General features: G+C 72.3%; 97 protein-coding genes, 4 tRNA genes and 1 pseudogene (1 of these 102 running past the window's edge). 51 read left to right on the top strand and 51 right to left on the bottom strand.

Going from position 1 to position 113,420, the window contains the following annotated elements:
- Positions 1-1,060: the 3' portion of an MFS transporter gene (locus tag IE294_RS12795; RefSeq protein ID WP_189885425.1), read on the top strand. The gene continues 182 nt to the left of window position 1, outside the view; the window shows 1,060 of its 1,242 coding nt (coding positions 183-1,242); its start codon lies beyond the left edge, outside the window; it ends in the stop codon at positions 1,058-1,060.
- On the opposite strand, the gene IE294_RS12790 is transcribed toward IE294_RS12795, so the two are convergent.
- Complete coding sequence (locus IE294_RS12790) at positions 1,035-1,628, bottom strand: RBBP9/YdeN family alpha/beta hydrolase (RefSeq protein ID WP_189885423.1); 594 nt, start codon at positions 1,626-1,628, stop codon at positions 1,035-1,037. The genes IE294_RS12795 and IE294_RS12790 overlap by 26 nt on opposite strands.
- A 199-nt stretch (positions 1,629-1,827) precedes the next feature.
- Here IE294_RS12790 and IE294_RS12785 point away from each other — a divergent pair, with 199 nt between their 5' ends.
- Entirely contained in the window at positions 1,828-3,717 is a 1,890-nt protein-coding gene (locus IE294_RS12785) for a glycoside hydrolase family 3 protein (RefSeq protein WP_189885420.1), read from the top strand.
- Positions 3,718-3,777: 60 nt separating this feature from the next.
- Here the strand turns inward: IE294_RS12785 and IE294_RS12780 are convergent, their stop codons facing one another.
- From IE294_RS12780 to IE294_RS12760, 5 genes are all read right to left on the bottom strand, one after another.
- Positions 3,778-5,193 carry a S28 family serine protease gene (locus IE294_RS12780; RefSeq protein WP_189885418.1) on the bottom strand — a complete coding sequence of 472 codons (1,416 nt, stop codon included), beginning with the start codon at positions 5,191-5,193 and terminating at the stop codon, positions 3,778-3,780.
- A 110-nt stretch (positions 5,194-5,303) separates the two neighbouring features.
- A complete protein-coding gene (locus tag IE294_RS12775; protein ID WP_189885416.1) occupies positions 5,304-5,705 on the bottom strand; it encodes a hypothetical protein in 402 nt (133 codons plus the stop codon).
- Positions 5,706-5,814: 109 nt separating this feature from the next.
- Positions 5,815-9,534, bottom strand: a complete 3,720-nt coding sequence (locus IE294_RS12770) for an ABC transporter ATP-binding protein (protein WP_189885414.1) — start codon at positions 9,532-9,534, stop codon at positions 5,815-5,817.
- A gap of 92 nt (positions 9,535-9,626) precedes the next feature.
- Positions 9,627-10,652: an esterase-like activity of phytase family protein gene (locus tag IE294_RS12765; RefSeq protein WP_189885412.1), complete on the bottom strand. Its 1,026-nt coding sequence runs from the start codon at positions 10,650-10,652 to the stop codon at positions 9,627-9,629.
- 53 nt (positions 10,653-10,705) lie between these two features.
- Positions 10,706-11,629, bottom strand: coding sequence for a serine hydrolase (locus IE294_RS12760; RefSeq protein WP_189885410.1), 924 nt, complete (start codon positions 11,627-11,629; stop codon positions 10,706-10,708).
- 258 nt (positions 11,630-11,887) lie between these two features.
- Between IE294_RS12760 and IE294_RS12755 the strand changes: the two genes are divergently transcribed.
- Positions 11,888-12,265, top strand: a complete 378-nt coding sequence (locus IE294_RS12755) for a hypothetical protein (protein ID WP_189885409.1) — start codon at positions 11,888-11,890, stop codon at positions 12,263-12,265.
- A gap of 154 nt (positions 12,266-12,419) precedes the next feature.
- Positions 12,420-12,779 carry a peptidase inhibitor family I36 protein gene (locus IE294_RS12750; protein WP_189885406.1) on the top strand — a complete coding sequence of 120 codons (360 nt, stop codon included), beginning with the start codon at positions 12,420-12,422 and terminating at the stop codon, positions 12,777-12,779.
- Between the two features lie 665 nt (positions 12,780-13,444).
- On the opposite strand, the gene IE294_RS12745 is transcribed toward IE294_RS12750, so the two are convergent.
- Entirely contained in the window at positions 13,445-14,203 is a 759-nt protein-coding gene (locus tag IE294_RS12745; protein WP_189885404.1) for a GntR family transcriptional regulator, read from the bottom strand.
- A 201-nt stretch (positions 14,204-14,404) separates the two neighbouring features.
- Between IE294_RS12745 and IE294_RS12740 the strand changes: the two genes are divergently transcribed.
- On the top strand, positions 14,405-14,824 hold the full coding sequence (locus IE294_RS12740) for an ATP-binding protein (RefSeq protein ID WP_189885403.1): 420 nt from the start codon (positions 14,405-14,407) through the stop codon (positions 14,822-14,824).
- Here IE294_RS12740 and IE294_RS12735 read toward each other — a convergent pair.
- Genes IE294_RS12735 through IE294_RS12725 form a run of 3 tightly spaced genes read right to left on the bottom strand, consistent with a single transcriptional unit; the run spans position 14,802 to position 18,981 of the window.
- Positions 14,802-16,487, bottom strand: coding sequence for a thiamine pyrophosphate-binding protein (locus tag IE294_RS12735; protein ID WP_189885401.1), 1,686 nt, complete (start codon positions 16,485-16,487; stop codon positions 14,802-14,804). The two genes, IE294_RS12740 and IE294_RS12735, sit on opposite strands and share 23 nt — an antisense overlap.
- Positions 16,484-17,464: an agmatinase gene (gene speB, locus IE294_RS12730; protein ID WP_189885399.1), complete on the bottom strand. Its 981-nt coding sequence runs from the start codon at positions 17,462-17,464 to the stop codon at positions 16,484-16,486. The genes IE294_RS12735 and speB overlap by 4 nt, the downstream gene beginning before the upstream one ends.
- 56 nt (positions 17,465-17,520) lie before the next feature.
- On the bottom strand, positions 17,521-18,981 hold the full coding sequence (locus tag IE294_RS12725; RefSeq protein WP_189885396.1) for a sodium:solute symporter family protein: 1,461 nt from the start codon (positions 18,979-18,981) through the stop codon (positions 17,521-17,523).
- Between the two features lie 191 nt (positions 18,982-19,172).
- Here IE294_RS12725 and IE294_RS12720 point away from each other — a divergent pair, with 191 nt between their 5' ends.
- The 3 genes from IE294_RS12720 to IE294_RS12710 all read left to right on the top strand — a co-directional run bounded on the left by IE294_RS12720 (position 19,173) and on the right by IE294_RS12710 (position 21,931).
- Positions 19,173-20,732, top strand: a complete 1,560-nt coding sequence (locus tag IE294_RS12720) for a PucR family transcriptional regulator (RefSeq protein ID WP_189885394.1) — start codon at positions 19,173-19,175, stop codon at positions 20,730-20,732.
- A gap of 78 nt (positions 20,733-20,810) precedes the next feature.
- Positions 20,811-21,599 carry a phosphatase gene (locus IE294_RS12715; protein ID WP_189885392.1) on the top strand — a complete coding sequence of 263 codons (789 nt, stop codon included), beginning with the start codon at positions 20,811-20,813 and terminating at the stop codon, positions 21,597-21,599.
- Between the two features lie 92 nt (positions 21,600-21,691).
- Positions 21,692-21,931 (top strand): hypothetical protein, encoded by a 240-nt coding sequence (locus IE294_RS12710; protein ID WP_189885390.1) that lies wholly within the window; start codon positions 21,692-21,694, stop codon positions 21,929-21,931.
- Between the two features lie 341 nt (positions 21,932-22,272).
- Here the strand turns inward: IE294_RS12710 and IE294_RS12705 are convergent, their stop codons facing one another.
- The 3 genes from IE294_RS12705 to IE294_RS12695 form a co-directional block, all read right to left on the bottom strand.
- Positions 22,273-23,154 (bottom strand): acyl-CoA thioesterase, encoded by an 882-nt coding sequence (locus IE294_RS12705; protein ID WP_189885388.1) that lies wholly within the window; start codon positions 23,152-23,154, stop codon positions 22,273-22,275.
- Between the two features lie 48 nt (positions 23,155-23,202).
- Positions 23,203-24,360, bottom strand: a complete 1,158-nt coding sequence (locus tag IE294_RS12700; RefSeq protein ID WP_189885385.1) for an acyl-CoA dehydrogenase family protein — start codon at positions 24,358-24,360, stop codon at positions 23,203-23,205.
- A 236-nt stretch (positions 24,361-24,596) separates the two neighbouring features.
- Positions 24,597-25,193: an SACE_7040 family transcriptional regulator gene (locus IE294_RS12695; protein WP_014672878.1), complete on the bottom strand. Its 597-nt coding sequence runs from the start codon at positions 25,191-25,193 to the stop codon at positions 24,597-24,599.
- Positions 25,194-25,290: 97 nt separating this feature from the next.
- Here IE294_RS12695 and IE294_RS12690 point away from each other — a divergent pair, with 97 nt between their 5' ends.
- Genes IE294_RS12690 through IE294_RS12675 form a run of 4 tightly spaced genes read left to right on the top strand, consistent with a single transcriptional unit; the run spans position 25,291 to position 30,939 of the window.
- Positions 25,291-26,907, top strand: a complete 1,617-nt coding sequence (locus tag IE294_RS12690; RefSeq protein ID WP_189885383.1) for a carboxyl transferase domain-containing protein — start codon at positions 25,291-25,293, stop codon at positions 26,905-26,907.
- Positions 26,908-26,918: 11 nt separating this feature from the next.
- Positions 26,919-28,832: an ATP-binding protein gene (locus IE294_RS12685; RefSeq protein WP_189885381.1), complete on the top strand. Its 1,914-nt coding sequence runs from the start codon at positions 26,919-26,921 to the stop codon at positions 28,830-28,832.
- Complete coding sequence (locus IE294_RS12680; protein WP_189885379.1) at positions 28,829-29,773, top strand: hydroxymethylglutaryl-CoA lyase; 945 nt, start codon at positions 28,829-28,831, stop codon at positions 29,771-29,773. Before IE294_RS12685 ends, IE294_RS12680 begins: the two co-directional genes overlap by 4 nt.
- A gap of 5 nt (positions 29,774-29,778) precedes the next feature.
- Positions 29,779-30,939 (top strand): acyl-CoA dehydrogenase family protein, encoded by a 1,161-nt coding sequence (locus IE294_RS12675; protein WP_189885377.1) that lies wholly within the window; start codon positions 29,779-29,781, stop codon positions 30,937-30,939.
- Between the two features lie 54 nt (positions 30,940-30,993).
- On the opposite strand, the gene IE294_RS12670 is transcribed toward IE294_RS12675, so the two are convergent.
- Complete coding sequence (locus IE294_RS12670) at positions 30,994-31,167, bottom strand: hypothetical protein (protein WP_189885375.1); 174 nt, start codon at positions 31,165-31,167, stop codon at positions 30,994-30,996.
- Positions 31,168-31,590: 423 nt separating this feature from the next.
- Between IE294_RS12670 and IE294_RS12665 the strand changes: the two genes are divergently transcribed.
- From IE294_RS12665 to IE294_RS12640, 6 genes are all read left to right on the top strand, one after another.
- A complete protein-coding gene (locus IE294_RS12665; protein ID WP_189885372.1) occupies positions 31,591-32,637 on the top strand; it encodes an ABC transporter substrate-binding protein in 1,047 nt (348 codons plus the stop codon).
- A 50-nt stretch (positions 32,638-32,687) separates the two neighbouring features.
- The gene (locus tag IE294_RS12660; protein WP_189885370.1) at positions 32,688-33,530 is read left to right on the top strand and encodes a siderophore-interacting protein; all 843 of its coding nucleotides are present in this window, start codon (positions 32,688-32,690) and stop codon (positions 33,528-33,530) included.
- Between the two features lie 113 nt (positions 33,531-33,643).
- Positions 33,644-35,086, top strand: a complete 1,443-nt coding sequence (desA, locus tag IE294_RS12655) for a lysine decarboxylase DesA (protein WP_189885368.1) — start codon at positions 33,644-33,646, stop codon at positions 35,084-35,086.
- Positions 35,070-36,356, top strand: a complete 1,287-nt coding sequence (locus tag IE294_RS12650) for a lysine N(6)-hydroxylase/L-ornithine N(5)-oxygenase family protein (protein WP_189885366.1) — start codon at positions 35,070-35,072, stop codon at positions 36,354-36,356. Before desA ends, IE294_RS12650 begins: the two co-directional genes overlap by 17 nt.
- Positions 36,353-36,892 carry a GNAT family N-acetyltransferase gene (locus tag IE294_RS12645; RefSeq protein WP_189885363.1) on the top strand — a complete coding sequence of 180 codons (540 nt, stop codon included), beginning with the start codon at positions 36,353-36,355 and terminating at the stop codon, positions 36,890-36,892. The genes IE294_RS12650 and IE294_RS12645 overlap by 4 nt, the downstream gene beginning before the upstream one ends.
- The gene (locus IE294_RS12640) at positions 36,889-38,658 is read left to right on the top strand and encodes an IucA/IucC family protein (RefSeq protein ID WP_189885362.1); all 1,770 of its coding nucleotides are present in this window, start codon (positions 36,889-36,891) and stop codon (positions 38,656-38,658) included. Before IE294_RS12645 ends, IE294_RS12640 begins: the two co-directional genes overlap by 4 nt.
- Positions 38,659-38,720: 62 nt before the next feature.
- On the opposite strand, the gene IE294_RS12635 is transcribed toward IE294_RS12640, so the two are convergent.
- The gene (locus tag IE294_RS12635) at positions 38,721-40,322 is read right to left on the bottom strand and encodes a beta-N-acetylhexosaminidase (RefSeq protein ID WP_189885360.1); all 1,602 of its coding nucleotides are present in this window, start codon (positions 40,320-40,322) and stop codon (positions 38,721-38,723) included.
- Positions 40,323-40,401: 79 nt separating this feature from the next.
- On the opposite strand from IE294_RS12635, the gene IE294_RS12630 reads away from it, so the two are divergent.
- Positions 40,402-41,274 (top strand): DUF4429 domain-containing protein, encoded by an 873-nt coding sequence (locus IE294_RS12630; protein ID WP_189885358.1) that lies wholly within the window; start codon positions 40,402-40,404, stop codon positions 41,272-41,274.
- Between the two features lie 52 nt (positions 41,275-41,326).
- On the opposite strand, the gene IE294_RS12625 is transcribed toward IE294_RS12630, so the two are convergent.
- Positions 41,327-42,892, bottom strand: a complete 1,566-nt coding sequence (locus tag IE294_RS12625) for a purple acid phosphatase family protein (protein WP_189885356.1) — start codon at positions 42,890-42,892, stop codon at positions 41,327-41,329.
- A gap of 165 nt (positions 42,893-43,057) precedes the next feature.
- Here IE294_RS12625 and IE294_RS12620 point away from each other — a divergent pair, with 165 nt between their 5' ends.
- Together IE294_RS12620 and glmS are read left to right on the top strand one after the other, a co-directional pair.
- Positions 43,058-43,315 (top strand): hypothetical protein, encoded by a 258-nt coding sequence (locus tag IE294_RS12620; protein ID WP_171155966.1) that lies wholly within the window; start codon positions 43,058-43,060, stop codon positions 43,313-43,315.
- A gap of 62 nt (positions 43,316-43,377) precedes the next feature.
- Positions 43,378-45,195 (top strand): glutamine--fructose-6-phosphate transaminase (isomerizing), encoded by a 1,818-nt coding sequence (gene glmS, locus IE294_RS12615; RefSeq protein WP_189885354.1) that lies wholly within the window; start codon positions 43,378-43,380, stop codon positions 45,193-45,195.
- 188 nt (positions 45,196-45,383) lie between these two features.
- Here glmS and IE294_RS12610 read toward each other — a convergent pair whose 3' ends face one another.
- Positions 45,384-45,911, bottom strand: coding sequence for a universal stress protein (locus IE294_RS12610; RefSeq protein ID WP_030983483.1), 528 nt, complete (start codon positions 45,909-45,911; stop codon positions 45,384-45,386).
- A gap of 326 nt (positions 45,912-46,237) precedes the next feature.
- On the opposite strand from IE294_RS12610, the gene IE294_RS12605 reads away from it, so the two are divergent.
- The 4 genes from IE294_RS12605 to IE294_RS12590 all read left to right on the top strand — a co-directional run bounded on the left by IE294_RS12605 (position 46,238) and on the right by IE294_RS12590 (position 48,977).
- Entirely contained in the window at positions 46,238-46,507 is a 270-nt protein-coding gene (locus IE294_RS12605) for a hypothetical protein (RefSeq protein WP_171155961.1), read from the top strand.
- A 378-nt stretch (positions 46,508-46,885) separates the two neighbouring features.
- The gene (locus IE294_RS12600; RefSeq protein WP_189885352.1) at positions 46,886-48,103 is read left to right on the top strand and encodes a helix-turn-helix domain-containing protein; all 1,218 of its coding nucleotides are present in this window, start codon (positions 46,886-46,888) and stop codon (positions 48,101-48,103) included.
- Positions 48,104-48,196: 93 nt separating this feature from the next.
- Positions 48,197-48,799, top strand: a complete 603-nt coding sequence (orn, locus tag IE294_RS12595; protein ID WP_189885351.1) for an oligoribonuclease — start codon at positions 48,197-48,199, stop codon at positions 48,797-48,799.
- Positions 48,800-48,904: 105 nt separating this feature from the next.
- Positions 48,905-48,977, top strand: a tRNA-His gene (locus tag IE294_RS12590).
- Between the two features lie 116 nt (positions 48,978-49,093).
- Here IE294_RS12590 and IE294_RS12585 read toward each other — a convergent pair.
- From IE294_RS12585 to IE294_RS12565, 5 genes are all read right to left on the bottom strand, one after another.
- On the bottom strand, positions 49,094-50,149 hold the full coding sequence (locus IE294_RS12585; protein ID WP_189885349.1) for a LacI family DNA-binding transcriptional regulator: 1,056 nt from the start codon (positions 50,147-50,149) through the stop codon (positions 49,094-49,096).
- Positions 50,150-50,274: 125 nt separating this feature from the next.
- A complete protein-coding gene (locus tag IE294_RS12580; protein ID WP_189885347.1) occupies positions 50,275-51,717 on the bottom strand; it encodes a GH1 family beta-glucosidase in 1,443 nt (480 codons plus the stop codon).
- A gap of 246 nt (positions 51,718-51,963) precedes the next feature.
- On the bottom strand, positions 51,964-52,884 hold the full coding sequence (locus IE294_RS12575) for a carbohydrate ABC transporter permease (protein WP_189813523.1): 921 nt from the start codon (positions 52,882-52,884) through the stop codon (positions 51,964-51,966).
- Positions 52,885-52,898: 14 nt separating this feature from the next.
- Positions 52,899-53,891, bottom strand: coding sequence for a carbohydrate ABC transporter permease (locus IE294_RS12570; RefSeq protein WP_189885345.1), 993 nt, complete (start codon positions 53,889-53,891; stop codon positions 52,899-52,901).
- 264 nt (positions 53,892-54,155) lie between these two features.
- Positions 54,156-55,472, bottom strand: a complete 1,317-nt coding sequence (locus IE294_RS12565; protein WP_189885343.1) for an ABC transporter substrate-binding protein — start codon at positions 55,470-55,472, stop codon at positions 54,156-54,158.
- A 492-nt stretch (positions 55,473-55,964) separates the two neighbouring features.
- On the opposite strand from IE294_RS12565, the gene IE294_RS12560 reads away from it, so the two are divergent.
- Together IE294_RS12560 and IE294_RS12555 are read left to right on the top strand one after the other, a co-directional pair.
- Entirely contained in the window at positions 55,965-57,014 is a 1,050-nt protein-coding gene (locus tag IE294_RS12560) for a LacI family DNA-binding transcriptional regulator (protein ID WP_189885341.1), read from the top strand.
- Positions 57,015-57,943: 929 nt separating this feature from the next.
- Positions 57,944-59,371 carry a GH1 family beta-glucosidase gene (locus IE294_RS12555; protein WP_189885339.1) on the top strand — a complete coding sequence of 476 codons (1,428 nt, stop codon included), beginning with the start codon at positions 57,944-57,946 and terminating at the stop codon, positions 59,369-59,371.
- Positions 59,372-59,438: 67 nt separating this feature from the next.
- Here IE294_RS12555 and IE294_RS12550 read toward each other — a convergent pair whose 3' ends face one another.
- The 3 genes from IE294_RS12550 to IE294_RS12540 form a co-directional block, all read right to left on the bottom strand.
- On the bottom strand, positions 59,439-60,914 hold the full coding sequence (locus IE294_RS12550) for a glycoside hydrolase family 18 protein (protein WP_189885337.1): 1,476 nt from the start codon (positions 60,912-60,914) through the stop codon (positions 59,439-59,441).
- 109 nt (positions 60,915-61,023) lie between these two features.
- On the bottom strand, positions 61,024-62,427 hold the full coding sequence (locus tag IE294_RS12545) for a sensor histidine kinase (RefSeq protein WP_189885335.1): 1,404 nt from the start codon (positions 62,425-62,427) through the stop codon (positions 61,024-61,026).
- Positions 62,424-63,131 (bottom strand): response regulator transcription factor, encoded by a 708-nt coding sequence (locus IE294_RS12540; RefSeq protein ID WP_189885332.1) that lies wholly within the window; start codon positions 63,129-63,131, stop codon positions 62,424-62,426. Before IE294_RS12540 ends, IE294_RS12545 begins: the two co-directional genes overlap by 4 nt.
- A 99-nt stretch (positions 63,132-63,230) precedes the next feature.
- Here IE294_RS12540 and IE294_RS12535 point away from each other — a divergent pair, with 99 nt between their 5' ends.
- Complete coding sequence (locus IE294_RS12535; protein ID WP_189885330.1) at positions 63,231-63,755, top strand: hypothetical protein; 525 nt, start codon at positions 63,231-63,233, stop codon at positions 63,753-63,755.
- Positions 63,756-63,788: 33 nt separating this feature from the next.
- On the opposite strand, the gene IE294_RS12530 is transcribed toward IE294_RS12535, so the two are convergent.
- Both IE294_RS12530 and IE294_RS12525 read right to left on the bottom strand, forming a co-directional pair.
- Positions 63,789-64,658 carry a spermidine synthase gene (locus IE294_RS12530; protein ID WP_189885328.1) on the bottom strand — a complete coding sequence of 290 codons (870 nt, stop codon included), beginning with the start codon at positions 64,656-64,658 and terminating at the stop codon, positions 63,789-63,791.
- Positions 64,659-64,692: 34 nt separating this feature from the next.
- The gene (locus IE294_RS12525; RefSeq protein ID WP_189885326.1) at positions 64,693-65,103 is read right to left on the bottom strand and encodes a hypothetical protein; all 411 of its coding nucleotides are present in this window, start codon (positions 65,101-65,103) and stop codon (positions 64,693-64,695) included.
- Between the two features lie 265 nt (positions 65,104-65,368).
- Between IE294_RS12525 and IE294_RS12520 the strand changes: the two genes are divergently transcribed.
- On the top strand, positions 65,369-66,877 hold the full coding sequence (locus tag IE294_RS12520) for an NsdA family TPR-like regulatory protein (RefSeq protein ID WP_189885324.1): 1,509 nt from the start codon (positions 65,369-65,371) through the stop codon (positions 66,875-66,877).
- A 162-nt stretch (positions 66,878-67,039) separates the two neighbouring features.
- Here IE294_RS12520 and IE294_RS12515 read toward each other — a convergent pair whose 3' ends face one another.
- Positions 67,040-67,636, bottom strand: coding sequence for a histidine phosphatase family protein (locus IE294_RS12515; RefSeq protein ID WP_189885321.1), 597 nt, complete (start codon positions 67,634-67,636; stop codon positions 67,040-67,042).
- 238 nt (positions 67,637-67,874) lie between these two features.
- Between IE294_RS12515 and IE294_RS12510 the strand changes: the two genes are divergently transcribed.
- The 5 genes from IE294_RS12510 to IE294_RS12490 all read left to right on the top strand — a co-directional run bounded on the left by IE294_RS12510 (position 67,875) and on the right by IE294_RS12490 (position 74,246).
- Positions 67,875-68,819 (top strand): phosphatase PAP2 family protein, encoded by a 945-nt coding sequence (locus IE294_RS12510; protein WP_189885319.1) that lies wholly within the window; start codon positions 67,875-67,877, stop codon positions 68,817-68,819.
- Positions 68,716-69,945 carry a hypothetical protein gene (locus IE294_RS12505; protein ID WP_373315813.1) on the top strand — a complete coding sequence of 410 codons (1,230 nt, stop codon included), beginning with the start codon at positions 68,716-68,718 and terminating at the stop codon, positions 69,943-69,945. The genes IE294_RS12510 and IE294_RS12505 overlap by 104 nt, the downstream gene beginning before the upstream one ends.
- Positions 69,936-71,525, top strand: a complete 1,590-nt coding sequence (locus tag IE294_RS12500) for an amino acid adenylation domain-containing protein (RefSeq protein ID WP_189885317.1) — start codon at positions 69,936-69,938, stop codon at positions 71,523-71,525. The genes IE294_RS12505 and IE294_RS12500 overlap by 10 nt, the downstream gene beginning before the upstream one ends.
- Positions 71,522-72,859, top strand: a complete 1,338-nt coding sequence (locus tag IE294_RS12495) for an AAA domain-containing protein (protein WP_189885315.1) — start codon at positions 71,522-71,524, stop codon at positions 72,857-72,859. Before IE294_RS12500 ends, IE294_RS12495 begins: the two co-directional genes overlap by 4 nt.
- Positions 72,860-73,148: 289 nt before the next feature.
- Entirely contained in the window at positions 73,149-74,246 is a 1,098-nt protein-coding gene (locus tag IE294_RS12490; RefSeq protein WP_189885313.1) for an LLM class flavin-dependent oxidoreductase, read from the top strand.
- On the opposite strand, the gene IE294_RS12485 is transcribed toward IE294_RS12490, so the two are convergent.
- Entirely contained in the window at positions 74,225-76,027 is a 1,803-nt protein-coding gene (locus IE294_RS12485) for a putative bifunctional diguanylate cyclase/phosphodiesterase (protein ID WP_189885311.1), read from the bottom strand. The two genes, IE294_RS12490 and IE294_RS12485, sit on opposite strands and share 22 nt — an antisense overlap.
- 374 nt (positions 76,028-76,401) lie before the next feature.
- Here IE294_RS12485 and IE294_RS12480 point away from each other — a divergent pair, with 374 nt between their 5' ends.
- Entirely contained in the window at positions 76,402-77,616 is a 1,215-nt protein-coding gene (locus IE294_RS12480; RefSeq protein WP_189885692.1) for a M6 family metalloprotease domain-containing protein, read from the top strand.
- Between the two features lie 95 nt (positions 77,617-77,711).
- Here the strand turns inward: IE294_RS12480 and IE294_RS12475 are convergent.
- The 4 genes from IE294_RS12475 to IE294_RS12460 all read right to left on the bottom strand — a co-directional run bounded on the left by IE294_RS12475 (position 77,712) and on the right by IE294_RS12460 (position 79,685).
- Positions 77,712-77,785, bottom strand: a tRNA-Lys gene (locus tag IE294_RS12475).
- Positions 77,776-78,345: a bifunctional DNA primase/polymerase gene (locus tag IE294_RS12470; protein ID WP_189885308.1), complete on the bottom strand. Its 570-nt coding sequence runs from the start codon at positions 78,343-78,345 to the stop codon at positions 77,776-77,778. The genes IE294_RS12475 and IE294_RS12470 overlap by 10 nt, the downstream gene beginning before the upstream one ends.
- A gap of 110 nt (positions 78,346-78,455) precedes the next feature.
- Positions 78,456-78,824 carry a DUF8844 domain-containing protein gene (locus tag IE294_RS12465; protein WP_014672922.1) on the bottom strand — a complete coding sequence of 123 codons (369 nt, stop codon included), beginning with the start codon at positions 78,822-78,824 and terminating at the stop codon, positions 78,456-78,458.
- Positions 78,825-78,953: 129 nt separating this feature from the next.
- Entirely contained in the window at positions 78,954-79,685 is a 732-nt protein-coding gene (locus IE294_RS12460; protein WP_189885306.1) for a maleate cis-trans isomerase family protein, read from the bottom strand.
- Positions 79,686-79,969: 284 nt separating this feature from the next.
- On the opposite strand from IE294_RS12460, the gene IE294_RS12455 reads away from it, so the two are divergent.
- The 8 genes from IE294_RS12455 to IE294_RS12420 all read left to right on the top strand — a co-directional run bounded on the left by IE294_RS12455 (position 79,970) and on the right by IE294_RS12420 (position 86,609).
- Positions 79,970-80,923, top strand: coding sequence for a D-2-hydroxyacid dehydrogenase (locus IE294_RS12455; protein ID WP_189885304.1), 954 nt, complete (start codon positions 79,970-79,972; stop codon positions 80,921-80,923).
- Positions 80,924-80,951: 28 nt separating this feature from the next.
- Positions 80,952-82,358: an amidase gene (locus IE294_RS12450; RefSeq protein ID WP_189885302.1), complete on the top strand. Its 1,407-nt coding sequence runs from the start codon at positions 80,952-80,954 to the stop codon at positions 82,356-82,358.
- A 128-nt stretch (positions 82,359-82,486) separates the two neighbouring features.
- Positions 82,487-83,401 (top strand): ectoine/hydroxyectoine ABC transporter substrate-binding protein EhuB, encoded by a 915-nt coding sequence (ehuB, locus tag IE294_RS12445; RefSeq protein ID WP_189885300.1) that lies wholly within the window; start codon positions 82,487-82,489, stop codon positions 83,399-83,401.
- On the top strand, positions 83,401-84,048 hold the full coding sequence (gene ehuC, locus IE294_RS12440; protein WP_189813545.1) for an ectoine/hydroxyectoine ABC transporter permease subunit EhuC: 648 nt from the start codon (positions 83,401-83,403) through the stop codon (positions 84,046-84,048). Before ehuB ends, ehuC begins: the two co-directional genes overlap by 1 nt.
- Positions 84,045-84,695, top strand: coding sequence for an ectoine/hydroxyectoine ABC transporter permease subunit EhuD (gene ehuD / locus IE294_RS12435; RefSeq protein ID WP_014672927.1), 651 nt, complete (start codon positions 84,045-84,047; stop codon positions 84,693-84,695). The genes ehuC and ehuD overlap by 4 nt, the downstream gene beginning before the upstream one ends.
- Positions 84,685-85,467: an ectoine/hydroxyectoine ABC transporter ATP-binding protein EhuA gene (gene ehuA / locus IE294_RS12430; protein WP_189885298.1), complete on the top strand. Its 783-nt coding sequence runs from the start codon at positions 84,685-84,687 to the stop codon at positions 85,465-85,467. The genes ehuD and ehuA overlap by 11 nt, the downstream gene beginning before the upstream one ends.
- 207 nt (positions 85,468-85,674) lie before the next feature.
- Complete coding sequence (locus tag IE294_RS12425; protein WP_189885296.1) at positions 85,675-86,427, top strand: IclR family transcriptional regulator; 753 nt, start codon at positions 85,675-85,677, stop codon at positions 86,425-86,427.
- Between the two features lie 108 nt (positions 86,428-86,535).
- Positions 86,536-86,609 (top strand) — tRNA-Lys (locus IE294_RS12420).
- Positions 86,610-86,665: 56 nt separating this feature from the next.
- On the opposite strand, the gene IE294_RS12415 is transcribed toward IE294_RS12420, so the two are convergent.
- The 5 genes from IE294_RS12415 to IE294_RS12395 form a co-directional block, all read right to left on the bottom strand.
- Positions 86,666-88,330 carry an AMP-binding protein gene (locus IE294_RS12415; protein ID WP_189885294.1) on the bottom strand — a complete coding sequence of 555 codons (1,665 nt, stop codon included), beginning with the start codon at positions 88,328-88,330 and terminating at the stop codon, positions 86,666-86,668.
- Between the two features lie 40 nt (positions 88,331-88,370).
- Positions 88,371-88,835: a DUF3592 domain-containing protein gene (locus IE294_RS12410; protein ID WP_189885292.1), complete on the bottom strand. Its 465-nt coding sequence runs from the start codon at positions 88,833-88,835 to the stop codon at positions 88,371-88,373.
- 200 nt (positions 88,836-89,035) lie between these two features.
- On the bottom strand, positions 89,036-89,641 hold the full coding sequence (locus IE294_RS12405; RefSeq protein WP_058080669.1) for a lytic polysaccharide monooxygenase auxiliary activity family 9 protein: 606 nt from the start codon (positions 89,639-89,641) through the stop codon (positions 89,036-89,038).
- A gap of 148 nt (positions 89,642-89,789) precedes the next feature.
- On the bottom strand, positions 89,790-90,926 hold the full coding sequence (locus tag IE294_RS12400; RefSeq protein WP_189885289.1) for an SPFH domain-containing protein: 1,137 nt from the start codon (positions 90,924-90,926) through the stop codon (positions 89,790-89,792).
- Positions 90,927-90,991: 65 nt separating this feature from the next.
- Complete coding sequence (locus IE294_RS12395; RefSeq protein ID WP_189885287.1) at positions 90,992-92,278, bottom strand: peptidoglycan-binding protein; 1,287 nt, start codon at positions 92,276-92,278, stop codon at positions 90,992-90,994.
- A gap of 186 nt (positions 92,279-92,464) precedes the next feature.
- On the opposite strand from IE294_RS12395, the gene IE294_RS12390 reads away from it, so the two are divergent.
- Both IE294_RS12390 and IE294_RS12385 read left to right on the top strand, forming a co-directional pair.
- Positions 92,465-92,538: transfer RNA gene (locus tag IE294_RS12390), tRNA-Lys, on the top strand.
- Between the two features lie 115 nt (positions 92,539-92,653).
- Entirely contained in the window at positions 92,654-93,343 is a 690-nt protein-coding gene (locus tag IE294_RS12385; protein WP_189885285.1) for a FadR/GntR family transcriptional regulator, read from the top strand.
- A gap of 455 nt (positions 93,344-93,798) precedes the next feature.
- On the opposite strand, the gene IE294_RS12380 is transcribed toward IE294_RS12385, so the two are convergent.
- The 5 genes from IE294_RS12380 to IE294_RS12360 all read right to left on the bottom strand — a co-directional run bounded on the left by IE294_RS12380 (position 93,799) and on the right by IE294_RS12360 (position 98,937).
- The gene (locus tag IE294_RS12380; protein ID WP_189885283.1) at positions 93,799-94,470 is read right to left on the bottom strand and encodes a class F sortase; all 672 of its coding nucleotides are present in this window, start codon (positions 94,468-94,470) and stop codon (positions 93,799-93,801) included.
- Between the two features lie 8 nt (positions 94,471-94,478).
- Positions 94,479-95,057 carry a hypothetical protein gene (locus IE294_RS12375; protein ID WP_189885281.1) on the bottom strand — a complete coding sequence of 193 codons (579 nt, stop codon included), beginning with the start codon at positions 95,055-95,057 and terminating at the stop codon, positions 94,479-94,481.
- A gap of 102 nt (positions 95,058-95,159) precedes the next feature.
- Positions 95,160-95,939, bottom strand: a complete 780-nt coding sequence (locus tag IE294_RS12370; protein ID WP_189813556.1) for an HAD-IIA family hydrolase — start codon at positions 95,937-95,939, stop codon at positions 95,160-95,162.
- A gap of 352 nt (positions 95,940-96,291) precedes the next feature.
- Positions 96,292-97,284: a hypothetical protein gene (locus IE294_RS12365; protein WP_373315812.1), complete on the bottom strand. Its 993-nt coding sequence runs from the start codon at positions 97,282-97,284 to the stop codon at positions 96,292-96,294.
- Between the two features lie 414 nt (positions 97,285-97,698).
- On the bottom strand, positions 97,699-98,937 hold the full coding sequence (locus IE294_RS12360; RefSeq protein WP_229917143.1) for an ROK family transcriptional regulator: 1,239 nt from the start codon (positions 98,935-98,937) through the stop codon (positions 97,699-97,701).
- Positions 98,938-98,984: 47 nt separating this feature from the next.
- On the opposite strand from IE294_RS12360, the gene IE294_RS12355 reads away from it, so the two are divergent.
- The 3 genes from IE294_RS12355 (at position 98,985) to IE294_RS12345 (ending at position 101,529) form a co-directional block, all read left to right on the top strand.
- Complete coding sequence (locus IE294_RS12355) at positions 98,985-100,058, top strand: Gfo/Idh/MocA family oxidoreductase (protein WP_189885275.1); 1,074 nt, start codon at positions 98,985-98,987, stop codon at positions 100,056-100,058.
- Positions 100,058-100,567, top strand: a complete 510-nt coding sequence (locus IE294_RS12350; RefSeq protein ID WP_189885273.1) for a heme-degrading domain-containing protein — start codon at positions 100,058-100,060, stop codon at positions 100,565-100,567. The genes IE294_RS12355 and IE294_RS12350 overlap by 1 nt, the downstream gene beginning before the upstream one ends.
- Before the next feature lie 95 nt (positions 100,568-100,662).
- Entirely contained in the window at positions 100,663-101,529 is an 867-nt protein-coding gene (locus IE294_RS12345) for an LLM class F420-dependent oxidoreductase (RefSeq protein WP_189885271.1), read from the top strand.
- A 187-nt stretch (positions 101,530-101,716) separates the two neighbouring features.
- On the opposite strand, the gene IE294_RS12340 is transcribed toward IE294_RS12345, so the two are convergent.
- The 4 genes from IE294_RS12340 to IE294_RS12325 all read right to left on the bottom strand — a co-directional run bounded on the left by IE294_RS12340 (position 101,717) and on the right by IE294_RS12325 (position 104,503).
- Positions 101,717-102,574: a fumarylacetoacetate hydrolase family protein gene (locus tag IE294_RS12340; RefSeq protein ID WP_189885270.1), complete on the bottom strand. Its 858-nt coding sequence runs from the start codon at positions 102,572-102,574 to the stop codon at positions 101,717-101,719.
- Positions 102,575-102,720: 146 nt separating this feature from the next.
- Positions 102,721-103,431: a YidC/Oxa1 family membrane protein insertase gene (locus tag IE294_RS12335; RefSeq protein ID WP_189885268.1), complete on the bottom strand. Its 711-nt coding sequence runs from the start codon at positions 103,429-103,431 to the stop codon at positions 102,721-102,723.
- 164 nt (positions 103,432-103,595) lie between these two features.
- Positions 103,596-103,919, bottom strand: a complete 324-nt coding sequence (locus tag IE294_RS12330) for a DUF6412 domain-containing protein (protein ID WP_189885266.1) — start codon at positions 103,917-103,919, stop codon at positions 103,596-103,598.
- Between the two features lie 44 nt (positions 103,920-103,963).
- The gene (locus tag IE294_RS12325; RefSeq protein WP_373315811.1) at positions 103,964-104,503 is read right to left on the bottom strand and encodes a winged helix-turn-helix transcriptional regulator; all 540 of its coding nucleotides are present in this window, start codon (positions 104,501-104,503) and stop codon (positions 103,964-103,966) included.
- Between the two features lie 130 nt (positions 104,504-104,633).
- Here IE294_RS12325 and IE294_RS12320 point away from each other — a divergent pair, with 130 nt between their 5' ends.
- Positions 104,634-106,025, top strand: a complete 1,392-nt coding sequence (locus IE294_RS12320; protein ID WP_189885264.1) for an MFS transporter — start codon at positions 104,634-104,636, stop codon at positions 106,023-106,025.
- Positions 106,026-106,102: 77 nt separating this feature from the next.
- Here the strand turns inward: IE294_RS12320 and IE294_RS12315 are convergent, their stop codons facing one another.
- Complete coding sequence (locus tag IE294_RS12315; protein ID WP_189885262.1) at positions 106,103-106,933, bottom strand: class E sortase; 831 nt, start codon at positions 106,931-106,933, stop codon at positions 106,103-106,105.
- Positions 106,934-107,170: 237 nt separating this feature from the next.
- Here IE294_RS12315 and IE294_RS12310 point away from each other — a divergent pair.
- Together IE294_RS12310 and IE294_RS12305 are read left to right on the top strand one after the other, a co-directional pair.
- A pseudogene (locus tag IE294_RS12310) lies at positions 107,171-108,643 on the top strand (glycoside hydrolase).
- A gap of 122 nt (positions 108,644-108,765) precedes the next feature.
- Positions 108,766-109,782 (top strand): tetratricopeptide repeat protein, encoded by a 1,017-nt coding sequence (locus IE294_RS12305; RefSeq protein ID WP_189885260.1) that lies wholly within the window; start codon positions 108,766-108,768, stop codon positions 109,780-109,782.
- A 106-nt stretch (positions 109,783-109,888) separates the two neighbouring features.
- On the opposite strand, the gene IE294_RS12300 is transcribed toward IE294_RS12305, so the two are convergent.
- The 3 genes from IE294_RS12300 to IE294_RS12290 all read right to left on the bottom strand — a co-directional run bounded on the left by IE294_RS12300 (position 109,889) and on the right by IE294_RS12290 (position 112,563).
- Positions 109,889-110,128: a hypothetical protein gene (locus IE294_RS12300; RefSeq protein ID WP_189885258.1), complete on the bottom strand. Its 240-nt coding sequence runs from the start codon at positions 110,126-110,128 to the stop codon at positions 109,889-109,891.
- Positions 110,129-110,574: 446 nt separating this feature from the next.
- Positions 110,575-111,369 (bottom strand): hypothetical protein, encoded by a 795-nt coding sequence (locus IE294_RS12295; RefSeq protein ID WP_189885256.1) that lies wholly within the window; start codon positions 111,367-111,369, stop codon positions 110,575-110,577.
- Entirely contained in the window at positions 111,370-112,563 is a 1,194-nt protein-coding gene (locus IE294_RS12290) for a DUF262 domain-containing protein (protein WP_189885254.1), read from the bottom strand. It abuts the gene before it with no gap.
- Positions 112,564-113,420: the final 857 nt, after the last annotated feature.

The following is a 113,420-nucleotide window of genomic DNA, read 5'->3' as shown; positions in this document are numbered from 1 at the left end:
GGCGCTGCCGCTGGTGGTGTTCGGGCTGTTCGCCGGGGCGTGGGTGGACCGGGCCGACCGGCGCCGCGTCTTCCTCGCGGCGACCGTCGGCCAGGCGGTCTGCTCGCTGCTGCTCGCCGTGCAGGGCTTCACCGGGCATGTGCCGCCGGCGGTCGTCCTGCTGCTCGTCGCCGTGCAGTCGGGCTTCGGCGCGCTGGGCGCCCCGGCCGCCGGGGTGTTCGTCCCTCGGCTGCTGCCCAAGGAACAGGTGGCCGCCGGGCTGGCGCTCCAGCAGGTGACCGGTCAGTCGATGATGCTGCTCGGCCCCGCCCTGGCCGGGCTGCTGCTCGGCTGGTTCGGCATCGGCGTCTGCTATCTGCTGGACGCCCTCAGCTTCGGCCTCGCCTTCTACGGCGCGCGCGGGCTGCCGGCGCTGCCGCCGCAGGGCGAGCCGTCGCGGGCCGGGCTGCACGGGGTGCTCGACGGACTGCGGTTCCTGGCCGGGCACCGGGTGGTGCGGGGCGCGCTGGTCACCGACCTCGCCGCGACCGTGCTGTCGTTCCCGGTCAGCCTGTTCCCGCTGGTGAACGCCGAGCGGTTCGGGGACGATCCGCGCACCCTCGGCCTGTTCCTGTCGGCGCTGGCGGTGGGCGGGGTCGCCGCGACCGCGCTGTCCGGCCCGCTGACCCGGCTCGCCCGGCCGGGCCCGGTCATGCTGTGCGCGTCCGCCACCTGGGGCGCGGCCCTGGTGCTGTTCGGCCTGGCCGGCAACCCCTGGCTGGGCCTGGCCCTGCTCGCGCTGGCCGGTGCGGCGGACGCCACGGCCGTGGTCTCCCGCTCCACGATCGTGCAGACCCGCACCCCGGACGCGCTGCTCGGCCGGGTCACGGCGGCCGAGCAGATCGTCGGCCAGGCGGGTCCCAGCCTCGGCAACGCGCGCGGCGGTCTGCTCGCCGGCTGGACCTCGGGCACGACCGCCCTGATCAGCGGCGGGCTGTTGTGCGTGCTGGCGGTGGCGGCGGTCGCGACGACGACACCCGAACTGCGGGACGAGGCTAGCGCGGTGCCGGACGCGCCGTGAGCGGTGCGGCGCCGCTGACGCACCACTCAAGGACCGCCGGCCAGGGGCCGTACCCGGCGTCCAGGTCGAGGTGGGCGGCGCCGGGCAGGACGTCGGCGGGGATGCCGAGCGGCTCGGCGAAGACCGTGTCCGCGCCCCCGGGGCAGTACGGGTCGTCGTCGCCCGCGACCAGCCGCGTCGGCCCGGGCAGGGTGAAGTCGAGCGCGGGCGGGGCGAAGGCGGCCACCTCCGGGTACCGGGCGAGGACGGGACCGGACGGCGGGGAGACGAGCAGCACCCGGTCCGCGTACCGCTGCTGCTTCATGCCCCGGGCGGCGGCGTGCAGCCACAGCACGGCGGACAGGCTGTGGGCCACCACGACCCGCTCCTCCGGCCCGTTCAACTCCGCCAGGTGGCGGGCGAGTTCGCCGAGCCAGACGTCCAGGTCGGGGTCGTCGGCGTCGGGTAGCTGCGGGTAGCCGACCCGGTGGCCGAGTGCGATGAGCCGGCCGGCGAGCCAGTGCTGCCAGTGCTCGGGCGGACGGTGGTTCTGCCAGCCGTGCAGGATCAGGTACGCGCGTGTGGTCATGCCGGTGATCCTCCACGGCCGGCGTCCACCGGTCCAGCGAGCCCCTTCGAAGCCAGGGAACGTCCGGACGCGCCCCGCGAATGCCCGGTCGGCCGCCCCTTCGTGGTTACTGTGCACTCCCTTGACGGAAAGAAACTTCCCGGATATTGGTGACTCCTCGGAAGTTTCCTTCAGCGGTTCTCCTCTGGAAGGAGCGCACGTGCACCACACCAGCACGGGAAGCGGCACCGGCACGGGTAGCGGCACCGGTACGGCAGGCACGGAGAAGTCCGCGAGCGCGGGCAGACGCGCCGCACGGCCGTCCAGACGCGCCGTCCTCGCCGCGACCGCGGGCCTCACCGCCGCGCTGACCGTACCGACGACCGCCCACGCCGCCACCCCCGACGACCGCCGGCTGCGCGCCCTGATCTCCCGCATGTCGCTGGAGGAGAAGGTCGGCCAGCTCTTCGTGATGCGGGTCTACGGCCACTCCGCCACCGCCCCGGACCAGGCGGACATCGACGCCAACCTCCAGGAGATCGGCGTCCGCACCGCCGCCGAGCTGATCGCCAGGTACCGGGTCGGCGGCATCATCTACTTCGCCTGGGCGCACAACACCCGCGACCCGCACCAGATCGCCGACCTCTCCAACGGCATCCAGCGGGCCTCCCTGGACCAGCCGCGCGGCCTGCCGGTGCTCATCGCCACCGACCAGGAGCACGGCGCGGTGTGCCGGATCGGCGAGCCCGCCACCCTCTTCCCCGGCGCCATGGCGATCGGCGCGGGCGGCTCCCGCTCCGACGCCCGCGCCCTCGGCCGGATCTCGGGCGCCGAACTGCGCGCGATGGGCGTCAACCAGGACTACTCCCCCGACGCCGACGTGAACGTCAACCCGGCCAACCCGGTCATCGGCGTCCGCTCCTTCGGCGCCGACCCGGAGGCCGTGGCCGGGCTGGTCGCCGCCGAGGTGAAGGGTTATCAGGCCGCGGGTGTCGCCGCGACCGCCAAGCATTTCCCGGGCCACGGGGACACCGCCGTCGACAGCCACTACGGCTTCCCGGTCATCACCCACAGCCGCGAACAGTGGGAGGAGCTGGACGCCGTACCCTTCCGGGCCGCGATCCGCGCGGGCATCGACTCGATCATGACCGCGCACATCCAGTTCCCGGCGCTGGACGACTCCGGCGACCCGGCGACCCTCTCCCGCCCGATCCTGACCGGCATCCTGCGCGAGGAACTCGGCTACGACGGGGTCGTGATCACCGACTCGCTCGGCATGCAGGGCGTGCGCACCAAGTACGGCGACGACCGGGTGCCGGTGCTCGCGCTCAAGGCCGGCGTGGACCAGTTGCTCAACCCGCCGTCGCTGGACGTGGCCTGGAACGCGGTGCTGAAGGCCGTGCGGGAGGGCGAGCTGACCGAGACCCGCCTGGACGAATCGATCCTGCGCATCCTGCGCCTGAAGGCCCGGCGCGGACTCTTCGACCGCCCCTGGGCCGACCGGGCGGACGTCGACCACACGGTGGGCACCAAGGCGCACCTGGCGACGGCCGACCGCATCGCCGAACGCACCACCACCCTGCTGGTCAACGAGGACGCCACCCTGCCCCTCGACCGCCGTACGCGGCGCAGGCTCCTGGTCGTCGGCGCCGACCCGGCCTCCCCGTCCGGCACCACCGGACCGCCCACCGGCGTCCTGGCCGCCGCCCTCACCGAACTGGGCTTCACCGCCACGGCCCTGTCCACCGGCACCGCCCCGTCCGCCGCGGCCATCGACCAGGCGGTCACCGCCGCGCGGGACGCGGACGCGGTGATCGTGGCCACGTACAACGTGACGGCGTCCAGCACCCAGCGCACCCTGGTGGACCGCCTGCTGGCCACGGGCAGGCCGGTGGTCGCGCTGGCCGTCCGCAACCCGTACGACATCGCGCAGCTCCCCTCCGTCCGCGCCTGCCTGGCCACGTACTGCTGGACGGACGTCGAACTGCGCGCCGCCGCACGGGTGATCGCGGGCCGGGTGAGACCGCGCGGGAAGCTGCCGGTGCCGGTGCAGCGGGCGGACGACCCCACGCGGGTGCTGTACCCGATCGGCCATGGGCTGACCTACTAGGGACACCGCCCGCCCGCAGGGCCGGTCGGCAGGCATCGTCCGCTGACCGGCCGCCCATGCTCACGGCCGCAGCGCCGGCTCCCTCTCCGTGTCCCGTACGTCCAGCTTCGCGTCGTACCCGGCCAGTGGCTTCGCCCGCGCCACGGTGGACGGGGAAGCACCTGCCCACTCCAGGATGCGGGCCGTGGCCAGGGACTTCTCCTCGGGGACCAGGCCGGCCACGTTCGCGCCGTGGTTCGCCCCGGGTGCCGTGAAGACGTACGCGTCACGGGCGCCCGCGCCGAGGCGGAAGCGCTCCGAGCCCCAGGGGTCGTTCTGGCCGTAGACGAAGAGCATGTGGTGGGCGTGGTGGCGGACCCACGTGTCCACGTCCCGCATGGCGTCCGGCTGGAAGCGCATGGGGATGGAGCGGGGGACGAAGTTGCGCGGGGGCTGGTAGCCGTAGCGGATCAACTTCCGTTCGATGTGCGGGAAGTGGATCGTCGGGGCGCCCAGCTGCGTGCCCGCCTGGTAGTAGTACGGGGTGTACGTCTCCAGGCCCTGGTCGGTGTAGGCGGAGAAGCCGGAGATCGTGTCGACGGAGTTCCAGATCTCCTCGTCGGTCGCGGTCGCCGCGTCCGCCGGAACGGTGTCGCAGTCCTTCAGAAGGCTGTACTGCCAGAAGCCCCAGACGTAGTCGAGGACGACCGCCTCGTAGGCCTTGTCGAGGCTGCCGATGGTGGTGAAGGTGTAGCCGTTCCCGGCGGCGTACGCGGCGTACTTCTTCTCCAGCGGTCCGCGCCGCACCAGCGCCTCCCGCTGGACGGCGTTCAGCCGGTCCCGGCACTCCTTGGTGCCGACCCGCTCGAAGAAGCGGTCGTAGGCCGAGTCCTCCTTGTTCACGACGTCGTTGGGGGCGACGTAGGCCACCACGCCGTCCATGTCACGGGGGTAGAAGCGCTCGTAGTACGTGGCCGTCATGCCGCCCTTGGAGCCGCCGGTGGCCAGCCAGTTGGCGGAGTAGAGGGGCTTGAGGGCCTCGTACACGCGGTGCTGGTCGCTCGCCGCCTGCCAGATGTCGAGTGTGCTCCAGTCGGCCGGGGCCGGGCGGGACGGGGTGAAGAAGCGGTATTCCAGGGAGACCTGGTTGCCGTCCACGATCTGGGTGGGCTCGCGGCGCGAGGGCGTCGTGGAGACGTTGTAGCCGCTGGTGTAGAAGACCGTGGGGCGGCTGGTGTCCTTGTGCAGCACGGTGATGCGCTGCTGGAAGGTGCCCCGGTCGGGGTGGCGGTGGTCGACCGGCTGCGTGTAGTCCAGGACGAAGTAGCGGTAGCCGGGGTACGGCTTCTCCTGGAGGAGGCTCATGCCGGGTATCGACAGGAGCCGGTCCTTGATGTCGGTGGGCTCGGGCTCGGCGGCGGTGGCCGCGCCGGCCGCCGTGCTCAGGGTTCCCAGGAACACCGTGAGCGCCAGCAGCCATCTGAGCGCCTTGCGCATGCGCACTCTCCCCTGTGAGACAGATGTGCGCCGGAAGCTATCCCAGCAACTGCCGTCCCACCAGAGGGAATCGAGCGCTCCGGTTCACCGGCCGGGCGCGGGGGCCGCGGTCAGCACAGGATCCAGCCCGAGCTGACCGAGTACTTGCCCACCGAGCCCTTGATCCACACGCAGCGGTGGCCGGCGTGCACGGTCACCGGGCCGGCGTGGTGCTTGTAGCGGCCCTTGTCGACGACCGGCCGGTTGCCGCGGGCCTGCACGCTGACCGACATGGTCCGGATGGACCCGGGCTGTCTGGCGACGGTGACGGCGCAGACGTAGCCGTCGCGCTTGTAGACGTGGGTGACGCCGGACGCGAACGGGAGCGTGCGCACCTCGCGCCCGGCGCAGCCGCTCGCCGAATCGGCCCGCGCCGTCCCCGTCGCCGTCAGCCCGAGCACCCCGGACGCGGCCAGCACGGCCGCGGCGAGCGCCAGTCGCCTGCGCGGCCGGCGTATCGCACCACTGTCCACTGTCGTCCTCCCCGTCCCGGTCACACACCCCGTGTCCGTACTGATGTACGGACGCACAGGTGTGTCGGATGGTTGCACGACCGTCAGGGAGACGACCCGGCGGGAGGGCTCAGCGGGAGGCGCCGACCGGCTCCTCCGGCTCGGACTGGCCGACGAAGGTCCGCCACAGCTCGGCGTACCGGCCGCCGCGGGCCAGCAGTTCCTCGTGGGTGCCGTCCTCCGCGACCCGGCCGTGGTCCATCACCACCACCCGGTCCGCGCGGGCGGCGGTGGTCAGCCGGTGGGCGACCACCAGGGTCGTACGACGGCCCGCCAGACGGTCGGTGGCCTGGTTGACCTGCGCCTCGGTGGCCAGGTCCAGGGCCGCCGTGGCCTCGTCCAGGAGCAGGATGTCCGGGTCGACCAGTTCCGCGCGGGCGAGGGCGATCAGCTGGCGCTGGCCCGCCGAGAGGTTGCGGCCTCGCTCGGCGACCTCGTGCAGGTAGCCGCCCTCCAGCGTGGCGATCATCTCGTGCGCGCCGACCGCGCGGGCCGCCGCCTCCACCTCGGCGTCGGTGGCGTCGGGACGACCGTAGGCGATGGCGTCGCGGACGGTGCCCGGGAAGAGGTAGGCCTCCTGCGGGACGACCCCGAGCCGGTGGCGGTACGACGTGAGGTCCAGGGCGCGCAGGTCCGTGCCGTCGACCGTGACCCGGCCGGCGGTGGGGTCGTAGAACCGGGCCACCAGCTTCACCAGCGTCGACTTGCCCGCGCCCGTCTCGCCGACGAACGCGACCGTCTGCCCGGCCGGGATCGTCAGGTCGATGCCGGACAGCGCCTCCTCCTCGTCGCCGTACGCGAAGCGCACGTCCTCGAAGGCGATGTCACCGCGCAGGGACAGCACGTCGAGGGGTGCGTCGGCGGTCCGGGTGGACGTCGGCTCGCGCAGCAGCTCCTGGATGCGGCCCAGCGAGACCGTGGCCTGCTGGTAGCCGTCGAAGACCTGGGAGAGCTGCTGGACGGGCGCGAAGAACAGGTCGATGTAGAGCAGGTACGCCACCAGGGCGCCCGTGGTCAGCGTGGCCGCCTCCACCCGGCCCGCGCCCGCGACCAGCACGGCCGCCGCGGCCACCGAGGACAGCAACTGCACGAACGGGAAGTAGACGGATATCAGCCGCTGGCCGCGGATGCGGGCGCTGCGGTAGGCGTCGCTGCGCTCGGCGAACCGCCGCCCGCCGTCCCGCTCCCGCCGGAAGGCCTGCACGATGCGCAGCCCGGCCATGGTCTCCTGGAGGTCGGCGTTCACCGTCGACACCCGCTCGCGGGCGAGTTCGTACGCCTTCACGCTCGCCCGGCGGAAGAAGAAGGTGGCCACGATCAGCGGGGGCAGGGTGGCGAAGACGACGAGCGCGAGCTGGAGGTCGAGCACCAGCAGCGCGACCATGATCCCGAAGAAGGTGACGACCGAGACGAACGCCGTGACCAGGCCGGTTTGCAGGAAGGTGGAGAGCGCGTCGACGTCCGTCGTCATCCGGGTCATGATCCGGCCGGTCAGCTCGCGCTCGTAGTAGTCCAGGCCGAGCCGCTGGAGCTGGGCGAAGATCTTCAGCCGGAGCGTGTACAGCACGCGTTCGCCGGTACGGCCGGTCATCCGGGCCTCGCCGATCTGCGCGGCCCACTGGACGAGCACGGTCAGCAGGCCGAGCAGCGCCGCCGACCAGACCGCGCCGATCGCCATCTTCGTGACGCCCGAGTCGATGCCGTGCCGGATCAGCACCGGCAGCAGCAGGCCGGCGCCCGCGTCGACGGCGACCAGCAGCAGGCTGACGAGGAGGGGCAGGCGGAAGCCGCGCAGGAGGCGGCGCAGGCCGTAGGAGTCCTCGGGCAGGACGGCGCGGGTCTCGTCGACGTCCGGGGTGTCGGTGGCCGGGGGCAGCGCCTCGACCTGGGTGAGCAGTTCCGGGGTGGCCGGGGTGCCGGCCAGCGCCTGGTTCTTGGGCTCCCGGTCACCGGTCCACAGCCGGGGGGTGACGCCCCGCTCCGCGTCGAACTCGGCCTCCAGTTCGTCGCGGACGGAGGTGTCCTCCCGGGGCTCGGCCGGCAGGGCGCGGCCCGGGGAGACCCCGCCCAGCTCGTCCGGGTCGGTGAGCAGGCGGCGGTAGAGGGCCGAGCGCTCCTGGAGCTCCTCGTGGGTGCCGATGTCGGCGAGCCGGCCGCCGTCGAGCACGGCGATGCGGTCGGCGAGGTTGAGGGTGGAGCGGCGGTGGGCGATGAGCAGGGTCGTGCGGCCCTCCATCACGTGCTTCAGCGCCTCGTGGATCTCGTGCTCGACGCGGGCGTCCACGGCCGAGGTGGCGTCGTCCAGGACCAGCAGGCGCGGGTCGGTGAGCAGGGCGCGGGCGAGGGCGATGCGCTGGCGCTGGCCGCCGGAGAGGGTGAGGCCCTGCTCGCCGACCTTGGTGTCGTAGCCGTCGGGCAGCTCCCTGATGAAGCGGTCCGCCTGGGCGGCGCGGGCGGCGGCCTCGATCTCCTCCTGGCCGGCGTCCGGGCGGCCGTAGGCGATGTTGTCGCGGACGGTGTCGGAGAAGAGGAACGAATCTTCCGGGACCAGTCCGATGGCGGCCCGCAGCGAGTCCAGGGTCAGCTCGCGCACGTCGTGGCCGCCGATCAGGACGGCGCCGTGGGTGACGTCGTAGAAGCGCGGCAGGAGCAGGGAGACGGTGGACTTGCCGGAGCCGGAGGAGCCGACGACGGCGAGGGTCTCGCCGGGCCGGATCTCGAAGCTCAGCCCCTCCAGCACGGGACGCTCGTGGTCGTAGCCGAAGGACACGTCGTCGAACTCGACGGTCGCGGGCGCGTCGGCGGGGAGGGTCTTGGTGCCGCCCTTGAGGGTCGGCTCGGTGTCGATGAGCTCCAGGACGCGCTCGGTACTGGCGCGGGCCTGCTGGGCGACGGTGAGGAACATCGCGAGCATGCGGACCGGGCCGACCAGCTGGGCCAGGTAGGTGGAGAAGGCCACGAAGGTGCCGAGCGTGATGTGCCCGTGTACGGCGAGCCAGCCGCCGAGGGCCAGCATGGCGACCTGGCCGAGCGCGGGCACGGCCTGGAGGGCCGGGGTGTACTTGCTGTTCAGGCGGATCGTGCGCAGGCGCCCCGCGAACAGCCGGCGGCCGACCTCGCGCAGCTTGTTCGTCTCCTGGTCCTCCTGCCCGAAGCCCTTCACCACGCGGACGCCGCTCACCGCGCCGTCCACCACACCGGCCACGGCGGCGGCCTGGGCCTGCGCGTACCAGGTGGCCGGGTGCAGCCTGCTGCGGCTGCGCTTGGCGATCCAACCGAGGGCGGGCGCGACGGCCAGGGCGACCAGGGTCAGCGGCAGCGACAGCCACGCCATGATCACCAGGGAGAGCAGGAAGAGCAGGAGGTTCCCGATGGTCATCGGGAGCATGAAGAGCAGGCCCTGGATCAGCTGGAGGTCGCTGGTGGCACGGCCGACGACCTGCCCGGTGGACAGCTCGTCCTGGCGGCGGCCGTCCAGCCGGGTGATCGTGCCGTACATCTCGGTCCGCAGGTCGTACTGGACGTCGAGGGCGAGCCGGCCGCCGTAGAAGCGGCGGATGTAGGTGAGGGCGTAGACCAGGACGGCGGCGCCCACGAGGGCGCCGGCCCAGGGGGCCATGGCGCGGGTGTGGGCGCCGATCACGTCGTCGATGATCACCTTGGTGAGCAGCGGGACGACGGCGAGGACGGCCATGCCGGCGAGCGAGGAGCCGAGGGCGAGGACGACGTCCTTCGGATACCGCCAGGCGTACGCCGCCAGACGCCGTGCCCATCCCCGTTGCGCTGCCACGCCGGTGCCTCCTGTTTTGGCCGTGCTCTACCAGAAGGCGTCAACGCCGGCCGATGCGGATTTCATCCCTCCGCAACAAACCGAGGCAGCGGTCAGACACGTACCCGGAGGTAGTAGAACCTGGTCGTCTGGGCCGCGTTCTGGTTGTCGTCGCTCACCAGGAGGACCTTCAGGCGGCCGGTGTGGTCGCGGCCCGTGATCGTCATGCCCTCGATGTTGTCCAGGAGGGGGTTGGGCTGGGGCTGCTTCGCCGTCGCACCGAGGGAGGGGCAGCGGGCGATGTCGGCCAGGAGCGTCTTCCCGGCCAGGCGGACGCCCGGCTGGCCGGTGAGGTTCTCGGTGCCGCTCGTGTCCGTGGCGTGGCGGAGGTCGGCCAGGTAGAGGCGGACCGTGTTGCCGACGCCGGCGGTGAAGCCGCGCTCCAGGACGAGGAGGCGGCCGTCGGGGGTCGCCTGGACCTCGGGGACGCCGAGGCCGGCGTCGGTGCGGTAGGCGTACTGGGCGCCGGGCGTGAAGCGGCCGTGGTGGCGGGTCCAGGTCTGGAAGCGGACGATGCCGGCGGAGTCGCCCGAGAGCGCGTACTCCATGGAGGCCAGCAGGGTGTGGCCGCCGGGCAGCAGGGTCAGCCCCTCGAAGGTCTGGTTGGCGGTGGCGCGGCCGGCCGGGGCGACCTGGAGGGCGGGCGGGACCGGGAGGCGGTCGAGGATCGCGCCGTCGCGGGAGTAGCGGCGGATGGACGGCTCGGTCTCGGAGGAGATCAGCCGGGTGCCGTCCCGGTCGATGACGAGGCCCTCGGAGTCCAGGTCGGCGCCCTTCTCGTCGGCGAGGTGCACGGCCGCCCGCGGCTGGAGCGTACGGGCGTCCAGGCCGAACAGCGACGAGCGGTCGGCCAGGGCCGCCAGCGAGCCGTCCCGGTCGACCGCGAGGGCGGAGAAGTTGCCGACGAAGGTGCCGTCGTACGTCGTCTTGTCGAGCGCGTCGGAGAAGCGGTCGATCGACACGGTGGCCGAGCAGGCGTGGCGCGCGGTGGTGCCGGCGGCGGCCGGCCCGGCGGCGGCCAGACAGGTGGCCGCCGCCAGGCCGGCGGTGAGGGTGGCGAGTACGGTTCTCAGGCGCATGGCTCTCACCGTAGGACTCGTCGGTGACGGGCGCGAGACCGCCTCGTGAAGGGTCAGCTCCGCGGCGGTACGGCGACGAACGCCTCGCGCGGCCGGCTCGTCGGGGTGTAGCGGGTGACGCCGCTGGTGGTCGGCACCAGGTCCTTGTGGATCGCCTTGGCGACGTTCTGGATCGTGGTGACGCCGTAGCTCATGGTGCTGTTGTCCTGCGTCAGCACGGTGATCATGTAGTCGCGGCCGGCACCGTTGAAGGTGCCCAGGCTGTGCACCCGCCAGCCGTGCGTGGAACGCTGCAACCAGCCGTTCTTCACGTGCACGGAGACGGAGGACGGCGCGCCGGCCGGGGTGCCCCAGCGCTGCGAGGAGACGACCTGGCCCATCAGCTTCAGGATGTAAGCGCGGGAGTTGTCGCTCAGCACGCTGTTCTTGGCGGTGACGAGCTTGAGGAGCTTCTGCTCGTCGTTGACGTTCTCCTGGGTCAGACCCCAGTAGCCGTTCGCGCCCGGCACGGTCTTGGTCATGCCGGCGGCGGCCAGGAAGCCCTTGATCTTCGTCATGCCGAGCTGCTTCCAGAGCTTGCTGGTCGCGTTGTTGTCGGACTGGGTGATCATGGCCTTGGCGAGCGACTGCTCGGTGCTCGTCAGGTACCGGTTGTGCTTCTTCGCGTCCCACAGCAGCGTGGCGAGCACGGTGACCTTGACCGTGCTGGCCGAGTCGTACGCGCTGGTGGCCCGCAGGGTGCAGGTGGTCTTGGTGCCGCGGTCGTACAGGCCGATGGCGACCGTGCCCTTGCGGTTGGCGAGGGCCGCCGTGATGTCCTTCTTCAGCTTGGCGGCCAGGCCCGCCTTGGCGGACGTACAGCTCACGGTGGGCGTGGCCGCGGCGGCCGGGGTGGCGGCGGTGACCGCCGGTACGAGCAGCGCGGCACTGACGGCAGCCGCGAGCACGCCGGCCCGGCCGGGTATCCGGTAAGTCATGGAAGTTCCCCCTTGAACGTCGTACTGGCGTCCCCCTGAACGCCGTTGAGCGCACCCGTGCGCTGCATGACTGGACTCGCCAGGGTGATCGATAGTTGTACGCGCGTTCGGAGAAGAGGAATTGCTCACAGGTGCCGCCCCGGCATACGGCGGCAACGGCGAAGTAGCGTCCAGGCGCATGGTGTCTTCGTTCGCGTTCTTCGGCCCGCCCGCGATCACACTTCTCCTCTTCGCCGTCGGGACGGTGCCGTACGCGCTGTGGGTGACGAGGAGGAAGCCCTCGCGGCCGGCCCGGTGGGCGGTGATCGGGGCCGCGGCGGCGATCGCCGGCTACGGGGCGGCGACCGGCTACGGGCTCGCTTCACGAACCCGCTCGACCTGTGCGGGGACAGGGGCGGCGACGGCGTGTACAGGGATGCCGGACGGGAGTACGGCCTGACTTCGGTGAGCGTGGACGGCTTCCCTCCGTCCATCACCTGCCACTGGACCAGCGGCCACGACACCGAGGAGGTGTGGTTCTGGGCCCCGCCTCTGCTGTACGCAGGGCCGGCCTGCTCCGCCGTCTGCTCCGTGCTGCTTCTCGCCAACCGCCCCGCGTACGGAAACACTCTTCGCCGCAACGGGCGTGACGCTTAGCCGGGATGCGACCCCCGCGGTCCTACTAGTCCCACTTCTTCCCTCACACCGGCGACGGCCGTCTCGCCGCCGGGCGTGTCCCGCCGGCCGGCCCCCACCATGGCGGTGCCCGGCGTGCTGCCGGGCGTCCCGACTCCCCTTCCTGGAGAGCCACATGAAGCAACAGCTCCGCGCCTGGACGCTGGTCGCCGCCCTCGCCCTGACCGCCGCGCTCGTGCCCGCCGGGACCGCGACGGCCCGCGCCGCCCAGCCCTCCTGCCCCGACGGCTCCGTCTGTCTCTGGAGCGGCGAGGGCTTCGGCGGCTCGTACTGGGAGTGGACGGCCCGCAGCGGCTACCGCGACCTGCCGCCGAGCCTCCACGACCACGTGGGCTCCTTCGTCGCCTCGACCCGCGCCTGCTTCGTCAACTGGGGCCCGGTGGAGAAGCGGGACGTCTTCAACGGCGACTGGCGCTCCCGCTACCTCGGCGACTTCGGCGGCCGGATGGACGGGGTGGGGCCGGGCGGCTGCTGACGGGAGGCGGTGCCACCCGGACGTTCGCCTGATCCCGGGAACCGTACAGCACGGTTGGCCTACAGTGGCTGGTGACGTGCACCGTACTGATGCGTGCCGCTGGGATACCGGTGCGGATCGTCGGCGCACGTCGCGCGGCGAGGTCTGGCCCCGGCGGCAACCGGAGCCAGACCGCAGCGCATGCGCCGGGTGGGTCCGGCCGATCTCAGGCCGGTCGGACTCGCCTCGCCATCGGCGAAGTCGTCCCGTTCGGCCCGAACCCCCTCCACGTCGTCGCCCTACTTGGCGAACGCCTGCACACACACCGCGACAAGGGGAGCCAGTGGCGTCAGGATCGCGACCGCGCCCCGCACCCACCGGGGAAGCGGTTCCGGTTCGCGCTCTTCGGTGCCACGCCTTCTCCTTGCCATGCCAGCGCTCCTCTCGCCGTAGCGTCCCGCGCTGCGGGATCCGGCCCTGGCGGACCGGAGCACTGGACGGCGATCGAAGCACCAGCGGCACAGAGCATACTGGCTACCCCTGGCCGAGTCGGCACCTTCCGACCATCAAGTCACGTGGATGCACGCGCAGTTGTCCGATCAGCCGTCCGCCCGGCCGAGGTGCGTCGGCACCTTCGGACCACCAAGTGCCACGAAACACGGCGCACTTCCGCCTGGCGCGGCGGTTCATGCCTCGAAGTCGTACTCCAGGACGTAGGCCGACGAGTCCAGCACCATCTCGTTGACCTCGACCACGAGCCCTTCGCTGTCGAAGGCGGTACGCGCGATCAACACCACTGGCACACCCGCCGACAGCGCCAGCCGCTCGCTCTCCTCCCGGCCGGGCATCCGGGACCGGATCTCCTCCCGGAACCGTACGGGCCCGTGCCCCAGCTCGGCGAGCCTCGCGTAGGTACCACCCGGCCCGGTCTCGGGCTGGGTGATCGGTGTGCCCGCGACGAGGCCGGCCGGCAGATAGGACGTGGACAGCAGTACCGGTTTGCCGTCGAGCACGAAACGGCGGCGCCGGACACACGCGGACGCGTCCTCGCCGAGCCCCATGACGGCCGCCACGGCAGCGGGCGCCCGCTCCTCTGTCACTTCCACCGAATCGACCATCAGCTCCCGGTCCCCGATGTCGGCCGACCAGATGGAGCGCCCCTGGGCCCACTGCGTACGCGCGAGTCGCTCGATCCCCCGGCGCCGGATGGGCCTGAAGTCCCGGACGAACACTCCGGCACCCTTACGGGCTTCTGCGATGCCCTCCGCCTGGAGCACGCTCAGCGCCTGCCGCGCCGTCATCCGGGCGACGCCGTGTTCGGCCATCAGGTCGTTCTCACCAGGCAACCGGTCCCCCGGACCGTACCGACCGTCCTCGACCGCCGCACGGAGTTCCGCGGCGATCCGCTGGTACTTGGGCTGCCGCCCCGCCTCCCGGCTGCTCATCCAGACCTCTCCTCCGATCATCTCTAGACATCGTAGGCATCAGGGGCCTCGTATCCGCAGTCAGACGGCACCCGAGTTCGACCATGAGGCATCACATCTCTAGAGACATGTTGCGCGGAGTCACGCAAGAACGCTTCACTTCTCACATCTCTAGAGATGTATCCCAGCGTCAGTCGCCTGATCGCCTCGAAGGGTCCCGTCATGACTGAAGTCCAGTGGCGCTTACCCCATGGTCCCCGCAGCGCCGGACGCGCCCGCGCGCTTCTCCGGACGCAACTCGCCGAATGGAAGGTCGACGGCGAAGTCGCCGATACCGCCGCGCTGTTGCTGTCGGAACTGATGAGCAATGCCATCCAGCACGCCCGGAGACCGCCCGGCCGCGAGATCGGCGTGCGTCTCGCCCAGTACGACGGCCGGCTGCGCGTGGAGGTCGCTGACGCCAACTCCGGCGGACCGGTACCGAGAACGGCGGAGGCCGACGACGAGCAGGGCCGCGGGCTCGCCATCGTCGGTGCGCTCGCGGTGCGTTGGGGCTGCTGCCCCCGTAGGCACGGGATCGGCAAGGCGACCTGGGCCGAGCTGCTGCCGCCCCCCCTGATCAGCCCAGGTGCGTCGGCGTGAACATCCTGAGCACGGCCGGGAGTACGACCACCGACGGGCCCGGGGTCGCCAGGGCCTTCGTCAGGTCCTGTTCCAGCGTCTCCGGGGTGGTGCGCGCCCCCGGCACGCCGAAGGACTCGGCGAGGGCGACGTAGTCCGGGCGGGTCAGTTCCGTCGCCGTCGCCTGGCCGAAGGCGTCCGTCATGTACTCGCGGAGGATGCCGTAACCGCCGTCGTCGACGATCAGCCAGGTGACGTTCAGGCCGTACTGCTTCGCCGTGGCCAGTTCGGCGATCGAGTAGAGCGCTCCGCCGTCGCCGGACACCGCCAGGACCGGGCGCGTCGGGTCCGCCGCCGCCGCGCCCAGGGCCGCCGGGAAGCCGTAGCCGAGGCCGCCCGCGCCCTGGGCCGAGTGCATGGTGTTCGGACCCTGCGCGTCGAACGCGGACCAGGCCCAGTAGGCCAGGATCGTCATGTCCCAGAAGGAGGGGGAGCCGGCGGGCAGGGCGCGGCGGACCGACGCCAGCACGTGCTGTTCCAGGGTGAGGTCCTGGGACGCGATGCGGTCGGCGACCTTCGCGAGCAGCTCCCGCACCCGGCGCGGTGCCGTCTCGTCCGTCCGTTCCTCCACCGTCTCCAGCAGGGCCTGGAGGGCCAGTCGGGCGTCGGCGTGGATGCCGAGCGCCGGGTGGTTGGACTCCAGCTTGCCGAGGTCCGCCTCGATCTGGATCACCCGGCCGCGGGGCTTGAACGTGTGGTAGTTCGAGGAGAGTTCACCCAGGCCCGAGCCGACCACCAGGAGGACGTCGGCGTCCTCCAGGAAGTCCGTGGTGTGGCGGTCCTCCAGCCAGGACCGCATCGACAGCGGGTGCTCCCAGGGGAACGCGCCCTTGCCGCCGAACGTCGTCACCACGGGCGCGTCCAGCTTCTCGGCGAGCTGAAGCAGCTTGCCGGAGGCGTCGGACCGTACGACCCCGCCGCCCGCGATGATCGCCGGACGGGCGGCGCGGGAGAGCAGGTCGGCCGCCACCGCCGTCAGTTCCGGGCGCGGGACCAGGTCGTCCGGGGTGGCGTCCATCGCCGTCACCACGGGCAGCGAGGTCTCGGCCAGCAGGACGTCCTGCGGGATCTCCACCCACACCGGGCCGTGCGGGGCCGTCAGGGCCGACTTCCAGGCCGCCGCGAGGGCGGAGGGGATCTGCGAGGGGGTGCGGACCGTGTGGACCGACTTCACCACACCCCGGAACGAGGCCGCCTGGTCCGGGAGTTCGTGGAGGTAGCCGTGCCGGCCGCCGCCCAGGCCCGCCGTCGGGATCTGACTGCTGATCGCCAGCACCGGCGCGCTGGCCGCCGCCGCCTCCTGGAGCGCGGCCAGTGACGTCAGCGCGCCCGGACCCGTGGAGAGCAGCAGCGGCGCCGCCTCGCCCGTGATCCTGCCGTACGCGTCCGCCGCGAAGCCCGCGTTGTTCTCCACCCGCAGGCCCACGTAGCGCAGGGAGGAGCGGCGGAGCGCGTCGAACATGCCGAGGGCGTGCTGGCCGGGGAGGCCGAAGACGGTCGTCGCGCCCAGCCCGGCCAGCGTCTCCACGACCAGGTCTCCGCCGTTGCGCCCCGGGGGAGGGTCCAGGGCCGCGGTGATCTGCGCCGGCGTCGGGCGGAGTACCAGGTCGTGGTCGTGGGTCACTTCGCTTCCGCGTCCTTCCGGGCCGCCGCGATCTGGCGGCTCATGATGGTGGTCAGTTCGTACGCCGTGTGGGAGGCGGCGACCGAGGTGATCTCGGCGTGGTCGTACGCCGGGGCCACCTCGACGACGTCCGCCGACACCAGGTTGCAGCCGGCCAGCCCGCGCAGGATCTCCAGCAGCTCGCGGGAGGTCATGCCGCCCGCCTCCGGCGTGCCGGTGCCGGGCGCGTGGGCCGGGTCGAGGCAGTCGATGTCGATGGAGATGTACAGCGGGCGGTCGCCGATGCGCTGGCGCAGCTGGTCGGCCACCTCGTCGGCGCCCCGGCGGTAGACGTCGGCGGAGGTGACGATGCCGAAGCCCATCTTCTCGTCGTCCGTCAGGTCCTGCTTGCCGTACAGCGGGCCGCGGGTGCCGACGTGGGACAGGGCGGAGGTGTCGAGGATGCCCTCCTCGACCGCGCGGCGGAACGGGGTGCCGTGCGTGTACTCGACGCCGAAGTAGGTGTCCCAGGTGTCCAGGTGGGCGTCGAAGTGCAGCAGGGCGACCGGGCCGTGCTTCTTCGCCACCGAGCGCAGCAGCGGCAGCGCGATGGTGTGGTCGCCGCCGAGGGTCATCAGACGGGCGCCGGTGCCGAGCAGGTCGTCGGCGGCGGCCTCGATGGTCTCGACGGCCTCGTTGATGTTGAACGGGTTCACGGCGATGTCGCCGCCGTCCGCGACCTGGGCGAGGGCGAACGGTGAGGCGTCCTGCGCCGGGTTGTAGGGGCGCAGCAGCCGGGACGCCTCGCGGATGGCGTTGCCGCCGAAGCGAGCGCCCGGCCGGTACGAGACGCCGGAGTCGAACGGCACGCCCACGACGGCGACGTCGGCGGTCCCGACCTCGTCCAGGCGGGGCAGCCGGGCGAAGGTCGCGGGTCCGGCGTACCGCGGGATGCGGGAGGAGTCGACGGGGCCGCGGGGCGTCTCGTTGCTGCTCATGGTGAAATGCCTTCTTTCCAGCGCTTCATCGCGCTTGTACTGCTTTCCCTATGACTCTACTGGTGAGCCGGGACCGGTTCGGACGGAAGTTCGGGGGAGCGTCCGGCGAGGCGCTCGCGCCAGGTGGCGAGGACCGTCTCGTCGGTGGGCCGCGTGGCCAGGGAGACGGCGACGTAGGCCGCGAGGGAGGCCAGCAGGCCGTAGTAGACGGGCTCGTTGGCGAGGATGCCGTAGCCGGCCATCAGGCCGATGACGGCGAGGCCGCCGACGATCACGGAGGCCAGCGCGCCCTGGACCGTGCCGCGCTTCCACAGCAGACCGCCCAGGATGGGCACGAGCAGGCCGCCGACGAGGAGGTTGTACGCCACGGTGAGCGCCTCGACGACGTTGTTCAGGGCGATCGCCGTGCCGATCACGACGAGGCCCATGACCAGGATGAACACGCGGTTGCCCGTGACCTCGTCGTGGTCGTCGCCGTCCCGTCGCACGACCCCGCGCAGGCGGGACCAGATGTCGTTGTTGGCGACCGTGGCGCAGGCGATCAGGGCGCCGGAGGACGTCGACATCACGGCGGCGAGGGCGGCGGCCAGGACCAGTCCGCGCACGCCGACGGGGAGTTCGTCCTTGACGATGGTGGCGAAGGCGTCGTCGGGGCTGCCCAGCTTGGGGTAGAGCACCTTGGCGGCCGTGCCGATCACCGCGCCGGCCAGGGCGTAGGCCAGGCAGTAGGTCCCGGCCACCGTGCCGCCCCACTTGGCGGTCCTGTCGCTGCGGGCGGTGAACACGCGCTGCCAGATGTCCTGGCCGATGAGCATGCCGAACGTGTAGATCAGGACGTAGGTGAAGATCGTCTCGCCGCCGATGCCCAGCGGGTCGAAGTACCCGGTCGGCAGCTTGGCCTTCATCCCGGAGAAGCCGCCCGCCTTGACGACCGCGATCGGCAGGAGCAGGAGCAGCACGCCGATGGTCTTGACGACGAACTGGACCATGTCGGTGAGGGTGATGGACCACATGCCGCCGAGGGTCGAGTACGCGACGACGATCGAGCCGCCGAGGATGATCGCGACCGTGCGGTTCATGTCGAAGAGCACGTCGAAGATCGTGGCGTAGGCGATGGTGGAGGTCACCGCGAGCATGAGGGTGTACGCCCACATGACGACGCCGGAGATCACGCCGGCCCGGCCGCCGTAGCGCAGGTCGAGCATCTCGGAGACCGTGTACACCTTCAGGCGGGCGATCCGGGCCGAGAAGAAGACGGAGAGGGCGAGCAGGCCGAGGCCGATGGTGAAGACCATCCAGGCGCCGGAGAGGCCGTACTGGTAACCGAGGCCCACACCGCCGATGGTGGAGGCGCCGCCGAGGACGATCGCCGCCATGGTGCCGGAGTACATGGCGGGCCCGAGGCGGCGGCCGGCCACCAGGAACTCGCTCTTGGACTTGGCGCGGCGCATACCCCACCAGCCCATGGCGAGCATGCCGGCGAGATAGACGACGATCACTGTGTAGTCGACGGCCATGTGGGGCCCTCCTTCGCGCACTGTCCGGTGGCGTGTCGTGCAGGTGCTTCGGGGATGTGCCGGCAGCGGCTCGCGGGGACATCCGCCCGTACCCGCGGCTGCCGTGCCCCTTGAGGCTAGGTGGCCGGAAAGCGACTGCGAAGTGTACGTTTCATCCATATGAACGGGGCGGGATGGAGGGAACGCACACCATGCCCGAGACGATCACCCCAGCGGTCCCGCCGACCCCACCGGTCACGCTCCAGGCCCTGCTGGCCCGGGACGACCTCGCCCTGCGGCAGATCGCCGGGCCGGCGGACCCGGGGATCGTGATCCACTGGGCGCACACCTCGGAGATGGCCGACCCCTACCCCTATCTGCTGGGCGGCGAGCTGCTGCTCACGGCCGGGGTGCACATCCCCGAGGCGGCCGGCTCGGGCACCTACTTCGACGACTACGTCTCGCGGATCGTGGCGGCGGGCGGCGCGGCCCTCGGCTTCGGGGTGGCCCCCGTGCACGACACGGTCCCGCGCGCCCTGGTCGCCGCCTGCGACCGGTACGGCCTGCCGCTGCTGGAGGTCCCGCCGCACACCACGTTCTCCGCGGTGGCCCGCGCGGTCTGGCAGCTGATGGCACAGGCCCGGCTGGCCGAGCTGCGCCGGGTCACCGAGGCCCAGCAGAGTCTGGCGGCCGCCGCCTCCCGGCCGGATCCGGTCCCCTCGGTGCTGCGCCAGCTGGCCCAGCGCCTGGGCGGCCGGGCGGTGCTCTACGGGCCCGACGGCACGGAGATCGCGGGGGCGGGCCGGGAGACACCGCAGGACGCGCGGAGGGCGCTGGCGGAGCTGGCGAAGGTGGTCAGACACCCGACCGCTCCCCCACCGACCGCTCCCCGCGGCCGACCGCACCCGACCCCTTCCGCACCGAGCGCACCGAACGCACCGAACGCACCGGCCCCCCGCCCGCACCCCACCTCCGCCACCGACACCCACGGCGCCACCCACCTCGCCGTCTACGCCCTCGGGGCCGGGGAAGGGTTCGTGCTCGGGGTGGCCGCCCCCCGCCGTGACCCGGGTGATCACACCATCGCCTCCGTCGCCGCCGTCCTGCTGGCCCTGCTGACCGGCGAGCACCAGAGCGGGGCCGGGGCGGCCCGGTCCTCCGCGCTCGTCCGGCTGCTGCTGGGCGCCCCGCCCGAGGAGGTGGCGCCGCTGCTCGGTACCGGGCAGTGGCTCGTGGTGCACGCGCGGCCGGAGGCCCAGGCCCCGGACGCGGTCGCCGCCTCCGCGCTGGGCGCCGCCCTGGGTTCGCCCCTGGTCGACCTCGCCCGCGACGTCGTACGCGTGCTGGTGCCGGCGGACCGGGAACCGGGGCCGCAGCCCGGCTGGACGCTCGGGGTGAGTGCCGCGGCCGGACCCCGGGAGTGGCCCGCCGCCGACACCCAGGCCGCCCGTGCCCTCGCCCGGGCCCGTGCCACCCGCACCCCCCTGGTCCGGCACGCGGCCCGGCCGGCGCTGGCGGACCTGGTGCCGCGGGCGGACGCCGAGACCCACGCCCGTACGCTGCTCGCCCCCCTCGCGGGGCAGGCCGCGCTCGCCGACACCCTGCGCACCTGGCTGTCCCTGCACGGCAGTTGGGACCGTACGGCGGTGGCGCTGGACGTGCACCGCAACACCGTGCGGCAGCGGATCGCCCGCTGCGCCGCCCTGTTGGCCGCCGACCTGGACGATCCGGACGTGCGCATGGAGCTGTGGTTCGCGCTGCGCCGTGACTGACGGCGACCGTGCGTGACCCCCGTCCCAGCGGACGATATGCCGAGGACGCGCGCCGGGCACTGCCCCACAATGGGAGGCATGCCGATATCCGGGACACCCAGCCGCGCCCAGCTCGTCGACCACCTGGTGCGCACGCGTATCGCGGGGGACGTCGCCACCCCCCGCGAGAACAACCTCTCCCACTACCGCCAGCTCGCCAACGGTGTCCGCAACTACTGGCTCGGCCTGGAACTGGGCGACCGCTGGACGGACGAGCAGGACGTGCTCGCGGTCATGGCCGAGCGGGTGGGCGTCAACGACGACCCGGAGTACCGGTACGGGCAGGACACCATCGACCCCGAGTTGACGGTGGACGCCCTCGACCGCATGGCGGCGCGGCTGCGCAAGGCGGCCGAGGACCGGCAGCGGGTGCTGTTCGCCACCGGACACCCGGGCGGTCTGCTGGACGTCCACCGGGCCACGGCCGCCGCGCTGCGCGCCGCCGGCTGCGAGATCGTCGTCATCCCGGACGGGCTCCAGACGGACGAGGGGTACGTGATGCAGTTCGCGGACGTGGCCGTGCTGGAACACGGGGCGACGCTGTGGCACACCCACTCCGGTGAGCCGATGCGGGCCGTCCTGACGGGACTTGAGCGAAAGGGGCGCCCGCTGCCGGACCTGGTGGTCGCCGACCACGGCTGGGCCGGGTACGCGGGACAGCACGGGGTCGACTCCGTGGGGTACGCCGACTGCAACGACCCGGCGCTGTTCCTCGCCGAGTCCGAGGGCACCGTGCAGGTCGTCGTCCCGCTGGACGACCATGTGGTGAGCCCGCGCCACTACGACCCGATGACGGCCTACCTGCTCGCGGCGGCGGGCCTCGTCTGACAGTGCGCCGTACGGGACGTCTGATGTTCCGTCAACACTGAGGTGCGGCCCCGCGGGACGGGGCCGCACGTCGTCAGTTCCCGGTCGGCTCAGTGACCGCCGCCACCGCCACCGCCGCCGTGGCCTCCGCCACCGCCGCCGTGACCGCCGCCGCCACCGCCGTGACCGCCGCCACCGCCGCCGTGACCGCCGCCACCGCCGCCGTGACCGCCGCCACCGCCGTGACCGCCACCACCGCCGTGGTCGCCGCCGCCACCATGGTCGCCACCGCCACCGTGGTCGCCTCCATAGTCCCTGCTGTAGGAACTCTGGTCGGTGTGGTCCGCGGCTGAGGCGGTTGCGGCCGTGCCGATCGCGGCACCTCCGGCCAGCAGCACACCGCCGGCGGAGATCGCGACGAGACGCCTCGCTCGCTGTGATCGCATGGGAATACCTTCCATTTCCATCGTCTCTCCCGGCTCCCTGGGGGAGGCGCGAGGTGGATGGCCGTCGCCGCTGCGAAAGGGGAAGAACGCGGCGCGGTCTTCAGGTGTCGCCGCAGCCAGGAGGAACTGGGGAACGAAACGGCGCCGGGCACCTCGTAACGGGTCTGCCGGGCATGCCGTTCACTGCGGCTTCCACTCAGAGAGCCTAGTCCCACATAGGTCACGCGTCATCTCGGAGAGCACCCGGGTCACACCCGTCTCGGCACCCGGACGACACCCTCCTGGATGACCGAGATGGCGAGCCGCCCGTCCTGGGTGTAGATGCGGGCCTGGCCGAGGCCCCGGCCGCCGTGCGCCGACGGTGACTCCTGGTCGTACAGCAGCCATTCGTCGGCCCGGAAGGGGCGGTGGAACCACATCGCGTGGTCCAGGGAGGCGCCGACGACGTCCCCGACGGCCCAGCCGCCGCGCCCGTGCGCGAGCAGCACGGAGTCCAGCAGGGTCATGTCGGAGACGTAGGTGGCGAGGACGACGTGCAGCAGGGGTTCGTCGACGGCGCCGCCGAGCTTGCCGTTGGTGCGGAACCACACCTGGGAGTGCGGCTCCCGCGGCTCGCCGTACCGCCCGTACGGCGGCTCGTCCACGTACCTGAGGTCGATGGCCTCGCGCGCCTGGAGGAACCGCTCCACGACGTCGGCGGCGAGGTGGCCGTAGCCGCCCAGCCGTTCCTGGGAGGTTGGCAGCGTCGCCGGGTCGGGCGCGGCGGGCATGGGCGCCTGGTGCTCCAGCCCGTCCTCATACACCTGGAAGGACGCCGACAGGTGGAAGATCGGCTTGCCGTGCTGCACGGCGACCACCCGGCGGGTGGTGAAGGACCGGCCGTCACGGATGCGGTCCACGGTGTACACGATCGGCGCGTCCGGGTCGCCGGGGCGCAGGAAGTACGCGTGCAGGGAGTGGGCGGGCCGGTCCGCGGGGACCGTCCGCCCGGCGGCGACCAGCGCCTGCGCCGCGACCTGCCCGCCGAAGACGCGCGGGACGACGGCGGAGCGGGACCGGCCGCGGAAGATGTTCTCCTCGATCTGCTCCAGGTCGAGCAGATCGAGGAGGTCCTGGAGTGCCTGGCTCATGGTGTGCGGTGGTACCGGAACAGTGATCGCGCGCCGGTGTCCGGGGCCTTACAGGCCCATGTCCTTGGCGATGATCGTCTTCATGATCTCGCTGGTACCGCCGTAGATGCGGTTGACACGGTTGTCCGCGTACAGGCGGGCGATCGGGTACTCGTTCATGTAGCCGTAGCCGCCGTGGAGCTGGAGGCAGCGGTCGATCACGCGGTGGGCGACCTCGGTGCAGAAGAGCTTCGCGGAGGCGGCCTCGGCGGGAGTCAGCTCACCGGCGTCCAGGGCCTCCAGGGCGCGGTCGGCGACCGCCTCGGCGGCGTCCACCTCGGCCTGGCAGGCGGCCAGCTCGAACTTGGTGTTCTGGAAGTGGGCGACCGGCTTGCCGAAGACGGTGCGCTCCTGCACGTACTGCTTGGCGAACCGGACGGCGGCCTTGGCCTGGGCGTAGGCGCCGAAGGCGATGCCCCAGCGCTCGGAGGCCAGGTTGTGGCCGAGGTAGGAGAAGCCCTTGTTCTCCTCGCCGAGCAGGTCCTCGACCGGGACCTTGACGTCGACGAAGGCCAGCTCGGCGGTGTCGGAGGTGCGCAGGCCCAGCTTGTCCAGCTTGCGGCCGATGGAGTAGCCCTCGGACGTGGTGTCCACGGCGAACAGGGAGATGCCGTGGCGGCGGTCCTCGGCGGTCGGCGCGGCCGTGCGGGCGCAGACGATCACCTTGTCGGCGTGCACACCGCCGGTGATGAAGGTCTTGGCGCCGTTGAGGACGTAGTGCGTGCCGTCCTCGGAGAGCTTGGCGGTGGTCTTCATGCCCGCGAGGTCGGAGCCGGTGCCCGGCTCGGTCATCGCGATGGCCCACATCTCCTCGCCGGTGACGAACTTCGGCAGGTAGCGCTTCTTCTGCTCGTCGGTGGCGAGCATCTTGATGTAGGGCAGGGCGAGCAGCACGTGCACGCCGGAGCCGCCGAACTGCACGCCGGCGCGGGCGGTCTCCTCGTAGAGGACGGCCTCGAACTTGTGGGTGTCCAGGCCCGCGCCGCCGAACTCCTCGGGCACGCTGATGCCGAAGATGCCCAGCTCGCCGAGCTTGTAGTAGAAGTCGCGCGGCGCCTGGCCGGCGGCGAACCACTCGTCGTACACCGGCACGACCTCGGCCTCGATGAAGGCGCGAAGGGTCTCCCGGAACGCCTCGTGATCCTCGTTGAACACCGTACGGCGCACGCCGCCACCTCCACGTACCTGACATCGGCATGTCTAAGCGCTTGCTCACTCACCGTACCGGCGAGTACGGAATCCCGTCCAGGGGGGTCCCGCCGTAACGCTCGTCACGCTTCCCCCAGGGGTCCGGCCCGGAGATCGCCGGTGACCCCCGGCCATGCCGGTCGTCACGGCTCCCCCGCCATCGGTGCAGCGGGCCTCAGGTCATGTCGCCGACCTGTGTGAACGGCGCGGCCGGGCTACTCCTCGCCCGCCGCCTCGAACGCGCCCCGCGCCATGCGGTGCAGCAGGGCCGCCGTCGTGCCCCGGCCGGGCAGCGTGCCGGCGCGGCCGAGGTGGGGGGTGGAGTTGAGCAGGCCGAAGACCGAGTGGACGGCCGAGCGGGCGGCCGGTTCGGTCAGGCCCGGGTACACCGCGCGGACCACCTCCACCCACAGCTCCACGTACTGCCGCTGGAGCTGCCGCACCAGCTTGCGGTCACTGTCCCGCAGGCGGTCCAGCTCGCGGTCGTGCAGGGTGATCAGCGGGCGGTCGTCCAGGGCGAAGTCGATGTGGCCCTCGATCAGGGAGTCGAGGATGCGGGTCGCGGGGACCCCGTCGGCCTCCGCCAGCCGGCGCTTGGCCCCGGTCAGCAACTGCCCGCTGATGCCGACCAGCAGCTCGGCGAGCATCGCGTCCTTGCCCGGGAAGTGCCGGTAGAGGCCGGGGCCGCTGATGCCGACCGCGGCACCTATCTCGTCGACGCCGACGCCGTGGAACCCGCGCTCGGCGAACAGCCGGGCGGCCTCCTTGAGGATCTGCTCACGGCGGGTGGGGGCGTCGGTTCTGGTGGCCATGCCGACAATTCTAGACAGCGAGGTTAGCGGTCGTTAACCTGGTGGCGATGGTTAACGCTCATTAACAGGTTCGATCACCGGTGAGGGGAACCGCAGGATGCAGGAGGCACCGGAGCTTCAGAGCGCGGCAGATCCCGCGTCGGAGGCCTGGCGGGCCAATGAACAGGCGCATCTCGCCCTCGTGGAGGAACTGCGCGCCAAGCTGGCCGCGGCGGCCCTCGGCGGCGGCGAGAAGGCGCGGGCCCGGCACACCGCGCGCGGCAAGCTGCTGCCGAGGGACAGGGTGGACACGCTGCTCGACCCGGGCTCGCCCTTCCTGGAGCTGGCCCCGCTCGCGGCCGACGGGATGTACGAGGGACAGGCCCCGGCCGCCGGGGTGATCGCCGGGATCGGCCGGGTCAGCGGACGCGAGTGCGTGATCGTCGCGAACGACGCCACGGTCAAGGGCGGCACGTACTACCCGATGACGGTGAAGAAGCACCTGCGCGCCCAGGAGGTGGCCCTCGACAACCGGCTGCCGTGTGTCTACCTGGTCGACTCCGGCGGGGCCTTCCTGCCGATGCAGGACGAGGTCTTCCCGGACCGGGACCACTTCGGGCGGATCTTCTACAACCAGGCCCGGATGTCCGGCGCGGGCATCCCGCAGATCGCGGCCGTGCTCGGCTCCTGCACGGCCGGCGGGGCGTACGTCCCGGCCATGAGCGACGAGGCCGTGATCGTGCGCGGCCAGGGCACGATCTTCCTGGGCGGCCCGCCCCTGGTGAAGGCGGCCACCGGCGAGGTCGTGACGGCGGAGGAGCTGGGCGGCGGCGAGGTCCACTCCCGGGTCTCCGGGGTCACCGACCACCTCGCCGAGGACGACGCGCACGCGCTCAGGATCGTCCGGAACATCGTCGCCACGCTCCCGGTCCGGCAGTCCCCGCCCTGGGAGGTCACGCCCGTCACGGAGCCGAAGGTGGACCCCTACGGGCTCTACGGCGCGGTCCCGGTCGACCCCCGCACCCCCTACGACGTCCGCGAGATCATCGCGCGCGTGGTCGACGGCTCCCGGTTCGCCGAGTTCAAGAGCGAGTTCGGGCAGACCCTGGTCACCGGCTTCGCGCGCGTCCACGGCCACCCGGTCGGGATCGTCGCCAACAACGGCATCCTGTTCTCCGAGTCCGCCCAGAAGGGCGCGCACTTCATCGAGCTGTGCGACCAGCGCGGCATCCCGCTGGTGTTCCTCCAGAACATCTCCGGCTTCATGGTCGGCAAGGACTACGAGGCGGGCGGCATCGCCAAGCACGGCGCCAAGATGGTGACCGCGGTCGCCTGCACGCGCGTGCCGAAGCTGACGGTCGTCGTCGGCGGTTCCTACGGCGCGGGCAACTACTCGATGTGCGGCCGGGCCTACTCCCCCCGCTTCCTGTGGATGTGGCCGAACGCCAAGATCTCCGTCATGGGCGGCGAGCAGGCCGCGTCCGTGCTGGCGACCGTCAAGCGGGACCAGCTGGAGGCGCGCGGGGAGTCCTGGCCCGCCGAGGACGAGGAGGCGTTCAAGGCGCCCGTCCGCGCGCAGTACGAACGCCAGGGCAACGCCTACTACGCCACCGCCCGGCTCTGGGACGACGGCGTGATCGACCCGCTGGAGACCCGTCAGGTGCTGGGCCTCGCCCTGACGGCCTGCGCCAACGCGCCCCTGGGAGACCCCCAGTTCGGCGTCTTCCGGATGTGAGGAGGGGAACCGTGTTCGACACAGTGCTGGTGGCCAACCGGGGCGAGATCGCCGTACGCGTCATCCGTACGCTCCGCTCGCTGGGCGTGCGCTCGGTGGCGGTCTTCTCCGACGCCGACGCCGACGCGCGGCACGTCCGGGAGGCCGACACTGCGGTACGGATCGGTCCGGCGCCGGCCGCCGAGAGCTATCTGTCGGTGGAGCGGCTGCTTCGGGCCGCCGCCCGCACCGGCGCCCAGGCCGTCCACCCCGGCTACGGCTTCCTCGCGGAGAACGCGGGCTTCGCGCGCGCCTGCGAGGAGGCGGGGCTGGTGTTCATCGGCCCGCCGGCGGACGCCATCGCGCTCATGGGCGACAAGATCCGCGCCAAGGAGACGGTGCAGGCGGCCGGGGTGCCGGTGGTGCCGGGCGGCCGGGACCCCGAGCTCGCCGAGGCGGCCCGCGCCCTGGGCGCCCCCGTGCTGCTCAAGCCGTCCGCCGGGGGCGGCGGCAAGGGCATGCGGCTGGTGCGGGACATGACCGTGCTGGAGGAGGAGATCGCCGCCGCCCGCCGCGAGGCCCGCGCCTCCTTCGGCGACGACACCCTGCTGGTGGAGCGGTGGGTCGACCGGCCCCGGCACATCGAGATCCAGGTGCTGGCCGACGGCCACGGCACCGTGGTCCACCTGGGCGAGCGCGAGTGCTCCCTCCAGCGGCGCCACCAGAAGATCATCGAAGAGGCGCCGAGCGTGCTCCTCGACGAGGAGACCCGGGCCGCGATGGGCGAGGCGGCCGTCCAGGCGGCCCGCTCGTGCGGGTACCGGGGCGCGGGCACGGTGGAGTTCATCGTCCCGGGCGGCGACCCTTCGCAGTACTACTTCATGGAGATGAACACCCGGCTCCAGGTGGAGCACCCGGTCACCGAACTCGTCACCGGGCTGGACCTGGTGGAGTGGCAGCTGCGGGTGGCCGCCGGGGAGCCGCTGGGGTTCGCGCAGGAGGACCTGCGGCTGACCGGCCACGCGGTGGAGGCCCGGATCTGCGCGGAGGACCCCGCGCGCGGGTTCCTGCCGTCCGGTGGCACGGTCCTGCTGCTGGGCGAACCGCAGGGCGACGGTGTGCGCACCGACTCCGGGCTCACCGAGGGCACCGAGGTGGGCAGCCTGTACGACCCGATGCTGTCCAAGGTGATCGCGTACGGCCCCGACCGCGAGACGGCGCTCAGGAAGCTCCGCTCGGCGCTCGCGGAGACGGTCACGCTGGGCGTGCAGACCAACGCCGGGTTCCTGCGCCGGCTGCTCGCCCATCCGGCGGTCGTGGCGGGCGAGTTGGACACGGGCCTGGTCGAACGCGTCGTGGACGACCTGGTCTCCACGGACGTGCCCGAGGAGGTCTACGAGGCCGCGGCGGCCGTACGCCTGGAGCGGCTCCAGCCGCGTGCGGAGGGCTGGACCGACCCCTTCTCCGTGCCGAGCGGCTGGCGCCTCGGCGGCACCCCGAAGCCGCCCGCCTTCCACCTGCGGGCGCAGGACCCGGTGACGTACTCGCCGCGCGGCACCTACACCGTCAGCGGCGATCGCGTGACCGTCACCCTGGACGGCGTCCGGCACACCTTCCGCCGGGCCGGTGACTGGATCGGCCGCGACGGCGACGCCTGGCAGGTGCGCGACCACGACCCGGTGGCCGCGTCGCTGAACCGCGCGGCCCACGCGGGTGCCGACTCGCTCACCGCGCCCATGCCCGGCACGGTGACGGTGGTCAAGGTGGCCGTCGGCGACGAAGTGACCGCCGGGCAGAGCCTGCTGGTGGTGGAGGCGATGAAGATGGAGCACGTCATCTCCGCCCCGCACGCCGGCACGGTCGCCGAGCTGGACGTGACGCCCGGCACGACGGTCGCCATGGACCAGGTGCTGGCCGTCATCGCCCCCAAGGAGGCAGCGGAATGAGCGTCGACGGCCTGCCCATGGTCGTACCGGCCCCGGGCCTGCCCGCGCGGGTGCGGATCCACGAGGTCGGCGCGCGGGACGGGTTGCAGAACGAGAAGACGGCCGTGCCGACGGCGGTGAAGGCGGAGTTCATCCGGCGGCTGGCCGGCGCGGGCCTGACGACGATCGAGGCGACGAGCTTCGTGCACCCCGAGTGGGTGCCCCAGCTCGCGGACGCCAAGGAGCTGTTCCCGCTGGTGAGCGACCTTCCCGGAGCCGCCCTGCCGGTGCTGGTCCCCAACCGGCGCGGCCTGGACCGGGCACTGGCCCTCGGCGCCGAACGCGTCGCCGTGTTCGCCAGCGCCACCGAGTCCTTCGCGAAGGCCAACCTCAACCGCACGCTGGACGAGTCGCTGGCGGTGTTCGAGCCGGTGGTCCGGCAGGCCAAGGACCAGGGCGTGCACGTGCGCGGCTATGTCTCCATGTGCTTCGGCGACCCGTGGGAGGGCCCGGTGCCGCCGCACCAGGTGGCCCGGGTGTGCACGGCCCTGCGGGACATGGGCTGTGACGAGCTGAGCCTCGGCGACACGATCGGCGTGGCCACGGCCGGTCAGGTGCGCGAGCTGCTCGGGCTGCTGAACGAGCGGGGCGTGCCGACGGAGGTGATCGGCGTGCACTTCCACGACACCTACGGCCAGGCGCTCGCCAACACGCTGGCGGCGCTCCAGCACGGCGTCACCACGGTCGACGCCTCCGCCGGCGGCCTCGGCGGCTGCCCGTACGCCAAGTCCGCCACCGGCAACCTCGCCACCGAAGACCTCGTCTGGATGCTGCACGGGCTCGGCATCGAGACGGGTGTCGACCTCGGCCGTCTGACCGCCACGAGCGTGTGGATGGCCGAACAGCTGGGCCGCCCCAGCCCGTCCCGTACCGTCCGCGCTCTCTCCCACAAGGACCAGTGATCAGCATGGACCACCGTCTCAGCCCCGAGCTGGAGGACCTCCGCCGTACGGTGGAGGAGTTCGCGCACGATGTCGTGGCGCCGAAGATCGGCGACTTCTACGAGCGGCACGAGTTCCCGTACGAGATCGTCAGGGAGATGGGCCGCATGGGCCTGTTCGGGCTGCCGTTCCCGGAGGAGTACGGCGGGATGGGCGGCGACTACCTGGCGCTCGGCATCGCGCTGGAGGAGCTGGCCCGCGTCGACTCGTCGGTGGCCATCACCCTGGAGGCGGGGGTCTCGCTGGGCGCGATGCCGCTGCACCTGTTCGGCACGGAGGAGCAGAAGCGCACGTGGCTGCCCCGGCTGTGCGCGGGCGAGATCCTGGGCGCGTTCGGCCTCACGGAACCCGACGGCGGCAGCGACGCGGGGGCGACCCGTACGACGGCACGCCTCGACCCGGACACGGACGAGTGGGTGATCAACGGCTCGAAGTGCTTCATCACCAACTCGGGCACGGACATCACGGCACTGGTGACCGTCACCGCCGTCACCGGCCGCAAGCCGGACGGCCGGCCGGAGATCTCGGCGATCATCGTCCCGTCGGGCACGCCGGGCTTCACGGTGGCGGCGCCCTACTCGAAGGTCGGCTGGAACGCGTCGGACACCCGTGAGCTGTCGTTCACCGACGTCCGGGTCCCCGCCGCCAACCTGCTGGGCGAACAGGGCCGGGGCTACGCCCAGTTCCTGCGCATCCTGGACGAGGGCCGCATCGCCATCGCGGCCCTGGCGACGGGCCTGGCCCAGGGCTGTGTGGACGAATCGGTCAAGTACGCCAAGGAACGCCACGCCTTCGGCAAGCCCATCGGCGCCAACCAGGCCATCCAGTTCAAGATCGCCGACATGGAGATGAAGGCCCACACCGCCCGCCTCGCCTGGCGCGACGCCGCCAGCCGTCTGGTGGCCGGCGATCCCTTCAAGAAGGAGGCGGCCCTGGCCAAGCTCTACTCCTCCACGGTCGCCGTCGACAACGCCCGCGAGGCCACCCAGATCCACGGCGGCTACGGCTTCATGAACGAGTACCCGGTGGCCCGTATGTGGCGCGACTCCAAGATCCTGGAGATCGGCGAGGGCACGAGCGAGGTCCAGCGGATGCTGATCGCCCGCGAACTGGGCCTGGTGAGCTGACCCGGAGCCCGGCCCACCCGCACGGGACCGGCAGCACCGGCCGCCGGTCCCGTGTCATCGCGCACTGTCCCCGCCGTCGTCCGGGCGCGGACGCCGGGCCTCGTCCACGACGCGCCGCCAGGACCGGATCACATCGGGCACCTGGTCCAGAAGCCCCTTCAGGGCGGACAGAGCCGCGGACACGACGCCCGCCACGCCGAGAATCGCCAGGGTGATCTGTAGATCCACGCTCGGTTCCTCCTGAGCCGGAGGGTGGCCGAGCCGAGGGATGACCGCGTATGCGAGGGCAGGTGTCTCAGGCCGACCACCCGAAATACGGATGACCAACTGAGGCCCTGCCGACGTACAGGCCATGTATGCGGTTGTCGCGATTGACGCGGGGTCGGCTCACGCCGGCCACCACGCCCGAAAGGGACGTCGGACCCGTTCCCGTCGCAGCCGGCTGTGCCGGCCGTGCGGTGCCGACTGTAGCCGCGCGGACCCCGGCCTGTCCGCCGTACCGCCAACTCCGGGCCCGTCGGCGGTTGTCTGCCGGGCGCGCACCGGTCGAACGGGCAGGCACCCGCCCCCTGGACATCAGGTGAGGTTAGGCTAACCTACCTTCGAACTTGTCCGGCGGGCGCTCCGCCCCGTTCGAAAGCAGTCATACCCATGCCCCATGCCCGTGTCACCCACCTCACTCGCCGTGGCCTGCTCGCCGCCGGCGGCGCCCTCGGACTCGGTGCCGCGCTCGCCGCCTGCGGGGACGACACGGGCAAAGACAGCGGCTCCGGCGCGGAGGCGAAGGCCGGCCCGTCCGGGCCCTGGTCCTTCAAGGACGACCGCGGCACGACCGTGAAGCTGGACAAGGTCCCCGCGAACATCGTCGCGTTCACCGGTGTCGGCGCCGCGCTGTACGACTACGGCATCCAGGTGAAGGGCGTCTTCGGCCCGACGAGGACCACCGCCGGCAAGCCCGATGTCCAGGCCGGCGACATGGACATCAGCAAGGTGACGGTCCTCGGCAACACCTGGGGCCAGTTCAGCGTCGAGAAGTACGCCTCCCTCGCCCCGGACGTGCTCGTCTCCACGATGTTCGACGGCGCCGGCACCCTCTGGTACGTCCCCGAGGAGTCGAAGGAGAAGATCGCCCAACTGGCCCCCAGCGTCGGCATCTCCGTCTACGACCGCCGGCTCACCGAGCCGCTCCAGCGCATGTGGGGCCTCGCCGAGTCGCTCGGCGCGGACATGAAGGCCGCCAAGGTCACCGACGCCAAGAAGCGGTTCGAGGACGCCGCCGCCCGGCTGCGCGCCGCCGCCAAGGCCAAGCCCGGCATCAAGGTGATGGCCGGCAGCGCCAGCGACCAGCTGTTCTACGTCTCCGGCACCAACCTCTCCATCGACCTGGAGTACTTCAAGGCCCTCGGCGTGAACTTCGTGGAGCCGCCGGAGAGCGCCAAGAAGCAGGGCGGCGGCTGGTACGAGTCGCTGAGCTGGGAGAACGTCGACAAGTACCAGGCCGACATCATCATGATGGACGACCGCACCTCGGCCATCCAGCCCGCCGACATCACCAAGGCCACCTGGAAGAAGCTGCCCGCGGTGAAGGCGGGCCAGGTCATCGCCCGCTCCCCCGAGCCGATCCTGTCGTACGACAAGTGCGTGCCGCTGCTGACGAACCTGGCCGAGGCCCTGGAGAAGGCCAAGAAGGTCAGCTGACCCGCAGGCACCTCTGACAAAGCCCTGAACCCCCCTCTCAGGAGCCACACATGACGACGGCCGTAGCCGCCCCGTTCCGTTTCTTCTCCCTCCAGGTCGTACGGACGAGGCGGCTCGGTCCGTCCCTGGTCCGGGTCACCTTCGGCGGAGCCGATCTGCACGCCTTCCACTCGGACGGGCGCGACCAGTCCCTGTCGCTCTTCCTCCCGCATCCCGGGCAGACCGAGCCCGTCGTCCCGCTGGAACTGGGCGACAGCTGGTGGCAGGGGTGGCGGGAACTCCCGGACGACGTACGGGCGGTGATGCGCTCGTACACGCTCCGGGCGCTGCGCCGCGACCCCGACGAGATCGACGTCGACTTCGCCCTGCACGGCGTGGAGCCGGGTGCGGCCACGCCCGCCGGCCCCGCCTCCCGCTGGGCCGCCCGTGCCGCCGCCGGTAACCGGGTGCTGCTGCTCGGCCCGGCCGTCGCCGACAACCGGGCGATCCGGTTCCGTCCGCCCGAGGACACCGGTCCCGTCGTGCTGTGCGGCGACGAGACCGCCGTACCCGCCGCGACCGCGATCCTCGAAGCCCTTCCCGCCGGCACCCGGGCCCGGGCCTGGCTGGAGGTGCCGCACGCCGGTGACATCCAGGACGTGCGCACGGAGGCGGACGCGGAGATCACCTGGCTCGTACGGCACGGCGGGTCCCCCCTGGCCGTCGACGCCGTACGAGCCGCCGCCCTGCCGGACGCCGAGCGGGCGTACGTGTGGATCGCCGGCGAGTCCGGTCGGGTGAAGGCGCTGCGGCGGCACTTCGTCGGTGAGCGCGGGGTGGACCGGCGACGCGTCACCTTCGTCGGCTACTGGCGGCAGGGGATGACGGAGGAGCAGCTCCGGACCGCCGGATAAACCTGACCTGTCGTGGCATCGGTCACGGGTCACGGCATGTCCCGACCCGTGAAACTTAGGTTAGGCTAACCTAAGTTGATCTCGCACGGATCGTCCCCTCGGAGGACCCCCACATGCGCTCGCACCTGCTCAATGGCCTCACCGCGGAGCACTACCGCCGCTCCGTGACCGAAGGAGTCGAGCGGGTGGCGGCCAAACTCGCCACCACCGACCGTCCGTTCACCGGCGTCACCGTGGACGCCCTCTCCCCCACCGTCGACGCGATCGACCTCGACCGCCCGCTGGGCGACACCCTCGCCGTGCTGGACGAACTGGAGGACGTCTACCTCCGGGACGCGGTCTACTTCCACCACCCCCGCTACCTCGCCCACCTCAACTGCCCGGTCGTCATCCCGGCGGTGCTGGCCGAGGCCGTGCTCTGCGCGGTCAACTCCTCACTGGACACCTGGGACCAGTCGGCCGGCGGCACCCTCATCGAGCGCAAGCTCATCGACTGGACGGCCGCCCGCATCGGCCTCGGCCCGGCCGCCGACGGCGTCTTCACCTCCGGCGGCACCCAGTCCAACCTCCAGGCGCTGTTGCTGGCCCGCGAGGAGGCCAAGGGCGACGACCTGGCGAAACTGCGCGTCTTCGCCTCCGAGGCCAGCCACTTCAGCGTCAGGAAGTCCGCGAAACTGCTCGGGCTCGGGCCGGACGCCGTCGTCACCGTGCCCGTCGACCACGACAAGCGCATGCAGACGGTCGCCCTCGCCCACGAGCTGGAGCGCTGCCGGCAGGACGGCCTGATCCCCATGGCCGTCGTCGCCACCGCCGGCACCACCGACTTCGGCTCCATCGACCCGCTCCCGGAGATCGCCGGGCTGTGCGCCCAGTACGGCGTCTGGATGCACGTCGACGCGGCCTACGGCTGCGGCCTGCTCGCCTCCCTGAAGTACCGGGACCGGATCGACGGCATCGAGCGCGCCGACTCGGTCACCGTCGACTACCACAAGTCCTTCTTCCAGCCGGTCAGTTCGTCCGCCGTGCTGGTCCGGGACGCGGCCACCCTGCGGCACGCCACCTACCACGCGGAGTACCTCAACCCGCGCCGCATGGTGCTGGAACGCATCCCCAACCAGGTCGACAAGTCCCTCCAGACCACCCGCCGCTTCGACGCCCTCAAGCTGTGGATGACGCTGCGCACGATGGGCGCCGACGGCATCGGGCAGCTCTTCGACGAGGTCTGCGACCTGGCCCGGGAGGGCTGGAAGCTGCTCGCGGCCGACCCCCGCTACGACGTCGTCGTCGAGCCCGGCCTCTCCACCCTCGTCTTCCGCTACATCCCGGCGGCCGTCACCGACCCGGCCGAGATCGACCGGGCCAACCTGTACGCCCGCAAGGCCCTGTTCGCCTCCGGTGACGCCGTCGTCGCGGGCACCAAGACGGGGGGCCGCCACTACCTGAAGTTCACCCTGCTCAACCCCGAGACACGGACGGCCGACATCGCCGCCGTCCTCGATCTGATCGCCGGCCACGCCGAGCAGTACCTGGGAGAGTCCCTTGACCGCGCGTCCTGAAGCCCACGGCAAGACCTACGACTTCGTGGGGATCGGGCTCGGCCCCTTCAACCTCGGGCTCGCCTGCCTCACCGAGCCGATCGCCGAACTGGACGGCGTCTTCCTGGAGTCCAAGCCCGGCTTCGAGTGGCACGCCGGCATGTTCCTGGACGGCGCCCACCTCCAGACCCCGTTCATGTCGGACCTGGTCACCCTGGCCGACCCGACGTCGCCGTACTCCTTCCTGAACTACCTGAAGGAGAAGGGCAGACTGTACTCGTTCTACATCCGCGAGAACTTCTACCCGCTGCGGGTCGAGTACGACGACTACTGCCGCTGGGCCGCGAACAAGCTGAGCAGCGTCCGCTTCGGCACCACGGTCACCGAGGTGACGTACGAGGACGAGCGGTACACCGTGCGCACCGGCGCCGGGGACACCTACCGGGCCCGGCACCTGGTCCTCGGCACCGGCACGGTCCCCTTCGTGCCCCAGGCGTGCCAGGAACTGGGCGGCGACTTCCTGCACACCTCCCAGTACATGCACCGCAAGGCGGAGCTGCTGGAGAAGAGGTCCATCACGATCGTCGGCAGCGGCCAGAGCGCGGCCGAGATCTACCACGAACTGCTCGCCGGGATCGACGTCCACGGCTACCGGCTCAACTGGGTCACCCGCTCCCCGCGGTTCTTCCCGCTGGAGTACACCAAACTGACCCTGGAGATGACCTCCCCGGACTACGTCGACTACTTCCGGGCGCTGCCCGAGGAGACCCGCTACCGGCTGGAGAAGCAGCAGAAGGGCCTGTTCAAGGGCATCAACTCGGACCTCATCGACGCGATCTTCGACCTGCTGTACCAGAAGAACGTCGAGAGCGGCGACCGCCCGGTCCCCACCCGGCTGCTCACCAACTCCTCGCTGCGCACGGCGACGTACCAGGACGGCGCGTACACGCTCGGCTTCCACCAGGACGAGCAGGGCAAGGACTTCGAGATCCGCACCGAGGGCCTGGTCCTGGCCACCGGCTACCACTACACCCCGCCGGCCTTCCTCGCCCCGGTCCAGGGCCGGCTCCGCTTCGACGGCCACGGACGCTTCGACGTCGCCCGCAACTACTCCGTCGACGTCACCGGCCGCGGGGTCTTCCTCCAGAACGCCGGCGTGCACACCCACAGCATCACCAGCCCCGACCTGGGCATGGGCGCGTACCGGAACGCGTACATCATCCGGGAACTGCTCGGCACGGAGTACTACCCGGTGGAGAAGACCATCGCCTTCCAGGAGTTCGCGGTATGACCGGCACGACCATGACCTTCACGTTCCGTCCCGTCGACCCGCTGACGGACGCCGAGCTGCTGCACTCCTGGGTCACCCATCCCAAGGCGGCCTTCTGGATGATGCGGGACGCGCGGCTGGAGGACGTCGAGCGCGCCTACATGGAGATCGCGGCGGACGAGCACCACCACGCGCTGCTCGGGCTGCGCGACGGCACGCCCGCCTTCCTGACGGAGACGTACGACCCCGCGCACCGGGAGCTGACCGGGCTGTACGAGGCGCGGCCGGGCGATGTCGGGATGCACTTCCTGACCCCGGCCACCGACACCCCCGAGCACGGGTTCACCAGGGCCGTCATCACCGCCGTCATGGCCCGTCTCTTCGAGGACCCGGCCGTGCGGCGGGTCGTCGTCGAGCCGGACGTCCGCAACACGGCCGTGCACGCCCTGAACGCGGCCGTCGGGTTCGTGCCCGAGCGGGAGATCGACAAGCCGGAGAAGCGGGCGCTGCTGAGCTTCTGCACCCGCGAGCAGTTCGAGAAGGCGGTGACCGCATGACCCTCGCCGACGCCGTGGCCCATCTGTCCCCCGAGCGCTGGGCGACCGCCAACCGGCTGCTGCTGCGCAAGGCGCTCGCCGAGTTCGCGCACGAGCGGCTGATCACGCCCGAGGAGGACGGCGGCCGGTACGTCGTCCGCAGCGACGACGGGCTCACCGCCTACCGGTTCAGCGCCGTGCGCAGGGCCCTGGACCACTGGGAGATCGACGCCGGCTCCCTCACCCGGCACCGCGAGGGTGCCGAACTCCCGCCGGCCGCGCTGGACTTCTTCATCGAGCTGAAGGAGTCGCTGGGACTGAGCGACGAGGTCCTGCCGGTCTACCTGGAGGAGATCTCCTCGACCCTCTCGGGCACCTGCTACAAGCTCACCAAGCCCCGCGTGACCTCGGCCGAGCTGGCCCGCAGCGGCTTCCAGGCGATCGAGACCGGGATGACCGAGGGCCACCCGTGCTTCGTCGCGAACAACGGGCGGCTCGGCTTCGGTGTCCACGAGTACCTGTCGTACGCGCCGGAGACGGCGAGTCCGCTGCGGCTGGTGTGGCTGGCCGCGCACCGCTCGCGGGCCGCCTTCACGGCCGGGGCCGGAATCGAGTACGAGTCCTTCCTGCGGGACGAGCTGGGCGAGAAGGCGGTGGAACGGTTCCGTGCCGTCCTCACCGACCAGGGCCTGGACCCCGCCGACTACCTGTTCATCCCGGTCCACCCCTGGCAGTGGTGGAACAAGCTCAGCGTCACGTTCGCCGCCGAGGTGGCCCGCCGGCACCTCGTCTGCCTGGGCGAGGGCGACGACGAGTACCTCGCCCAGCAGTCGATCCGCACCTTCTTCAACACCAGCGACCCGCGCAAGCACTACGTGAAGACCGCCCTGTCGGTCCTCAACATGGGGTTCATGCGGGGCCTGTCCGCCGCCTACATGGAGGCGACCCCGGCCATCAACGACTGGCTGGCCCGGCTGATCGACAGCGACCCGGTGCTCAAGGCGGCCGGCCTCACGATCATCCGGGAGCGGGCCGCCGTCGGCTACCGGCACCTGGAGTACGAGCGGGCCACCGACCGCTACTCGCCGTACCGCAAGATGCTGGCCGCGCTGTGGCGGGAGAGCCCGGTGCCCTCGCTGCGGGACGGCGAGACCCTCGCCACCATGGCCTCGCTGCTGCACGTGGACGACGAGGGCGCCTCCTTCGCGGGCGCCCTGATCGAACGCTCGGGCCTGGCCCCCACGCAGTGGCTGCGGCAGTACCTGCGGGCCTACTACACCCCGCTGCTGCACAGCTTCTACGCCTACGACCTGGTGTTCATGCCGCACGGCGAGAACACGATCCTGGTGCTGCGGGACGGGGCCGTGCAGCGGGCGGTCTACAAGGACATCGCCGAGGAGATCGCCGTCATGGACCCGGACGCGGCCCTGCCGCCGCAGGTGCGGCGGATCCGTGTCGAGGTCCCCGAGGACAAGAAGCTGCTGTCCGTCTTCACGGACGTCTTCGACTGCTTCTTCCGCTTCCTCGCCGCCCGCCTCGCCGCCGAGGGCATCCTGGAGGAGGACGGCTTCTGGCGCACGGTCGCCGAGGTCACCCGCGAGTACCAGGAGGCCAACCCGCACCTGGCCGGCAGGTTCCGCCAGTACGACATGTTCGCCCCCGAGTTCGCGCTGTCCTGCCTGAACCGTCTCCAGCTGCGCAACAACAAGCAGATGGTGGACCTCGCCGACCCCTCCGGCGCGCTCCAGCTCGTCGGCACCCTGAAGAACCCGATCGCCGGGTTCTGACGGCACGCGGACCTGACGGGCACCCCGCAGTACGGTCCTGCGGGGTGCCCGTCGGGTGTCGGTCAGCGGGCCGGCCAGGGCACCTGTGGTGAGCGGTAGTAGTGGATGCCGAGGGCGTCCCAGCGGGGGCCCTGGGCCGCCAGCCGGACCCGGTAGGCGTTCCAGTCGTGGGTGGCCGCCGGTGACCAGCCCAGCTCGGCCGCGCCGGCGAGCCGGGGGAACGCCATGTACTCGATCTCGGCGGTGTCCGTCACGTTCTCCGTCCACAGGGCTGCCTCGACGCCCCGGACCGCCGAGGCCGGCACCCCGGCGAGATAGGCGCCCGGATCCCAGTCGTAGGACCGCTTCACCTCGACCAGGCCCGCCCAGTCCTGACCGGGCCCGGTGTCGCGCGTGTACTTCATGTCGAGGTAGGTCCGGTCGGCCGGGGACAGGATCAGGCCCGTGCCGTTCCGGGCGGCCTGGGCGACCTGTGCCTTCTCGGCCGCGCTGGTGTCGTCCAGACCCCAGTACTGGGCGAGGGCGCCCTTCGCCGGGTGCGCGCCGGTGAGCTGGTGCCAGCCGATGACGGTCTTGCCGTAGCGGGCGACGACCGGCTGCACCCGGTCCATGAACGTCACGTAGTCCGCGTGGCTGGTGGAGTGCGCCTCGTCGCCGCCGATGTGCAGATAGCGGCCGGGGGTGAGGGCGGCCAGCTCCCGGACGACATCGTCCACGAAGTCGTAGGTGGCCTTCTTGGGCACGCACAGCGAGCTGAAGCCGACCTCGGTCCCGGTGTACAGCGGGGGTGCCACGCCGTCGCAGTTGAGCCGCGCGTAGGAGGCGAGGGCCGCGTTGGTGTGGCCGGGCATGTCGATCTCGGGCACGACCTCCAGGTAGCGGGAGGCCGCGTACCGCACGATCTCCCGGTAGTCGGCCTTGGTGTAGTGGCCGCCCGGGCCGCCGCCGACCTGGGTGGAGCCGCCGTAGGAGGCCAGGCGCGGCCAGGAGTCGATCGCGATGCGCCAGCCCTGGTCGTCGCTGAGGTGAAGATGCAGCTCGTTGACCTTGTAGAGCGCCAACTGGTCGATGTACCGCTTCACTTGGGGAACGGTGAAGAAGTGCCGGGAGACGTCGAGCATGGCGCCCCGGTAGGCGTAGCGGGGGCGGTCCCGCACGGTGCCGCCGGCCACCGGCCAGGGGCCGGGCTGGACGGTCTTCTCCTCGACGGCCGCCGGGAGGAGCTGGCGCAGGGTCTGGACGCCGTGGAAGAGGCCGGCGGGGGTGCGCGCGGTGAGGGTGACACCGCCCGCGCCGCTGTGCAGCCGGTAGCCCTCGGCGCCGAAGTCGCCCCGCGTCAGGCGGAGTCGGATGCCGCCGGTGCCGTGGTCGGTGACCGGCAGCGGATAGCCGGTGGCCGGGCGCAGCAGGCCGGCCAGGTAGCCGCCGATGCGGCGGACCTCGGCGGATCCGTCGACGCGGACCCGGGTGTCCCGGGTGATGCGGTACGGCGTTCCGCCGGGCGTCACCGAGGCGGGGGCCGGGACCACCCGGTCCAGGGGGGTCGGGACTGCGGCCTGCGCCGTGCGGTCCGCGCCGAGGGTGACGACGCCGGCCGCCGCGAGCAGCAGCAGGGAACCGAGGACGTGGGACAGGCGGGGAGTCGTGCTGTGGTTCCGTCTCACAAGCGCTCCCTTCGGAAGGGGGTGACCGTCAGACTTGGTCGAGACCACTGTCCCGCAGATCGGGTGGAACAATCCCCGCATGGCGGAAATCATCCAGAAGGACGGTACTTGGGCCTTCGACGGGGATGCCCTGCGCCTCACCCCGGGCCGGGACAAGGACGTGGGCCTGCTCCGCCGCGAGCTGGGCGAACTCATCGTACCGCTCGGGGCCTTGGCCGGTGTCTCCTTCGAACAGGGCCGGAAGTCGGGGCGGCTCAGGCTGCGGCTGCGCGACGGCGCCGACCCGCTGCTGCACGCCACCGGCGGCCGGCTCGCCGAGCCGCACGACCCGTACCGGCTGACGGTGGAGCCCGACCGGTACGGCGTCGCCGAGTACGTCGCCGACGAGGTGCGCGACGCCCTGCTGCTGGAGGGGGTGCCCCCGGAGCCGGTCGACGGGTATCTGCTGCCGGGCCCGCCGGTGCCGGTGTCCGCCTCGGCCGGGGACGGCACGGCGGTCTTCGACGGGGAGCGGGTGCGGCTGGAGTGGAACTGGAAGACCGAGGAGGCCAAGGCCTCCGCCGGGCCGCGCACGATCCCCCTCGCGGACATCACCGGCGTCGAGTGGCAGCCGGCGGCCGGCCTGGAGAACGGGCACCTGCGGTTCCTGGTGCGCGGCGCCCCGGTCACCGCACCGCCCAAGTACGACCCGAACGCGGTCGAGCTGTGGGGCTTCAAGAGGGATCCGCTGATGGCCCTGGTCGCGGCGGCGGTGCAGGCGCGCCTGCCGCATCCTTCGGCGGCGGAGCCGGACGTGCGGCAGGACGCTCCCCGGCCGGCCGGGGAGCCCGCCGGGGACGACCACGACGTGCTGCTGCGCCGGCTGCGCGAGCTGGGTGAGCTGCACCGCGACGGGGTGCTGACGGACGAGGAGTTCGCCCTGGCCAAGCGGGCGGTCCTCAAGCGCCTGTGAGGCAGGCGCCGGCGACGGAAGCGCCGGTGAGGACCACCCGCCGGCCCGTGGCCTACTTGGCCTTGCGGGACACCGTGAAGTGGTCGATGCGGTCGCCGGTCTCGGCGATGCCCGACACCGTCAGCGTGGTCTGCCGGCCCTTCGGCGCGGGCGCGACGTCCACGCGCAGGAAGGAGTAGTTGAGGTAACGCACCCGGGACCAGGTGACGGTCTCGTTGACCTTGCCGTCCTTGGTGTTGACGAACGAGGCGACGGAGTCGGTCTCGTGCTCGTGCCCCTCGTAGGAGTCCGGCGCGGAGAACGCGTACAGGCTGCGGCCGGCGGCGCCCGCGGTGACGTAGACCACACCGTCGGTCTCGGGGTAGGCCGTGCCGCCGATCGGCAGCTTCTTGGTGACCTTGCCCGCCTTGATGACGTCGGTGCGCTCGTACTGGTGGTTGTGGCCGTTGATGACCAGGTCCACCGTGTACTTCTCGAACAGCGGCACCCACTCCTGGCGCACTCCCCCCTCCGAGGCGTGCGCGGTGGAGGTGCAGTAGGCGCAGTGGTGGAAGAAGACGACGATGAAGTCGACGTCCTTGGCGGCGCGGAACCTCTTCAGCTGGCCTTCCAGCCACGTGGTCTGGGTTCCGCCGGATATGCCCAGGTTCGCCGGGATCTCGAAGGAGACGTCGTTGGCGTCGAGCGAGATGACCGCCGTGTTGCCGTAGACGAAGGAGTAGACGCCCGGCAGGTTCTTCTGGTCGGGGCCGTTGTCCGGGAGGGTCCAGCGGGCCTCCTCGCCGCCGTAGCCGTTGGGCGAGTACCAGGCCTCCATGTCGTGGTTGCCGTACGCGGGCATCCACGGGATCTGCTTGGCGACCGACTCGGTCTGGTACAGGAACTGGTCCCAGGTGCGCGAGTCGAAGCCGGTGTCGGTGGTCTTGCCCGCGCCGGCCGGGTCGCCGTAGGCGATGTCGCCGGCGTGCAGGTGGAAGGCCGGGTTCTGGCCGAGGATCAGGGCGTTGTTGGCCAGGCCGTGGTAGCTGACACCCTCGTCGCCGAAGGCGGTGAAGGTGAACGGCGCCTTGTGGGCGGGGGCGGTGGTGAACGTGCCGACCGTGCCCAGCAGGTGCGGCTCGGCCGGGTCGAAGCCCTCGTGGCCGACGCCGTAGTAGTAGGTCCTGCCGGGGCGCAGGTGGGTCAGCTTGGCGTGCAGGTAGTACTGGGTGTGGTCGCCGCTCGCGCCGACACCGGCCGGGGTGTAGAGGGTGCGGACCTCGGCGTCGATCTTGCGCGAGAGGTCCCAGGGGTGGGCGCCCACGCGGATGAACGGCTTCTTGACGGCGACCGGGACCTGCCAGGAGACGGTGATCTCGGTGCGCGGGTCGTTGCCCCAGGCCAGATGGCGGCCGAAGGGGGCGACGAGGGCGCCGTCGACGTGCTGGGCGGCGGGGGCGGTCCGCTGGGTCGGCACGGCCGCCTGGGCGGTGGCGCCCGGCACGAACGCGCCACCCGCCACGGCGCCCAGCGTGACCGCGCCGCCCCTGATCATGGTGCGCCGCGAGAATCTGGCGCGCAGGTACTCATGCTGCTCGGCCATGCTCATGCGCGCGGCCAGCTTCTCGGGTACTCCCATACGAGGAATGTCCATGACGTCTGAAACTCGTCTGTTCGGGCAACGAGTCGCAGGACGCGGGATGGACAGCTCGCGAACAGAGCCCCATAAGAGTTTCAACAGTCGCTTGCCCGGAATCGGGCACGATTCTTGCGAAACAGGCTCCGGTACTCCAGGATCTACCGGGTGCACGACGAACTTCTTGATCACCTGACGCGGTCCACGCCCCTCAGCCGGGGCGAGGCGCTGCGTGTGGTCCAGGACGTTCTCGCCTACTTCGACGAGACGATCCAGGAGTTCGTCCGTCGCCGCCACCGCGAACTCCAGGCTCAGGGCCTGGTGAACGCGGAGATCTTCGAACGGATCGGGGCGGACCTGAAGTACCGGGCGGTGGCGCCGCCGGAGCTGACGCTCAGGCAGCTGCGCCGCATGGTCTACGGCTGAAACCAGCCGGAACCCGGCCGGCGGCAGCCCGGCCCAGCGACAGCCAAGGGATACCTCTATACATGTGCGGAATTGTCGGATACATCGGGAAGCGTGACGTCGCTCCTCTCCTCCTGGAGGGCCTCCAGCGCCTGGAGTACCGCGGCTACGACTCCGCGGGCGTCGTCGTCACCTCCCCGAAGACGCCCGGCCTGAAGATGGTCAAGGCCAAGGGCCGGGTGCGCGACCTGGAGGCCAAGGTCCCGGCGCGCTTCAAGGGCACCACCGGCATCGCCCACACCCGCTGGGCCACCCACGGCGCCCCGTCCGACGTGAACGCCCACCCGCACATGTCGGCCGACAACAAGGTCGCCGTCGTCCACAACGGCATCATCGACAACGCCGCCGACCTGCGCCGCAAGCTGGAGGCCGACGGCGTCGAGTTCCTCTCCGAGACCGACACCGAGGTCCTCACCCACCTGATCGCCCGCTCGCAGGCCGAGAAGCTGGAGGACAAGGTCCGCGAGGCCCTGCGGGTGGTCGAGGGCACGTACGGCATCGCGGTCATGCACGCCGACTTCTCCGACCGCATCGTGGTGGCCCGCAACGGCTCCCCGGTCGTCCTCGGCATCGGCGAGAAGGAGATGTTCGTCGCATCGGACATCGCCGCCCTGGTCGCCCACACCCGGCAGATAGTGACGCTGGACGACGGCGAGATGGCCACCCTCAAGGCCGACGACTTCCGCACGTACACCACCGAGGGCACCCGCACCTCGGCCGAGCCGACCACCGTGGAGTGGGAGGCGGCCTCCTACGACATGGGCGGCCACGACACCTACATGCACAAGGAGATCCACGAGCAGGCCGACGCCGTGGACCGCGTGCTGCGCGGCCGCATCGACGACCGCTTCTCCACCGTGCACCTGGGCGGCCTCAACCTGGACGCCCGCGAGGCCCGGCAGATCCGCCGCGTGAAGATCCTCGGCTGCGGCACCTCGTACCACGCGGGCATGATCGGCGCCCAGATGATCGAGGAGCTGGCCCGCATCCCCGCCGACGCCGAGCCCGCCTCCGAGTTCCGCTACCGCAACGCGGTCGTCGACCCCGACACCCTGTACATCGCGGTCTCCCAGTCCGGTGAGACGTACGACGTCCTGGCCGCCGTGCAGGAGCTGAAGCGCAAGGGCGCCCGGGTCCTCGGCGTGGTCAACGTCGTGGGCTCCGCGATCGCCCGCGAGGCCGACGGCGGCATCTACGTCCACGCGGGCCCCGAGGTCTGCGTGGTCTCCACGAAGTGCTTCACCAACACCACGGTCGCCTTCGCGCTGCTCGCCCTGCACCTCGGCCGCACCCGCGACCTCTCGGTCCGCGACGGCAAGCGGATCATCGAGGGCCTGCGCAAGCTGCCCCAGCAGATCACCGAGATCCTGGACCAGGAGGAGGAGATCAAGAAGCTGGCGGAGATCTACGCCGACGCCCGCTCGATGCTCTTCATCGGCCGGGTCCGGGGCTACCCGGTGGCCCGCGAGGCATCCCTGAAGCTCAAGGAGGTCTCCTACATCCACGCCGAGGCCTACCCCGCCTCCGAGCTGAAGCACGGCCCGCTGGCCCTCATCGAGCCGGCCCTGCCCACGGTCGCGATCGTCCCCGACGACGACCTGCTGGAGAAGAACCGCGCGGCCCTGGAGGAGATCAAGGCCCGCGAGGGCAAGATCCTGGCGGTCGCCCACCAGCACCAGGAGAAGGCGGACCAGACGATCCTCGTCCCGAAGAACGAGGACGAACTGGACCCGATCCTGATGGGCATCCCCCTCCAGCTCCTGGCGTACCACACGGCGAAGGCCCTGGGCCGGGACATAGACAAGCCGAGGAACCTCGCCAAGTCGGTGACGGTCGAGTAGCGGACAGAACGGACCCCCACGTGTGCCACCTTGCACGTGGGGGTCCTTTCCGTGCTGCTCGATCTCAGCCGGCGGCCGTCACCCCCCGGCCCGCAGCAGACCGGTATATGCCCTTCACAAGGGCACGAACCACCTCTACGCACGAGTAGTTTCGCGCCGCGCAAAGGAAGTTGACGAAGCGTGAGACCTCAGGGGATGACGATCACGGGCCGCTGCGCCCGCTTGGCGAGCCGCCCCGCGACCGAGCCGAAGATCCGGCCGACGATCCCGTGCGTGGAGCCGACCACGATCGCGTCGGCCTCGTACTCGCGGCCGACCTCTTCGAGTTCGTGGCAGATGTCCCCGCCCCGCTCGACCAGGATCCACGGGACCTCGGCCAGGTAGTCCGCGCAGGCCAGCTCCAGGCCCAGGACTTCCGTGCGGTGGTCCGGGACGTCCACGAAGACGGGCGGCTCACAGCCGGCCCACACCGTGGTGGGCAGCCGGTTGGCGACATGCACGATGATCAGACCGGAACGGGAACGGTGGGCCATGCCGATCGCGTAGGCGAGGGCGCGCTCACTGGAGGTGGAGCCGTCGAAGCCGACGACGACTCCGTGCCGGAAGGCGGGGTCGCAGGACGGGCGTGACTCCGCCGCCGCCAGGGGATCGGCCGCCGTGGGGTCGGCGACCGGCCGCTTGCGGTCCGCGGGTTCGGAGAATTCGTGACCGGCCATGGCTGTCTCGGCGTTGTGATCCTTCATGGGTGGGACGACAGTGTGCTGCGGAAGCGTGCTGCGGAGCTGTGTCCGGGAAACATCTTCCCAAGCCCATACCCCCAAGGGTACGGCGGCACTCCTCCTGAGCCCAGATCCCGCGCACGCTCCGTGAGCGGTCCCCGACGTCCGTAGGGGTTCACCGGAGCATGCACGAGCCGCGCCCGCAGCGCAATGGTTGCTGCCCCGTACAGGCGGTTTGCACGGGATTCACAGATGCGCGTTCGGTGACCGACCGGTCGGACGGACGTTGAACCGGGGTGAGCCACCGCCACAGGGAGTACGAGATGCCCGGAGCCCGACCCCGCCGCGACCCGCGCCCCGCACCGGACAGCGCGAGCGATGTGATCCGCTGGGCCGCCTTCAGCTGCGTGCTCGTGCCCGTGGTCCTCCTCTGGTACGGCACCTCGCTGGCCGGCGCCACGGGCACCGCGCTGGGCCTCGCCGCCGTCACGGCGGCCTGCCGGGTGCTGCTGCGCCGTTCCGAGCGGTGCGCCGAGCGTTGCGCCGCGCAAAGAGGCGGACGTCACACCCGGGAGCAGACACCGGTCGACTGACCTGTTTCCGCACCTGTGAGCGCTGCTTTTCAGCCAACTTCTGGATATCGACCAGGAGGGGTCCGAACCACCCCCCAACCCCCGTTCCACCTGCACGGAAAGGGTCTACGGGCCGCTGTGCACCCTACGCGGTTTGGCCACTGCGACAAGGCGCACTTCCCTGCACGCCTCGCGAGTGCAACGCTTCGTGATCGAATGCTTCACGCCAAGTTGTCATGTCGACAATGTGCCGCGTGTGGAACTGGTCACCGCGCGATCGCGGGAGCCAGTAGATTCGATCTTGACTGTCTTACGGCGGGGGACTCGTGCAGGACCGAGGGGAAACGTGCAGGAGCGACACAACCGAGGAGCCGCGACCACCGAGGGGGGCTTAGCAGTATGAGCCACGACTCCACTGCCTCGCCGGACGCCGCAGCCCGGAAACTGTCCGGGCGACGCCGCAAGGAGATCGTCGCGGTGCTGCTGTTCAGCGGCGGCCCCATCTTCGAGAGTTCCATTCCGCTGTCGGTGTTCGGGATCGACCGCCAGGACGCCGGCGTGCCGCGCTACCGCCTTCTGGTGTGTGCCGGCGAGGAGGGCCCGCTGCGGACCACAGGGGGCCTGGAACTCACCGCGCCGCATGGGCTGGAGGCGATCTCACGCGCCGGGACGGTCGTCGTACCGGCCTGGCGTTCGATCACCTCGCCGCCGCCGGAGGAAGCACTGGACGCGCTGCGCCGGGCCCATGAGGAGGGCGCCCGCATCGTCGGGCTGTGCACGGGCGCGTTCGTGCTCGCGGCGGCCGGACTGCTGGACGGCCGCCCGGCGACCACGCACTGGATGTACGCGCCGACGCTGGCCAAGCGCTATCCGTCGGTGCACGTCGATCCACGCGAGCTGTTCGTCGACGACGGCGACGTGCTGACGAGCGCGGGTACGGCGGCCGGAATCGATCTCTGTCTCCACATCGTGCGGACGGACCACGGCAACGAGGCGGCCGGAGCGCTCGCCCGGCGCCTCGTGGTCCCGCCGCGCCGGTCGGGCGGCCAGGAGCGCTATCTCGACCGGTCTTTACCGGAGGAGATCGGCGCCGACCCGCTCGCCGAGGTCGTCGCCTGGGCGCTGGAACACCTCCACGAGCAGTTCGACGTGGAGACGCTGGCGGCCCGCGCCTACATGAGCCGCCGTACGTTCGACCGCCGGTTCCGCTCGCTGACGGGCAGCGCGCCGCTCCAGTGGCTGATCACACAGCGCGTGCTCCAGGCCCAGCGTCTGCTGGAGACGTCGGACTACTCCGTGGACGAGGTGGCGGGCCGGTGCGGGTTCCGCTCGCCGGTGGCCCTGCGCGGCCACTTCCGCCGCCAGCTCGGCTCGTCCCCCGCCGCCTACCGGGCCGCCTACCGGGCCCGCCGGCCGCAGGGCGACAGGCCGGGTGAGGCGGAGGCGGCCGTGCCGCCGGCCGGCCAGCAGGGCGCGCCCTCGGGTCTGCCCGGTCCCGGCCCGGTGAACCCGGCCCCCCTGCTCCACGAGCACCGGGACAGCGGGGTGCCCCTCCAGAGCCGCCGCGCCACGGCGGGCGCGGTGGGCCTGCTGCCGGGTCCGCGCAGCGGTAACTGAGCGCGACGGGACAGGGGGCGGGAGCATCCCGCCCCCTGTCCCGCGCGGAACACGGGGGCACGCAAAAGCTCAGGCCCGCTTTAGGGTGGTCGCATGAACGATCGCATGGTGTGGATCGACTGCGAGATGACCGGCCTCTCGCTGTCCGACGACGCTCTCATCGAGGTGGCCGCCCTCGTCACCGACTCCGAGCTGAACGTACTCGGCGAGGGGGTGGACATCGTCATCCGCCCGCCGGACCGGGCGCTGGAGACGATGCCGGAGGTGGTGCGTCAGATGCACACCGCGTCCGGGCTGCTCGCCGAGCTGGAGAGCGGCACGACCCTTGAGGACGCCGAGGAGCAGGTTCTCGCCTACGTCCGGGAGCACGTGAAGGAGCCCGGCAAGGCCCCGCTGTGCGGCAACTCGGTCGGCACCGACCGCGGCTTCCTCCTGCGGGACATGCCGACCCTGGAGGACTACCTCCACTACCGCATCGTCGACGTCTCCTCGATCAAGGAGCTGGCCCGCCGCTGGTACCCGCGGGCGTACTTCAACAGTCCGGAGAAGAACGGCAACCACCGGGCCCTCGCCGACATCCGCGAGTCGATCGCCGAGCTGCGCTACTACCGCGAGGCCATCTTCGTGCCGCAGCCCGGACCGGACTCCGACACCGCGAAGGCGATCGCCGCCAAGCACGTCCTGCCCGCTCGGTAGCCGCCACGGGGGGCCGCGCGAAAACCTGTGCGCGAGCACCCCTTCGGACCCTGTAGACTTCTTCTCGGCCGGTCGGGGAAAACACTCCTCGGGCAACCGGTCATGGTGGGTGTAGCTCAGCTGGTAGAGCACCTGGTTGTGGTCCAGGATGCCGCGGGTTCGAGTCCCGTCACTCACCCTGAGTAATCAGCCGGTGACTCCGTCGTAAGACGGGTCACCGGCTGTTTCGTTGTCCGGGCCCCCGCGCGCCGTTGTCCCGCACCGGCCGGGGCCGGATCCGGCCGGTGCGGGAGGTCACGACGACGCCCGGACCACCAGTTCCGTCGGCAGGACCGCCTGATGGCGGTCGACGCCACGGGACGCCGCCGGGCGGCGGTCGGCGATCTCCGTGAGGAGGAGGTCGATCATCGCGCGGCCCATCTCCTCGATGGGCTGGCGGACGCTGGTGAGCGGCGGGTCCATGTGCCGGGCGATGACGGAGTCGTCGTACCCGACCAGCGCGACGTCGTCGGGGATGCGCCGGCCCGCCTCGCGCAGCACCTGCCGGGCGCCGGCCGCCATCACGTCCGAGCCGGCGAAGACGGCGTCCAGGTCGGGGTGGCGGGACAGCAGGGTCGTCATCGCCCGGCGCCCGCCCTCGTCGGTGAAGTCACCCGGCACGATGAGGAGTTCGTCCACCGGGTGGCCCGCGTCGCGCAGGGCGTCGCGGTAGCCGTCGACGCGGCGCTGGGCGCCGTAGACGTCCAGGCGGCCGGTGATGTGCGCGATCCGGCGGCGGCCCCGGCCCAGCAGGTGCTCCACCGCCGAGCGGGCGCCGCCGTAGTTGTCGGAGTCCACCGAGGGGAGCGACTCGGCCGCCGAGCGGGGGCCGCTGATCACGGCCGGGATCTCCAGCTGGGCGAGCAGGTCCGGGAGCGGGTCGTCGGCGTGGACGGAGACCAGGAGGACGCCGTCGACGCGGTGGGCCGCCAGGTACTGGGCCAGGCGCTGCCGCTCGCGGTCGCTGCCGGCGAAGATCAGCAGCAACTGCATCTCGGTGTCGGAGAGTTCGGCGCCGACCCCGCGCAGCATGTCGGAGAAGTACGGCTCGGCGAAGAACCGGGTCTCCGGTTCGGGGACGACCAGGGCGATCGCGTCGGTGCGGTTGGCCGCGAGGGCGCGGGCGGCGGTGTTGGGCACGTAGCCGAGTTCGGCGACGGCCGCCTCCACCGCGGCGCGGGTGGCGTCGCTGACCCGGGGCGAGCCGTTGATCACCCGGGAGACGGTGCCCCGCCCGACCCCGGCCCGGGCGGCGACCTCTTCCAGGGTCGGCCGCCGGCCGCCCCGGCCTCTCCCACCGTTGCCTGCCATGGTCGCCGCCTTCCGTTCACCGCCGTTCAGGCCAGGAATGTAACAGCCGTGACCGGGGCACTTCCGCTTCCGTCCGCGGCGGCGGGCCCGGCCGGTGTCCCGGCCGGCCCCGCCGCGGGCGTCGGTCAGGCGGGCAGGGCGTTGTTCCGGATCACCTCGGCGTACCAGTGGGCGCTGGCCTTGGGGATGCGGCGCTGGGTGGCGTAGTCGACGTAGACGGTGCCGAAGCGCTTCGAATAGCCGTAGGACCACTCGAAGTTGTCCAGCAGCGACCACAGGAAGTAGCCGCGCACGTCGGCGCCGTCGGCGATGGCGCGGCGGACGGCGTCCAGGTGGGAGTGGAGATAGGCGATCCGCTGCGGGTCGTTGACCCGTCCCTCCGGGGAGACGTAGTCGTCGAAGGCGGCGCCGTTCTCGGTGACCATCAGCGCAAGCCGCGGGTGCGAGGCCGCCAGCCCGGTCAGCAGCGTGTGCAGTCCGCTCGCGTCGATGGCCCAGTTCATCGCCGTCAGATCATCGTTGGCGAGGTGGAAGGCGACGTGCTCGGAGCCGGTCCACGGGGAGTGGTCGCTGGCGCCGTGGCCGTCGTTGCGGGTGCTGGCGGCTCCGTCGGCGGGCAGGGAGACCACGGTCGGCGAGTAGTAGTTGACGCCGAGCACGTCGATGGGCCGGGAGATCTCCGCCAGGTCCCCGTCGTGCACCAGCTCCGCCCAGTCGACCAGGTGCGCGGTGTCGGCCAGCAGGTCCTCGGGGTAGGCGCCGTCCAGGAGGGGCCCGGTGAAGATCCGGTTGCCGACCGCGTCGATGCGGCGGGCGGCCTCGGCGTCCTCGGGGCTGCCGGTGAGCGGGCGCACCTGGTGCAGGTTCAGGGTGATCGAGGTCTGGGCGGACGACGGCAGGGCGGCGCGCAGCGCGCCGACGGCCCGGCCGTGGGCCAGGTTCAGGTGGTGCGCGGCGCGCAGGGTGGCGGCCGGGTCGGTCCGGCCGGGCGCGTGCACGCCGGAACCGTAGCCCAGGAACGCCGAGCACCACGGTTCGTTGAGGGTGGTCCACACGCCGACCCGGTCGCCGAGGGCGCGGGCCATGATGTCGGCGTAGTCGGCGAAGCGGTGGGCGGTGTCGCGGTGCGGCCAGCCGCCGACGTCCTCCAGCTCCTGCGGCAGGTCCCAGTGGTAGAGGGTGGCGACGGGCGTGATGCCCGCCTCCAGCAGCTCGTCGGTGAGGCGGCGGTAGAAGTCCAGGCCGCGCTCGACGGCGGGCCCGCGGCCGGTGGGCTGCACCCGGGACCAGGAGACGGAGAAGCGGTAGGCCTTGAGGCCGAGTTCCTTCATCAGGGCGACGTCGTCGCGGTACCGGTGGTAGTGGTCGGCGGCGATGTCACCGGTGTCGCCGTTGCGCACCTTGCCGGGGGTGTGGCTGAAGGTGTCCCAGATGGAGGGGGTGCGGCCGTCCTCGGCGGCGGCGCCCTCCACCTGGTAGGCGGCGGTGGCGGCACCCCAGACGAAGCCGGTCGGGAAGGAGGTGTCCGAGGCCGGCTGGGCCGTGGTCTCGGGTCGTACGGCGGTCATGGTGAGAACGCTCCCAAAGGGGGGTGAGAAACGGACGCCGGACGGCGGTCCGGCGGTGCGGGAGTAGAGGGGAAGGGAGGGCGGGGGCGCGACGGGGTGGCGCCCGGTCCGGTACGGCCCGCTGCGGGGCGGCCTGTGCGGGCGGTACCGGACCGGACACGGGGGCGGGCCGACGGGACGCGGCGCACGCCGGCCACGGGGGCGGGGCCGGCATCGTGGCGTCCGGCCCCGCGGCACCGGCAGGGCTCAGCCCTTGACGGCGCCCGCCATGATCCCTCCGACGATCTGCTTGCCGAAGATCACGAAGACCAGCAGCAGCGGGAGGGTGCTGATCAGCGCACCGGCCATGACGATGCTCTGGTCGGGGGTGTAGGAGGCGCTGAGCTGGCCGAGCGCCACCTGGATGGTGGGGTTCTCCTGGTTCAGCGCGAGGAAGGGCCAGAAGAAGTCGTTCCACGCCTGGACGAAGGTGAGCATGCCCAGCACCATCATCGCGGGCCGGGCCACGGGCAGCACCACGCTCCACACGATGCGGATGTTGCTCGCCCCGTCGACCTTGGCCGCCTCGATCAGTTCGTACGGCAGGGCCTCGATCAGGTACTGGCGCATGAAGAAGACGCCGAAGGCGCCGACCAGGGTCGGGAAGATCACCGACTCCAGCTTTCCGCCCCACCCGATGTCCGACATCATCATGAACAGCGGGACGACGCTGAGCTGGGGCGGGATCGTCAGCGTGGCGATCACCGCGGTCATCAGCACGCCACGGCCCCGGAAGCGCATCTTGGCGAAGGCGTAGCCGGCGAGGGTGCAGAAGAACAGGGTGGCGACGGTGATGCAGCCGGCCACGATGACGCTGTTGACGATGGCCTTGCCCAGGTGGGCCTGCTCCCAGGCCGCCTGGAGGTTGTGCCACAGTTTGCCGCCCGGCACGAGCGGCGGCGGGGTGTCCAGGACCCGCTGCTGGTCGTGCGAGGCGGCCACCAGGGTCCAGTACAGCGGGAAGATCGATCCGAGGCCGACGACGACGAGGGCGACGTAGGTGAACGGACCGCCCCTGAGCTGCTGGCCTGCTCCTATCTTGAAGCGGGCGCGGCCCTTGCCGGGCGCGGTGGGAAGCGGTGCCGGGCCGAGGTCCGGCGCGGTCGTGGTGGGACTGGTCGTGGTCATCGATGTCGCTCCCGTCAGGCCGCGCTCTTGCGCGTGAACCGGCCGACGATCCAGTTGATCAGGGCGATGAGCAGCAGCAGGACGAGCATGGCCCAGGCCACGGCCGCCGCCGGACCCAGATGGCCCAGCTTCCAGCCGTAGTTGAAGAGGTAGATGCTGAGCGTCTCGTACTGGTGCTCGCTGCCGCCGATCGAGCCGAGGGTGCCGCCCTGGAGCAGCAGCGGCTCACCGAACAGCTGCATCGAGCCGATGGTGGAGATCACGATGGTGAACAGGATCGTGGGCCGCAGCGAGGGGATGGTCACCTTGCGGAACTGCTGCCACCGGCTCGCTCCGTCGATCGAGGCGGCCTCGTACAGGTCGGTCGGGACCGCCTGCATGGCCGCCAGGTAGATCAGGGCGTTGTAGCCGGTCCACCGCCAGATGATGATGACCGAGATGGCGATCTTGGAGGTCCACTCCCCGTCGGCCCAGTCGATGTTGCCGGCGCCGAAGAAGTGCAGCACCCAGTTGAGGATGCCGCCGTCGGCGCGGAAGACCAGCGCGAAGACCAGGGCGGCCGTGGCCACCGAGGTGGCGTACGGGGTGAGGATGATCGTCCGCCAGAAGGTGCTGGCGCGCAGCTTGTAGTTGAGCAGATGGGCCAGGCCCAGCGCCACGAGCAGCTGCGGGACGGTGGAGATGACACCGATGACGAAGGTGTTGGTGACGGCCGTCCAGAACTCGGAGTCCTGGAGGATCTTGGCGAAGTTGTCCCAGCCGACCCACTGGGACTGGTCCAGGCTCGTCATCTCCACCCGGTGCAGGGCGATCCAGCCCGTGTACAGGAGTGGGTAGAGCCCGAAGGCGCCGAAGATCAGGAAGAAGGGGGCTATGTAGGCGTACGGCGAGGCCTTGTCGTCGAAGCGCCACAGCCGGCTGCGCCAGGCGCCGCGTCCGTTCGACGCGGCACCGGTGCCGCCGGGCGGCGGGGTGTAGGCGCCCCGGGCGGGGGTTGTCGTTGCCACGGAGGGAGTCCTTCCCTGGAGGTTTCGGCCGGGTGGGGCGGGAAGCGCGTTCGGGGACCGGGGTCGGTCCGCCCCTCCCCGCGCGGATCGGTACGGTGGCGAACGGCCCCCGCCGCGGCCTGACGTGCGTGTGAGGCGGACCCCGGCCGTCGGCTGCCGGGCCCCGCCGGGTGGTGCCGTGGGCGGCGCCCGCCGTCGGGCACCGCTCACGTCGTCGAGCGCGTGCGGGTGCGGGCGCCCGGTGGGCCCCCGCATCCGGTACGGCTAGCCGAGCGCCTTGTCGATGGAGTCGGTCGCGGCCTTCCACGCGTCGGCGGGCTTGGTGCCCCGCTTCTCCATGTTGTTGATCTGGTTGGAGATCGTGTCCTTGATCACGCCGTCCTTCGCGCCCAGCACCGCCTCGGGGATGGACTTGGCCTCCTCGGCGTAGATCTGGCCGATGGGGGCGTCACTGAAGTACGGCAGCTTGGCGTTCTTCACGTCGGCCAGCTCGTAGGCGCCCTTGTTGGACGGGAAGACACCGATCGCCTTGAACACCGCGGCCTGCTGCTCCGGGGCGGTCAGCCACTTGACGAGCTCCGTGGCCTCCTTGACGTGCTTGCCGCTCTTCGGGACGGCGAGGAAGCTGCCGCCCCAGTTGGCCGCGGTCGAGCCGGGGGCACGGGAGATGTCCCACTTGCCCTTGAAGGAGTCGCCGGAGTTGACGGAGATCTGGGCGGCCATCCAGGCGGGGCAGGCCACGGTGGCCACGGTGCCCTTGCGGAGCGCCGCGGTCCAGGCGTCGGTGAACTGCGGCAGGCCCTGGGTCAGCTTCTTGTCGGCGGCCTCGGCGGCCAGGTTCCAGCCCTGCTGCACGGACGGGCTGTCCTTGTAGACCGGCTTGCCGTCGGCGTCGTAGTACTGCTTGGAGGAGGAGCTGACGACCGCGTTGTACATGGCGGACGCGGAGTCCATGAAGTAAGTGCCGGAGGGCGCCTTCTCCTTGTACTGCTCGCCGAGCTTGAGGTAGTCCTCCCAGCCGCCGGCGACGGCCTTGGCGACGGCCTCGCGGTCGCTGGGCAGGCCGGCCTTCTGGAAGAGGTCCTTGCGGTAGCACAGGGACATGGGGCCGATGTCGGTACCGGCGCCGATCACCGTGCCGTCCTTGGCGGTGGCCTGCTTCTCCTTCCAGGACACCCAGTCGTTCACGTTGATCGTCTTGCTGAGGTCGGCGAACTTGGCCGACTGGGTGTCCACGACCTCCTTGATGCGCCCGACCTCGATGCCCGTGACGTCCGCGAGGCCGCTGCCCGTGTTCAGCTGCTGAAGGAGCTTCGGGTAGTAGTCCTGCTCGTTGGCGGTGGTCTCTTCCTTGACCGTGATCTTCGGGTGCAGCTGGTGGTACTTGGCGAACAGTCCGGCCTCCTTGTAGCCGAACTGCCCGAAGTCGGCCACCGTGAGGGTGATGTTCCCGTTGGCGTCCGTGTCCGAGTCGTCGTCGCTGCTGCAACCGGTCAGCAGCAGCGCGGAGGCCGTCAGGACCGTCGTGGCCAGCGTCGCGGTTCTGCGGCCGTGACCACCGCCGGTACGGGTGATGCGCATTCCACTACTCCTTGTTCCAGTGGGGAACGGGACCTCAGGAATCGGACCGTCAGGCCTGACGGTCCGGACCTGCCCTCTCGGTTCGAGCAGCGGCTAGCCAACAGCACACGGCGTGCGGTGGGAACGTGCTGGTCAACGGTGTGCCATGCAAGGTAGAGGGGAAGGCCATGGGTGATTCGATCCAAGCGGAAGAGACCCCGGTCACCCCGTGGGACCGCTCCCACGCGGCATGCCGGAAGACTCGTCGGTGCCGGGCCCGGGTGTCAAGACTTGAATACGGGCTTGTTGCCTAAGCGTGTTCCGCGTGTCACGTGAACGTGTCGCGCGACCCGGCGCAACCAGCCCGTCATCCGGCCGTTCCCCACAGCGTCGTAGCAGGTCACCGGCGGGTCAATCCCCGTTCACGGCCAACTGCCCCCACGCGCCGACCCCTTGCCGGGTTCCCTGGGTCAGAATGAAGCGCCCCTCAACCGGACCGCCGAAAGGTGAACGATGAGCCCTGCCGAACAGCCGCAGCCGCACAGGACCGCGGACGTCCGGCGCCCGACCCTGAACGCCGTGGCCGCACGCGCCGGCGTGGGCCGCGGCACGGTCTCGCGGGTGATCAACGGCTCCCCCAAGGTCAGCGCACGCTCCCGGGCGGCCGTGGAACAGGCCATCGCGGAACTCGGCTACGTCCCCAACCGCGCGGCCCGTTCCCTCGCCACCCGGCGCACGGACGCGGTCGCGCTGGTCGTGCCCGACGCCGAGACCCGGCTCTTCTCGGAGCCGTACTTCTCCGGGATCATCCGGGGCGTGTCCACCGGACTCGCCGGTGCCGGGATGCAGTTGCTGCTGGTCCTCACGGGCGACGAGAAGGAGCACGGCCGACTCGCCGCCTACCTGGCCGCCCACCGGGTGGACGGCGTCCTGATGATGGCGGTCCACGGGGACGACACCCTGCCCGACCGGCTGGAGGAGCTGGCCGTGCCGACCGTGCTGGCCGGGCGGCGCAGCGACCGCGAGCGGCTGGGCCATGTCCGCGCGGACAACCGGGGCGGCGCCCGGCTCGCCGTCCGGCACCTGCTGGCGGGCGGTCGCCGGTCGATCGGCACCATCACCGGCCCGCTGGACATGGATGTGGCGCGGGCGCGGCTCGACGGCTACCGGGAGGCGCTGCGCGAGGCCGGGGTCGCCGTCGCGGAAGACCTCATCGCGGCGGGCGACTTCACCGAGGAGGGCGGACGCGTGGCCATGCGGGAACTGCTGCGCCGGCATCCGGACCTGGACGCCGTCTTCGCCGCCTCCGACGTGATGGCGTCCGGCGCGGTGCTGGAACTGCGCGCGGCGGGGCGGCGGGTGCCGCACGACGTGGCGCTGATCGGCTTCGACGACTCCATCGTGGCCCGGCACATCGATCCCCCGTTGACCAGCGTGCGCCAGCCGCTGGAGGAGATGGGCCGCACGATGGCGAGCCTCCTGCTGGAGGAGATCGCCCACCACGGCACCGGCCGCCGCGAAGTGGTCCTGCCGACGGAACTGGTGGTGCGCGGGTCGGCGTGAGGGGGTTGGGGTTGGGGTTGGGGGTTGGCGTGAGGGTTGGGGGTTGGGGGTTGGCGTGGAGGGTCGGGCGGCGGGTCCGAGAAGTCACGGGTCGGCGTGAGAGGTTGGGCGCCGGGTCCGAGAAGTCGTGAGTCGGCCCGAGAAGCCGGGCCTCGGTCCGAGAAGTCGTGAGTCGGCCTGAGGGGTCGGGCGGCGGTCCGAGAAGTCGTGAGTCGGCCTGAGGGGTCGGGCGGCGGCTCCGACAAGTCGTGAGTCGACCCGAGAGGCCGGGCGGCGGCCAAGAGGTCACGGGTCAGCGTGAGAGGTCGGGCGGCGAGTCCGAGAGAACACCGGACAGCCCGAGAAGCCGGGCCTCGGCCCGACAAGTCGCGGGTCGGCCTGGGAGGTCGGGCGGCGGCTCCGAGAAGTCGCGGGCCAGCCCGAGAAGCCGGGCCTCGGCCCGACAAGTCGCGGGTCGGCCCGAGAGGCCGGGCGGCGGCCCCGAGAAGTCGCGGACCAGCCCGAGAAGCCGGGCCTCGGCCCGACAAGTCGCGGGTCGGCCTGGGAGGTCGGGCGGCGGCCCCGAGAAGTCGCGCGCCGGCCTGAGAGATCGGGCGCCGGGTCCGAGAAGTCGCGGGCCAGCCCGAGAGGCCGGGGCCGCGGGTCGGCCTGAGGGGTCGGGCGCCGGCCAAGAGGTCACGGGTCAGCGTGAGTGGTGGGGCGCCGAGTCCGAGAGAACACGGGACAGCCCGAGAAGCCGAACCTCGGTCCGAGAAGTCGCTGGTCAGTCCGAGAAGCCGGGCGGCGGCCGAGAGGACACGGCTCGGTCCGCGAAGTCGGGCGCCGGCCCGAGAAGTCAGCCCCCCGGGCATATCGATCGCGGCCCGCCCCTTTCGTCGTGGGAGCGCTCCCATGCATAATGCGTGCACTCGACCCTTGGGAGAGCCCTCATGCCCGAACCGACGACCGTGGCCTTTCCTCCCGCCTTCCTCTTCGGCGCCGCGACCTCGGCGTACCAGATCGAGGGGGCGGTGCGGGAGGACGGCCGCACCCCCTCGATCTGGGACACGTTCAGCCATACGCCGGGCAGGACGGCCGGCGGCGAGACCGGGGACATCGCCGTCGACCACTACCACCGCTACCGCGACGACGTGGCGCTCATGGCGGAGCTGGGCCTGACCGCGTACCGCTTCTCCGTCTCCTGGTCCCGGGTGCAGCCGACGGGCCGGGGACCGGCGGTCCAGCGGGGCCTGGACTTCTACCGCCGTCTGGTCGACGAGCTGCTCGCCCGGGGCATCACACCGGCGCTCACCCTCTACCACTGGGACCTGCCGCAGGAGCTGGAGGACGCGGGCGGCTGGCCGGAGCGGGACACCGCGTTCCGGTTCGCCGAGTACGCGCGGCTCGTCGGCGAGGCGCTGGGCGACCGGGTGGAGCAGTGGATCACCCTCAACGAGCCGTGGTGCAGCGCCTTCCTGGGCTACGCCTCCGGGGTGCACGCCCCCGGCCGGACCGACCCGGCGGCCTCGCTGCGCGCGGCCCACCACCTCAACCTGGGGCACGGACTGGCCGTTTCCGCCCTCCGCGGGGTGATGCCGACCGGCAACCGGATCGCGATCAGCCTCAACTCCTCCGTCGTACGGCCCCTTTCCCAGGACCCGGCCGACCTGGCCGCGGCCCGCCGGATCGACGACCTGGCCAACGGTGTGTTCCACGGGCCGATCCTGCACGGGGCGTACCCCTCGTCGCTCTTCGAGGCCACGCGCTCGATCACCGACTGGTCGTACGTCCTGGACGATGACGTCCGCACGATCAACGCCCCGCTGGACGCGCTGGGCCTGAACTACTACACCCCGACGCTGGTCTCGGCCGCGTCCGGCGAGGCCAAGGGCCCGCGGGCGGACGGCCACGGTTCCAGCGACCACTCGCCGTGGCCGGCCGCCGACGACATCCTGTTCCACCAGACCCCCGGCGACCGCACGGAGATGGGCTGGACGATCGATCCGACGGGCCTGTACGACCTGGTCATGCGCTACACGCGCGAGGCGCCCGGCCTCCCCCTGCACATCACCGAGAACGGCGCGGCCTACGACGACAAACCCGACCCCGACGGCCGGGTGCACGACCCCGAGCGCATCGCCTACCTGCACGCCCACCTGGCGGAGGTGCGCCGCGCCATCGCCGACGGCGCCGACGTACGCGGCTACTACCTGTGGTCCCTGATGGACAACTTCGAGTGGGCGTACGGGTACGGCAAGCGGTTCGGCGCGGTGTACGTGGACTACGCCACGCTGGAACGGACGCCGAAGTCGAGCGCGCGGTGGTACGGGGAGGCGGCGCGGACACGGGTGCTCCCGCCGGTGGCTCCGGGGGCCTGAGAGCGGGGCGGGGGCCCGGCGGTGTGATCCGCCGGACCCCTCGTCCGGTCGTCGGTGGGCGGCGCGGCTATTTGTACGCCTCGAACGCCTTGGAGAAGGCGAACGGTTCCTGGGTGACGGAGCTGCACGTGGCGTCGGCGGTGGGCTTGGTGCCACCGGCGCACTGCTTGTCACGGGTCGCCGACCACATCGACAGCCAGCCGAGCCCCTTGGACCGGGCGAAGTCCACCAGCTGGGTGGCGTCGTCGGCCTTGAAGACCTCGGAGGAGATGTCGTTGACGCCGATCATCGGGGTGACGGCCACGGCCTTCCAGGCGGCGGAGTCGGACAGCCCCAGCACGCTCTTGACCTGGGCCTGCGTGGCGGTCGCGGCCTGCTCGGCGTAGGTGCCCATGTCGCCGCTGTACGAGGCGCCGTAGTCCATCGCCATGATGTTGACGGTGTTGATCTTCACGCCGTTGGACCTGGCGCTGGCGAGGAGGTTCACGCCGTCCTGGGTGAGGCCCTCGGGCATCACCGGGAGGGTGAAGGAGACGTCCAGGCCCGGGTGCTGCGCCTGGAGCTTGGCGATGGCCTGGGCGCGGCGGGTGTTGGCGGCGGTGTCGGGCAGCGCGCCGCCCTCGACGTCGAAGTCGACCTTGGTCAGCAGATACGCGTCGACCGCCTTGCCGTACGCCGCCGCCAGCGCGTCCGCGGAGGAGCAGGTGGTGGCCAGCTCGGAGCCGGAGGCCCCGCCGAAGGAGACCCGGACGTCACCGCCCTTGGCGCGCAGCGCGCCGATCTGCGCGGCCACGGCGTCACTGGTGAGGTCCGTGACCCCGCCCCACTTGGGGGTGCAGCCGCCGCCGTCGGTGAGGAAGGCGAGGTTGTAGTTCTTCACGCCGGTCGCGTCGGCGGCGCGGAGGAGGTCGAAGGCCGGGTAGAGGCTGGTGTCGACGTAGGGGGCGAAGCCGGCGGAGGCGGTGGTGCCGGATCCGGTGCTGCCGGTGGGGGTGGGGGTCGCGCTCTGGGTGGCGGGTGCGCTCTGGGTGGGGGTCGAGGTGGACGTGGCGGTGGGGGCCGGGGTCGGTGGCTGGGTGGTCTGTGTCGGCCGGCCGCTCGGCTCGGGGGTCGCACCGCCGTCCGCGGAACACCGCGCGTCGTCGATACGGCAACCCGTCGGGTCTCCGCTGCCGTTGACCACGAAGCCCACGGTCACCGACTTGCCGGGGGCCAGGCCGTCGGTGTCCCACGTGGCCGGCTTCACGGTGACGTGCTGACCGCTGACGCTCGACTCGCCGTTCCACAGGGAGCCGAGCTCGGCGCCCGCCGGGAGGTCGAACTCCAGCGTCCAGGTCTTCTCGGCCTGGCCGGTGTTGTTGGTGACGACGTACTGGGCGGTGTAGCCCGTGGACCAGTCGCTGGTCCTGGTGTACGCGGCGTTCACACCGGCCGCGTTGGCCGTGCCGGTGAGCAGGACCGCGCCGCCGCCGATCACGGCCGCGGCCACCAGGCCGCCTATCGCCTTGTTCCTGCCACTGATCCTGCGCCGGTGCGTGCTCATGCGCGTGCCTGCCTTCGCTGTTCACGGGGTGAGGTGCGGCAGCACGCTAGCGATCAGGAAAGGGACGAACCGCTTGTTCGGGGCACCCGTCGCAGACCTTAGGGTTCGCTTAAGGAAGCGATCGGGGACGGTTAAAGGTGGAGACCGATGTGCCCGATCGGCGTCTGCGTACGGCACCCCGCTGTCCGCGCCCCACCGGCTTGCGCGCGTCCAGCTGGAACCAGATCCGCACCTCGGTGCCGCCCAGCACCGAGGAGCCGATGCGGACGTCACCGCCGGTGGACTCGGCGAGCCGGCGGACGATGTCCAGGCCCAGGCCGGTGGAGCCGGTGTGTCCGGAGCCCCGGCCGCGGGCCATCGCCGCCTCGGGGTCGGCTATGCCGGGGCCCGCGTCGGAGACGAGCACGATCACCGCGTCCTCGCCGTTGTGCACGTCGACCGCGAAGGCGGTGCCCTCGGCGGTGTGCCGGAAGACGTTGCCGAGCAGGGCGTCGAGCGCGGCGGCCAGGTCGGCGCGGGCCACGGGTACGCGCACCGGCCGGTCGACGCCGGCCACCCGCCACTTGCGGCCCTCGTCCTCCGCCAGCGCGGACCAGAACTCCATGCGTGCGCGGACCACTTCGGCCGCGTCGCAGCCCGCGCCGGATCCGGCGGCGGCCGTCTGCGGCTTGGCCTCGCGAGCCGTGCGGATGATGGTGTCGACCTCGCGCTCCAACTGGGCGACGGCGGCCCGGGTCTGCTCGGCGGCGGGTCCGGCGCCGAGGGAGGCCGCGTTCAGCCGGAGCACGGTGAGCGGGGTGCGCAGCCGGTGCGAGAGGTCGGCGGCCAGCTCCCGTTCGTTGGCGAGGAGCTGGACGACCTGGTCGGCCATGGAGTTGAACGCGACGGCCGCCAGCCGGAGTTCGTTCGGGCCGTCCTCCGGCACCCGGGCGCCCAGCTTGCCCTCGCCCAGCTCGTGCGCGCCCTCGACGAGCCGCCGCGCGGGCCGCACCATGCGCACGCCGAGCCGGTCGGCGACCGCGACCGAGCCGACGGTCAGCGCGAGGCCGACGGCCGCGAGCACCGCCCAGGCCGTGCCGACGCCGTTGGTCACCTCGGACTCGGGGACGTACACCTCGACCACGGCTATCGCGCCGGAGCCGAGGGCGACCGGCTGGAGCAGGGTGGAGCCGCCGGTGACGGTGGTGGTGGAGGCGCGGCCGAGTCGTCGTACGGCCTCGATGTCGGGTCCCGCGGCGCGCTGCCGGCCGAGGTCGAGCGCGGCCCGGCCGCCCTCGGCGGGCAGGTGGACCGCCATCCCGGAGTCGGCGCCGGCCGAGGCCACCACCCGCTCCAGCTGGTCCCGGTCGGTGGTGATGGACAGCGCGGGCGCGACCGCCGCGGCCTTCCGCTCGGCGCCTGAGAACGCGCGGTCGCGGGCCATCTCCTTGACGACCAGGCCGAGCGGCACGGCGAAGGCGACCACGACCATCGTGGTGACCGCGAGGCAGACCTTGACCAGAGCCCATCTCATCGCGGGGCCTGCCCGTCCGAGGGCGGTTCCAGCTTCACCCCGACGCCCCGCAGCGTGTGCAGATAGCGCGGGCGGGCGGCCGTCTCCCCCAGTTTGCGGCGCAGCCAGGACAGATGGACGTCGATGGTCTGGTCGTCGCCGTAGGACTGCTGCCAGACCTCGGCGAGGAGTTCCTTGCGCGGGACGACGACGCCCGGCCGTGCGGCCAGGAAGGCCAGCAGGTCGAACTCGCGGCGGGTGAGGTCGAGCGCGGCCCCGTCCAACTCGGCCTGGCGGCGCAGCGGGTCGACGGTCAGGCCGCCGACGCGGAGCACGGAGGAGGACGGGGCCTCGCCGCCGCCGGCACGGGCGCGGCGCAGCACGGCGGCGATCCGGGCGGAGAGGTGTTCGACGGAGAACGGCTTGGTCAGGTAGTCGTCCGCCCCGGCGTTCAGCAGCCGGACGATCTCCGTCTCGTCGTCCCGGGCGGTGGCGATGATGACGGGTACGTCGGTGATGCCGCGCAGCATCTTCAGGGCCTCGGAGCCGTCCAGGTCGGGCAGTCCGAGGTCCAGGATGACCAGGTCGAAGCGGAAATGGGCGACCTCGCGCAGCGCCTCCAGTGCCGTACCGACGCTGCGCACGGTGTGTGCGGCGTCGGTCAGGTGCCGGATGAGCGCCGAGCGTACGAACTGGTCGTCCTCGACCACGAGCACACGTGCCATGCGCCGCACCGTACGCCATGCGGACGACACCGGGCGGACGCCTGTGGACAACTCGGGGCATGTGCGAACGGCGGTACCCCTGGGGCAGTATGGCCCGCGATGCGCAGAGGACTCGTACACGTACTGGCGTGGCTGCTCGCGACGGGGGCGGCGGTCACGCTGTCGTGGTGGGGTGTCCACACGGTGATGACGGGGACGGCGTACGACCCGCCGCGCGCGCTTCCGGTCACGGCCGCCGACGCGGACGCCCAGGACGTGAAGCCGGCGTCCCGGGCACCTTCTGCGTCGCCGGCCCCGTCGCGCGAGCGGCCGGTCCGGCGGGCGGCGACGCCGGCGCCCGCGCACACGCCGGCCCGCACACCGTCCCCGTCCCCCACCGTCACCGCCACCCCCACCGCGTCCGGCCGGATCAAGTCCTACGACACCGACGGCGGCCGGGCGGTGTTCGACCTTCGGCCGGCCGACGCCGCGCTCGTGTCGGCGACCCCGGGGACGGGCTGGTCGATACAGGTGTGGAAGACCGAGAGCTGGATCCGGGTGGAGTTCAGCCGGGGCGCGGACCGGGTGTCGGTGTTCTGCACCTGGCACGACGGGCCGCCGCGGGTGGAGGTGGGGACGTACTGACCCACCCGGCGGAGTTCTGCGGGCGGAGCGGGCCTAACGGAACACCGAGGGCGGCGGGGCCGGGGAGGCCACCGCGGCGTCGTCCGTCACGGGCACCGCGCCACCCGTGAAGTCGGTGAGCCGTCTGCCGTGTTCGACCCGGGCGGGGTGCGGGTCGGAGGCGGCGCGGCGGGTGAGTTCGGCGAGCGGCAGCGGGAGGTCGGAGGCGACGAGGATCGCGTTGCCGAAGCGCTTGCCGCGCAGCACGGCCGCGTCGGCGATCAGCGCGAGTTCGCCGAACCGGGCGGCGGCGGTGGCGATCTGGCCGCGCAGGTGCGCGAGCGGCGGGCCGTCGGCGAGGTTGGCCGTGTAGACACCGGAGGGCTTCAGTGCGCGCCGGACCTCGTCCAGGAACTCGGTGGAGGTGAGGTGGGCGGGGGTGCGGGCGCCGCTGAAGACATCGGCGACGACCAGGTCGGCCCAGCCGTCCGGCACCTTGGCGAGCCCCGCGCGGGCGTCGGTGGCCCGCACCCGGATGCGCGCGCCCGGGTCCAGCGGCAGCTCCCGGCGGACGAGCCGCACCAGGCTCTCGTCCCGCTCCACGACCTGCTGGGTGGAGCGGGGCCGGGTCGCGGCGACGTACCGGGCGAGGGTGAGCGCGCCGCCGCCGAGGTGCACGGCGTGCACGGGCTTGCCGGGCGGGGCGGCGAGGTCGATGACATGGCCGAGGCGGCGCTGGTACTCGAAGGACAGGTACGCCGGGTCGTCCAGGTCGACGTGCGACTGGGGCGCGCCGTCGATCAGCAGCGTCCAGGCCCGGGCGCGGTCCGGGTCGGGCACGAGCTGCGCGAGCCCGCCGTCGACCGGCTCCTCGACCGCGGCTGCGGCGGCCGACCCGCGCCGTGTGTTCCTCGACCTGCCCATCCCCCCATTTTCGCAGCCGTCGGGGGCAGGCGCGTCACCGGCAGTTGTCGGCCGCCTCGATCAGGCGGGCCGCCTCGCCCAGGGCCCGGCGCAGGACCACCGGGTCGGTGGCGAGGTCCGCCTCGCCGGGCGGCAGCAGCCAGTCGGAGCCCTCCACCGGCGGCTCGGGGTTCAGCCGCAGCCCGCGGCCGTCGGTCTCGGTGCAGGTGCTGCCCGGCACGTCCCAGCCGGCGGCCGTACCGGCCGGCACCAGGAAGCCGAGGGTGCCGCAGCCGTCGTCGTGCAGCACGGGGCCGACCGCGTCCGCCGCGCCCCGTCGCAGGATGTCGACCGCCTCCAGCCCCTGCCGGGTCGGTACCGTCACGAGGTCGCATCTCGCGTCACCTCCCGCGCACGCGGACGACGACGGCGACGTACAAGGATCGTTGCTCTGGCTGGTCTCCATGCCGGCCTCCACACACAGCCCTGTTGCGGTCCATGGAGTCCAACGCGCGAGCGCGTCAACGGCAACGGCACAAGTGCGCCGCAAAGGATGGCACTTCATGGCAGATCGTGCATGAGATATCCGGTTTGTAGCCAAACACCGCGTGGCGGGTCCGTCACAGCGGGTACGTTCATGCCCGCCGGAACCAGGGCGTCACACGGGCAACTCGTCCCGGCATCGCCCGGGTCCCGGCGCGGTTCGACGGTTCGCACGAGAGGACCCGGCCATGGCGTCGTCAACCGTGACCTCGTCACAGCCCGAACGGCCACCACGGCCGAACCTCGCCTTCCGGCAGCTGCGCGGCCGGCGCTCACCGGCGGAGTTCGCGGCGCTGGTGAGGCGGGCCGCGCGCGAGATCGGGGAGCGGGTGAGCTGTGACGCGCGCTACATCGGCCGGGTCGAGGCGGGCGAGATCCGCTGCCCCAACTACGCGTACGAACGGGTGTTCCTGCACCTGTTTCCCGGCCGCACGCTCACCGACCTCGGCTTCGCGCCCCGCTCCTCCGTCCGTGGACGCGCGGCGCGTACGGCGGTGGAGACGGCCTCCGCGGAGGGGGTGCCCGGTGAGTCCCGCGGGCCTTCAGAGCCGTATGAGTCCCGTGAGGCCGGTGGGTCCCGCGACGCGCGGGGCCCGCGGGGACGGGGGCCGCTTGAACCGCACCAGCTGTACGAACCGCACGAACCGTTTGCGAAAGACCCCCTGAACCACGAGGAGAGCGACGTGCTGCGTCGCGCATTCATGACCGGCGGAGGCGTCACGATGGCCGCCGCCACGCTGGCCCCGCTGGGGCTCACCACCGGCGCCACGGCGGCGGAACGGCGGCTGCGGCGCGCCGGCACCTCCGAGGCGGCGGCGCTGGAAGAAGCCGTCCGCCGCATCCGGCTGCTCGACGACCGGCACGGCGCGGACGGCCTCTACCGGCGCGCGGCGGCTCCGCTGCGCGCCGCGTACGAGCTGCTCGACGCCGGCGCGACCCGGCAGACCACCGCCGACCGGCTGCACGCGGGCGCCGGGGAACTCGCCATCTCCGTCGGCTGGCTGGCCCATGACTCCGGCCGCTTCGACGACGCCCGCTCGCACTACGCGGAGGCACTGGCGACCGCTCGTATGACCGGCGATCCGGCACTGGAGGCACACGCCTTCTGCAACACCGCGTTCCTGGCCCGGGACGCCGGGCACCCCCGGGAGGCGGTGCGGGCCGCGCAGGCCGCGCAGCGCGCCGCCCAGCCGCTCGGCTCCGACCGGCTGATGTCCCTGCTGGCGCTGCGCGAGGCGGGCGGCTGGGCGGGGCTCGCCGACCGCACCGGCTGCGCGCAGGCGCTGGCCCGGGCGCACGCCCTGTTCGAGCGGGGCCGCTCGGACGCCGACCCCGAGTGGATGAGCTTCTACGGGGAGGCCGAGCTGGAGGGGCTGGAGGCGCAGTGCTGGTCCACGCTGGGCGACTGGCGGCGGGCGTCCCGGCACGCGCGGCGGGCGGCGCGCCTCCAGGACCCCCACTTCACGCGGAACATCGCGCTGTACACCGCGGAGCTGGCCGACGACCTCGCCCGCGAGGGACGCCCCGACGAGGCGGCGGAGGCGGGGCTGCGGGTGCTGGCGCTGCTGGACCAGGTCCAGTCCTCCCGGATCCAGACGATGCTGGCCGGGACGGCGCGGGTGCTGCTGCCGCACCGGCGGGCGTCGGGGGTGTCGGAGTTCCTGGACCGCCACGCGTCCGTTCCCCGGCGGGTGTAGCGGTTCCCGGGTTCCGGGATTCTCGGGGTTCGCGGGGTTCTCCGGTGCGGGGCGGGACGTCCGGTGGTCGCCGGTCCGCGGGTGGGTCGTAGCCGACCGCGCCCACGCGGCGGAGCGCACACCGCTACGGCCCCGCGCCGCTCCGGGGCGCGGGCCGCCCGCTCAGCCCGCCAAGTGCCCCGTGTCGTTCCAGCTCTCGATCGCCGGTTCCCCGTAGGCCCAGCCCAGTACCGACAGCGACGTGGGGTTCAGCCGTATCCGCGCCGCGAAGTCCAGCCCCAGCCCCAGCCACCGCGCCCCGATCGACCGCAGGACGTGCCCGTGGGCGAAGACCAGGACGTCCCGGTCGGCCGAACGGGCCCAGGAGACCACCTCGTCCGCGCGCGCGGTGACGTCGGCGATCGTCTCGCCCCGCGGGACCCCGTCCCGCCAGATCAGCCAACCGGGCCGCACGGCCTGGATCTCGGCCGGGGTCATGCCCTCGTACGCGCCGTAGTCCCACTCCATCAGCGTGTCCCACACCGTGGCACGGTCCCCGAAGCCGGCCAGTTCGCACGTCTCCCGCGCGCGTACCAGCGGGCTGGTCCGCACCTCCGCGTCCGCCAGTCCGTCCAGCGGGGCGCGGTGCAGCCGCTCACCGAGCAGCTTGGCCCCGCGCCGGCCCTCCTCCAGCAGCGGCACATCGGTCCTGCCGGTGTGCTTGCCGGACAGCGACCATGCCGTCTGTCCGTGCCGGGCCAGCAGAATGCGCGGTGCCATGGGGTCTCTCCGAAGGAACAAGCGGATGCACAACAGGGGACGCACGACGAGGGGGTGCGGTCCCTCCATCATCGCGCACCCCGCTCCCGGGCAACCCGCCGGGCGATCTCCGCGTCTTCGAGGACTGACGCGCACCGGCGTGATCCGAGCGCCCGTCATGGGCCGAGTAGGGACACCGTAAAGTGGCACGGTCGCCCGCCGGGGCGCAGCCGCACAGCAGAAGGGGGAGGGCGATCGGATGCCGCAGACCGAGACACCGGGCACCGAGGTGGCCCCGCGACCCCGGCTGCGCTGGTGGACCGAGCTGCCGCTGATCCTGCTGGTCTACGGCTGTTACTCGGCCGGCCGGCTCCTCGCGCGCGGTGACGTCGCCGGCGCCGTCGACCACGGCCTGGCGATCCTGCGCGTCGAGAAGGCCCTGCGCCTGAACGCGGAGCACCCGCTGAACCGGCTGTTCACGCGCGAGCCCTGGCTCGGGGTGCCGGCCGACTTCTGGTACGCCTCGCTGCACTACCTGGTCACGCCCGTGATCCTGGTCTGGCTGTTCCGCGCGCGTGCCCGGCACTACCGGGCGGCCCGCACCTGGCTGATGACGTCCACGTTCATCGGCCTGATCGGCTTCACCCTGCTGCCGACCTGCCCGCCCCGCCTGCTCTCGGCCGGCCACGGCTTCGTGGACACGATGGCGCAGTACAGCGCGTACGGCTGGTGGGGCGGCGAGGCCAGCGCCCCGCGCGGCATGGGCGGCATGACCAACCAGTACGCGGCGATGCCGAGCCTGCACGTGGGCTGGGCGCTGTGGTGCGGTGTGATGCTGTGGCGGTACGGCGGCACGCGCCTGACGAAGGTCCTCGGTGTCGTCTACCCGCTGGTCACCGCGCTGGTGGTCATGGGCACCGCCAACCACTACTTCCTGGACGCGGTCGCGGGCGTGGCCGTGATGGGCGTCGGCCTGCTGCTGGCACCGCTGGTGCTGCGGGCCGCGGACCTCGTGCGGACCCGGCTGTCCCGCCGTACCGCACCGGTCACGCAGGGCACGGGTTCCCCGATTGTCAGTGCCGGATGCCAGACTTCGGCGGGTGAGCGAATTCCACGGCAGCGCGAGTCGCGGCACGACCCCGCGGCCGGACCGGACGCCTCCCCCAGCGACGCGGGCGAAGGGGCTCCGGCACCGGCTCGCTGAGCTGCGCGGTCCCGACGTACCGGCCAAGGCCCTGGACGCCCGCGCCCTCGCCGCGCTCGCGGCGAACCCGGGCTGCTCCCGGCGGGCGATCCTGGACGGCGCCGGGGTGGACAAGGCCCGGCTGGCCGGCGCGCTGGGCGCGCCGTCCGGTTTCGGGCAGTCGCAGTTCGCGCTGACCCGGGGCAACGCGTTCGAGGCGCGGGTCAAGGCGGACGGCGGCGCCGAACTGCTGCGGCTGGCGCACGCCCGGCTCGACCCCGGCGCCGAACCGCCCGCCACGGCGGCCGTACCCGACCTGACCGCGCACGGCCCGGAGGGGCGTACGGCCCGTACGGCGCTGGCACTGCGCGAGGCCACGCGGGCCGGCGGCTGGACGCTCCTGGACCATCCGATGCTCGCCCTGGACGTGGCCGGTTCGCTCGCCTTCCTGGAGCCGGACGCGGTCGTGGTGCACCCGGACGGCAGCTGGTCGGTGGTGGAGATCAAGTCCTTCCCGATGGTGGACGGCGCCGCGGACCCGGCGAAGGTGGGCGCGGCGGCCCGCCAGGCAGCGGTGTACGTGCTCGCCCTGGAGGAGGTCGCGAAGCGTCTCGGCGCGGAGCCGCAGGAGCCCGCCCCACAGGGCGCTCCGGTGCCGCGGGTGCGCCACCAGGTGCTGCTGGTGTGCCCGAAGGACTTCTCCAACCTGCCCGCGGGCTCCGCCGTGGACGTCCGCAAGCAGCGCGCGGTCACCGCCCGCCAGCTGGCCCGGCTCACCCGCGTCGAGGAGATCGCCGACGCGCTGCCCGAGGGCACGTGCTTCGCGCCCGACCGCCCCGCCGAGGAGCTGACGGCGGCCGTGGAGGCGGTGCCGGCGACGTACGCGCCCGAGTGCCTGTCCGCCTGCGAGCTGGCCTTCCACTGCCGGGAGCGGGCCCGCGCGGCCGGCGCGGTCACCCGGCTCGGCCGGCCGCTGCGGGCCGAGCTGGGCGGGCTGGCCACGGTCGAGGAGGTCCTGGCGGCGGCCCACGGCGTGAGCGGCGACCCGGACGACCCGGCGGTGGCCGCGCTGCGCCGGGCGGCGGCCCTGCGCGCGGAGGCCCTGCGCGAGGCCCGGGAGCTTCGGGAGGCGGTCCCGTGTCCCTGATCACCGCCCTCGCCCGGCTGGAAGCCGTCGGCACGGGCCGGGCGCAGCCCGCCGCGACCGTCCGGCACCGGCGTCTGTCCGACCACCCCCTGGTGTTCGTGCCGCTCACCACGGCCGGCGAGACGGGCGCCCCGCTCGGCGCGCTGGTCGGCACCGACCGGGACGCGCCCCGGCTGCTGGTCGTACCGCAGCCCCGCGACCGCGATCTGCGCTTCACGTTCCTGGCCGACCTGGCCGATGTCGTCCTGCCCTACATCGACGCGTACGCCGACTCCGTGGAGGCGGCCGAGCGCACCGAGACCGATCCGGAGACCGGCAAGCGGGTCAAGGTGGCGGCGGAGCTGTGCGCGGACGCGCCCCAGCTGATCGTGCCGAGCCGCACGGGCCTGGACTTCGTACGGCTGCTGGGCCGCTCGATGCGGTTCCGGCGCACCGCCGAGCAGGACCCGGACGCCCCCTATCCGGCGCCGCCGCGGGTGCCGTTGCTCGGCCGCTGGCTGACCCACTACGGCGAGCGGGCCCGGGTCCCGGGCTCCTCGCTGCTGCTCGCCCTGACCGATGTGCTGTCCCGGCACTGGGCGACCGGCCAGTCGGGCCTGGAGGACGAACACCTGGGCGCGCTGCTGGCCTGGATCGACCCCCCGCAGGGCCTGACCGGCGCCGAGGCGGCCCGCCGGGCCGAACTCGCCAGGGACGCCGACGGCCAGTTGCTGTGCCCGCCGGCCGGCCCGGCCACCGACCCGGCGTTCGACAACAAGCTGCTGGCCCCGGCGATCGAGCGCTACGACCGCGCGCGGACGGCCCTGGCCGCCGCCGAGGACCCGCTGGAGGCAGACGACCGGCTGGCCGCGCTCACCCGGGCCGAGCGGGAGGTCCGCGACCTGGTCGAGAGCCGTACCCGGCCCACCTGGGACGCGGTGTGGCGGGGCCTGGACCTGCTGCGGGCGCTGCCGGAGGGCGCGCACGTGGAGGGGCGCTGGACCCGGGACCGCTGGTCGTTCACCGGGCACCGGGACCGGGTGCTGGCCGGTGAGCCCCCGCAGCCGCGCCGGGACGACGCGGTGACGGCGGCGAACAAGCTGGCCACGCGCGAGCGTGAGCAGGCCCGGCTGGAGGCGCAGGAGGCGCTGGACGACCCGCTGGTGATGGCGGGGCGGCGGCTGGCCGGGGAGGCGTTCGCGGGCGAGGTGACCGACGTCGTGATGGCGTACAGCGAGGGGAAGCGGCCGAGTCCGCGCCCGCTGGTGACGGTCCGCACCGACGACCGGCCCCATCTGGCGGAGCGGGGGAAGGTGTACCGCTCGCTGGGCGGCAAGCCGCAGTCGGCGGAGTTCGTCGGTCAGGAGGCCGACGGTGTGCTGGTCCTGCGCGTCCTGGACAAGATGGGCCGCGGGAAGGAGCCGGAGCCCGGCTCGGTGCCGGAGAAGGGCGACCGGGTCTGCTTCACCCTGTTCGAGCACGAGCAGCGCGGCGGCGCGAAGCTGCCCGACCCGGAGGAGACCCCGTGGACGCACGGCGGCCCGCCGGGCGAGCCGGCGCCGGAGGCCCCCGACACCGTGACCGAGGAGGACGTGCTGTGACGACCGTCGACTTCGATCCCGGAGCCGCGGCCGGCCGCGCCACCGACGCGATCCTCCACGACACGCTGCACGGCACCGAGCGGGGCGTGGTGGTGGACTCCCCGCCGGGTGCCGGCAAGTCGACGCTGGTGGTCCGCGCGGCGCTCGAACTCGCCGCTGCCGGGCGCCCGCTGATGATCGTGGCCCAGACGAACGCCCAGGTGGACGACCTGGTCCTGCGTCTGGCCGAGAAGAACCCGGACCTGCCCGTCGGCCGTCTGCACAGCAGCGACACGGACGCGTACGACGCGGCGCTGGACGCCTTGCCGCAGGTCCGCACGTCGGCGAAGGCGGCCGACCTGAGCGGGCTGCCGGTGGTCCTCTCGACGGCCGCCAAGTGGGCGCACGTGAAGGTGGACGAGCCCTGGCGGCACGCGATCGTGGACGAGGCGTACCAGATGCGCTCCGATTCCCTGCTCGCCGTGGCCGGCCTGTTCGAACGGGCGCTGTTCGTGGGCGACCCGGGCCAGCTGGACCCCTTCTCCATCGTCGGCAGCGAGCAGTGGGCGGGCCTGTCGTACGACCCCTCGGCCTCGGCGGTCACCACCCTCCTGGCCCACAACCCGGAGCTGCCCCAGCACCGGCTTCCGGTCTCCTGGCGGCTGCCGGCCTCGGCGGCTCCCCTGGTCTCGGACGCCTTCTACCCGTACACCCCGTTCCGCAGCGGCACCTCCCACGGGGACCGCCGGCTGGCCTTCGCCGTCCCCTCCGACGGCTCCGGCCCGGACCGGGTGATCGACGAGGCCGCGGAGTCCGGCTGGGGCCTGCTGGAGCTGCCCGCCCGGCACACCCCGCGCACGGACCCGGAGGCGGTCCGGGCGGTGGCGGCGGTGGTCCGCCGGCTGCTGGACCGAGGCGGCGCGGCCACGTCCGAACGCGCGCCGCACCCCACCCCCCTGACGGCCGACCGCGTCGCGGTGGGCACGGCCCACCGCGACCAGGCGGCGGCGATCCGCGCGGCCCTGGCCGACCTCGGCGTCCCGGACGTGACCGTCGACACGGCGAACCGTCTCCAGGGCCGCGAGTACGACGTCACGGTCGTCCTGCACCCGCTCTCCGGCCGCCCCGACGCCACCGCCTTCCACCTGGAGACGGGCCGCCTGTGCGTCCTGGCGTCCCGCCACCGCCACGCGTGCATCATGATCTGCCGCGCCGGGGTGACCGACCTGCTCGACGACTACCCCTCCACGGAACCGGTCCAGCTGGGAACGCTGGTGAAGTTCCCGGACGGCTGGGAGGCGAACCACGCGGTCCTGTCCCACCTCAGAGAACACCGCGTGACCTGGCACCCCTGACCACCACCCCCGGCACCTCCCCGGCGGACCAGGGCCCCCACACCCCTCCGCCGGACGGAGTCCGGCACGCCGCCGGAGGCGGCCGATAGTCACAGCCCGGACGGCTGGGAGGCGAACCACGCGGTCCTGTCCCACCTCAGAGAACACCGCGTGACCTGGCACCCCTGACCACCACCCCCGACACCTCCCCGGCGGATCCACGGCGGATCCCGCCCGGAGGGAATAAGCGGGGACTCTCTCCTGTTAGGCGCTGAAGGACAGCTCACGCTCGCATCAGGAGGCGCACACCGTGTCGGCAGACGAGGCAGACGAGATCCGGGGCACCACGCTCGGCACCGCCCCCGCCCCCCTCTCCGTACTGGACCTGGTGACCGTCGGCGCGGGCAGTACCGCCACCGACGCCCTGCGCACCAGCGTCGCGCTCGCCCGGTTCACGGAGTCCCGCGGCTTCCACCGGTACTGGGTCGCCGAGCACCACTCCATGCCCGGTGTGGCCTCCTCCTCCCCCGCCGTGATCCTCGCCCACCTGGCCGCCCACACCGACCGCATCCGGCTCGGCTCGGGCGGCGTCATGCTGCCCAACCACGCCCCGCTGGTGATCGCCGAGCAGTTCGGCACGCTGGAGGCGCTGGCCCCGGGCCGGGTCGACCTGGGCCTCGGCCGGGCGCCGGGCACCGACGGGGCCACGGCCGCGGCGCTGCGCCGTACCGACACCCTCAACGAGGGCGCCGACGACTTCCCGCAGCAGCTCGCGGAGCTGACCCGGTTCCTGGACGACGACTTCCCGGACGGCCACCCGTACCGCCGCATCCACGCGATCCCGGGACCGGTCCAGGGCAGCACCCCCGGCGGGGTCCAGTCGCCGCACCGGCCGCCCGTCTGGCTGCTCGGCTCCTCCGGCTTCAGCGCCCGCCTGGCCGGCCTGCTCGGCCTGCCGTTCGCCTTCGCGCACCACTTCTCCGCGCAGAACACCATCCCGGCGCTCGACCTGTACCGGGAGTCCTTCCGGCCCTCCGCCGTCCTCTCCGAGCCGTACGCCCTCATCGGCGTCTCCGCCCTCGCCACGGACGACGAACGGGAGGCCCGCAGGCAGAGCCGGGCGATGGCGCTGAACATGGTCCGGCTGCGCACCGGCCGCCCCGGACTGTTCCCCGACCCCAAGGAGGCCGAGCGGCACGAGTTCAGCCCGATGGAGGAGGAGTTCGTCGCCTCCTGGACGGCCAACATCGTGCACGGCACGGCCGAAGAGGTCCGCGCCGGACTGGACGACCTGCGCAAGCGCACCGGCGCCGACGAGCTGATGATCACCTCGCACGCGCACCGCGGTGAACTCCGCCTGCGCTCCTACGAACTGATCGCGGACGCCTACGGATTGCCGACCGCGTAGGCCTGCGCCCCCAGCAGCTCGGAGATACGATCCGGCGGCACCGGGCGGGAGTACAGCCAGCCCTGTCCGGTGTCGCAGCCGATCCGGCGCAGCCGGGTGGCCTGGGCGGAGGTCTCCACGCACTCCGCGGTGACCGTCAGACCGAGCCGGTGGGCGAGCTGGATCATCGCCTCCACGATGACCTCGTCCGCCGGGTTCGGGGCGATCGCCTTCTTGTCGCCGTCGTACTGGAAGCCCCGGACGAAGGAGCCGTCCAGCTTCAGTGTGGAGACCGGCAGCCGGCTGAGGTAGGCGAGGTTGGAGTAGCCGGTGCCGAAGTCGTCGATGGCGATGCGCACGCCCATGTCGCTGAGGGCCTGAAGGGCCTGGAGCGGACGTCCGGCCGAGCCCATCACCGCCGACTCGGTCAGCTCCAGCTGGAGCAGCTGCGGCGCGAGTCCGGTCTCGGCGAGGATCTCCGCCACGTCGGCCACCAGGTCCGAGTCCCACACCTGCCGTACGGCGACGTTCACGCTGACGAAGATGGGCGGTTCGCCGGGGTGGTCCAGCTGCCAGCGGCGGGCCTGCCGGCAGGCGGTGTGCAGCGCCCAGCGGCCGAGCTGCACGATCGAGCCGTCCTCCTCGGCCAGTCCGATGAACCGATTCGGCGTCAAGGTGCCGAACTGCGGGTGGTGCCAGCGGATCAGGGCCTCGACGCCGTTGAGCCGGCCGTCCTCCATGGCCACCAACGGCTGGTATTCGAGGGCGAATTCCTCGCGTTCGATGGCGGGCCGCAGGGTGGAGGACAGCGCCTGGCGGGTCATGCGGTGGGCGTTGCGCTCGGGGTCGAACAGGGTCCAGCGGCCCTTGCCGTCGGCCTTCGCCCAGTACAGGGTCGTATCGGCCGCCTGCATCAGCCCGGTGGCCGTCGTACCGGCCGCGTGCCGCTCGACGACGCCGATGGACGCGGTCAACGACAGCCGCTGACCGGCCAGATCGAAGGGTTCCTCCAGTGCCTTCAGGGCGGACTCGGCCAGGTCGGCGAGCTGCTCGGTGCCGGTGGAGTCCTCCACCAGCAGCGCGAACTCGTCGCCGCCGAGCCGGGCCACGAGGGGGGTGGCGGCGCGGGCGTACCCCGTCTCGTCGGCGACCCGGGTCAGGCGTTCGGCGACGGCCGCGAGGAGCCGGTCGCCGATGCGGTGGCCGAGGGTGTCGTTGACCGCCTTGAAGCCGTCGAGGTCCAGGTAGCACAGGCCGATCCGGCCGGTGCCGCTCTCCTCGTACGACTCCGCCTCCAGCGCGGCCGTCAGGCGCTCGAAGAACAGTGTGCGGTTGGGCAGCCGGGTCACCGGGTCGTGCATCTGCAAGTGCCGCAGCCGGGCCTGGAGTTCGCGCCGGGAGCTGATGTCGGCGACCGACAGCAGGACGCCGGGTTCGCCGGTCAGCGGGGCGACGGTGACCTGCACCCACAGCGAGTGCCCCTCGGGGTGCTTCAGCCGGCGGGTGCAGCGCAGTCGGGCCTGCCGGCCGCGCAGCACCTCGTGGTAGGCGTGCCGGCTACGGGCGTCCGCGGCCAGGTCCACCAGGTCGGCGGCGACCCGCCCGACGAGGGTGCCGGGGGCGGCGCCGAGCAGCTCACCGAGGGCGGTGTTGGCGCTGACGACGAGGCCCTCGGGGGCCACGACCGCCATGGCGAGCGGGGCGGTCGCGAAGACACGGTGGTAGGTGGTGTAGTGACTGTCTGTGACGGCTGACCGGTCGAGGTCTGCCGCGGGCGTCGGCCCTTCGGACGTTCCGCTCACCGCTCGCTCCCGCAGTGCACTCGATCTGTGTCCGTGCCTGTCCGTGCCGGAAAGTGTGCCGATCATAGAGGCTGGCTCCGGGCCCTTCCAGCCGCTGTCCAGTGTCCCGGACAGAGCACAGGTTCTGACAGATCGTTTCTGCCCGCACCTGGACGGGTTCTTCAGGCCCCCGACCAGTTGTGACGTTCCGTGAGTGTTTCGGGGATGTCGAGCGCCGGGGCGCGCCGGGGCGCAATGGGGGCGCACTCACCCTTCTGGTGCAGGCAAACAGGGCATAACACATCGATTGCCAGCAATCTGGGTGCGGGTCCCGAACCGCATCCGGAGGTCAGTCCGTGCCCAAGCTGCGCAGCACCGCCGCCGTGGTCACCACGATGTCGGCGCTCGCCGCGACCTCGATCCTCGGCGGCCCCTCGGTCGCCGAGCCCTTCTCGCCGGCGCCCTGTGCCCTGCACCGCACCGAGGCCCACCACTCGGAGGGCGTCGACAGCTGGAACCCCGCCTACACCCGCCCGGTCGGCACGCTGGACGCCGTGATGATCTTCCTCTCGTTCCCGGACGCCACCCCGCGCACGACCCCCGCCGAACTGGCCGCCGACCACTTCCCGGCCACCAGCCGCTTCTACGAACAGGCGTCCTACGGCAGGTTCACCCTGCGCCCGCACCCGCTGCAACACTGGCTGCGCATGCCGCGCCCGTCGACCTCGTACGCCATGCGGCGGGACTGGGACGTGGAGGACCGGGCCGCCTATCTGCGCGACGCGTTCGCCGTGGCCGACAAGGAGGTCGACTTCGCGCGCTACCCGATCGTGTACCTCGTCGCCGACCCGGACGCGCCCGGCGTCGACTCGGACGCCACGAAGGTCGTCAACCTGGAGACCCCCCTGCGCGTCGACGGCACCGGTGTCCGGCGGGTCGTCACCGTGTTCGAGCACCATCCGCCGGACCGGCTGGTCCTCGCCCACGAGACCGGCCACGTCTTCGACCTGCCCGACCTCTACCACCGCCCGGTCGACGGCAAGGGCGACTGGGACACCTACGTGGGCGACTGGGACCTGATGGGCAGCCAGTTCGGGCTCGCCCCTGACCTGTTCGCCTGGCACAAGTGGCGGCTCGGCTGGCTGGATCCGCGCCAGGTGGTGTGCGTGCGCGGCGCCGCGCCGACCCGCCTCACCCTGGAGCCCCTCGCGGCCGGGCCCGGCGGGCCGGCGCCGGGGGCGGGCGAGACCCCCGGCTTCGGCCTCGGCCACGGTGTCAAGCTGGCCGTGGTGCGCACCGGCCCGGAGACCGCCCTCGCCATCGAGGCGCGCGACGCGACCGGCAACGACCGGGCGTCCTGCCGGCAGGGCATCCTGATCTACCGGGTGCGCGCCACCGCCGAGTCCGGCGACGGCCCGATCCAGGTCGTGGACGCCCACCCGCACACCGAGGCCTGCTGGGAGAACTCGGTCTACGCCCCCCTCGCCGACGCGCCGCTCTCCCTCGGGGAGAGCTTCACGGTCCCCGGGGAGGGCGTGAAGGTGGAGGCGGAGGGGCGGACGGCATCCGGGGCGTGGACGGTGAAGATCACGCCGGGGATCAGTGACTGACCGTGCGGCCGAACGGGGGCGCCGCGCGACCGCCCGTTCGTATACGAAAACGGCGGGCCGGATTCTTTCGAACCGGACCCGCCGTTTCCTTCGCGTGCGCCGCCAGGGACTCGAACCCCGGACCCGCTGATTAAGAGTCAGCTGCTCTAACCAACTGAGCTAGCGGCGCCTGCTGACGTCGTAGACCTTAGCACCCTGGTCGGCGGGAGGAAAAATCGATATCCGCACGGCCGGCCGGGCCGCCCGCACCGCCGCCCAGAGCAGCACCTCGGGGCCCGGCAGCCAGGGGTGACGGGTGTCCGGGGCGACCAGCCAGCGGGCGGAGCCGCTCGCGTCGCCGCAGGTCAGGGGCGGTACGGTGACCGCGTCGCCGGTGCTGTGGCACAGCAGCGGCGGTACCGCTCGGGCCCGCTGGGACCCCCACTCCTCCCAGTCCAGCAGCGAGGGCAGCCGCTGGGCCGTGCCCGGGGCGGCGAACAGCAGCGTCCGCCCCCGGAACACCGCGACCGGCCCTGAGCCCGCGCCCTCGTCCCAGAGCCGGTCCAGCATGCGGCGGCCGAAGACCGCAGGGGCGCTCACCACGTCGAAGACGGTGCCGCAGGGCAGGACGACCGGGGCGTCCGGGCGCTCCTCCCACAACGCCAGGGTGCTTCGGGGATACGGTCCCGCCGAGGCGAGCCAGGCGACGCCGTCGGCGCTGACACGGGTGACGTTCGGGGCGCTGGTCATGGCACCAGGTGTACAGCGCGTGAGCGGGCCGTTCTCCTGGGTTGCCGAAAGCCGGGACAGCGGCGGTCGGGGAGGAGTATCGTGCCCGCCTGGCATATGCCGGGCGGGTGCTACAGGGGGTCGGCGGTGGTCCGCCCCTCGCCCTCTCCGCGCATCAGGTCCCGCCCGAACTCGACCATCTTCTTCGCGTAGTCCTCCGTCCACTCCGCCCGCTCGGCGATGTCCGCCGGGGTCAGCCGGTCGAACCGGCGCGGGTCGGCGAGCTGGGCGGCGGCGATGGCCTGGAACTCCACGGCCCGGTCGGCCGCCGCGCGGAACGCCTGGGTCAGCTCCGTCGCCCGGGCCAGCAGCGCCCGCGGGTCGTCGATCGACTCCAGGGCGAAGAAGTGCTCGGGGTCGGCGACCGCCTCCGCGGGCTCGAAGAGCAGGGGCGCGGGGCGTAGCCGCGGTTCGTTACGACGCGGCGTGGGCTCCGCCATGTCTTGATCTCCTCCTCGTACGGTTCGGTGGGCGCCGCCTTCAGGTGGGCCACCGTCCATTGTCCCGCGCCGGCGCAAGAGGCCCCCGCGGCCGTCCGGGCGGGCCGGGTCCGAGGGAGGAGCCGGGGGCTACACCTGCACCAACGGCTGCCGGGTGAACAAGGTCCCCAGGGTCGGCGCGTTCACCCGGCGGTCCGCGAGCCTCAGGCCCTCCCAGACCGTGACCTGGTTGGCGGTGAGCACCGGCTTGGACAGGGCCTTCTCCAGCAGGGAGAGGTGCGCGGCCGTGTGCAGGGCCGTGTCCGGCAGCAGGACGGCCTCCGCGTCGGCGGCGTCCGCCGCGCGTGCCAGCGTCAGCACGTCCTCCTCCCCCCAGGTGCCGACCTCCGCCGCCGTGACGATCCCCGAGGACCGCGCGCCGGTCACCTCCAGGCCGCCGGCCCGCAGGAACTCCGCGAACAGCGCCGTGACGTCCTCGGGGTAGGTCGCGCCGACGGCGACCCGTCGTACGCCGATCTCCCGGGCCGCGTGCACGAAGGCGAACGACGTCGACGAGGCCGGCATCCCGGCCACCCGGGCCAGGCTGCGCACCTGCTCCTGGGCGCCCTCCCAGCCGTGCACGAAGCTGCCGCTGGTGCACGCCCACACCACCGTCTCGGCGCCGGCCAGCCGGAGCCCCTCCATGCCCTGGGCGAGCCGGTCGGCGGAGCCCATCTCGCGCAGCGCGTCCACCCGGTGCGCGTCCTCGCCGATGTCGGTGTGGACCAGGTCCACCCGGATGTCGCTGCCCAGGAGCTGCTCGATGCGTGGATAGTCGTCCTCGGCGGAGTGGCCCGGGTAGAGGAATCCGAGTGCGGTCATGTCCAGCCTTCCTGCGTCTCGTCTCTTCGGGCAGTACGGGCCCCGCGCGGGCAGCGCCCGGCACGGCCCCACGTCCCGGGTACCCAATCGGCGCAGCGCAGCCCACCTCGTGACCCGGCCGGCCGCGATCACCGGCATCCGCACCGGTCTCACACCGGGAGACCAAGGGGCAACGGACCGTGGCCGCGCCCGTGTTGACGAAGGGGGGTCCGGGTGCGAGCGTGGTCGGTCCGGGCACAGTCACCGCACGATCCGCGCATGTCAGACGCCGGGAGCCGCCCCGCATGACGCCGACCGTCCCCACCGTCGTGGTCCTCGACGCCGATCCGCCGCCCCGGCTCGGCCGCCTCACCGGCCGCGCCCGGATCGTGCGCACGGACGCCGCGCACCTGGCCGAGCGGCTGCCCGGCGCGGATGTGCTGCTGGTGTGGGACTTCACCTCGCACGCGGTACGGCGGGCGTGGCCCGGCGAGGGGCCCCGGCCGCGCTGGGTGCACACCGCGAGCGCGGGCGTGGACCATCTGATGTGCCCGGAGCTGGCCGCGTCGGACACGGTGGTGACGAACGCGCGCGGGATCTTCGAGCAGCCGATCGCCGAGTACGTGGCGGCCCTGGTGCTGGCCGCCGCCAAGGACCTGCCGCGCACCCTGGAGCACCAGCGGGAGCGGGTCTGGCGGCACCGGGAGACCCGGCGGGTGGCGGGCACGCGCGCGTGCGTGGTCGGCTCGGGTCCGATCGGCCGGGCGATCGTGCGGACGCTGAAGGCCCTGGGGGTGACGACGGCGCTGGTCGGGCGGGTGGCGCGGACCGGCGTGCACGGCCCGGACGACCTGGACCGGCTGATCTCCCGCGCGGACTGGGTGATCGCGGCGGCTCCGCTGACCGAGCAGACGTACCGCATGTTCGACGCGCACCGGTTCGGTGTGATGCAGCCCTCGGCGTTCTTCGTGAACGTCGGCCGGGGCGCCCTGGTCGACGAGGAGGCCCTCGTCCGGGCGCTGGCCCGGCGCTGGATCGCGGGCGCGGCCCTGGACGTGTTCGCCGCGGAACCGCTGCCCGGGGACAGCCCGCTGTGGGAGCTGCCGGGGCTGATCGTGTCCCCGCACATGAGCGGCGACACGGTCGGCTGGCGGGACGAACTGGGGGCGCAGTTCGTGGAGTTGTACGAGCGGTGGGCGGCGGGCAGACCGCTGCCGAACGTGGTCGACAAGACGCGTGGTTACGTGCCCGGCCACTGATGATCTGTCACCGACCCCTGGAGGGTGCATGCAGCTCACCGACCTGACCGCCGTCCGGCTCCTCGACGGGTACCGCAAGGGCGAGTTCAGCCCGGTGGAGGTGACCGGGGAGGCGCTTGAGCGGGCGCGGCTCAGCGGGCCGGAGGTGAACGCGTTCGTGCGGCTCACCGAGGAGGACGCGCTCGCCCGGGCCCGGGAGTCGGAGGCGCGCTGGCGGCGCGGGGAGCCGGCCGGGCTGGTCGACGGGGTGCCGGTGACGGTGAAGGACATCCTGCTGCTGCGCGGCCACCCCACGCTGCGCGGCTCCAGGACCGTGTGCGAGCAGGGGAGTTGGGAGGAGGACGCGCCGCCGGTGGCCCGGCTGCGCGAGCACGGCGCGGTGTTCCTCGGCAAGACAACCACGCCCGAGTACGGCTGGAAGGGCGTCACCGACTCCCCGCTGACCGGGATCACCCGCAATCCGTACGACCCCGCGCGCACCGCGGGCGGTTCCAGCGGCGGCAGCGCGGCGGCCGTCGCGATCGGCGCGGGCCCGCTGTCGCTGGGCACGGACGGCGGCGGAAGCATCCGTATCCCGGCCGCGTTCTGCGGGATCTTCGGGCTGAAGCCGACGTACGGCAGGGTGCCGCTGTATCCGGCGAGCGCGTTCGGCACGCTGTCGCACACCGGGCCGATGACCCGGGACGCGGCCGACGCGGCCCTGCTGCTCGACGTGATCGGCACGCCCGACCCGCGCGACTGGTCGGCGCTGCCGCCCGCGCCGGGCTCGTTCACCCAGGCGCTGGGAGGCGGTGTGCGGGGGCTGCGGGTGGCGTACTCGCCGTCGCTGGGCGGGCAGGTGCCGGTCCGGCCGGCGGTCGCCACGGCGGTACGGCGGGCGGTGGCCGCGCTCGCGGACCTGGGGGCGTACGTGGAGGAGGCCGACCCGGACTTCAGCGACCCGGTGGACGCCTTCCACACCCTGTGGTTCAGCGGCGCGGCCCGGCTGACCCAGGACTTCTCCCCGCGCCGCCGGCAGTCGCTGGACCCGGGTCTGCGGGAGATCTGCGCGCAGGGCGCCCGGACGAGCGCGCTGGAGTACCTGGCCGCGGTGGACGTCCGGATGGCCCTCGGCCGGCGGATGGGCCGCTTCCACGAGCGCTACGACCTGCTGGTGACGCCGACGCTGCCGCTGACGGCGTTCGAGGCGGGGCGGGAAGTGCCGAGGGGTTCGGTGTTCCGGCGCTGGACGGGCTGGACCCCGTTCACCTACCCGTTCAACCTGACCCAGCAGCCGGCGGCGACCGTGCCGGTGGGGGTGGACGGGGAGGGGCTGCCGGTGGGCATGCAACTCGTCGCCGCCCGGCACCGGGACGACCTGGTGCTGCGGGCCGCGCACGCGTTGTACGAGGCCGGCCTGCCCCTGCCCGGGAAGGTCACACCGGCCGGAAACTGAGCACAGTGCCAGGACCCGGTGGGGGTTCCGTGGAGGTGAAGGGCAGGAAGAGAACGCAGATCCCGCGTCGGCGCAGGCCATGAAAACCGGGGTGCATAGCCCGATTTCGGTTGGGTAGCCGCGCCGCCATGGCTCCACCACTTGGCAACGACGTACACACCATCCGGCCGGAACACGGACACACCCGGCGCTCGGTGCTCGCGGGTCTCGCCGCGCTGGGCGCGCTGGGCGCGGCGGGCTGCACCCGCGTGGCGTCGGCGTCCGGGAAGAACGGCGGCGATCTGCTGGAGCGGCTGCGCGCGCAGGGTGTCGTCCGGCTCGGGATCGCCGGTGAGGTCCCGTTCGGGTACATCGACAAGAACGGCGAGCTGACCGGGGAGGCACCGGAGCTGGCGAAGGCCGTCTTCAAGCGGCTCGGCGTGGACCGGGTGCAGCCGGTGCCGACGGAGTTCGGCTCGCTGATCCCCGGACTGAAGTCGCAGCAGTTCGACGTGGTGGCCGCGGGCATGTACGTCACCCCGGACCGCTGCGAGCAGGTGATCTTCGCGGACCCCGACTACCGGATGCCGGACGCCTTCATCGTCCGCAAGGGCAACCCGCTGGGCCTGCGCACCTACGCCGACGCGCTGCGGAGGCACGCCAAGGCGGCCACCGGCACCGGGTACGCGCAGATCCAGCACGCGGTGGAGGCGGGCTACAAGGAGAACGACCTCGTCATCGTCCCGGACCAGGTCGCCGGGCTGAACGCGGTGGAGTCGGGGCGGGTCGACCTGTTCGCGGCCACGGCCGTCACCGCCCGGCTCGTCGCCCGGGGCTCCGCCAAGGCCGAGTCGACCGAGCCGTTCGTCGCGCTCGTCGACGGAAAACCGAAGGTGGACGGCGGCGCGTTCGCGTTCCGGCCGACGGAGACCCGGCTGCGCGACGCCTTCAACGCCGAGCTGCTCACGCTGCGCCGCAGCGGTGAGCTGTACCGGATCGTGCGGCCCTTCGGCTTCACCAAGGCCGAGATGACGACCCTGACCGCGAAGGAGTTGTGCGGCTGATGACTGCGGGACTCTGGGAACTCGTCCTCCGGGGCACCGGCACCACGGTGCAGTTGCTGGTGTACAGCGGGCTGCTCGCCGCCGCGGTGGCGTTCGTCGCCGGTGCCGCCCGCACCCACCGGTCGCGGCTCGTCCGCTTCGTCGCGGCGCTCTACACCGAGGTGTTCCGCGGCACGTCGGCGCTGGTGATGATCTTCTGGGTGTTCTTCGTGCTGCCGGTCGCGTTCGGCTGGCAGCTGGTGCCGATGTGGGCCGGCACGCTCGCGCTGGGCCTGACCTACGGCGCGTACGGCGCGGAGATCGTGCGCGGCGCCCTGGTGGCGGTGGACCCGGCCCAGCGGGAGGGCGGGATCGCGCTCGGCTTCTCGCCCTGGCAGCGGCTGCGGCTGATCCTGCTGCCGCAGGCGGTGCCGGAGATGATCCCGTCCTTCTCCAACCTGCTGGTCGAGCTGCTCAAGGGCACCGCGCTGGTGTCCATCACGGGCATGGGCGACCTGGCCTTCAGCGGCAACCTGGTCCGCCTCGCCCTCCAGCAGAGCGGCCAGATCTACGCGTACCTGCTGCTGATCTACTTCGTGATCGCGTTCCTGCTCACCCGCGGGATGCGGGGTCTTGAGCGCCGGCTGAAGGCGGAGGTGGCCCGATGACCTGGGACTGGGGAGCGGTCGCCGACTTCCTGCCGTACTTCTGGAAGGGCCTGGTCGTCACCCTGGAGGCGCTGGCCCTGGGGTCGCTGATCTCGTTCGCGCTGGGCCTGGTGTGGACGCTGCTGCTGCGGACGCCGACCCGGTGGGTGCGCTGGCCGGTGGGGGTCTTCACGGAGTTCGTGCGGGACACCCCGCTGCTGGTGCAGCTGTTCTTCCTGTTCTACGTGCTGCCCGAGACGGGCGTGACCCTGTCCCCGCTGACCACCGGGGTCCTCGGGCTCGGGCTGCACTACTCGACGTACACGATGCAGGTCTACCGGGCCGGCATCGAGGCGGTGCCGGCGGGCCAGTGGGAGGCCGCGACGGCGCTCAGCCTGCCGGTGCGGCGCACCTGGGCGGCGGTGATCCTGCCGCAGGCCGTCCGCCGGGTGGTGCCGCCGCTCGGCAACTACGTCATCGCGATGCTGAAGGACACGCCGATGCTGATGACCATCGGCGTGCTGGAGATGCTGGGCCGGGCGCGGCTCGTCTCCCAGCAGCACTTCCAGTTCACCGAGCCCCTGACGGTGATCGGGATCGCCTTCATCGTCGTCTCCTACCTGGCCTCCCTTTGTCTGCGCACCCTGGAGCGACGCCTTGTCCGTTGAGACCCGCAAGCAGCCGGCCGTGACCGGCACCCTGCCGACCGAGCTGATCCGCCTGGAGGGCGTGACCAAGCGGTTCGGGGACAACACCGTCCTCGACGGCCTGGACCTGTCCGTGGACGCGGGCCGGCACGTCACCCTGATCGGCCCGTCCGGCTCCGGCAAGACCACGATCCTCAGACTGCTGATGACCCTCGCCCAGCCGGACGAGGGCACGATCACCGTGGACGGGCAGCGGCTGTTCCCGGCGCCGGAGAAGCAGGTCCGGGAGGTCCGCAAGAAGATCGGGATGGTGTTCCAGCAGTTCAACCTGTTCCCGAACATGTCGGTGCTGCGAAACCTCACCGAGGCGCCGGTCCGGGTGCTCGGCCTGTCCAAGGACGAGGCCGAGGCGCGGGCCCGGGAGCTGCTGGACCTGGTGGGCCTGGCCGACAAGTGCGACGCGAAGCCGACCCGGCTGTCGGGCGGTCAGCAGCAGCGGGTGGCGATCGCCCGGGCGCTGGCGATGCGGCCCCAAGTGCTGCTGCTGGACGAGGTGACCTCCGCGCTCGACCCGGAGCTGGTCGCGGGTGTGCTCGACCTGCTCCGGGACATCGCGCGCAGCACGGACATCACGATGCTGTGCGTGACGCACGAGATGGGTTTCGCCCGGGACATCTCCGATCAGGTCCTGATGTTCGACGCGGGCCGGGTCATCGAGGCGGGGCCGCCGGAGAAGATCTTCGGCGACCCGGAGCGGGAGCGCACCCGGGAATTCGTCAGCGCGGTGTTGTGAAACGCGACCCTGTGCGCGCGGGGGCGCGGGGGAAGAGCCGAGGTCCGCTGGTTGGGGAATGACCATGGCATATGCCAGCGGGTTGTCGTCCCGGTTGGCGGCACGGACGCCCGGGGCGCAATCCCGCAACCCCCTCTCCCCCGTGCCGCTTTGACGGCTATCGTGGACACGATCCGCCGACCCGGGTCGTGGCCGAGGGGGAACGACATGAGGATCGAGCCGACCGCCCCGTACCACTCCGCCCAGGACGCGCTGCGCGTGCTGGAGACCGTGGCCCGGCACCCCGCCGGCGCCACCGACACCGAGCTGGCCCGCCGCACCGGCCTCGGCACCGAGCGGCTCACCGCCCTGCTGCGCATGCTGCGCCGCGAGGGCTACGTCGAGCAGATCGCCGACGGGGCGTACGTCACCGGTGACACCCTGCGCCGGATCACCTCGGCGCACGACCGGGAGCGGGCCCTGCGCGAGAAGCTCCAGCTCACCCTGGACCGGCTGCGCGACTCGGTCGGCGCGGCCGTCTACCTCAGCCGGTACCTGGACGGCGAGGTCCGGGTCACCCAGTACGCCGCCGGACCGGCCGCCCCGGCGGTCAACGAGTGGGTGGACTTCCGCTACTCGGCCCACGCCACCGCCGTGGGCAAGAGTCTGCTGACCCAGCTGGACCACAACGCCCGCCGCGATCACCTCTCCCGGCACAAGATGGCCCGCCTCACCTCGCGCACCATCACGAGCGACAAGCTGCTGCTGTCCCGGCTGGAGTCGCAGCCGCCGACGGTGCCGGTGCTCGATCTCCAGGAGTACGCGGTCGGCACGGTCTGCGCGGCCGTACCGCTTACCGCGGGCTCCACGGTCGGCTGCCTGGCCGTCTCGCTCCCGCTGGAGCACGCGCACCGGCTGAAGCGGGCGGCGGAGACGCTGAACCGGAGCGCGGCTCCGGTGGTCCTGTCGCTGACGATCTAGAGGGCGAGCGGGGCGGTCTCCGGGTGGTCACGAGCACCCCCGGGACCAGGTAGTATTTTCTCTGTCGCCAGCCGAGGGGATGAAAATCCCGAGGCGGGCGGGAGTCATGCGCCGCTAGCTCAGTTGGTTAGAGCAGCTGACTCTTAATCAGCGGGTCCGGGGTTCGAGTCCCTGGCGGCGCACGATGACGATGGCGAGCCATGTCCGCAGACAGCGCGGACCTGGCTCGCCATCTCTGTCATTGCCCGGCTTCGCCGCGCGTGGTGGGGGCTCCGCCACCCACACCCCCCGAAGCCGGGCCCTTCGCGAGAGCGAGGGGCCCCTCGGCGTCCTCCCCGGTCAGTCGGCGGTACGAGTCCTCGCCCGGCGGGCGCCACCACACCGGGTCGGGGCACGTGAAGCCCTCCCGGCGCAGCCGGGCCCGCTCGATCTTGTTCGTGGCCGTCACCGGCATCCGCTCCACCAGCCGCACGAACCGGGGCGCCATCTTCGTACCGAGGTCCGGCTGGGCCCGCAGGAACGCGGCGAACCCCGCGGGGTCGAAGGTCCCGGCGATGGTCGCCATCACCTGGTCCCCGGTGACCGGGTCCGGGACGCCGTACACGGCGACGGCGTCCGCGCCCGGGTACCGGGCCACGATGTTCTCGATCATCGCGGCGGCCAGGTTCTCCCCGTCGACGCGGATCCGGTCGTCGGTGCGGCCGGCGAAGTACAGATGGCCGGCGGCGTCCCGGTAGAAGAGGTCGCCCGTCCAGTACGCCCCTCCCCGGCGCCGCTCGGCCTCGGCGGCCGGGTTGCGCCAGTAGCCCTCGAAGGGGTTCGGGCCGCGGTTGACCAGCTCGCCGATCGCCTCCTCCCCGTTCAGCAGCCGCCCGGCACCGTCGAAGACGGCGGGCGGGCACTCCCGCCCGGTGGCCGGGTCCAGCACCACCAGGCCGGGCCCGGCCGGACCGACCGCGCCCGCCGGGGTCCCGGGCGCCCACCGGATCGCCGCCCCGCCCTCCGAGGAGCCGTACCCCTCCACCAGCGGCACCCCGAAGCGCCGCTCGAAGGCCGCCGCGTCCACCGCGCCCGCCTCCGTGCCGAAGCCGATCCGCAGGGTGTGGTCGCGGTCGTCGGAGCGCGGCTCGGTGGCGAGGAGGTACTGGACGGCCCGGCCGACGTAGGTGAAGTAGGTCGCGCGGTAGCGGCGTACGTCGGGCAGGAAGCCGGAGGCGGAGAAGCGGCGGCGCAGCGCCACCCCGGCGCCGGCGGCCAGCGCGGGCGCCCAGTCCGCGATCACCGCGTTGCCGTGGAACATCGGCATGCAGAGGTAGTGCACGTCGTCCGCGCGGACGTCGAACTGGCGGACCAGGGCCTGCCCGGCCGCCGCCAGCCGCCCCTGGGAGCAGAGCGCGGCCTTGGGGGCGCCGGTGGAGCCGGAGGTGAAGTACAGCAGGAGCCGGTCGGCCGGGGTCGCCCGGGAGGGGTCGGGCACGGCACCGGCGTAGGGCGCGAGGAGGGCGGCGTACTCCGGGGTGTCCGTGACGAGCAGCCGTACTCCGGGCAGGTCGAGCCCGGCCAGCAGCGGCAGGTGGGCCCGCTCGGTGACCAGCAGCGCGCACTCGGTGTGCCGGATGTCCCGGGCCAGCTCGGGGCCGCGCCGGGTGGGGTTGATCCCGGCGACGGCCGCCGCCGCGAGGGCCGCGGCGCCGAGCCAGAGCGGGAACTCCTCGGTGTTGTCGAGCAGCACCCCGAGGTGCGGTACGGCACCGGGCGGGAGCAGGTCGGTCAGCAGCGCGGCCCGGGCGGCGGCACCGGCGGCCACCTCGTGATGGGTCAGCATCCGCTCCTCGCACCACAGCCCCGGCCGGTGATCACCCCAGCGCGCCGCGACCAGCGCGGCGACCGTCGTGGACTCCATGGCGCGGCACGGTAACTGACATGGCGTCAGATGTGGAGGGCTACGGCAGCAGGCCGTCCGACTCGGCGAAGACGACGTGGGCCAGGAGGATGAAGCCGACGCAGAAGGAGCCGGCGACGCCGAGGAGGACCAGCCCGAAGCCGGTGCCGACGGCGAGCCTGCCGGGCGTCGGCGGCAGCGCGGTGGCCCGCTGGGGAAGCTCCGGGAGATAGCGCACGGTCACGAAGTCGCCCTCCAGGACGGTCGCGGGGCCGTCCTCCTCCTCGAAGCGGACGGTGCGGCCCTCGCGGGTGGTGAACTCGTAGACGTGGTGCACGGTCGTGCGCACGGAGGTGTCCCCGCCGCCCCCGCTGGTCGTGGTGAACATCCGCAGGCAGCGCGCCTCGGCGGTCAGCCCGTGCGTCCACGTCCTGCTCAGCCGCCGGGCACGGCGGACGAGCAGGTACGCGGCGAAGGCGAACCCCGCGATCATGAGGCTGGGCACGGCGTAGAACAAGAGCTCCATGAGATCCCCCGTGGTCAGGTACGCCGCCCCACTCGGCCGGCGTGCGAGGAACGTACCCGGCGCGAGGCGCGGACCGCCTCAAGGGAAGCTCAGTATCGGAATCGGGACAATGTGATCCACTCGTGCGCGACGGGGGCCCGTGTACGGCCCCGGACCCGCGTGCGCCGGTGCCGGCGCACGCGGGCCTTGCCCCGTGGGGGTCAGAAGGTGACGTCGGAGCAGGCGTAGAACGCGTTGCCCGTGTCGGCGATCGTCCACACCGCGAGGATGACGTGGTGTCCGCTCAGGCCGGTCGGCAGGGTGCCGCTGTGGCTGAGGGTGGCCGGCGGGCGCTGGCCGTTGTAGGGCACCGTCAGGAACGGGGTGAGGTTGAGGTCCGAGCGGGAGAGGTTGTGGTTCTGGTTCCAGCCCGGCTTGGTGACGTAGTACTTGAAGTCCGTCGTGGCGTGCATGGCGGTGAACTGCCAGCGGAACGTGTACGACTGGCCGCCCGTCACCTTGGTGGTGGGCCAGGCCGCGCCGGACGGCGTCTTGGGTGCGCTGAGCTGGGCGAACTGGCTCAGGCCCGCGTTGCAGAGCTGACCGTCGGCGGGGCCGCCGGCCGGGAAGCCCTTGGGGCCCTCGACGCTCTGCGGCTCCCACTGGATCTGGCCGCAGTTCGCCACGGTGCCGTTCTGGCAGAGCTTCTGCCTGCTGATGGGGAGGTCGGTGTAGCCGTGCCCGCTGGCGCCGCCGGTGGAGAGCGCGAACGCTCCGGCGGTCACCGCGCCCAGCACGACCGCGGACAACTTGGTCTTGGTGCGCATGCTGCCGCTCCTGGAGAACGTGGGGAGTTCGGTGAGCCGTGCAGATCAGGTCTAGACCAAGCCTCAGATTATTGCCGCCAGTTGAACATGTCCATACCAATCGCAGACCGGTCGCGCGCCCGCTCCGCACCGGCTCGCCGCGCCCGCCCTACACCGGCTCACCACGCCCCGAGCAGAACGCCACCGTCAGGTCACGGACCAGCACCTTGCGCTCGTAGTCGTCCAGTTCGACCAGACCGCGCATGGTCAGCCGGGTCACCGTGTCCTCCACCGAGTCCACCACCGAGCTGAGCATGCTGGCCCGCTGCCGGGCGTCCAGCGCGGCGATCCGGCGCCGGTGCACCGCCCCGGCCACCTCGGGGGCGTACTCCACCCGGACCGGCCGCACCGAGAACACCTCCACGCCGACCGGCACGGCCTCCGCCGCCACCAGCCGGGTCAGCGCGGCACCGGCCGCCGTCGCCCCGCCCCGCGTCCCGCCCGCCGGCTCCACCGGCACCCGGGCCAGCGCGGACTCCACGCACTCCCGCAGATACGTCTCGTGGTCGTCGATGGCGAGCAGGGCCCGCGCGGTGTCCCGCACCCGCCACACCACCAGCACCACCACCCGCAGCGCCAGCCCGTCGGGGTCCGCGGCCGGCATCGCCTCGCTGCGCCAGTGCCGCAGCCGCACATCCACCCGGCGGCGCGGCACCAGCGGGTTCACCCACAGCAGCCCGGTACGCCGGACCGTCCCCCGGTACCGCCCGAACAGCCCCAGCACCCAGGCCCGTCCGGTCCGCCCCCGGGCCAGCCCGCCGAAGCCGACCGCCCCGAGCAGCCCGGCCCCGGCGTACGCGGCCCACTGCGCGGGGCCCAGCCCGCCGCCCGGGTCCGGCGGCAGGCCCAGCCCCCTTGCGGCGAGCGGCGGGAGCAGCCCCGCCCACCAGGTGGTGGCCAGGCAGCCGGTGACCCCGCAGACCCCGGCGAACACCCCGGCCGCCCCGGGCAGCACCCGGGCCGGGCGTTCCGCCAGCTCCGGGTCGACCTCCGGCAGCGGCCGTCCGCGCACCGGTGCCGGGCGCCCGAGGCGGGGCTGCTCACCGGTGCCCTGCCGGCGGGCCACCACGGCCGGCCGGAGCGGCACCTTCACCGGGTCGGGATCGTCCCGGAAGAGCAGGTGGACGGGGATCTCGGTGGTGGCCTCGTTCTGGATCAGGCGGGCCGGCCGGGTGCCGGGACCGGCGGTCGCGCCCTCCGACTGCCCCTCGGACTCGGGCGGCGTGTGGGATGCGGTCGTACTCATGCGTGCTCCAGCCTCCGCGCCAGACGCGTCATGAACAGGGGGGTGGGGGTGGGGTGCCGGGCCGGTCAGGCGAACAGGCGGCGCCACGTCTCCGGGCCCGGGTAGCCGTCCGCCGCACCGCCCCGCCAGCCCTGGGCGCGCTGGAACGCCTCGACGGCGCGCCGGTCCGCCTCGCCCCAGTGCGGCCCCGGCCCGAGGGCGTAGAACCGGCCGAACCCCTTCTTCACCAGCTGGGCGCCGAGCCGGGTGATGTGGTCGTTGCTCTGGCCCGGCCGGAAGTAGGCGCGGCCCGGGTAGCCGGGGACCCCGTGCGAGGCGGGTCCGGCGGCCGGGGACGCGATGTCCTTGCCCCGGCCCGTGCTCAGCAGCTCCCAGGTGCGCCGGCCGGGGATCCCGTCGGCGTCCGCGCCGGTCCAGCCCTGGGCCCGCTGGAACGCCTGGGTGGCCCGCCGGTCCGCCGCGTCCCAGACCGGCCCCGGCGCCTTGGCGTAGGAGGAGGCTCCGCCCCGGGCGATCAGCATCTGGCCGAGCAGGGTGACGTACTTGTTGTCGGCGCCGGGGCCGAAGTAGGCCGCGCCCGGGTAGGCCACCACCGCCTTCCCTCCGGCCGCCGGCCCGGCGGCGGCCCCGGCCTTGGTCACCCCCTTGTAGCGGTAGGGGACGTACTTGTCGGCGTTGCTCCAGTACGGGTAGGGGGTGGTCTGGCTGCGGGTGCGCGGGGGCGTCTGCTCGTAGACCGTGTAAGAGGTGTGCGTGTGGTCCGTCCAGCCGCCGAAGATCACGACGTGGGAGCCCTTCTCGGGGTTGTCGGGGTTGTGGTACAGCAGGATGTCGCCGGGTTGCAGCTCCGCCTTCTTGATCTTGACGCCGAACTCGCCGAGGCTGCCGGTCCACTCGTTGTCCGGCAGCCCCCAGGCCATGGAGACATAGCCCGAGCAGTCCTGCCGGTAGCCGTCGGACCAGAAGTCGTACATGCTGTACGGCACCTTGGCGGCCACCCAGACCTTGGCCCGGTTGATGATCTGGGTCCGGGTGGTGGCGGGCGTCGGGACGCCGTCCGGCTCCGCGGGCTTGCCCGCCCGGCCGTGCAGGGGGGCCCTGGCGCCCTGCGGGGTGTCGGTCGCGCCGTCGCCGGGCAGGGCCTGGCGGTGCGGGGAGTGGCCGGGGGTGAGGGCGGCGGCGGGCGCGACCGTGCCGAGCACGGCGGAGGCGGCGGCCACGACGACGACCCCGCGGGCCACCGGACGGCCGCGGGTGAGCAGGGAACGGGAGGTCGGCCGGCGTCCGTGGACGCAGCCGGGACAGTCACAGTCGCTCGCGGGGGGGATGTCCTCGAACAGCGGAGCGGTCATGCGATCTGCCTCACATTCGGGCGTGGTTTGTCCGCGAGTGTGCACGTTGATCAGTTTCCCAACTGGGTACGGAACGCGCATTTTGACGGTCCGAATGATGTACGCGGCTCCCCGCGCGGCTGCCGCGCCACCTCCCGGTGGTCGGAGGCACCCCTGGAGGTCGGGTAGAGTTTTCTCCGTCAGCAGGCGCCGCTAGCTCAGTTGGTTAGAGCAGCTGACTCTTAATCAGCGGGTCCGGGGTTCGAGTCCCTGGCGGCGCACCGACCGGAAGGCCCCTCGCGGAAGCGGGGGGCCTTTCGCATGCCCTCACCGCATGGCTTCGCCGTGTGCTCCCGCCGTATCCCCTCCGTCCGAATGGCCGGATACCCTCTGGCCATGGCAGCCCGGGACCTTCAGGAGCGGATCAAGAAGCTGATCGTGGACGAGCGGCTGCCCTCGGGGGCCCCGCTGCCCACCGAGCCCGAGCTGATGCGGCTCCTCGGGGCGAGCCGGAACTCCGTGCGGGAGGCCCTGAAGGCGCTCCAGGCGATGGGCATCGTGGAGATCCGGCACGGCTTCGGGACGTACGTCGGCTCCATGTCGTTCGCGCCGATGATCGAGGGGCTGGCCTTCCGCACCGTCGCCGGCCACTACCGCGGCGAGGACTCCCTGCTCCAGCTCCTGGAGCTGCGCGAGGCCGTCGAGACCGGGCTGGTCTCCCGGCTGGCCGGGCGGCTGCCGGAGGCGGACCTCGTGGAGCTGGACGCGCTGGTGGAGCGCATGGAACGGGAGGCCGCCGAGGGGACCGGGCTCGGCGAGACCGACCGCGCCTTTCACGCCACCCTCTACCGGGGACTCGACAACGTGCTGCTCGGCGAGGTGCTGGAGGCGTTCTGGGACGCCTTCCACCGGGTGCAGCGGGACCTGGTGGACGTGCCGCAGGACCCCCGGGTCACCTGCCGCCAGCACCGGGAGATCCTGGACGCGGTGCGCTCCGGCGACTCCCTGCGGGCGGAGCGGGCCATACGGGACCACTTCGGCAACATCCGCAGCCGACTGTCCCCGGTGGCCGCGCCCCGACGGTGACGCCGTGCGGGTGCTCCGCCGGTTGTCCCGGCGAGCCCGCGCCCGGCCGTGACCGCCGCCCGGACGCTCAGCCGGCCGTCCCGGCGAGCCCCCACCCCGACGGAGACCCCCGCGCGGACGCTCAACCGCCGTCCCGGCAAGCCCGCGCCCGGCCATGACCACGCTCAGCCGATCGTTCCGGCGAGCCCGCACCCCGACAGAGACCACCGCTCAACCGGTCCTCCCGGCGAGCCCGCACTCCAACGGAGACCGCCACCCGAACGCTCAACCCGCCGTCCCGGTGACCCCGCGCCCGGCGCTGACCACTCAGCCGGTCGCCCCGGCGAGCCCGCACCCGGCCGTCACCGCCACCCGAACGCTCAACCCGCCGTCCCGGCGAGCCCACGCCCCGACGGAGACCGCTCAGCCGGTCGCCCTGGTGAGCCCGCGCCCGGCCGTTACCGCCGCCGGAACGCTCAGCCGGTCGTCCCGGTGAGATACGCCGAGACCACGACGTTCGCCGTGTAGCTGCGGCTGACGCGGTCGAAGGAGCCTCCGCAGGTGATCAGACGGAGTTCGGCGCGGCCCGGCTCGCGGGGGCCGTAGGCCAGCCGGGCGTCGAAGCCGTCCCGGGGCAGCACGCGGACGTCGTCGACGGTGAACTCGGCGACCTTGCCGTCCGCGCGGAACACCCGGACCCGCTCGCCGGGCCGGACGGCGCTGAGCCGGTAGAAGACGGCGGGCCGGGTCTCGGTGTCGACGTGCCCGACCAGCAGGGCCGCCCCGGCGGCACCGGGCCTGGGGCCGGCGCCGTACCAGCCGACCACGCCCGGCTGGTCGTAGGGCGGCGGGTCGATCGCGCCCCGCGCGTCCAGGCCGCGGGCCACCACCGGGGCCTGGACACCCAGCCGGGGGATGTCGACGCGCTGGGGCACCGCGTCGGCCAGGGGTTTCGCCGCGCGCGGCAGCCGGGCGGGGTCGGCGGCACGGTCGACGGCGAAGACATCACCCGCGGCGGGCCCGTCCGCGTCCCGCGGGACACCGGTCACGCCACGCCCCCACAGCCACAGCCCGAACAGCAGCAGCGCCCAGACCAGGCCGGTGACGAGCCGCCCGGTGCCGGTGGTGCGCCCGTGGTCGTCGGGCATGGCGGCGTTCAGCGGGGGCCGCGGCTCCGGCGGGCGCGCAGCCCGACGGCGACCGCGGCGATCCCGGCGAGCGCCAGCCCGGTCGCCGCCTGGACGGCGTCGGGACCGGAGCCGCTGGTGGCCACCGTGGCGAAGTGGGTGGTTCCGCCGCCGCCCGCGGGGACCGGGGCGATCGGCGAGGGGGACTGGGCGGACTGGGCGGGCAGCCGGATGGGCTCCTCCGGCCGGCCGGCCGCACTGCCCGGTCGCGCGACCGTGACGCTGCCGGTCAGCACGGTGCCGGCGCAGGTGACCTTCACGGTGTAGGCGCCCGGCTCCAGGGCGGACCGGACGCGGGTCTCGCCGCTGAGGCTGCCCTGCGCGCCGGTCAGCCGGGCGTCGGCGACGAAGGCGGACGAGGCGGCGCCGCCCTGCTCGCCCGAGCAGCCGCTGACCCGCAGGGTGACGTCGTCGCCCGGCGCCGGGCTCGCGGGGGCCACGGTGACCGCGCCGCCGTCCGCCGCGCGGGCCGACGGGGCGACCGCGGCCACGGCGGCGAGGGCGACCGCGGGGATAGCTGTACAGAACGTGAGGCGTAGTGAGCCCATCGTGAACCTCCAGTTATCAGGAGGCTCCCCCGCCCCGGGCGTCCCCGCATCCTCGGGAGGCGCCGGATTGCTCCGAACGGGTGAGGCCGTGTTTCGGCCGGCTCAGACCAGGTCGACCAGATCCGCGATGGAGTCGACGACCTTGGACGGGCGGAACGGGTAGCGGTCCACGTCGGCGGGCTGGGTCACGCCGCTGAGCACCAGGAACGTACGCATCCCGGCCTCCAGGCCGGCGAGCACGTCGGTGTCCATCCGGTCGCCGATCATCGCCGAGGTCTCGGAGTGGGCGCCGATCGCGTTCAGCCCGGCCCGCATCATCAGCGGGTTGGGCTTGCCGACGAAGTACGGCTTCTTGCCGGTCGCGGCGGTGATCAGGGCGGCGACCGAGCCGGTGGCGGGCAGGTCGCCCTGGGTGGACGGGCCGACGTTGTCGGGGTTGGTGGCGATGAACCGGGCGCCGTCGTTGATCAGCCGGACGGCCTTGGTCAGGGCCTCGAAGGAGTAGGTGCGGGTCTCGCCGAGGATCACGAAGTCGGGGTCGTGGTCGGTGAGGATGTAGCCGATGTCGTGCAGCGCGGTGGTGAGGCCGGCCTCGCCGATGACGTAGGCGCTGCCGCCGGGCCGCTGGTCGTTCAGAAACTGGGCGGTGGCGAGGGCCGACGTCCAGATGTTCTCCACCGGCACGTCCAGACCCATCCGGCGCAGCCGGGCGTGCAGGTCACGGGCGGTGTAGATGGAGTTGTTGGTGAGCACCAGGAAGGGCCGGCCGGACTCGCGCAGCTTCTTCAGGAAGGCGTCGGCTCCCGGTATCGGGACGCCCTCGTGGATCAGGACGCCGTCCATGTCGGTGAGCCATGACTCTATGGGCTTGCGGTCTGCCATGCTGTGCGTCTCCTGGCGTACGTACGGTCGAGGAACGGGGCGCCGGAACCACGGCGTACCGACGCCCCCAGCCTAGTCAGGGCCGGCCGGTCCTGACCCCGTCGATCACCTGGTACCCACTGGTCAGCCGCTGCCGACGGCCTCCCGGGCCTCGACGTACGACGCGCGGTTCCTGTCGGCGTGACAGCTCACGCGTCGGCGTGACAGCTCACGCTCGGCGGGACGACCCCGCCCTCGGCGAGGGGGGCGGGGCACGTCAGCGGCGACCGCGGGCCACGAGGTACGCGGTCGCACCCACGGCGACCAGCGCGAGTGGGGACCACCCCGCCCTCCCCAAGGAGCACCACTCGCGTCAGCGGCGGCCCCGGGCCACCACGTGCGCGGTCGCGCCCACGGCGACCAGTGCGGCGATCGCCGTGAGCAGACCGTGGACGAGCCCCGGACCGGTGCGGGCCAGCTCGTGCGCCCGCTCCCCGGCCGCCTCGTCCTGCGCGAGGGGCAACGAGGCGCCCGGGGCGTCGGTACCGGAGGCGCTGGACGCGGAGGGCGCGGCGGAGGTGGCGGGCGGTGTGCTGCCGCCGGACGGGGCTGCCGACAGGGCCTCGGTGTGCTCGCGCGCGCTGCCGGACGGCGCGGTCGGCAGGCCCTCGGCCGCCTGCGCGCCCGTCGTCTCCCGCACGCCGGCGGTCGCCCGTACCCCGTCCGACTCCGGGGAGTCCTTCTGCGCGGCCTCCTCGGCGTCCTCCAGGGAGCCGTCCGGGATGTCCTCCGCCTCCTCGCCGATCCCGAAGCGGTAGGCGTTGGACTGCCCGACCCAGTCGCCGTCCCGGCCCCGCCGCTGCACGACGGCCGCGTTGGCGGTGACCTGGCCGGATTCGGTGTCGGAGGTGAGCGCGAGCCGGACCCGGACGCTGACGGTCCGGCCGGGCGGCACGGTGAACCCACCGAACCCGGCGCCGTCCAGCACCCCGACCAGCTCCTGCTCGTCGGTGCTCTCGAAGGTCACCGGCCGGGCCCGGGGGCCGTCGTAGAAGTCCAGCTGGGGCTGCCCCGGCCGCAGGGCGCGCCTGTCGTCGACGAGGACCACGACCGGGTGGATGCCGGCGCAGGTCCCGCGGGTGGTGTTGGTGAGGTCGATGTACCAGGTGCCGTATCCGCCGCCGGCCTCGTAGGAGGTGGGACCGCCCCGGATCCGGGTGGCCAGCGGGAAGTCGTGCGCGTCGGCGGCGACGCACAAGGGGGTCGTACCGGCGGACACGGCATGCGCCGACGCGGGGACGGCGGCGGGCACGACGACGGCGGCGGCTGCGGTGAGGCAGAGGGACAGGGACGTGCACAGTCGCATGAACACATGACCATGCCGGGTGGGACGGGGATACCGCCCGCGCCACTCCGGCGCCGGAGGCGAAGTCCGCCCGCCCGGCGCAGCGGTACCGCCCCGGACGGCCCTCCCGGTGCGGCGCCGTCGAGAGTCCTGCCAACGCCTGCGGATCGGCGGGCGGCGCCCAGCCGGTGGGGGGTCCGACAGCAGCCGAGTGCGCGGGAGCCGGGGGCGCGGGAGCCGGGGGCCTTGGCGGGGCGCCGACACGCGGGGCGCCGGCACGCGGGGGGCGGAGGCCGGGACGGGCCGAGCGGAACGTCGGTACGGGGCGAACAAGCACCCGCACAGCGCCCGGCACACGGCGGCGAAGGAAGCACCGGCACCGACACCCGCACCCGTGCCGGCACCGGCACCGGCACCCGGCGGTGGCGGACCCCGTCAGTCGTCCCCTCGCCCGAACAGCGGTGCCAGCAACAGCTGGGCGGCGCCCTCGGCGACGATCCGCTCTCCGCGCGGAGCGAGCCGTACCGGCACCGCGTCCCCGCCCGTGCCCTCCCGCCTGGCCCGGGCCCCGAGCACCTCGCCGACGCCGCTCACGTATGTCCCGGGGGCCCCGGCGACGGTCCGGCCCCCCAGCAGCACCACGTCGATGTCCAGCAGCCCGACCAGGTTCCCGGCCGCCACCCCCAGCACCCGCGCCGCCTCGGCCACCTCGCCCCGCGCCACGGCTCCGAGGCACAGCACCTCCACGCAGCCCCGGTTCCCGCACCCGCACAGCGGCCCGTCCAGCTGGATCACCTGGTGCCCGAACTCCCCGGCCCCGGTCCGCGCCCCACGGTGCACGCTCCCGTCGATCACCAGCCCGGCCCCGAGCCCGGTGCCGAGGTGCAGATAGGCGAAGGACCGGCCCGCCGCGCCCTCCTCACCCCCGACCGCCAGCCCGAGCGCAGCGGCGTTGGTGTCCTTGTCCACCACCACCGGCACCCCGAGCCGCTCCACGAGCGCGTCCCGCAGCGGAAATCCGTCCCACTCGGGAAACCCGGTGACCCGGTGCAAGACCCCCCGCGCATGGTCCAAGGGGCCCGGCAGCGCGACGCCCACGCCCAGCAAGGAGCCCACCCCGGCGAGCCCGCCGCCACTGGCACTCGTACCCCCGCCACCGGCACCCGCACCGGCACCCGCACCAGCACAGGCCCCGGCACCCGCACCCAACCCCCCGGCGACCCTCCGTACCGCCTCGCACACCGCCCCCAGCACAGCCTCGGCCCCCGCGCCCAGGTCCAGTTCCCCGCGCCGCTCCCCCACCACGGACCCGTCCAGATCAAGCAGCACCACCCGCAGTTCGTCGCGGTCGAGGTGGACGCCGACCGCGTGGCCTGCCTCCGGTACCAGCCGCAGTACGGTCCTCGGCTTGCCCCCGGTCGACGCCCGGCGCCCCGCCTCCGCCGCGAGCCCCTGCGCCCGCAGCCGCGCGGTGATCTTGCTGACGGCCTGCGGGGTCAGCCCGGTGCGCTCGGCCACCTCCAGCCGGCTGATTCCCTCGGCCCCGGCGTCCCGCAGCAGCCCCAGCACCAACGCGGTGTTGTGACTGCGCAGCGCCCCCAGGTTCGCGCCCGCCACCCCGCCGCTCACCGGCCCCGCCGTCGTCGCCGTCCTCACCCGCTTCACACCCCCCATTGTCCTCACCGCTTGCACTTCCGCAACACTGTTGCCAAAGTGGAGGCATGACTGCTACCCCCCTCCGCGTCGGTCTGATCGGCTACGGCCTCGCCGGCTCGGTCTTCCACGCCCCGCTGATCGCCGCCACCGAGGGCCTCGCCCTGGACACCGTGGTCACCTCCCAGCCGGAGCGGCAGCAGCAGGCCCGCGCCGAGTTCCCGGACGTGCGGATCGCCGCCACCGCCGAGGAGCTGTTCGGCCGCGCGGACGACCTGGACCTGATCGTCGTCGCCTCCCCGAACAAGACCCATGTCCCGCTGGCCACCGCCGCCCTCAAGGCGGGCCTGCCGGTGGTCGTGGACAAGCCGGTCGCCGGCACCGCGGCCGAGGCCCGCGAGCTGGCCGCCCTCGCCGAGGAGCGCGGCCTGCTGCTCTCCGTCTTCCAGAACCGCCGCTGGGACAACGACTTCCTGACCATTCGGCGGCTCCTCGCCGACGGCGAACTCGGCGACGCCTGGCGCTTCGAGTCCCGCTTCGAACGCTGGCGCCCCCAGCTCAAGGGCGGCTGGCGCGAGTCCGGCGACCCGGCAGAGATCGGAGGTCTGCTCTACGACCTCGGCAGCCACGTCGTCGACCAGGCCCTGGTCCTGTTCGGCCCGGTCACCGAGGTCTACGCCGAGTCGGACGTGCGCCGCCCCGGCGCCCAGGCCGACGACGACACCTTCATCGCGCTCACCCACGCGAGCGGCGTCCGCTCCCACCTCTACGTCTCGGCGACGACCGCCCAGCTCGGCCCCCGCTTCCGGGTGCTGGGCTCCCGCGCGGGCTTCGTCAAGTACGGCCTGGACCCCCAGGAAGCGGCCCTGCGCGAGGGCAGCCGCCCCGGCACCACCCCCGACTGGGGCGCCGAGGACGAGTCCCTGTGGGGCCGTGTCGGTTCCGGCGAGTCCCCGCTGACCGGCGGCGGCACTCCCGTACCGACCCTCCCCGGCGACTACCCCGCCTACTACGCCGCCGTCGCCGCCGCCCTGCGCGGCGACGGCCCCAACCCGGTGACCGCCCTGGAGGCAGCCGCCGCGCTCGACGTACTGGAAGCGGCCCGCAGGTCCGCCCGCGACAAGGTGACGGTGACCCTCTGATGCAGCACCCGCAGATCACCCCGAGGACCACACCCGAACTCACGCCGAGCCTGGAGGAGCTGGAGGCCCAGGAACGCCGGCTGGTCTTCCGGCAGTTCACCCACGACGACGCCTGGGTGCTCGGCTCCCTCCTGGTCGGGCTGGCCCGGGAGCGCCAGGCCCCGGTCGCCATCGACATCCACCGCGCCGGCCAGCAGCTCTTCCACGCCGCGCTGCCGGGCTCCACCCCGGACAACGACGCCTGGATCGCCCGCAAGCGCCGGGTGGTGGAGCGCTACGGCGCCGCCTCCTACCTGGTCGGCGCCCGCTTCCGCGCCAAGGGCACGACGTTCGAGGACTCCTCCCGTCTCGACCCGGACGTGTACGCGGCCCACGGCGGCTCCTTCCCGATCACGGTCGAGGGCGTGGGCGTGATCGGCGCGGTGACCGTCTCCGGACTGCCCCAGCTCCAGGACCACCGGTTGGTGGTGGAGGCGCTGGAGGAGTTCCTGGGCCGTTCGGCCGACTGAGCGAACGGCGGGAATCCGGCCGGGACGCCCTCCGGTTGGCAAGGTGAGAGGCCGTGGGATCACGGCGCGGACCACCACCGGAGGGCTCACATCCGATGACCGCTTCACTGAAGGAGACCGTCGGCCGCCACGGCGTCTGGAGCGTCGAGCTGCGCTCGGAGGACCCGTCCCGCCGCGGCGAACTGGACGAGGCCGCCGCCGAGCTGGAGGAACTCGGGTACGGCGCCATCTGGCTGGGCGGCAGCAGCACCGTCGACCACGCGGCCCCGCTCATCGGCGCCACGCGACGCGTCGTCGTCGGCACCAGCATCCAGAGCGTCTGGCAGCGGGACGCCGCGACGACGGCGGCCGGCTTCGCCGAGGTGGAGGCGGCGCATCCCGGCCGGTTCGCGCTGGGCCTCGGCGTGAGCCACGGCCCGCTGGTGAAGGACTACCGCCGCCCCTACGCGGCCATGGTCGGCTACCTCGACGAGCTGGACGCGGCGGGCGTGCCCGCCGACCGCCGTCTGCTCGCCGCGCTGGGCCCGAAGATGCTGGGGCTGTCCCGGGACCGCGCGGCCGGCGCGGTCCCCTACCTGGTCACGCCCGAGCACACCGCGCAGGCCCGGGAGATCCTGGGCGACGGGCCGCTGCTGGCACCGGAGTTGAAGGTGGTCCTGGAGACCGACCCGGCCCACGCCCGCGAGACGGCCCGTGCCTACCTGGCCCGCTACCTGCGGTTCCCCAACTACACCGGCAACTTCCTGCGCATGGGCTTCACCGAGGCCGACATCGCGGACGGCGGCAGCGACCGTCTCGTCGACGCGGTCTTCGCCTGGGGCGACGAGACCCGTATCCGCGAGCGCGTCACCGCCTTCCACGAGGCGGGCGCGGACCACGTGGCCCTCCAGGTGGTCCGGGCGGACGCGGGCGACTCCCTCCCGAGGAAGGAATGGCGCACCCTCGCTTCGCTGCCGGCGTGAACCGACCGAGCGCTGCCGGCGTGAGCCGACCGGTGTCGGAAGCGTGGGGCCGTGTCGCTGACGCACGGCCCTACGGCCCCACGGCCCCGCCACGCGCGCGACCAACCCGAACCACCCGGCGCCGAGGGCGGATGCACGGCTCCCCGGCTCCCCGGCTCCCCGGCTCCCCGGCTCCCCGGCGGAGCGTCTACGCGTTCTTCAGTTCCTGCCGCTGCCGCCCGAGCCCCGCGATCTCCAGTTCCACCACGTCCCCGCCCCGGAGGTACGGCTTGGGCTCGGGCTGCCCCAGGGCCACCCCTGCCGGCGTCCCCGTGTTGATGACGTCGCCGGGGTACAGCGTCATGAACCGGCTCAGGTACCGCACGACCTCTCCCACGGGGAAGATCTGCTCGGCCGTCGTACCGTCCTGCTTCAGCTCCCCGTTCACCCACAGCTTCAGCGACAGCCGCTGCGGGTCCGGGACCTCGTCGGCCGTCACCAGCCACGGCCCGAGCGGGTTGAACGTCTCGCAGTTCTTGCCCTTGTCCCAGGTCCCGCCCCGCTCGATCTGGAACTCCCGCTCGGAGACGTCGTGCGCGACCGCGTACCCGGCGACGTGCGCGAGCGCCTCCTCGGCCGAGTCCAGGTAGCGGGCCGTACGGCCGATGACGACCGCGAGTTCGACCTCCCAGTCGGTCTTCGTCGAGCCCCGCGGCACCAGCACGGTGTCGTTCGGCCCGACGACCGTGTCCGGCGCCTTCATGAAGACCACCGGCTCGGCGGGCGGCTCGGCGCCCGTCTCGCGGGCGTGGTCGTGGTAGTTGAGCCCGATGCACACGATCTTGCCGATGCGGCCGAGCGGAGGCCCGATCCGCAGACCGGTGGCGTCCAGCGCGGGCAGTTCACCGGCCTCGGCCGCGGCCCGGACCCGGCCGAGCGCGGTGTCGTCGGCGAGGAGCGCGCCGTCGATGTCGTCCACGAGGCCCGACAGGTCCCGCAGGGTCCCGTCGGTGTCGAGCAGTGCGGGGCGCTCCGCCCCTGCCGTACCGACTCGCAGCAGCTTCATGGTCACCATCTCCCTCGATCGGCGGCGCCCGGCCGATGGGTGCAGCCATCGGAGGACTGGCCGATCCTCCAATCACGCCGTCCAGTCCACAAGACCCTGTTCACGTACTGGACTGTGACCAGGGACACAGGGTCGACGCCGACCGGTCAGCGGGACAGCAGGGACTGTTCCGCCGCGCTCCAGGCCGTACTGGTGACGACGTACAGCGCGGCGGCGAGCGGGACGACCGCCACGGTGACGAGCGTGAAGAAGGACAGGAACGGTACGGCCCGGTTGACCGCGCCGAGCCCGGGCACCTCGCCCCCGCCGCCGGCCGGTGCCGGCTGCTCGGCCAGTGTCCGCCGGGCGCGCCGGTAGTTGACGGTGGCGACGGCCGCGACGACGGCGAAGAGAGCGAGGTAGACCAGTCCGGCCGGGCCGAACACCCCGCCGTCCGCCAGCGCGTCGGTCCAGTGACCGCCGAGCGGGGCCGTGAACAGCCGGTGGCCGAGCAGGCCGTTGGCCTCGCCGCCGGTCGTGGTGCTGGAGAAGAGGTGGTAGAGGAGGAAGAACGCGGGCAGTTGGAGCAGGCTGGGCAGGCAGCCGGAGAGCGGTGAGACCTTCTCCTCGGCGTGCAGGTCGAGGACCGCCCGCTGGAGTCGCTGCGGGTCCTCGGCGTGCTTCTCGCGCAGTGCGGCGATTCTCGGCTGGAGCGCGGCGCGGGCGCGCCGGCCGCGGGCGGCGGCCCGGGACAGCGGGTGGACGAGGAGCCGTACGAGCGCGGTGAACAGGACGATCGCGGCGGCTGCCGCGGAGGCGTGGAAGAGCGGGGCCAGCAGGTCGGCCAGGTGCTCGACCAGGCGCGCGAAAACGGACATGGGTGAGCCCTCCGGGGGTCTCGTCGTGCCGGGAGCGACCGGAAGCGGCCGGCCATGAGGAACCGGGGCAACTGGTCATGAGGGACCGGGAACAGCCGGCCCTGTGGGGAGATCGGCAGGACGACCCGCGCGGGGTCACGCGCTGACGTGTGTGCGGACGTGCCCTACGCGGCGGTCGCCGGACCGGCGTGTCCGGGGGCTCTGGGCCGCCGCCGGCCGGGCGCGTCGGGATCGCGCTGGGGCAGGAAGGCGGTACGGCGGGCCCGGTCGCGTATCGCCGTGCGGACGCGCGTGGGCGGTACGGCGGGCACGCCGCGCGCGGCCAGCAGGGCGCAGGCGGCGAGCGTGGCGGCCGTGGTGGCGGTCGCGGCGAGGGCGACGGCGGTGGTGAGGCCGCCGGTGCCGAGCAGCGCGGCCTGGAGCAGCAGCAGGTGCCCGAGGAGCAGCAGGAGGGCGAGGGGACGCGCGGCGGCGACACGACCGGACATCAGCACTCCCCCCTCCGCGCCCCTCGTCCTGTGCGCACCACTGGTCAGTGTGCCGGTTGCGGCGGCTCGGTCTCCAGGGGCTCCAGCAGCCGCTTGGGCCGCAGCAGCGCCCTGCTGACCGGGTCCGCCGGCGCGGAGTCGAGTTCCGGCCCCGGCACCATGACAACGTCCGCGACCGGCACGAGAGTTCCGCACGCCGCGCACTTTCCGTACGGCTCGACCTCCCCGCCGCAGTCCGCGTGCCGGAAGAGCCGCAGCCGGTGCGCGTCGACGTGCTCGCGCCCCCAGTGGCCGAGGGCGCGCAGCACGGGCCACAGGGCGGCGCCGCGCTCGGTGACGACGTACTCGTCCCGGGGCGGGCTCTCCTGGTACCGGCGCTTTTCGAGGATCCCCTCCTCGGTGAGCGTGCGGAGCCGGGCCGAGAGGACGGCGCGCGGGATGCCGAGGTGGGCCAGGAAGTCGTTGTAGCGCCGGACGCCGTAGATCGCGTCGCGGACGACGAGCAGCGTCCACCGCTCGCCGACGACCTCCAGCGCGCGGGCGATCGAGCACTCCTGCGTCACATAGTCCTTGCCCAGTGCCATGCCCTCCACTGTAACCACTGACCAGACATAGGTTCAGTGAACGAACTTACGATGCTACGGTGGCCGGGAGAGGTCGGTTCACCGACCGAACTCGATAATCGGACCCCATGACCTCACGACAGGACAGGCCATGCCCCGGCTGGACTCCGCCACCTCCCCCTCCTCCCTGCGCCGGACCGGTCCCCGGGACGCCCCCGCACGCCCCCGCGCCACCCTCGCCCTGACCAGCGCGGCCACCGCAGTCGCCCTCATGACGTACACGGCCCCGATGGTCACGCTGCCGGACACCGCAGCCGCCCTGCACACCCCGGTGTCCTCCCAGGCCTGGCTGCTCAACGGCGCTCCCCTCGGTCTCGCCGCCCTCCTGCTGGTGGCCGGCAGCCTCGCCGACGACCACGGCCGCCGCCGGGTCTTCCTCGCCGGCACCCTGGCCCTCGGCCTCACCACCGCACTCGGCGCCTTCACCACGTCGACCTGGCAGTTCACCCTGGCCCGCGTCGCCCAGGGCGCGGCCAGCGCGGCCCTGCTGGCCAGCGCCCTCGGCCTGATCGTGCGCGCCTTCCCCGGCCCGCGCGGACGGCTGCACGCCACCGGGGTGTGGGGCGCCTTCGTCAGCGGCGGCATCGCCGCGGGGCCGCTGCTCGCGGGCGCGCTGCCGACCTGGCGGGTGGCCTACGGCGTCCTGGGCGCCGCCGCCCTCGTCGTGGCCGCGCTCGGCACCCGGGCGCTGGCCGAGTCACGCGCCCCGCGCGGCGGCCGGCCGGACGTCCTCGGCGCGCTCACCTTCGGCCTGGCGCTGGTCGCCCTGGTCGCCGCCCTGACGCTGGGCCGGGACGGCTGGCTGCGCGCGCCGGTCGGGCTGCTGTTCGCCGCGGCCGTCGTCCTGGTCGCCGTGTTCGTCGTGGTGGAGCACCGGACCGGCACCCCGATGATCGACCTCGGACTGCTGCGCCACGCCCCTTTCCTGGCCTCCTCGGCGGGCGGCCTGTTCACCGGCCTGGCCGTGATCGGCCTGTTCAGCTTCCTGCCGGCGCTGCTCCAGCAGTCGCTCGGGCTCTCCCCGCCGGCCACGGCCGCACTGTTCCTGCTCTGGTCCGGCCTGAGCTTCGTCGTCGCCCTCCAGGTCAAGCACCTGGCCGGCCGCGTCACCGCCCGCACCCAGCTCGCCCTGGGCTTCGCCCTGCACACGATCGCCATGGTCACGATGCTCGGCGCCGTCGGCGCCGGCTCCTGGACCCGGCTGCTGCCCGGCCTGGTCGTCGGCGGCGTCGGCAGCGGCCTGCTCAACGGCGCGCTGCCGCTGCTCGCCGTCGATTCGGTGCCGCCGCAGCGGGCCGCGATGGGCTCCGGCGCCCAGCAGACCTTCCGCTACATCGGCTCCTGCGCCGGTGTGGCCCTGACCATCGCCGTCGCCACGTCGGGCGGCAGCCTGGCCCGGGGCACGAACATCGCCCTGCTGGTGTCGGCGGGGCTGGCGGTGGCGGGCGCGGTGAGCGTGCTGGCGCTGCGGGAGCGGGCGTGAGCCAGGGACGGGCGTGAGCCAGGGACGGGCGTGAGCCAGGGACGGCCGTGAGCCGGGGACGTTGTGGCGGGTCCGGTTCACCTGGGCCGCATCGACACCAGCTTCCCCCAGACCACCAGCCGGTACCGGGAGGTGAACTCCGGGGTGCAGGTGGTCAGGGTGATGTAGTAGCCGGGTTCGTCGTACCCGTACCCCGGCCGGACGAGCGAGCGCGGGACGGACCGGACGACCGCGGAGTCCGTGGGCGAGGTGCGCGGCAGGATCCGGTCGACGTCGTAGGTGTACGTCGCCGTCCGCGTCTCCACCTCGATGGCGTCCCCGCGCCGCAGCCGGGGCAGGTACCGGAACGGCTCACCGTGCGTGTTCCGGTGCCCGGCGAGCGCGAAGTTACCGGCCCGGCCCGGCTGTGCCGTCCCGCGGTAGTGGCCGACGTACCCCCTGTTCAGTACGTCCGCCTTGCTCACGCCCTCGGCGACGGGGACGCGCAGATCCAGCCGGGGGATGGTGAGCACGGCGTACGCCTGGGAGCGCCGGGGCAGCGCCGCGGGGGTGTACGGGCGCCGGGCGGCAGGGGAGGCACCGGAATCCCCGGTCCGCACGGCGGAGGGCACACCGGAACCGCCGGGAGGACCGCCGGCACCGCCCGTCGTACCGCCGTCCGCGCTCGTCGTACCGTCGTCGCCGGCCGCCGTACCGCCGCGCCACTCCCGCTCCAGCGCGGCCACCTTCCGCTCGGCGCCGCGCCGGGCCTCCCGGTTGGTCCACCACATCTGGTGCGCGACCAGCAGCAGGAGGACCAGCCCGGCGGTCACGAGCACCTCGCCCCCGCCCCACAGCACCCGCCCGTACCGGGCGCGCCTGCGCCGATCGCCGTGCCGTACGACCCGCACACCCGCCGCAGCCCGCATCCGCGCCCACCTCCACCGGAGCCGCCCGCACGATAGGCGCAGCGCCTCCAACTGGCCAGAGAGAGAAGGCCCGCAGCCCGGAACCGGGCTTCTTCCACGGGTTTGAGAAAGGCTCGTCGCAACCCTCGACAACGCCGTCCGGCACCCCGATGCTTCCTGTGGCACGCCGGGGGGACGAGGCGGCACCGCTTCCAGGAACGCGGTGCCGGAGCCGCACGGAGAGGCAGCGAACGACCCATGATCCGACGCAGAACACTGCTGGCCGCCGCGGGCGGCGGCCTCCTCGGCGGCGTGCCGGCCACGGGCACGGCCCGGGCGGACGCGGCGATCGCCGTCGACCCGTCCACGACCTACGGCACCTGGGAGGGCTGGGGCACCTCCCTGGCCTGGTGGGCGAACGTCTTCGGCGCGCGGGACGACTTCGCCGACATCTTCTTCACGACCAGGAACACCACGTACAACGGCACGTCCCTGCCCGGCCTGGGCCTGAACATCGCCCGCTACAACCTGGGCGCGTGCAGCCGGAACAGCGTGAACGGCGCCTCGATGGCCGTCTCCCCGAACATCCCCTCCTTCAAGTAGATCGAGGGCTACTGGCAGGACTGGACGAACGAGGACCCGGCGTCCGCGGCCTGGAAGTGGACGGCGGACGCCACCCAGCGGGCCATGCTCGTGAAGGCGGCCCAGCGCGGCGCGGTCTCGGAACTCTTCGCCAACTCCCCGATGTGGTGGATGTGTTCCAACCACAACCCGTCCGGCGCGGCCGACGGCGGCAACAACCTCCAGTCCTGGAACCACCGCCGGCACGCCTCCCACCTCGCCGCGGTCGCCCTGTACGCGCGGCAGCACTGGGGCGTGGACTTCGCGACGGTGGAGGCCTTCAACGAGCCCTCCTCGTCCTGGTGGACGGCGACCGGCACGCAGGAGGGCTGCCACATCGACGCGGGCGTGCAGGCGTCCGTACTGCCGTACCTGCGCAGCGAGTTGGACAAGCGCGGGCTGACCGGCACGCGGATCTCCGCGTCGGACGAGACGAGCTACGACCTGGCGCGCACCACCTGGAACTCCTTCCCGGCCACCGCGAAGGGCTGTGTCGACCGGGTCAACGTCCACGGCTACCAGGGCTCCGGAGGCCGCCGCGACCTGCTCTACACGGACGTGGTCACCACGGCCGGCAAGGCCCTGTGGAACTCGGAGACCGGGGACGGCGACGCCACCGGCCTGACGACGGCGAGCAACCTCCTGTACGACTTCCGCTGGCTGCACCCCACCGCCTGGGTGTACTGGCAGGTGATGGACCCGAGCCCGGGCTGGGCGACGATCGCCTACGACCCGGGCACCCTCCAGCCGGGCGCGGTGCAGACGAAGTACTACGTCCTGGCCCAGTTCACCCGCCACATCCGCCCCGGCATGACGATCCTGGACACCGGGGTGAGCCATGCGGCGGCGGCCCTGGACCGGCCGGCGAAACGCCTGGTGATCGTCGCCGCGAACACCTCGTCCTCGGCCCGGACCCTGACCTTCGACCTCTCCCGCTTCACCGCCGTGACCGGCGGCCCCGGCGGCCTGGTCCCCCGCTGGAACACGGTCACCACGGGCGGCGACCGGTACACGGCCCGCTCGGACACCCGCCTGAACGGCACGTCGGTGTCCGTCCCGTTCGAGGGGAAGTCGGTGCAGACGCTCCAGATCGACGGCGTCACCGTGTGACGGTCATGGCAGGGGAAGGGCGTCCTGGCAGCCGTCGGGACACGCGTACCGACCCGACGGCCCCCTCCCCGGCGGCCCACCGCGCCTCACGTTTGTCACGTCCCGGCAGTACGGTGTCCCCCATGCGCCCCGACACGCCTGCCGAGAACGTCGACCACACCGCCGAAGCGGCACGCCTGGAGCGGACCGCCGGCCTGTACCCCGAGGACGCCGAGACCCTCCTCCTGCGGGCGGCGGCCCACCTGGAGCTGTCCGGCGACCGCCCCGCGGCGACCGCGCTCTACGACCGCCTGCTGTCGTCCGCCGACGGGCTGGACAACCCCGCCCTGGTCCGCGCCCTGAAGGCGTCGAACCTGTGGGAGTACGGCCATGAGGCCGAGGCGAGGGCGATCATCGAGGGCATCCGCACGACGGCGCCCCGGGACCCGGCCCCGTGGGTGATCGTCGCGGAGGCCCTGGAGTCCCACGACGAGTTGGAGGCGGCGGCGGAGACGTTCGGCGAGGCCGCGGACCTCCTGCTGCCGCACTCGCCGGAGGAGCCCCCTCCCGCCACCCACCCCCTCCTCTACGGCCGCCACCGCGTCCGCCGCATGCTGGGCCTGCCGCACGACGACCGGGACACCCTCGCGGACACCCTGCACACGTCCCCGGTCTCCCTGGACGAACTCCACGACCCCAAACGCGTGTGGTCCCTGGGCTCGGACAACCCGGCGGAACTGGCGGCGGAGATCTCCCGCCTCCGCGCCGAGCTGGGCGCCTACCGCGAGGCCCTCTCCCGCCCGTTCCCGGTCGCGATCCTCCACTGGCCGGCCCCGGAACTCTCCGAGCTCCTCTCGGCGTACCCCACCCTCTCCTCGGAGTACCCGTCCCACACCGACCACTTGTCGACCATAGAGTCCTCCCTGCGCGAGCTGTCCGCCTCGGGCACGCCCAACCTGGGCATCGTGACGGGCACGGTCCCGTCGTACGAGGCGTTCGCGGCGTCGGAGGGCACGTCCCCGACGGACCCCACGCTGCTCCCCCAGTACGCGACGACGCTGGCGGCACGGGGGCGGGCGGTGGCTTGGCCGCCGGGGCGGGGGGCGGGGTGTTGGTGTGGGACGGGGGAGCAGTATGGGGAGTGTCACGGGATTCGCTAGTCCCGATACCGAGTGGCTTCTTTCAGATCACCGAATGACGTCTGACGGGGTGCGTGACTCAGTTGCCGCACCCCATCAACGGTGCGTCACGACACTTCATCCTGTCTCAGCTAGTGAGGCCGGGGAATGCCACCTCGATAATCTTCAGAAGTTCACGGGCTCCGTCAGCATCCAGCTGGATACTTTGACTAATTTTGTCCGGAATCTGCCGATCGGACGATCCATAGGTGTCTAGCTGGAGCACGCGCTGGTCACCCACCTCGAAAGACCTGTAACCGCAAACCACAGGACCGTGCAGTCTCTGAACGTCGGACGAGACCGCCTGAAACGCCTTGATCAAAGCCATGCGCTTACTCTCGCACATCGACCTACCGAGAGGCCATTGTTTCTGGGTCACTCGACTGCAGTTGAGATTTTTCGCAGCGTCGGTCGGCAGGCTCACACAAAGCCAACCGCGACAGCCCATCTGGCGCGGACTGGAGAACGATCCCAGGCGTCTGATGTCACGGTGGCGCCAGAATTATCGCTTATATCCGAGTAACCAATAATGACGGTCTATAGATAACATCTTAGATGGTTTCGCCATCGCTCGCTCAGCAGCCAGAAGTGGTGAGGCTGCCTGCCGCAAAGGCAGGCAGCCTCACCACTGCAACCACATACATGAATGATCCCGGTACTGGCTACCCAAACGCCTGCCCTGCGCCCTAGCGCATGCACCGCCTCGCACCGCAATCGACCAACAGAAAGGGACCGCTCTCACAGCCAGGTCTCGCTCCCGCCTCGCAGAGTCGCCTAGATATCCACTCCAACGGTTTTTCGATCGAGAAGATCGCGTAGCTCGGGTAGCGACTCCTTTACAGCTACCCACCTCTCCCAGGCGTCACTGACAGACATCTGCTGATACAGGGGGCTGGGGAGGCTTTGAAAAGGATACTTTCCAGCAGTTGTTGACCTATGAGCCGCCTCACCACGCCCGGCAGCCAAACTACCCAGCGCCGCAACAAGTGTTGAGCATTCCTCCTTAATCAAGGCCTTACTGAAACCCAGCGGCTCAAGCAAGCGACACAAGTCGGTATCGGATATTCCGTGACTAGCACCAACGACCTCGTCACGATACCAGTTGCTCACATGTCCAATCAGCGTTCTTCGGTTCAGTATGGGAATGAACGACTCGTCAAGCGCGCCAACCTCCCCTCTGCGCGCCTTTTTATCATTCAACTGAAGTTTCTTCAGCTGCGTCGAGGAGGCGTAGAAATCTACAAAATGCCCTTTACGCTCCAGCAGGTTCCCAATATTGCGACGGAAATATATGGTAAGCGCATGTAAACAACGATGCTGCATCGAACTATCATCTTCACGAGCCCACCGAGCCAGGTACTCTAAACACTGAGTCTCTATAAATTCCTCCAACTCGGAGCTACATAGAATCAGAAAAGCCCTAACTCGAATTCTCACATTGTCAAAGTACTCATCCGTCAGTTCAATCGGGTCTGGAGAAATGGTGCCGTCATTCCGCATGATGCTCAACTCCCGAGCAACGGCGATTACATTCTCTTCGAGCGATGAGACCGCCTCCCATTCGCTCACCTAGGCCGCCTCGATGAGCTCTAGAACACTGTCAGGAAGTTTCGCCTGCAAGCCGGAGAGCGCCTCAAGGCGCCGCCCCCATGCACTAAATCGGGCGACAACAGCACGCGGAGTCTTTGTGGTACTGCTAACGGCATCCACAAATTCCCTCTCCTCTTCGCAGAGAAGCTGAAATTCGGCCTTTACATCCTCTGCATGCCCAAGCTGCCATTGCCTAAGTTCAGGGTCGATCAAGAAATGTATCTGCACATCAAAGATCGCCCTATTAAAGGGTCGCTCAAAACGTCCCCTTGAGAATTTACGACATACATCGTCACCAAAGATTTCCCGTGCGGCACTGATTGCATCGTCAAGCATGTCGGCGGCTTCTTTTACGCGCTCCCCTGAGTCATCGACCCAAGTTTGAGTAAGGGTTTTGGCTGTTCCATCGAGGAAGTTCTTGAGGTTCCCTTCGTAGGACTGCACTCCACAGTGGAACGCCAAAAACCTGAGAAGAAGCTCCGCATCAACCATGCGACGATCGGGCTTGCTTTTATTTAGAAGCGAGCGCAACGCAAGGCTGGCGCCGGAGCGTTCGTCAACAAAATCCATGAACTTGCCAGGGAAAAGCGCTTGGCGTAGCTCTTGCGGGGAAAGGCGCAGACTACCTGAATTGAGACGGTAAAATACCGTGTAAAGGAAGTCTTGACTATGCCACTTACGAAGAAGCACAGCCCGAATGGTCGCATTCTCAAACCTTACAGCTTCGACCGGATATCCTTCCTGCATTTCTTCATAAGTTATCCCATTGAGCTTCTTGGTCTCAGTGAGGCCAGTCAGCTTCAATCGCTCGGGAAGCCACTCAATATCCCTCGGGTCAGACGGATCGGCGCAGAATTGCCGCAGTGCCAAGAGGCGCTGCTTTCCGTCAATCACCATGTATCGGCCAGGAGTATTCTGGTCCTCAGCCAGCACGATCTGAGGCACCGGATAGCGCTGCACCAATGACTCTATGTACCTGGACTTGGCAACTTTGGTCCACGCGTCGCGGCGCTGGAAGCTCGGGTTGAGGTCGATACGGCCTTTACGCATCTGGCTCACAACTGTCTCAACCGTCCAGTCGACCGTCGTAGTTGCAGCCTCATCGTCATCCCACGCGGAGAGATCTTGCTCGTCCTCGCCGGACTCATCGAGGTATTCATCCAAGTCAGTCATGGGGTGGAGTGTATCCGCCTAGGGACAGCATGAGCAGCCCCACCAACAGCCCTGCAGCGCACCAGCCTTGGCGTCGCCCGCGAGCCGCGACGCCCCGCTTGCACAGAGAGGATCTTTGAGAGGCTCCAAGTCCGCCAGGTTCCTCGTAGAACCTCTGCCGGGCAGCACGCGAGCCAAGGCAACGCGCCCGGCCAGCTGCCCGAGGCTGGACCCACCGGCAGTGGCCCAGACGGCGATCTGGATACCGCAGCCCGCGTTGCTGGACTCCCCGGAGCAGGGCAGACGCTACCTCAGCATCTGGCGATGCGCACCCGGCGGCAGGAGTGCCAGAGTGGGTGTTATGAGGACGCCAATTGGTATCCCATCAAGCCGGCGTAGTCGCGCTGACCGCCTGCTCCGAGATCCGTGGGCTGTTTGGTGGGCAAGTCACCCACGGTATGCCCGATCCGTGCGCCGGATCGCCCCCGCGCCGACGAGATCGCCGCACCGGACGGGCTGGTCTTCTTCATTGGGCTGCTGCGACTGAACGCGGCCAAGCCAGCCCGCCTGGTGTACTAGAAGCCAGACATCGACGTCACTACTCCACCTGCCACGTCGGTCTCGACAAAGTATGCAAATAGCTCGCGGCTAGCGCGCCCCGTAGCCGGAGTAAGCCGCCACTGAACCGGCCGATGTCGGCCCGACCCGCCCGAACCGCAGCCATGGGAGCCTTCTTCGAAAATACCGTAGGGCCACCCGACTTGAAAGGCGGTGGGCGCCGCGAGGAGTGGCGGCGCCCGGCATCCTCGTAGCATCTAGTGTCCTGCGCCGGTAGTCCGTCGTTAGATCTTGTATGAGTTCTCCTGCCGGGGTGCCGG

It is taken from the genome of Streptomyces canarius (assembly GCF_014650735.1).
Taxonomy (GTDB): domain Bacteria; phylum Actinomycetota; class Actinomycetes; order Streptomycetales; family Streptomycetaceae; genus Streptomyces; species Streptomyces olivaceoviridis.
This window is presented reverse-complemented; position numbering and strand designations above follow the sequence as displayed.

Excerpts from the sequence above, each read along its gene's own strand:
- IE294_RS12660 (WP_189885370.1), top strand. The coding sequence starts at position 32,688 with ATGACGACGGCCGTAGCCGCCCCGTTCCGTTTCTTCTCCCTCCAGGTC.
- IE294_RS12550 (WP_189885337.1), bottom strand. The coding sequence starts at position 60,914 with ATGAGCACGCACCGGCGCAGGATCAGTGGCAGGAACAAGGCGATAGGC.
- IE294_RS12645 (WP_189885363.1), top strand. The coding sequence starts at position 36,353 with ATGACCGGCACGACCATGACCTTCACGTTCCGTCCCGTCGACCCGCTG.
- IE294_RS12360 (WP_229917143.1), bottom strand. The coding sequence starts at position 98,937 with ATGGGGGGTGTGAAGCGGGTGAGGACGGCGACGACGGCGGGGCCGGTG.
- IE294_RS12515 (WP_189885321.1), bottom strand. The coding sequence starts at position 67,636 with ATGGCACCGCGCATTCTGCTGGCCCGGCACGGACAGACGGCATGGTCG.
- IE294_RS12695 (WP_014672878.1), bottom strand. The coding sequence starts at position 25,193 with ATGGCCACCAGAACCGACGCCCCCACCCGCCGTGAGCAGATCCTCAAG.
- IE294_RS12625 (WP_189885356.1), bottom strand. The coding sequence starts at position 42,892 with ATGGGAGTACCCGAGAAGCTGGCCGCGCGCATGAGCATGGCCGAGCAG.
- IE294_RS12640 (WP_189885362.1), top strand. The coding sequence starts at position 36,889 with ATGACCCTCGCCGACGCCGTGGCCCATCTGTCCCCCGAGCGCTGGGCG.
- orn (WP_189885351.1), top strand. The coding sequence starts at position 48,197 with ATGAACGATCGCATGGTGTGGATCGACTGCGAGATGACCGGCCTCTCG.
- glmS (WP_189885354.1), top strand. The coding sequence starts at position 43,378 with ATGTGCGGAATTGTCGGATACATCGGGAAGCGTGACGTCGCTCCTCTC.
- speB (WP_189885399.1), bottom strand. The coding sequence starts at position 17,464 with ATGAGCAGCAACGAGACGCCCCGCGGCCCCGTCGACTCCTCCCGCATC.
- IE294_RS12525 (WP_189885326.1), bottom strand. The coding sequence starts at position 65,103 with ATGGAGACCAGCCAGAGCAACGATCCTTGTACGTCGCCGTCGTCGTCC.
- IE294_RS12605 (WP_171155961.1), top strand. The coding sequence starts at position 46,238 with ATGCCCGGAGCCCGACCCCGCCGCGACCCGCGCCCCGCACCGGACAGC.
- IE294_RS12575 (WP_189813523.1), bottom strand. The coding sequence starts at position 52,884 with ATGACCACGACCAGTCCCACCACGACCGCGCCGGACCTCGGCCCGGCA.
- IE294_RS12305 (WP_189885260.1), top strand. The coding sequence starts at position 108,766 with ATGCGCCCCGACACGCCTGCCGAGAACGTCGACCACACCGCCGAAGCG.
- IE294_RS12765 (WP_189885412.1), bottom strand. The coding sequence starts at position 10,652 with ATGCGCCTGAGAACCGTACTCGCCACCCTCACCGCCGGCCTGGCGGCG.
- IE294_RS12380 (WP_189885283.1), bottom strand. The coding sequence starts at position 94,470 with ATGCCCGACGACCACGGGCGCACCACCGGCACCGGGCGGCTCGTCACC.
- IE294_RS12400 (WP_189885289.1), bottom strand. The coding sequence starts at position 90,926 with ATGAGTACGACCGCATCCCACACGCCGCCCGAGTCCGAGGGGCAGTCG.
- IE294_RS12350 (WP_189885273.1), top strand. The coding sequence starts at position 100,058 with ATGCAGCACCCGCAGATCACCCCGAGGACCACACCCGAACTCACGCCG.
- IE294_RS12365 (WP_373315812.1), bottom strand. The coding sequence starts at position 97,284 with ATGCGACTGTGCACGTCCCTGTCCCTCTGCCTCACCGCAGCCGCCGCC.
- IE294_RS12740 (WP_189885403.1), top strand. The coding sequence starts at position 14,405 with ATGACTGAAGTCCAGTGGCGCTTACCCCATGGTCCCCGCAGCGCCGGA.
- IE294_RS12345 (WP_189885271.1), top strand. The coding sequence starts at position 100,663 with ATGACCGCTTCACTGAAGGAGACCGTCGGCCGCCACGGCGTCTGGAGC.
- IE294_RS12580 (WP_189885347.1), bottom strand. The coding sequence starts at position 51,717 with ATGACCGCCGTACGACCCGAGACCACGGCCCAGCCGGCCTCGGACACC.
- IE294_RS12450 (WP_189885302.1), top strand. The coding sequence starts at position 80,952 with ATGCAGCTCACCGACCTGACCGCCGTCCGGCTCCTCGACGGGTACCGC.
- IE294_RS12720 (WP_189885394.1), top strand. The coding sequence starts at position 19,173 with ATGCCCGAGACGATCACCCCAGCGGTCCCGCCGACCCCACCGGTCACG.
- IE294_RS12340 (WP_189885270.1), bottom strand. The coding sequence starts at position 102,574 with ATGAAGCTGCTGCGAGTCGGTACGGCAGGGGCGGAGCGCCCCGCACTG.
- IE294_RS12330 (WP_189885266.1), bottom strand. The coding sequence starts at position 103,919 with ATGTCCGGTCGTGTCGCCGCCGCGCGTCCCCTCGCCCTCCTGCTGCTC.
- ehuD (WP_014672927.1), top strand. The coding sequence starts at position 84,045 with ATGACCTGGGACTGGGGAGCGGTCGCCGACTTCCTGCCGTACTTCTGG.
- IE294_RS12320 (WP_189885264.1), top strand. The coding sequence starts at position 104,634 with ATGCCCCGGCTGGACTCCGCCACCTCCCCCTCCTCCCTGCGCCGGACC.
- IE294_RS12545 (WP_189885335.1), bottom strand. The coding sequence starts at position 62,427 with ATGAGATGGGCTCTGGTCAAGGTCTGCCTCGCGGTCACCACGATGGTC.
- IE294_RS12300 (WP_189885258.1), bottom strand. The coding sequence starts at position 110,128 with ATGGCTTTGATCAAGGCGTTTCAGGCGGTCTCGTCCGACGTTCAGAGA.
- IE294_RS12375 (WP_189885281.1), bottom strand. The coding sequence starts at position 95,057 with ATGGGCTCACTACGCCTCACGTTCTGTACAGCTATCCCCGCGGTCGCC.
- IE294_RS12540 (WP_189885332.1), bottom strand. The coding sequence starts at position 63,131 with ATGGCACGTGTGCTCGTGGTCGAGGACGACCAGTTCGTACGCTCGGCG.
- ehuC (WP_189813545.1), top strand. The coding sequence starts at position 83,401 with ATGACTGCGGGACTCTGGGAACTCGTCCTCCGGGGCACCGGCACCACG.
- IE294_RS12410 (WP_189885292.1), bottom strand. The coding sequence starts at position 88,835 with ATGGAGCTCTTGTTCTACGCCGTGCCCAGCCTCATGATCGCGGGGTTC.
- IE294_RS12555 (WP_189885339.1), top strand. The coding sequence starts at position 57,944 with ATGCCCGAACCGACGACCGTGGCCTTTCCTCCCGCCTTCCTCTTCGGC.
- IE294_RS12405 (WP_058080669.1), bottom strand. The coding sequence starts at position 89,641 with ATGCGCACCAAGACCAAGTTGTCCGCGGTCGTGCTGGGCGCGGTGACC.
- IE294_RS12355 (WP_189885275.1), top strand. The coding sequence starts at position 98,985 with ATGACTGCTACCCCCCTCCGCGTCGGTCTGATCGGCTACGGCCTCGCC.
- IE294_RS12610 (WP_030983483.1), bottom strand. The coding sequence starts at position 45,911 with ATGGCCGGTCACGAATTCTCCGAACCCGCGGACCGCAAGCGGCCGGTC.
- IE294_RS12465 (WP_014672922.1), bottom strand. The coding sequence starts at position 78,824 with ATGGCGGAGCCCACGCCGCGTCGTAACGAACCGCGGCTACGCCCCGCG.
- desA (WP_189885368.1), top strand. The coding sequence starts at position 33,644 with ATGCGCTCGCACCTGCTCAATGGCCTCACCGCGGAGCACTACCGCCGC.
- IE294_RS12470 (WP_189885308.1), bottom strand. The coding sequence starts at position 78,345 with ATGACCAGCGCCCCGAACGTCACCCGTGTCAGCGCCGACGGCGTCGCC.
- IE294_RS12290 (WP_189885254.1), bottom strand. The coding sequence starts at position 112,563 with ATGACTGACTTGGATGAATACCTCGATGAGTCCGGCGAGGACGAGCAA.
- IE294_RS12725 (WP_189885396.1), bottom strand. The coding sequence starts at position 18,981 with ATGGCCGTCGACTACACAGTGATCGTCGTCTATCTCGCCGGCATGCTC.
- IE294_RS12565 (WP_189885343.1), bottom strand. The coding sequence starts at position 55,472 with ATGCGCATCACCCGTACCGGCGGTGGTCACGGCCGCAGAACCGCGACG.
- IE294_RS12325 (WP_373315811.1), bottom strand. The coding sequence starts at position 104,503 with ATGGCACTGGGCAAGGACTATGTGACGCAGGAGTGCTCGATCGCCCGC.
- IE294_RS12680 (WP_189885379.1), top strand. The coding sequence starts at position 28,829 with ATGAGCGTCGACGGCCTGCCCATGGTCGTACCGGCCCCGGGCCTGCCC.
- IE294_RS12460 (WP_189885306.1), bottom strand. The coding sequence starts at position 79,685 with ATGACCGCACTCGGATTCCTCTACCCGGGCCACTCCGCCGAGGACGAC.
- IE294_RS12455 (WP_189885304.1), top strand. The coding sequence starts at position 79,970 with ATGACGCCGACCGTCCCCACCGTCGTGGTCCTCGACGCCGATCCGCCG.
- IE294_RS12760 (WP_189885410.1), bottom strand. The coding sequence starts at position 11,629 with ATGACTTACCGGATACCCGGCCGGGCCGGCGTGCTCGCGGCTGCCGTC.
- IE294_RS12370 (WP_189813556.1), bottom strand. The coding sequence starts at position 95,939 with ATGGCAGACCGCAAGCCCATAGAGTCATGGCTCACCGACATGGACGGC.
- IE294_RS12335 (WP_189885268.1), bottom strand. The coding sequence starts at position 103,431 with ATGTCCGTTTTCGCGCGCCTGGTCGAGCACCTGGCCGACCTGCTGGCC.
- IE294_RS12585 (WP_189885349.1), bottom strand. The coding sequence starts at position 50,149 with ATGGCAGGCAACGGTGGGAGAGGCCGGGGCGGCCGGCGGCCGACCCTG.
- IE294_RS12750 (WP_189885406.1), top strand. The coding sequence starts at position 12,420 with ATGAAGCAACAGCTCCGCGCCTGGACGCTGGTCGCCGCCCTCGCCCTG.
- IE294_RS12630 (WP_189885358.1), top strand. The coding sequence starts at position 40,402 with ATGGCGGAAATCATCCAGAAGGACGGTACTTGGGCCTTCGACGGGGAT.
- IE294_RS12520 (WP_189885324.1), top strand. The coding sequence starts at position 65,369 with ATGGCGTCGTCAACCGTGACCTCGTCACAGCCCGAACGGCCACCACGG.
- IE294_RS12560 (WP_189885341.1), top strand. The coding sequence starts at position 55,965 with ATGAGCCCTGCCGAACAGCCGCAGCCGCACAGGACCGCGGACGTCCGG.
- IE294_RS12675 (WP_189885377.1), top strand. The coding sequence starts at position 29,779 with ATGGACCACCGTCTCAGCCCCGAGCTGGAGGACCTCCGCCGTACGGTG.
- IE294_RS12690 (WP_189885383.1), top strand. The coding sequence starts at position 25,291 with ATGCAGGAGGCACCGGAGCTTCAGAGCGCGGCAGATCCCGCGTCGGAG.
- IE294_RS12415 (WP_189885294.1), bottom strand. The coding sequence starts at position 88,330 with ATGGAGTCCACGACGGTCGCCGCGCTGGTCGCGGCGCGCTGGGGTGAT.
- IE294_RS12510 (WP_189885319.1), top strand. The coding sequence starts at position 67,875 with ATGCCGCAGACCGAGACACCGGGCACCGAGGTGGCCCCGCGACCCCGG.
- IE294_RS12480 (WP_189885692.1), top strand. The coding sequence starts at position 76,402 with ATGTCGGCGCTCGCCGCGACCTCGATCCTCGGCGGCCCCTCGGTCGCC.
- IE294_RS12715 (WP_189885392.1), top strand. The coding sequence starts at position 20,811 with ATGCCGATATCCGGGACACCCAGCCGCGCCCAGCTCGTCGACCACCTG.
- IE294_RS12535 (WP_189885330.1), top strand. The coding sequence starts at position 63,231 with ATGCGCAGAGGACTCGTACACGTACTGGCGTGGCTGCTCGCGACGGGG.
- IE294_RS12315 (WP_189885262.1), bottom strand. The coding sequence starts at position 106,933 with ATGCGGGCTGCGGCGGGTGTGCGGGTCGTACGGCACGGCGATCGGCGC.
- IE294_RS12665 (WP_189885372.1), top strand. The coding sequence starts at position 31,591 with ATGCCCCATGCCCGTGTCACCCACCTCACTCGCCGTGGCCTGCTCGCC.
- IE294_RS12745 (WP_189885404.1), bottom strand. The coding sequence starts at position 14,203 with ATGAGCAGCCGGGAGGCGGGGCGGCAGCCCAAGTACCAGCGGATCGCC.
- IE294_RS12530 (WP_189885328.1), bottom strand. The coding sequence starts at position 64,658 with ATGGGCAGGTCGAGGAACACACGGCGCGGGTCGGCCGCCGCAGCCGCG.
- IE294_RS12385 (WP_189885285.1), top strand. The coding sequence starts at position 92,654 with ATGGCAGCCCGGGACCTTCAGGAGCGGATCAAGAAGCTGATCGTGGAC.
- IE294_RS12790 (WP_189885423.1), bottom strand. The coding sequence starts at position 1,628 with ATGACCACACGCGCGTACCTGATCCTGCACGGCTGGCAGAACCACCGT.
- ehuB (WP_189885300.1), top strand. The coding sequence starts at position 82,487 with ATGGCTCCACCACTTGGCAACGACGTACACACCATCCGGCCGGAACAC.
- IE294_RS12600 (WP_189885352.1), top strand. The coding sequence starts at position 46,886 with ATGAGCCACGACTCCACTGCCTCGCCGGACGCCGCAGCCCGGAAACTG.
- IE294_RS12780 (WP_189885418.1), bottom strand. The coding sequence starts at position 5,193 with ATGCGCAAGGCGCTCAGATGGCTGCTGGCGCTCACGGTGTTCCTGGGA.
- IE294_RS12705 (WP_189885388.1), bottom strand. The coding sequence starts at position 23,154 with ATGAGCCAGGCACTCCAGGACCTCCTCGATCTGCTCGACCTGGAGCAG.
- IE294_RS12425 (WP_189885296.1), top strand. The coding sequence starts at position 85,675 with ATGAGGATCGAGCCGACCGCCCCGTACCACTCCGCCCAGGACGCGCTG.
- IE294_RS12395 (WP_189885287.1), bottom strand. The coding sequence starts at position 92,278 with ATGACCGCTCCGCTGTTCGAGGACATCCCCCCCGCGAGCGACTGTGAC.